A 115,343-nucleotide genomic window follows, 5' to 3' on the forward strand; every position below is an offset into this window, starting at 1 on the left:
TATTGGTAAATGTTACCGTCTTAGGTCCCATTAAAATATAATCGCCACAAGCCGTAGGGTTAGCGGCATCACACATTGGCTCTACAATTGCACTGGCGAACACACCTCCGGTCAGCGTATAACCATTCAAACTGGAGGGTGGTTCGTTTATAACAAATTGCATTTCGTATGAATAGTCCAGATATTCGTTGTTATAACGGATATCGGAAAGTATTTGCGACTTATATTTAATTTTAGGCGGAATGTATTTGCTGGCAGCGTATCCTATCTTATTAGCCTCAAATTCAAAAGAGGTAGTTCCCCCCGTAGGATATTCAATTTTTGTGAGAATACCAGATTTCATTTTATCCTCACTTGGAGACCTGTCCGCTCCAGGAATTGTCATAGTCACAACGGATCCATCAGGCCTGGTTCCAATAAACGTTTCCTTAGGTACTAATGTATTCGGATTTGTATTACTGGCACCATTTGGATAGCCCCATAAGTCCTGCGAATAAGATAGCCGGCAAGGGAGAGTTTGACTGTCATAAGTGAATTTATAACTCAAAGGACTTTCGGCATCATTCTTTCCTCTTTCGTCAACAGATAACAGCCTTAAACGTTTTTGATTTCTGGCGGGATCTGGCACTTGGCTGCTACATGTTAAGCTATTGTAATAATCGTAGTTCAAGGTGTATGACTTAATAAGTTGCCCTGTTACCGACTTAACATTAATTCTGTTCAATGCATAATCATCCTTTATATCTTCTCTTCCAATACCGGCCTTGATAAACTCAATTATGTACTTTCTGGTCCTTATACCAGAAAGCCTGGAATATCCCGAAAAATAATTATGAGAGAAACAATTAAGATTGGGCCGGTCAAGTGTTCTGTCACCAGTCAACACTGTATAAGTAGTGCTGGAACCTGCAGAATAGTAATCATATGCTACATAGCTGTAATCAAACATGATGGAATCAGTCTGATTAGCATTTACGATCTTTGAAAGATACCACGCAGAAATCACACTATTAAAATTATTAACCTCCACGTCACATTTAGTTGTGCTTGTCGTTGTCTCTTTATTTTCAAAATAATAACTTGTACCATCGGGGGCGAGAATCTTCCACGTGTTAAACGTTGCATCACGGGAGATTTTTACTGGCTGCTGAGGCAAAGACGTAAATGTTCTGGTTTCCTGATCAAAAGCAAATTTGCCTCCAATGCCCGGCGCGTTAAAATAAAAAATATCTGGTTCCAGATCCAGCCGACCTTGACTGGCCTCCTTAAATACACTATCACGAACTTTAGAAGTGGCATGATTCAAATAATAATCATTTGTCTGAACGAAAGAGAAAAATCCAATTTCTGCCTCATTGTCGTCCGGAAGCCCCCGGACCTCACGCGTAATAGCCCCTCCCGCTGATAAAGACCATCCCAGTCCAGTCCAGCTGGCTGGTTCATCAACTTTTATTCCTCCAGCATGATATGATAAAGATATAGGTACCTGCATTCCATTTTCCTCGACTGTATAAATCGGAACACTTATGCCAGGCAGACCATTACTGAGCGTAACAGGAACATCCCCATATTTCATTATTGAATTTGCATTGGGAGATACAGGCAATAGACTATTAAGACTCTTTATATAATTTGCGTTCGTTTGAGCCTGGGTTTCTAAACAAACGAAAAATAGAAAAATGTGTAACACACACAATTTTGACAAATGCTTATGTACCAACATTTATATTTTATACTTTAATTACTTTTAAATTGGCACGCCGGGCATGCGTAAATTGATCCTCTTCAGCAAGGAGATCATTTGGGTAGAGTTGGCAGGTTTAGATTTGCATACTCATTGATTTTAGGTAATACGCGGGCAGCTTCTCCTTTTCAAACAACTATATCAGTATATAATAAATAAAACTTAACTTCTTGCAGGTGCTTTAATTTGCATTACTACAGAATTATTTTTTATTCCGTTTCCCAATCAATTCATTAATCTGCTCCTGCTGCGCAGCTATTTTCTTCTCCTGCTCTATCAAATGCAACGTTAACTCCTCAATCTTCTGCAACAAAATCCTGTTCATCTCACCTACATCCTGCCCATCCTTTGCCACTTCAACCGCCGACGGCACATCAGGCAGATGCTTATTCGCCTTAATATACGCCTCCAACTCTGCCAAAGACGGCAACTTATACTCCGGTTCAAACACAAAATCCGGCCATGTTGCTGACTGCGTAACCTTAATCCTCCTCGCGGCTATCGTTCCTTCCACCGCCAGTTTACTCGTTCCTGTAGTCAGTGTTCCGATACCGACATTACCCGCTCCGGTTACCACCATCTTAGGACTTGGCGTAGCTCCCGTAACAAACAGAATATCCCTGTTTTGTACTCCTGTCTGGAATATCAGGTTGTCATAGTTATCAAAAGGATATGTTCCAGCTCTTGTACCACTTCTGTATATTGTCGGCTGATTTGCATCTGTACCAGTTGTATAAGCGGTGCTGTAGCTTATTAATTTCAGTTTTCCGGATAAATTCAAGCCATTCTCCGTTACTGAGGCATCCGGCGCCATTCCAATCCAAACATTTTTTGTTGTATAATTACCAGCATTCGTTACATCTTGTAATGTCTGACCATGTGAAACAACAGCAGTAAAAGCGCATAAACCAGTTAATACAAAAAATTTCATCTTTATTTTATTTAAAAATTATATCCTATTCTTAATTTTATCGGACTCGTTGACGGCATATTCCTCTTCGCCAGAAAATCATATAACACCATAATATTCCCCTTCATCTTAGCACTCACCTTATACTTCTTGCTAATCCCCAGCAACGCACTTCCCTGCCAGCCCTTCCAATCCTTTAACTGATCCGCATGAGCAATAGTCGACACATAGTTCTGCTCAAATCCGCCGTTCACGAAAAACGTCCCTTTCAGCTTCCAGTCAACGAAAGACCGTAACCCCACTCCCTGATGACTAATGGCTATATTATTCCAGCCCGTTCCCATACCGAGTTTATAAGACGCGCCAATACCCGCCGTTCCATTCTTATGGAACTTATACCCGACCTGACCAGCTATATCTGACGTAGTAGGAAAATATCGGTTGGACTTCTGGAACTGAATATTCCCTCCAAACTCTAATCGCTGAAGGAAACTCTTCGTCTTCATAGGATTCGGCTTAAAGTCCGGCATGTCACCTGCATTGTCCAGATCCGGGAACTTATTCTTCAGCTCATTCAACTGCGACCTCGCCTGATCCATCTGCTGACTCACCGCCTGTCTCGCACCCGGGTCATTTCCCAGTCTTTGCTGTATCATCTGCTCCACCTGCGTACGCGTCTGCAATCCTTCCAGGCTCTGGGCAGTATTATTCCCGGCGGCTCCAAGGTTGAACAAACTGGCTAACTGCGAGTTTTTGCGGAGAAAATCATTATAAGCAGGCATTTTCTTCAGCAGCTCCATTGCCTTGGCCTCTGCTTTCTTTTTATCTTTCAATACGGATTTGTACTCATTGATCTGCTGACCGTAGTAATAAGCCTCCTTATTAATCTTCTGAAGATCTTTAGTAAAGCCGGCATATTGGGATAACTGCTCCTTTAGCTGCTTTTTATGCTCACGGATATACGCCTTGATCTGCTCCGCCTGTTGCAATTTACCCTGCAGGGATTCAATATTCCCGGTAACACCAGCCAGTTTCCCTTTGGATGCCCCCAACAGTTCACTCTTCCCCTCCAGGAACTTTAATGAATTACCCAATGAATCCAGATAACTGTTCCCTAAAGGCAGTTTGCCTGTCACCTTATTTTTGAGCCCAGCCTTCAGGCTCCCCATACTGTCTATTGATTTTGAGAAAATATTACCTGCAGCTACAGAATCGACCTTCCACAAGCGGGCCTTCATTTTTTTCTCCTGCCTGAGTAAACGACTCAATGCCTTGTCAGCACGCCTGTTTACCTGCTGCTCCACATGCATTGATTTTTGCTTTACCTGGGATAAATATTTCGCAGGTAATGCTGGTGCTTTCATAGAACTGCTATCCCGGACTGCGACAGTCGTATCAGTACGATTGGAGCCAACAGGATCATGCAGATTCATTATAAGAAGACTTATAACAATCCAAGTATTCATATTTATAGGCTAAGATCTAATTGAGAATTCTGAATATGCTCGAACAAAGTATAGATTGTGAAAATAAATTTTGGGCAACATCAAATTTCAACGGCACCAAAGATCAGAAAACAACATGATAAATTGCGTAACACATTCGTGGTATAACAAATTGTTAACATCATTGAAATGATCTCGTTACAAAGAAAAACAATGCCCACGCATCGTATATGCGTAGGCAAATGTCCACTTTCCTCTAATTACTGGTCCTTAACGATTCCGGGCATTCCTTTCGTCCGCTGTCAGGAACAAAAAGCTTTGAAGAAATCAAAATAGCCATATCTAATAATTACGAATAAACTAAAAATAATCCATCTCACAAATGCACCTTGAATACCACAGCTTCACCAATATCCGTAAGTGGGATTGACAAACTATATCTTACCTCGAAAGAATCTTCATTAAAATTAACCGACCCTGAACGCAATACGCCATAATTTTTCAACGCCGGTAAATTGTCCGAATAAAAAATATCCCTCGTTATGATAGTATCAATCATCTCATTATCATCTACACTGACTTCCAGCTTCGATTGATAGGTATTAGATACAAAATCTTTAATACCGTATATCTTCGTGTAAACATCGGGAATAGCTAAAGAGCTATCATATAGACAGTAATGCCTGAATTTAACCCTTATTTGCTTTCCTTTAAAACTATAAGAAGTATCGACACTCAGCGTATCATCATACCGTGTATACTCATTATAAATATCCTCCAGTTCCTGCGGCTCAAAGTCCTCTTCGTGAGTTCCCGCCACTACTGTTTCTTTTTTCAACGTATCCTTTCCGGATTCCAAATTCGCCGCCTGCCTTTCAACAGCTACGCTATGACACCCGTTATTTACCAACATCACGCCAGTAATGAAAACCGCAAACAGCCAATTGATTTGTAATTTCATTCTTATTTCTGATCGTTATTGAAAAGTTACTCCGCTCTCAAACTCTCCACCGGATTCACCAACACCGCCTTAATTCCCTGATAACTCACCGTCAAAATACCCACCAGAACCACCAACAACCCCGCAAGCGCAAACATCCACCACTCAATATCTATCTTATAAGCAAAATGCTGCAGCCACTTATCCATTATCATCCATGCCAGTGGTGATGCAATTACCAACGCTATAAAAATAAGCAAGATAAACTCTTTCGACAATAACGTAAACAAAGAAGCAAGACTCGCACCCAACACTTTGCGTATACCTATTTCCTTTACACGTTGCTCCGCAGTAAACATCGCCAACCCCAACAAACCAAGACAAGATACAAAGATGCACAAAAACGAAAACCACCCGGATAATTTACCCACAATCCCCTCGCTCACATACAATTTCTGATACTCCTCATCAGCAAAGTAGCAAGTAAAAGGAACATTGGGGTTCAACTCTTTACAAATCCTCTCAAGACTAGCCATCGCCGTTTTCGTTTTGCCCGCCTCTGTACGGACAAGAATATTCCCCCAGTCCTCATTTTCCCCGAACCGGAGTATCAGCGGTCGAATAGGATCATGCAGCGAGGCAAAATGGAAGTCTTTTAACACACCTATGATCGTGCCCTTCTTTCCCCAAAAGGTTAACGGCTTGCCCACCGGATCTTTGTATCCTATTATCTTCAACGCCGATTCATTGATAAGATATCCTGCTGAATCAGTCGCAAAATCTTTGGAATGATCGCGTCCCGCTACCAGTTTTAGATTCATCGTTTTTACAAAATCGTATCCGACAGGCGTATTGGTAAATACCGGTGAATTATCCGGCTGCTTTCCCGCCCATTGCACACCAGTAGTACCACTTGTTACGGAAGTCGGCGATTCTCCTATTCTCGACACCATCTTTATACCCGGAGCATTTAATGCCGCCTGCTTAAATACGTTGTACTTGCTAAGCAAATTACCTTCCACAGGAATATATACCAGGTTTTCCCTGTCATAACCAAGATTGATATGCTGTATATAATTCACCTGTTTTGAAACGATGATCGTTCCTATAATGACGATAACCGAAAGCACAAACTGGAAAACGACCAGTCCTCTGCGGAACAACGTCGCATTCCCGCTGAACTTCAGCGTTCCCTTTAAAACACTGATAGGCTTAAACGAGGATAAAAAGAGTGCAGGATAACTGCCGGCAGCAAGACCTGTAATAACAGTCAAACCAATAAGACCTATCCAGAAATAAATATTCGCAAAAGGAAATACCACCTGCTTGCCTGTTACCACATTGAAATAAGGCAGCGCGAGGATCACAATCAGCAAGGCCAGTACAACAGATACACCCGTCAGTATCATTGCCTCACTCAGGAACTGTGTTATCAGTGAAGAACGTAATGCCCCTGATACCTTACGTACGCCTATCTCTTTCCCTCTTTTAACAGAACGTGCGGTTGTCAGGTTCATAAAATTGATGCAGGCAATCAACAGGATAAAAACTGCCAATATGATGAATAATCTCACGTATTCTATACGCCCACCGGATATATAACCGTCTTCATCGCTGAAGTTAGCATGCAGGTAACTGTCGCCAAAGCGCTGCATGCCCAGTTCCAGGCGATAACCGGGAGCACTATACTTTTCCAGCGCCTTCCTGACCTTCGCTTCAACACGTTCCAGGTTAGCGTCCTTACGTAACATAACAATGGTATTAGGCCCCGTATTCCCCCAATCCTTTGCCCACTTGTTATCATCCAGGAAATCTGACCAGTTGATCAGAAAATCAAATTTCGCGGAAACATTTCCCTGCAGATCATCAAATACCCCAGTCACAGTCATTTCCTTCCTGTTATCATACCTGATTGTTTTACCTAAAGCAGCTGCCGCACTACCAAAGAAAGCGATCGCCATTTTATTGGAAATACACAATGTACCCGGACCATTCAATGCCGTGGCAGGAGATCCTTTCAGCAAAGGATAACTCATCATCCGGAAATAATCCGAGTCGGCATAATAACCATCAAACTTCAACATTTTATCTCCAGCCCTAAAAACAAGCCGGTCCGGAGTATCTTTAATCCAGGCAAAAGCAGAAGCATATTCTATTTCAGGGATCGTACGCTTCAGTTCAGCAGCCAATAAACCAGGTGTATTATACCCTGCATATACTTTGCCACTGATAGTCTGTCTTTCATACACTACATACAAGCGGTCGCCATTCTTATGAAAATTATCTATGCTGAGTTCATCCCATACCCATAGAAGTATCATCAGACTACACGCCAGACCAATCGTCAGTCCCACTATATTAATAACAGAAAAAGCTTTGTTCAACACAAAGCTTCTCCAGGCCATTTTCAGATAGTTTCTTAACATGAAGCGTCGTTTTATATTGTGCGGTATGAAAATAATATGCCGCACAATATAAAACAACGCCTCAGTCAACTATACATAAAAAATCGGATCATATGTCCAGTTATAAAGTAACTGGCGTTCATTTACGAACATTGTGATGGATCTATTTATGCTTCCGTTTCTACTTCCTTCGGATTGGGTGCTCCCTTTCCTGTCGCAATCAGGTTTTTCAGACTTTGCTGTATGTATGATGTCCATGCATCGTTACAAATCTTGTAACACTCATACGCAGGTACCAATCCCTGATGCGTAAAGCGTATCTCCGTTTTACCACCCTTTTCCGCAATCTCGAAGATGATCCTTGTATCGTTCCATTCACTCTTATCCTCCGTAAAACTGAAATAGTTGTCCAACACATGCCACACTACTTTCTGTGCGGGAATAAGCTCAATAACCTTTATACGGCAGCGGTGAACATCCTTAAAGCTGTATACAAATTCACCATTGAGTGTATCTGTGCTTCCATCTATATTCTCAGACCACCATCCGCGAACGTTATTGATAGCATCAAAAGCCTGCCGGGCTGTCTGATCCACCAGAATAGTAGCCGTGAAATCCTGATTATTCATACTTGCGTGTTTTAATGTTAAACCAAATTTACCCCCTATTTATACAACATTGGCTGTACTGTTTAGACATTCTGACAGGTGGATTTAGACAGCCCCGACTATCTATTCCCTCACATGTAATACCTTATACGTTGTTACAGCATCATTCGCTCTCAACTGCAGCAGATAAACACCTGCAGGCAGGTCCGGTGTCTGCCAGGTAATAGTCTGTACACCTGGCTGCATCACCTTATCCATCAAAGTGGCAATCATTCTGCCATTGACATCGTAAACATTCAGCTGTACCCTGCTTTCATTAGCCACATCAAATGTAATGACAGTATAACTGTTGAACGGATTAGGATAAGTCCTGATAAAGGCTTCGCCCATCAATTCCTTACGGGCACGGCTTTCCAGATCCTTCCATTCCTCAATACCACTATCGCTTGTTGCTGATGACTGACGCAACGGCATTGCCCTAAGCTCATTAATGATCTTTTGCGCAGCATTAATAAGAGCGTTCCTGTCAACATTTGTCAGACGCGTTCTCTGCGTAGCATTCCTTACCAACACAATGAACACCCTGAGTACGAAGATCGCAGGCTGGATCTGTCCCCTGTTTTCCAGTGCCAGTGAAATAGCCACAATGCCGTTCAGTATCCTGCCTTCCCGCGGTGTAAGCCTTCCTGCGTTCACCAGGGCAGTGATCTGTTGCATAAGTGCCCTATACTGTTGCGCGACATCCGGCTGCTGCTGGATTACCTGTACAGAAACACTGCTTTGATCATCTTCCGTGCTGATGCCATTACCAGGAGATGAATCCGGATCAGGTAGTTTGCTGGCCGTCACTTCAGCAGTATTGGTAATCGTTCCGGCTACATTAGCAGTACCTGTGATAGTCAGCGTAGCCTGCTGACCGCTATTCAGCAACGCTACCTGCCACTTACCTGTCGTATTATCATATGTACCAACAGTCGCAGTAGCCTGCTTAAACATAATACCAGCCGGCAGCAGATCTGTTACAACGACATCCGGCGCATTGGCTGTTCCCTTGTTGGTCAACAGAAGCGTGTATATTACCGGATCGCCAACAGTATACTGCGCCTTGTCAGCCTTCTTAGTCAATTCAAGATCTGCAGTTTCTACATTACCATTTTGCAGACAAGCGCTGAACTCACTGGTATTGTGATTGCGATCAGTCGCAGTACTGGTTACAACAGCGCCTGCCGGCAATGTTATACCAGTCAATATTGCATTAAACGCAGCATTACCACTGGCATCTGTAGTTACTTTAAATGAATCCAGGAAAGCCTGTCCCTCGCCAAATCCCGTAGGATTACAAGCATCATTGGAGAAGAAATCCAGTCTGAAAGTGGTATTAGGTGTACTATTCAGCGTACCTTGTATACTGGTGTTTCCACCATTACTGCTCACTGCCGTCAATACAGGGAAGTTTTGCAGATTATTCGGTCCTGCATCTGCATCACCAGCATCATTGGCAGTAGGTCCGTCATTGCCCAGGTCAATACCCAGACCGGTATTCTTAAAAATTGTATTCGCTATTAACGGACTACCAGTCCCGGTTCCTCCGAAAGCAATCCCCTTACCATTGGCAGTAATAGTATTGTTGTTAATGCTGGCTGTTGCGGCATCATTCACCAGTATGCCGATGCCATTACCCGAGATGGTATTGCCCTCCAGGTGTGCTATTGTAGTACCATTTATCAGGATACCTGGTCCTCCGTTATCGATGACAGTGTTATCAAGTATACTTTTTTCCGTGAGAAAACTGGTAACTTCCAGCCCTCCCAAAACATTCTTCTCAAAAATATCTTTCTCTATGAAAGCGCGGACAGTAACAAGATTTTTCCCATCACTGATCCAGCGCAACCCACCGCCACCATTGAATGCAAACCTGTTCTCCATAGCTGTGAGGGTAGCAATCACATTCGCATCTGCAAATAGATCCAGCCGGTCTCCGTCCTTACCATTATTGACAGCTGAAGAACCTAACAGCGCATAGCTGAATTCTGTTCCTGCTTTCAATACCACCTTTCCCGTTCTTGCCCCGCCGGCATTGCCTGTATAAGCATCTGCTTTCGCCCTCAGGGCCATTTGCACACCAGGGGCAAGGTCTGCAACATAGTTAAAAGCCACCCCCGCATTCCCCTGGTATACGCCATTGCTGAAATCTTTGTTACCCGCTGCATGAAATATAAAGTTAGCCCCTGCCTGTCCCAGTTTCAAAGTATCGCCGGCAAAAATCCAGTCGATCTTTCCACTGACCGACTCTACTACATCCAACGCCATCCCATTACCCGTATGAAGATTATTCTGGTACATCATTTGTACATTCCTTCCTTCACCAAACCGCAGCTTACTACCAATAGTCATATTGCCATTAATACTATTCTTACGGATATTATAACTACCGTCGCCCTTCACAAACAGATCAATACCAACACCCACAATATCTGTAATAACATTCCCTTCAATAGTAATAGGTTTAGCACTGGCAGCAATACCCACTTTGAATTTGGCGCCTGTCTTATTTTCTCCTATAAAATTACCCAGTATCTTAATCCCTTCTGTAAAACTACCGGTTACGGTTACACCGTTCGTGCTGGTAGTACCGGCCATTTTGTTCCCTTCGTTTGGGGCCGCACCACCGATGGTATTATTGGGTGCATTATTTAAAACAACCGCATCGCCCTTATTCGGTAAAGCATTTTCACCCGATATATCCAGTCCGATGAGATTACCTATAGCAAGATTATTCGACGCACCATTGGTGCCAAACTGCGAGGAATCCAGTCCCTGGATATTAATACCACGGCCTTCATTTCCCGATATGATATTTCTTGCAATACCCGTACCTCCAATGATAGAACCGGGCGTATTATCAATGAATATCCCATCTCCACCATTGCCTTTGGCAACAGTACCTGTAAAATCGGTACCGATATAATTGTTCTGTATACGGTGCCCGCCTTCGCCCGGAGGTGGCGTACCCGAAATGAACATACCGTGAGAAGAGAAACTGTTGATGACAAAAAATGAGATCTCACAGCCGCCGCCCAGTAGACGCAAACCTATTGCACCACCTCCTGCCATACTACCGTCCAGCTCAATACGCCTGCCGTCATTGTTAACAGCATCTATCGCCACTGATCCAAGAATAGGCGGTAACGCACCAAGCCCTGTGCTACCTATTTTTATAACGATACTACCCGTACCCGGTGCATTAGGAATGGCAAAAGTGATCCGGTTCTGTCCCAGGTTACGGTTACCATTCTGATTTTGTATAGCGGCACGAAAGGTACATTGGTCACCCATTGTAATAGGGTCCACGTCACATTTCCCATCATCCCCGATATCATTCGCATTAGGATCACTTTCATCGCCGGTCATATTTACCGTAAAGGTCTTGGTAGATTGTGCCATCATACTGACCGGCATCAATAATAAAAACAGTAAGAAGATTTGTATCAAAGCACCATAGGAGCAATTTTGTTGTGTTACACAAATGGGGTTTCTAAGAGATAAATACTTCTCATTCAGATGTTGTCTCATGGTTATATGCTTTAGGAAGTAAGCAATACGATGTCATCCAGACTATTGGCATCCGTTTCTGTTCGCAAAGGAGAACAATCATGCTACATGTTCATATAGTGGGGTTACCTACGAAAGGCCCACTCAAGCTGTTGAGTATTCCATTGGAGTATTGTTTTTAGGGAAGGAAAATAAATGGTATAAATAAGAATCGTGAAAGTCTAAATTGGCTGCAATGCTACGACAAGTACGATGGAATCGATTCCAAACCAGTTAGTTATTCATAGTAACAAAGTTCATAAAAAACAGGAGAGTTCAAAAATAATATATCATTCTTTACGAAAATTCTTTCAGCAGATCAGGCAGCTGAGCGGGAGTGTACATCAAATATTTATTAGTTTTACGCATCTATGGTATTATTCCCTCCCGGAGGCATGCAGCTTCTCATCCTGCTGATACTGAGCGGCATTATGTTCCTCTGTATCAGGACAAAAAAACTGACTATTCCAGCGGCCCTGCTGGCAGGTGTAACCGGCGCTATTACCTTACTGGGTACTGGTTGGGTGGGCATACTTTCACTACTGCTGTTTTTTATGCTGGGCGTATGGGCAACTTCCCACCGGAAGGATCTGAAAGCTAAGATCACACCTGAAGGTACACATCCTGAAAGTCGCAAGGCCAGCCAGGTCTTTGCCAACGGCGGCGTAGCAGGGATTGTGTCGTTCATTGCCTGCCTCGATCACTCACGGATAAATCTATACGAACTAATGATGGCCGCCAGCCTTGCATCTGCACTGGCAGATACATTGTCGTCTGAACTGGGCATGGTCTATGGCCGTAACTTCTACAATATCTGGACTTTCAAAAGAGAACCCAAAGGCCTTGATGGCGTTGTCAGCCTGGAAGGAACACTGATCGGCGCAGCTGGCGCCGGACTAATGGCACTGCTGTATGCCTGCTTTGATAAAATGGGGATTATTGTTCTACTGGCAGGTGTACTGGGAAATCTCGTTGATTCTATACTCGGCGCAACACTGGAACGCAGTAAATATATCGGGAATGATGTGGTGAACTTCCTCAATACATTGTTCGCCGCACTTTTTGCCGGCGTATGGTATTTGCTTGTATTGCTTTCATAAGAAGGGATTTGAGTTCATTTTATCCTTTTTTTTTATTAAATTCATTATGAGCAAGCATCATTACACCAAACAGCCATTATCATGTCTACGCAAACTGATCACAAAACCACGGTATTTGATAAGTTCCCCAACATACGTACCCCACACCTGGAACTTGTCCAGATCACCGAGCAACATGCCCATGACCTGTTTAAAATACTATGCGACAAACAGGTGAGCCGGTACTATAACCTCTTACCTCCGGAAGACGAAAACGACTGCCAGCGTCTGATCGATTACTTCCGTGAACGCTTCAAATCAAAAACTGCCATCAGATGGGGCATCCAGCTGAATGACGATAACGGTATCATTGGTACGGTAGGATTCAATCACTTCACCAAAAAGCACCGCGCCAATATCGGGTACGATCTGCAGTTTTCATACTGGAACAAAGACGTTATTGCAGAAGCCCTGTATGCAGTCATCAGTTTCGGCTTTTTTGCCCTGGATATCAACCGTATAGAAGCAGAAGTGATGGAAGGCAACGACCCTTCCATAGAAGTGCTGAACAAGATAGGCTTCAAACAGGAAGGTACCCTCAGGCAGTGGCATTACTGGGACGACAAACACTATGATATGCTGATGTTCTCTTTGTTGCGATCGGACGGAGAGGCATGACGTAAATTACCAGCAGGTATGCCCTGATGACCCCAACTTTTTCCTGCGAATCCCGTAAACCCGGTTGACCGGTTTACGGGATTTTTTATGCCTCAACCAAACAAATAACACATTAACACCATGCGTTATTAAATACTAAAACAGATACTTACATACTACTTATTTCATACAATCCTTGTGACGCTTCTATCATACTGTATTCGGTGAGATAACCCATATATAACCCATATATAAGCCATATATGACCCATATATAACCCATATTTAAGAGATATGGATTATATATGGGTTATATATGGGTTGATAATAGTTTGTAGATGATTTACAGAAGGGAATTACTTATATTAGTAGTATATTTAAAACAGGTTAACTTCCATCTGAGAATGTAATCCATACCTTATTTGTAACCATTTAAAAATTTAATTCCCTTATTATGGCCATTGTCAAAAACAAGATGCTCGACATCTCCGGTAGTTTAGGAGGGTTCAGCTTTTACCAACGGAAAGACTCCGACAAAACCATTTTACGCACCAAAGGAGGCGCCACAAGAAAGATGATCGAGAAGTCGCCAAAATTTGCGCTGACGCGTCTTAACAATAATGAATTTGGAGACGCAGCAAGGGGCGGCTGCTCAATCCGCCTGGCGATATTTCATATCCGGCACCTGGCAGATTATAATTTTACTCCTCCAATGAATGCTTTATGCAGGTCTATTATGAAGATGGATACCGAGGGAGCACTCGGCACCAGAAGAGCGGAATTTTCAAAATACCATCATCTGCTGGACGGGTTTAATCTTAACAGACGATATCCTTTCAACAATGTGGTAAAGCCACCTATCTATTGTACAATAGACAGGGATACGGCTACTGCTACCATTCAACTTCCTGAGCTGACTCCGGGCATTAACCTGTCATTACCATGGCAATATCCCATGTACAGGATTGTGCTGTCAATTGGCATTCTTGACGATGGTGGTGTTGACCGCGATTATGCCGCCAGTCGCCCCCTGCTGATCAATCAGCCTTTTACTACGCCCTGGCGATTAGCAGCACAGGCATACAAAGGAGAAACGATCGTACTGCAACCGGATACTGCAAAGAAGTTGGATAATGATGAAACACTGGTAGTATCCATAGGCATTGAAATGGGTACGCTGATCTCCGATGCGGTGATTGAACGGGTAAAATATGCAGGTAGCGGAAAGATCCTGATAACAGGATAATAAAAACGCTGGCATGAGGGCACCACAATACTAGAACCTGAAACCGGCCGTAATATAGGGCAGTGCACCTTCTTCAGAGATGCCGACTGCCGCCTGTATCAGGAACAGTTCTACCGGTATGATATAGATGCCGCCTCCATAACCGTCGTGCCATCTGCCGGAAGATTCGCTGGGCATCCATACACGGCCCAGATCATTAAATCCGATCAGGCCTACACTGCCCGGCAACAGGTAAGAGGTGAAGTCAAATAATTTCAGGCGCAATTCAAAGTTGTGATACACGGCAGTCTTTCCAATAAAACGGTTGGTATGAAAGCCGCGGAGGATCTGTGTGCCGCCTATAGACATCATCTGGAAATAAGCAGGATCACCGAAGGTGGTACCAGCGGCTATACGATTTGCCATGACCAGCGTAGAATCACCGATCAGGGGAACATAAAAGCTAAAGTCAGACGTGAGTTTGCCATATCTTTTATTTTCCCTGTTCGTTTGCTGCATACCCGTCAGCTCCGTATGCCAGTTAATGCCCTTACGCGGCATCATACCCGGGTTACGTGTATCTGCCTCGATAGCGGCTACCAGTCCGGCATAAATACGGTCGTCAAACACTCTTTCTCCGGGGAAGGTAGCATTGTACGCGCCCAGGAACTTATGACTATTATTGGCCTCCCGGCTGGTATAGAACTGCCCTGCAACACCTCCGCTAACGGTCAGGTGATGGCCAATACTGCGGTATAACCTTACATCTCCGTTGATCAGGTCATAGCGGTTACGGTAATACGTAATCTCTTTATCACCTTCATTTACAAAAACAGATTCATTACCCAGACCGAAGAAATTACTAAGGTTGTGCGGTCCGCGGGAAAGGATATTGACACGCAGGTCATTCTTTCCTATCAGCTGCTTAAAGTCAGCCAGGTACTGTAACAGGAACGCCTGCCGGCCGGTCACATAACTCGCTATCAGCTGATGCTGTTGCGCGTAAGGTTTCTTACGGAATCCCTGCTTTTCATACATCATATTGGCGCGGAACATCAGGCCCTGATCCGGGTTGTACTGCACTGAGAATAAAGGTCCTAACCTGTCAAACAGGAAACTGCGTTTGTCGTAGCTATTCACAGATGTATCTGCAGCTGTTTTGATCTTCGCGTCTCCTTTTGGAGGTATATGATTCTCTTCGTCAGATCGGTCATATACATATAGTCTCCCTTTACGCGGCACATCGTCTGCCACGGTGAAACTATCTACCCCACTCCCTCCTATCATACGTATACGGATGGGTGAACGCTCATTGCCTGTCACCCGGAATACGTCGTGCCCGTCGAGGCCATACAGGCGGACTTCCTTAGTCACCGCCGGATCGAACACCCGTTTATACATAAGATCATCCGTAGTACCATCTTTCTTCACCTTATAGATAGCTACGGCCATCTTTCCCTGTGGCTGTCGCTGGATATCCAGCAGTTCCTGTTTATCAGAAGCCGGCACATCGACATAGATAGACAGGAACTTATAATAGCTGATCGCCTCTTTCTCCAGGTTATTCCTACGGGCAATGAATGCACTGATGATCCGCTCCCCCGACAAACGGAAAATCGTATCCGGCATCAACATCACCGAGCTGCGGATAAGACTGTCTGTGAGCGTCGCCTGGACATAATGCACCTGTTCCCTCCAATCCTCCTCACTCAGTCCGTTCAGGAAATAGCGGTCAAAAAAACGGGCATTGTAGTTAAAGCCCTTGATATCCCTGATATGATCATGATAACCCTGGAACTTGGATTTCAGCCATTGATGGGAGATGATCCAGGGGAATAGACCGGTGGTATTATAGTATACCTGGTCCCTGTCGCGAGGTACAGGGGTATAAGTCACGTTCTTCTTATTCTTTTCCCGCTCCCAGCGCCATTGATCTTCATGCCGGTCCCAGTCGCCCAGCAGCATATCCAACAGTCTTGCCCTCAGCACGATCTGTTGATTAAGATGCACATCGTTATCTTCCTCCAGCTTGCGCTGTGTTTTTTCTGTATTGTCCGTGCGACTGGCATCTTCGGGTTCTCTTTCTTCAAACAGGAACACCGCATTGGCAAAGTCCTGCCGGTACTCGCCCAGTGCAGGATCATCAGGAACATATACGATCTGCGGATTGGCATGTGGTATACCCAGGGCTTCCGCCAGTGGCGGCACAGTCAAAGACGAATAAGGATGTGCAGTGACCACCTGGTCCTGCAGAATATCTTTGGCAATGGTGGCCCTCAGATTTTTTGGAAGTCCGCGTTCAGGATATTTCTGGATGGTACGCAATACCCACTCATGGCCATTGGCATCTTTCAGCCGTAAAGATTTGGTTTGCAGTCCGCCGCCCTTCTGTTCAATAATCAGCCCACCTTTCTCTTTCTCCAGGTAAAACACCTTCATCTTTACAGGGGCAGCCCATAGCTTACGGTAACTCTCTCCAAATAACATACGGTGTAGGCCACTTACACTATCATAAGCGGGAGAAATAGCTACGGTAATACTATCGCCTGCAGGCGTTTGTGCCTGCGCCGTGGAAATTGCCAGCATAGCGAGGGTAGTAAAAAGTCTGTTTAGGCCCATGCGGTTGTTTTGTCGGATTGATAAGTTATCTGGATAACATGACACCCCAGCGAGACTTTCAATATCAATGTTTGTGCCGTGCCGCCAGATAACCTTCAGAAGGAACGCGAAAAATACGAAAATGAAAATAACTCCCATCAAAGAAGGCACAAAAATTTCTATTTGAAAGCGCTGGCAGCTAACCAGCATCAGGTCCGCCTTATGCAAAACAGGTATTACAGAAACATTGTTCTATTGCGGTTGATATCATTAAGGGGGGCAATTCCCGAGAGCCGGTGTGCGCAACCCCGGGCAATCTGCGTTCATAACAAATGCCATTAAAAACAAGCCAGGCCCACCTCGGATGGGGCCATTGTTTGTACGCGGGATGCCCCCCGGGGCCAATGTTGTAACGCGGGTGCATCACCGGAATCCCGCGTTTATAACAAATGTCATTAACAAAACATAATAGGACTCCGTCAGGAGTCCCAGTGTTTGTAGCGCGGGGTGAAACCCCGGGGCCAGTGTTTGTAGCGCGGGATGCATCCCCGGGGCCAGTGTTGTAATGCAGGTGCATCACCGGAACCCGCGTTTATAACAAATGTCATTAACAAAACATAATCGGACTCCGTCAGGAGTCCCAGTGTTTGTAGCGCGGGGTGAAACCCCGGGGCCAGTGTTTGTAGCGCGGGGTGAAACCCCGGGGCCAGTGTTTGTAGCGCGGGATGCATCCCCGGGCCCGTTGTTTGTAACGCGGGTGCATCCCCGGAATCCACGTTTGCAACGCGATGTGAAATTCGGGAACCCATGTTTTTAGCCCCCATGGCACCCCAGGGATACCATGTCGCATGCTCCCGGAATTCATACATTACGATCAAACAATCATCAATCCGGAACCGGACTCGCCCTAACCGCGCTATTTCTAATAAATACAACTGACATCAAGGCCCCGAGAAAGCCCAGCAATCCAGATATACGCATGATTTTCTGATAGGCTGATACGAAGCTGCTATGATATAGTTGGGTTACATTCTCTTTATCTTTTTCGTTCAGTGATGCGGGAACTTTGGCGTTCCCCAGTTCACCCGCCTGTTGTATGACCTCCTGCTTACTGGTCTCATTCAGGGGTGATGCGGACAGTTCCTGTTTCAATGAACCAGAGAAAAACAGGACGGCCAATGCTCCCAATATAGCATTCGCAAACACCCCTGCGATACGTGACAAAGCATTATTAATACCGGAAGCTGTTCCCGAGTGTTGATCACTGACAGCCCCCATCACAGTTGCTGTTAGCGGCGCTACAGTAAAAGACATCCCCAGTCCGAAAACAACAATACCAGGAAAGAAAGTCCTGAAATAAGCGGATGGTCCGGGTGTTTGTCCAACGAAAGACAACATCAGCAGCCCAGCTCCGGCAATAGCCGGACCAATAGTCAGTAACAATTTGGGACCATATTTATCGGCCAGCGTACCCGCAAAGCGGGCCACGAACACCATCAGGATGGTAAAGGGTAAGAATGTAAGTCCTGACTGCAACTGATCATACCCCTGCGCCTGTACCAGGTTGAGAGAAAGAAACAACATACCGGCTCCCAGTCCGGCGTAGAGAAAGAGGGTCAGCAGGTTGGCCCCGGAGAAGGTCATGTTCCTGAACAGCGACAAGGGCATCATCGGATGTTTGCTTTTCTGCTCTATAATGATGAAAGCGACCAGCAGCAGCAGGCCTGCACTTAATGAAACAAGCACCTGCCAGTTATTAAATCCGATCTCGGGGATACGCAGGAAGCCAAAAGTAATAGCCGCTAATCCCAATGCAATGGCTGCAGCACCGGGGAAGTCCAGTGTTTTATCATCATCATCTGCAATACTTTCCTTTACTTTCCTCCAGAGGATAAGCACTGCTAAAACGCCTATGGGTACATTAATGAAAAAGATATAACGCCAGTAACCGGCATCAGCTAATGCACCGCCTAGTATGGGTCCGCCGATGGTGACTACGGTAGTAAAGGCCGACCAGGTGCCGATAGCTTTACCTCTTTCGTCTTCATTGATGGAGGAAGAGATCAGTGAAAGACTGCCGGGTATCATCAACGCTCCTCCGATACCCTGTAGTACTCTGAAGACGATCAGTAGCGTTACATTGCCCGCCATTCCACAGGCAGTAGAACCGATGATAAATATGAGGATACCGGTAATGAAGATCTTTTTACGGCCTAACTTATCTCCCAGCGAACCACCGATCAGCATCAGCGACGCCAGCATTAACAGGTAGGCGTTCAACATCCAGAACAGGTCAGGACCGGAGGCGTGCATGCTTTTCTGAATAGCGGGCAGGACCACATTCAGGGCCGTACCATCAATAAAGGCCATTGCAGAGGCCATGATTGTCGATACCATGATCCATTTGCCAGCTGCGCTGGAGAGAGATACTGTTGCCATTCACGGAAGTTAGGACAAAAAAGGACGCCGAACTCATTCCGCCCTCAGGCTCTTAACGGCGACGTACGTTACAATGTAAATGCAACAGAGGGTACCTATTGCCAGGCCAGTGATATTGATAATGCTGAAGGTTTTATTTTTCGCCAGATTACGGAGCGCAATTTTGAGGAAGCTTTTTATCATAACGGGCATTATTTGCACTAGTTGGAAAAACTAATGTAATGCCAGTTATTAATTACCTATAAATGAATTATTTAACAAATGTACTTTGTTAAAATCCGTTCGATTTTGGGATTAAAACGTTCATTTTGGGACAAGGGGGAATGTTGGGAGAGAGTTCATTGGGGGGTTAACAATTTGTCTGTTTTCAATGAGTATTGGATGTAGTTAGTGAATCTGCCGCCGTTCCTTTAATTAATATTCGTTGCCGCCAACAGGTCTTTGCTTGTCAAAGTACCTTTGTCGACCAGCTTTTTGACATACCCTTCCTCCGATAAGGGACAGTTGGCCAAATCGAGAAAGTCATCTTTCCCGAGATGGCACTGTTTCTTCATTTTGGCTATTAAGTAGTCATTTATATCCTGATCATTATGACTACAAAATGTTTGCAGGACATATTTTCCATTGTGCCAGAACTCCAGATACTGGTGGTCACCTCCTGCCTTTACAAAACCTTTACTAAGCAGGTTTCTCATTGTCTTTTGTGCTTGTAATGCTGCCATTAGTTTAAAGTTACTTCTTTAACAATAGTATTTAATACGGTTTTAATGCGCTGAATTCTCTCGGACATCTGACCATCGGATAATTCATTATACCGCTGATAAATAAAGTCAAACTCCTGCGCAAAATCGTGCTCAGCTTCTGCTTCAGTTCTACCTGTAGCCACTATCCCTAACATCTCATTCTCGATCATAAAATATTTATCTTCGCGGCTCAGCTTAGAAGATAAAGGAGCATGAAGTGAATAAGTTCTCTGATCAGAGATAATCAACTGGGGAGAATACGATAACATAACTGATTTGTTTTGGTTTAAGTCAATAACTTTGGCTACTCCTTGTTTACCCTTTTGAGGGTTGGTGTTAGCAACACCGGTTTCACCATTTGTCTTGAAGGCCATTGGCGATACGCTAGCCTGGGTACGATCATTTACAATGTGTAACATAAATCAATAATTATTTACAGCAACAAATGTACACCCTGCTTTCCGGGATATTTCAGTTCATTTTGTTCATTCTCCATTCCTTCCCTCCTCATTGTTCATTTCAATAAAGCCTCCTTCCGAAAGCCAAATCAGTAAACTTGAGTCAATGATCATGGAAGAAACGTTAATGGATATACGGGACAATATTGCAATCGCGAGTCTATTAATGGGAAACAGTAGAATGGGGTTATGTGCGATGGCGGAAACCGGGAAGTCAACTTGCCATAAAACAAAAAAGGATTACATTTCTGTAATCCTTTTCGAGGTTTCGAGCGGATTCGAACCGCTGTAGGAGCTTTTGCAGAGCTCAGCCTGACCACTCGGCCACGAAACCTTATCTTTGTGCGCCCATCCGTTCGATGGGATTGCAAAAGTAGTAAATTTTAGATATTTGCCAAATCTATTTCACAATTTTATCAGATAACCATGAATAAACGTATTGCAGAATCTGAACTGATATTGAATAGCCGGGGTGCTGTATATCATCTGGATGTCAGGCCAGAAGAGCTTGCCACGACTATTATCACGGTAGGTGACCCTGATCGCGTACCCGAAGTTAGCAAACATTTCGATCGTATAGAAAGCACACATCAGCACAGGGAATTTGTCACCCATACCGGCTATATCGGACAAAAAAGGCTCACTGTCGTATCTACCGGCATCGGAACAGACAATATCGACATCGTGCTGAATGAATTGGATGCCCTGGTAAATATCGACTTCAGTACCCGGACCGTAAAACCGTCCCTTACCCGGCTGCAAATCATCCGCTTAGGTACTTCCGGCGCCCTGCAGGAAAATGTACCGGTAGACAGTTTCGTGGTTTCCTCCCACGGTGTAGGTCTGGACAATCTCCTGCCCTGGTATGAATTTGAGAATACCGCCGCCGAAAAAGACCTCCTGGAAGCTTTCAGGCAGCAGGTACACCTGCGCCCGGGTAGCGCCAGCCCTTACCTCTTAAGTGCTGCTAATAGCTTCGCAGGACGCTTTACAGAGGGATATATCAGCGGCATTACTATTACCTGTCCAGGGTTTTATGCTCCTCAGGGACGTGCGCTGAGAGGACCGCTCTCCCACCCTCAGTTACTGGAACAGCTGACTGCCTTCCGTCATGGCGATCATTACATTTCCAACTTTGAAATGGAAACTGCCGGTATTTATGGCCTTGGCCGCGTACTGGGACATGATTGCCTGTCTATCAGCGCTATTGTGGCCAACCGTATCAGGCAGGAATTTACCAAAGACGGTGCGCTGGTAGTTGAGAACCTCATCAAACAATCCTTAGCCATCATAGAAAAGCTCTGATTATCATAGGTCCCGTAAATTTGACTTCGTCAGCCATCAACTGTTGACCATGTCAAGCAACAGGCCCGGGTAGTAAAGACCCGGGCCTGTTGTATACGGACTATTGACTATCACCTAAATGACTTACTTTTGCGCATTATGTCAGCAATTCATTTCTACAAATACCAGGGAACCGGCAATGACTTTGTGATCATGGACAACCGGAAAGGCGAGTATAATTTTCTGACGGAAGAGCAGGTAAAATTTCTGTGCGACCGCCGTTTTGGTGTCGGCGCAGATGGACTGATGCTCCTCAATACCCAGGAGGGCTATGATTTCGGAATGAAATATTACAACGCTGACGGTCGCGAGAGCAGTATGTGTGGGAACGGTGGCCGCTGCCTGGTGGCTTTCGCCCGTAAAATGGGTCTCAGCAGCGAAAAACTCAGTTTCCTGGCTGTAGACGGTCCGCATGAAGCTACCCTCAAAGGTGATAGCTGGGTGAACCTGAAAATGCAGGACGTGAACGGCGTAGAACTAGGCTCTCTCTATTCCTATCTCAATACCGGCTCCCCTCACTTCGTTAAGTTTGTAGACGACGTGCAGTCGGTAGACGTATACACTGAAGGAAGAGGCATCCGCTATAACGACCGCTTTGCCAAAGAAGGCACCAATGTTAACTTTGTTCAATCCCTGGAGCAGGGCATCTTCGTTCGTACTTATGAACGCGGAGTGGAAGATGAGACCTACTCCTGCGGTACCGGCGTCACTGCTGCAGCCCTGATGACTGCAGGCCCGGAGCAGAAAGAATATGTTATACCCGTGCAGACATTGGGCGGAAATCTGGAAGTGCGTTTTACCAAAACCGGTGAAAGGTCCTACAATAATATCTGGCTGTGCGGACCCGCAACCCTTGTTTTCGAGGGAAATATCACTTTACCATAACTTTAATTAATCTACCTTTGCGGCCGGATGATCCAATATTTCAAAAATATAGACGCGCGTACGGTAGAAATATCAACTCCTGAAAACGGGGCCTGGGTGAATATTACCCCTCCCCTGAAACAGTCGGAATTTGAACTACTGTCAGAAGAACTGGATATTCCTCTTGACTTCCTCACCGACTCCCTCGATATCGATGAGAAGTCGCGCTACGAACTGGAGGACAATGTAAAGCTGATCGTTATCAAGACGCCCACGGAAAATAATTCCATCAACGAGAGCGATGCCTATTACATTACCATCCCTATCGTGATCATCCTTACGCACAACCAGATCCTGACCGTCAATTCATTCGATAATGCGGCCATCAACCGCTTCCTGAATACCTTCCATAACCGTCATCCTGAGAAAAGGAACATGATGGTGCTGAAGATCTTCGAAAAGGTGACCATGAACTTCCTGGACTACCTGAAAGAGATCAACCAGCGCAGGAATATCCTGGAACAAAAACTGTATGACAGTAACCGTAACGAAGAGTTACTCTACATCATGCGGATCCAGAAAAGCCTGGTGTATTTTCTAACAGCCCTTCGCAGTAATGAACTGCTGCTCATGAAGATTGAACGTACCAACTTCCTGGGATTGAATGAAGACGAGAAGGAATTCCTGCATGACCTGATCGTAGACACCTCACAGGCGCTGGAAATGGCGAACGTCTATACCAACATCCTCAGTAGCTCAATGGATGCCTTTGCCAGCATCATCTCCAATAACCTGAACCTGGTCATGAAACGCCTGACGTCCATCACCATCGTTCTGACCTTCCCCGTATTGGTAGCCAGTATATACGGTATGAACGTAGAGATCCCGTTTGCCCACTCAGCACACGCTTTCTATATTCCGGTCATACTGTCGATCGTGATCTCCGTGATCATGAGCTGGTATTTCATGAAGAAGAAATGGTTCTAAACGATGTTTAATGTTCGCGTATACGGCATAATGATGAATGAGCAGAAACAGGTGCTCGTTACTGATGAATATATCCGTGGCGGATATTATACCAAATTCCCCGGCGGCGGGCTGGAATTCGGAGAAGGTACCCTGCAATGTGTGGTACGTGAGTTCCAGGAAGAACTGGGACTTGAAGTGGAAGTCGTAGAACACATCTATACAACCGATTTCTTCCAGCGCTCTGCTTTTGGTGATAACTCCCAGATCATCTCCATCTACTACCTCGTAAAACCTTTGTCGGAACTCAATTTTCCTGTGCTGGACAAACCTTTTGATTTCGTTATTCCCGAAGATAAACGCGATGTGGAAGGCGCCAGATGGATAAATTGGGAAGAGTTTTCCGCCGAAGCAGTCACCCTTCCCATTGATAAAGTAGTTGCTGATATTGTGAAACAGCGCTATTGAGCGGAATGCTTTATTCTGCTGACTTGCCCATAGCAGCTTCTTTCATACGGGCTGTAGTTTCCTTACCCAGATAGCTTTCAATACGTCCTTCTATGAAGTAGATCACAGGCGTCAGTAATATGGCAACGGTGAATTTGTAAATGTAGTTCACCACACACACTGCCAGTACCAGCTGCCAGCTCCAGTTATTCCCCAGCTTAAAGGCAATGAACAGTACGATAAAACTATCTACCAGCTGAGATATCACTGTTGATCCAGTTGCCCTTAGCCATACATGCTTTTCACCGGTAGCACGTTTGATGCGATGGAAAACTGTTACGTCTATCAACTGGCTTACCAGGAAGGCCGTGATACTACCAATGATGATCCACATACCCTGGCCGAAAATACCGCCGAAAGCCTGCTGCATATTGGGAATGCCTTTGTCCACATTCGAACCGATCCAGAAATCAGCCGGAGGTACTGACAAGGATACGTAAAACATAACGAACGCATAACTGATCAGCGCTACTGCAATGTAGGAGATCCGTTTTACTGCTTTGGGTCCGTAATACTCATTGACAATGTCAGTCATTACGAACTCCAGGGGCCATAATAATACGCCACAGGTAAGGTTGAAGGATAGTCCGCTTTGACCAAACACCGTGAAGGTATGTACGGGTAACCCGAACAGTTTCTCCAGCGAAAAGATCTTCCCGCCGATGCATTCTGCGATCAGCGCATTAGCTACGAAAAAGCTGCAAAAGAAGATGAAAAGTTTAGTTGGTCTGTCTTTTAGGATGTTCTGTATCATTAGAAAAGGAAATAAAATTGCACGATCAAAATTATAGCATTCACAATAAATACGTAGGGAGGAAGCGCTGCCCAGGCTATTTTACGCCTGTACAACATAATAGCGGCCACGAACAATACCAGCAGGTTCAGCGGAAAAGAAACTACAATGCCCATCAGCAGGATATATTTCAGTAACTCTGAAAAATGCCCCTTGTAATCAATATAATAAGATGCCTCTGCTAACAGGAAACAGATGTTGCAGATAAAGGCCACCTTTAAAAAGAATCGTAACCGCCCCATTATTGAAATTTCGGATAAATTACAGTTATTTTGCTTTCCCTGTGTGGAATTACATAAAAAAGGAAACTAATTCATGGAAATAGCAATATCAATAGTCATTTGTTCATATAACAGAGAAGCCTATATCATCGAGGCCATCGATAGTCTGTATAAACAGGATATTGATAAACAACGCTATGAAGTGATCGTCGTAGATAATAATAGTAAAGATAATACCGCTGCAAAGGTAAAAGCGTACATCGCTGAACACCCTGATATGCAGTTGTATTATTACCTGGAGACCCGTCAGGGGGCGTCTTATGCACGTAATACCGGCGCTGAAAAGTCACGCGGAGCCCTGATCTGCTGCATGGACGATGATGCTGTCGCCATGCCGGGATATTTGCAGAATATCATCACCTTCTTCGAACAACATCCGGATGCTACCGGCCTGGGAGGCCGCATCATTCCCCGCTATATCCCATCGGAACCGAAATGGATGTCTCATTATGTATCCTCACTGGTGGGCAACTTCGACTACAGTCCGGTAGCCAAACCATTCGAGAATGGACGCTATCCATTGGAATCCAATATGATAGTACGCCGTAATGACTTCTTTGCCGTAGGCGGATTTAATACCAGTTTACCAGGGGTGAAAGGCACATTGCGCGTAGGTGGTGAAGGCAAGGAATTCTTTTATAAGCTGATCGAAAGAGGCGGAGTCATTTACTACGATCCGTCTGCGGTTGTACACCACGTGGTGGAAGTGAAAAAACTTACGTCTGAATATATGTACCGCGTTGCGTCTGGTATCGGCCGTGGAGAGAAAGTGCGGATGGCGACCGAAGGAGGTATGGCTGTTCACAAAAAAAGCCTTGAATACCTGTTTAAACTGGGCGCATCTGTTGTGATAGGCGCATACTACTTATTGCAGGGAAAACCAGCAAAGTCATGGCCCGTAATACAGTTCAGGATCGATGTGTTGAAAGGGTATTGGGAGCCAGTGCACAGGCAGGAAGCGTGACCGGGAATACAGAGTACAGAATACAGAGTACACGTTACAATAACGCATTTAACAAAACATAATCGGCTCCGTTAGGAGCCGCGTTGTTTGTAGCCCGGGGTGATAGCTCCGGGGACGTGTTTGTAGACCGTGATGCAATCCGTGATATACGGTAACCTGGCATTACAACACCTTGTAGAAATGCGGTTTATTCCGCACAATCGTTGGCGTCAGCATCCAGAGACGGAAGACATTCTTTGTAAGCCCCCATACCTGCGGCATATATCTGAAAGGATTACGTCCCTTGAACAGGTTCTCTATAATACTACCAAAGAAGAATACCGGTATAGCGAAAGTATAGTTAAGCAACAGGATAAAATACCACATCACGCCGAACTGCTTACGTACCCTTACATGATTAGACAGCATCAGTTGTAGCCCTTTCCTGTCATACAATCCATAATATCCTTTCTCATCTGAACCGAATGCATCACCCGTGGTTTCTCCTTGCAGGTGTATGATATTGATATCTCCAAAAATAGCCAGCGGCCCCAGTTTACGCAGACGGCTGCACCATTCCACCTCTTCCGCATACAGGAAGAAATCTTCGTCCATATAACCTGCTTTCTCAAGAGAAGCACGTTTCACCATCAGGAAAGCGCCGCTGATCCAGTCTACATGATGTTCCGTACTGGCCTCCTGTACATTAGGCACCTTGGTTTTCAGCTGATAACCTATCCAACGGATTACCTTTCCCCAGTAAGGCAGTGGCAGCAGGTGATTCAATCCTCCTTTCATAAAGTAGTTGCCAGAGATCTGCAGACTACGGTCTGCATTCAGTTGCTGTACACCACAGGCTACCAGTTCGCTTTTGGCGAATTGCTGTACGCAACGGTCCAATGCATGATCGAGGATGAGTGTATCAGGATTGAGCAGTAACAGGTAATCGCCCTTCGCGGCACGTAAACCCATGTTGTTGGCCCGGGAGAACCCTGCATTGTAGCCCATCTGCAGGAACTGCACAAAAGGGAAGGCATATGTGATCAGTTGCTCGCTGTTATCACCGGAAGCATTGTCTACTACAATCACCTCATAGCTGATAGCGGTTGTCTCTGCCACAATAGTGCTGATACAATCCAGAATGAGGCGGCTGCTCTTATAATTCACAATGATGACAGACAAATCCATATGCAGGGCGAAAATAAAGTAAACCCCCAAAGATAAAAAATATGCGGCAATATTATATGAAAGGTCTCGGTAATCTAAAAATATAAATATCTTAGTGTGTTAAACAGACTTGTGTTATATGGGCGTTGTAAGGACTAAGAGCCTCGTTTCTGCGATTTATACTTATTTTGGATTCATGCTGGGTGCGATCAATATCTACCTGATGACCAAATACTTGACGCCCGCAGAAAATGGCCTTACCCGTACCCTACTCGAGATCTCTACCCTGATGACTAGTGTGGCCTGTCTGGGTATTCCGACCCTGGTGGCCCGGTACTATCCCTACTACAAGGTACTTCCGCAAAAAAAGATGGATCTGCTCACCCTCGCATTTACATTGGCAGGCATAGGAATATTGATTGTATTTGCGGGTACGTATTTTCTGGAGCCTTTGATTATCCGCAAGTTCTCTGGAAAATCTCCCTTATTGGTAGCGTATTTTTATGTCAGTTTTCCTCTTGTCTTTTTCTCCCTGGGCTTTCAGATCCTGGAAGTGCATGCATGGAATCAGCATAAGACCATTCTTTCAAACTTCATGAAAGAAGTCGTATTCCGTGTGTTTCATACTATTTTAGTGCTGGCCTTCATCTTTGGCCTGATCCGCTTCCATGCTTTCATGAACATCTTCGGATTGACATATGCCGTAACATTCTGCGGATTACTTTTTTACTTCTGGCATAAGAAACAATTGCCACTGGGCAGACTTCCCAGCCAGGTCACCAAAGATCTTGGCAAGCAGATGTTACGTTTCACGGCTTTTATCTTCGCCAGCAATGTAATCACGATCATCAGCCTGACCATCGATTCTATCCTGATCTCAAGTTTCAAGGGACTTGAATTCGCTGCCGTATTTACACTGGCTACTTATATCTGTACTGTAATAGATGTACCCCAGAGAAGCATGATCAGCATAGGAGTGCCGGTCATTGCCCAATCCTGGAAGGATAATGATATGGCCAACATTGCCAACGTATACACGAAGTCCTCCATTAACCTGCTGATCTTTTCTTCCTTTATATTCTCTGTTATCTGGCTGAACCTGGATGATGCTTTTGAGTTCCTGAAATTGCCTCCGATCTATCATGAGGGGAAACCACTGGTACTGATATTAGGTATTACGAAGATCATCGAATTGGGTACCGGCCTAAACTCACAGGTGATATCAACTTCGCCGCGCTGGCGTTTTGAATTACAGTCGCACCTTATACTGCTGGCCTTAACACTGCCGCTGAACTATTACTTTGTAAAAACTTATGGTATTATGGGAGCTGGTTGGGCACAGCTGATCTCCCTGACGATCTATAATGGGATCCGCTATCTTTTCCTTTTGAAGAACTACAATATGCAGCCGTTTACCAGGCAAACGCTGTATTCCATTATACTGACGCTGTCTCTTTACTTTATTGTCAGTCGGCTGATCAATATATCCATTCCTATTATAAATATGGCAGTGCGTACGTTGATATTTGCAGCCATCTACGGATTTGTGGTGATCAGACTAAACCTCTCAGAAGACATCACCATACTGTATAAAAAGGGTATCTCCCTTGTTACCAGCAGGATGGGACGACCATAATTACTTATACTTCCCAAGCAATCTGTTCTTCAGCATCTTAAAAATGTTCTGATAAGAGATCCTGCTTTCAGTATAGATTACCTCCCGGCGTACAATCAGCTGTTTGATCATATCAAGGTACCAGTCCTGGTGCTTGTTGACAATATAGTCTACCAGTTCCACCACATTCGGACGGGTATCGTTACGGTAAGTCGACTTCTTTGTCTGCCTGTAGAAAAGCAGTCTCTCGGGGATCACTTCTATCTTCCATCCCTGACGGGTCACGCGTATATAAAACTCCCAATCCTCATATCCCAGTTTCATGGCTTCATCAAAGCCTCCGATGTCTTCCCAGCATTCTCTTCTGTATATCGCGCACGCTGGACATTGATTGCCGAACAGGAAATTAACATCTGTACCACCCCGAGGTTTGGATACCAGCTTTTCTGCACCGAACAACTGAATGTAGGAGGTCACCACTCCTATTTCCTTTTTGGCATCCAGTATGGCCATCGCTTTCTTAAAAAAGGTATCGCCGAAATAGTCGTCTGAATCCAGTGCAGCAATGATCTTTCCTTTTGCATGCCTGATGCCATGGTTCCTTGCGGAGGCCATTCTGCCGTTCTCTTTGTGCAGTACCTGCACATCCGGGGCTACCACTTCATCCAGTACTTTTAAAGTAGCAGCGTCGGTAGAACCATCATTCACAACAATGATCTCATAATTAGGATAATCCTGCCTGCGGATAGAAGCAATCGCTTCATGCAGGAAGGCGCCATCATTATAACACGGAATTACGACAGAGATCAGCTCATTCAACATTATGGATCAGATTATTTTTTTAAAAGTGATGTTAGATAACAAAGAAACATGCCAGTTTTTGAAATAACGCCTTTCTTCCATAAAGAAGCCGGCAGTTTTGACTGGCAGGCAGCCATACGATAAAGCTCCCGATGTACCGGGAAACCCTTTGCCAGCGTGGTCAACTCTTCGCCGGTACGAATGTCATATCTGCGTAACAGTCGCCAGAAGTAATCATAATATAACCACTTTCTCAAAACGCCAGGACGCAGCTTATCGAGCAACTGGATGTGCTCCTTTACGTCCACTTCCTTATTGTCTTCACATTCCTGCGTTACCTGGTAAGCATGAATACCAATTTTGACGAGCGGTTCATTCACACATATGATGGCGGGATTACGGTAAAGTTCATGGATATAACCATCAATATCCACCATCCATTTCATCCGGTTATCATACATGAATTTATTTCTGAACAGCGTCACACTGGGTGTGGAGATTGGTTTTACTACCATCACATATTCCGGTTCCCGGCGCACGCGGTCCAGGTTTTCGATCTTCATGGGAAGTAGCCATTCTTTCCCGTCGTCGTACACCAATAGCGCTCTTGCGTATGCAAAATCGCTTCCGGGGGCAGCTTCCAGCGCATCGTGCAGCTTTTGCAATGCATCAGGTGTGGCCAGCCAGTCGTCATGATGGATAAGTTTAATGTATTTCCCTTTTGCCTGGCGGATGGCTTCGTTCCAGTTTTCCGGAGTGCCCAGGGAGGGGACGTTATGTTTATAACGGATGGGAAGTATGTCTTTGTAACTGTCTACCAGACGTTCCACTTCGTCGCCAGGACTATCATCTGTTACAATCACTTCTATATCGGTAAACGTCTGCTGCCGGATACTGTCCAGGCAGCGTTTTAGCATTTCGGGTTGCCTGTATGCCGGTATACATATTGAAACTGCAGGACTAGTCATGAATCTTTTCTCTTTTTCCGGTTTACTCTATTCTGCCACTCCCGGCATAATATCTTGCCCAATAAGTCTCGTTCAGATCACTGATTGTCACTCCGAGGCTCGTTGAAGCGTGCACAAATTTATTATTATTCAGGTATACACCCACATGAGAGATTGATTTTCCATCAGTTTTGAAAAAAACCAGGTCTCCTTCCCTCATTTCTGATTTACTCAATTTTCGGGCCTTTTCATATAATTGTCCTGAGCTGCCTGAACTGTTTAGCCGGAATACCGCTACCAGCAGGTTATTTGTAAAGCCGGAACAATCTACACCGTTCCTGGTCTTGCCACCGTATAAATAAGGAGTGCCCCACCATTCTTCAATAAATGCAAACAGGTTGGTATTCAGGACTGTCTCTACACGAACATCCAGCAATTGGGCATATTTGAATTGCCAGAGCGGGGCGTTTTCTATCAGCGGACTTGAAGCTGTGAATTTCAGTGTGCTTTTGCTTTTGGCTGTATAGTTATTCCCGTTTATAGATAATCCATCCAGGAATTCCACTCCGCCACGACTACTGCTGCTTGTTCTTTTGGCTGTTCCCTGTTTTGAGGAAGAGCAGGCAGCCAGTCCCAACACGCAAACCATAGCCATTATCCCTGAAATACTTTTTTTACCGATCATAAGCGCCCGTTGGTTAAATCGGGGCTAATTTACTAATAATATTTATAATAAATGTTTTTAACATGTTCAGTAATAATGATTACAGTGTTGGCGTTGCTGCCTGTTTGCTATAAATTTTTCAGGGCCGGCAAGGATACTTTTGTTCCATGCCGGCCCTGAAAAGACATTATAAGATCTTTTATTAAAGCGCTACCTGCTCGCCTTAGTGATAGTCGTTATTGTTTAGACGATTCCATTCAAACCTGTCGCTTGTCAGCATTGTAATCTGCGAAGTTACACAGCAAATAGTGCGCAAAAACGGTGTTAACGACAACAGGCATACGAAATGTAATAACGACGATGGCCTGGCCGGAAGATGGTATATCTTTCAGCCAGGCCATTGTGTTAAAACGTCTGCTTTATTAACGACGGGCAGCACCACCAACGGTGGCATCAGCCGGGATCATTTCGCCATAATAGTAATAGCTCTGGTCAACGCGATTCCATTCAAAGCGTGTTCCATTCAGCACTTTGATTACACACTCGAAATCTATACCGCCATTGGGTGTTACAGTAAGATGCGTAGCATCGCTGTTCAGGCGCCATGTACCACGTACAATTGAACCGTCTTTATAAGTCTCAACGGTAGTTCCGTCAGCTTTGTACTCAACTGTCAGCTGGTCCAGTACAGTATAGGTATTGTTAGGTTTACCAATACGCCATACGAGATCAGCAGATGCCAGCGGGAAGTTATAGAAATAGGTTTCATACTTCCATTTCTTGCTGGTCAGCAACTGTGCAACTGTCTGGGTCTTGTCTGACTCAGGGAAACGTTTCATCATTACACCGTAAGTAGTGCCATTCACCACTTCCCACTCGAACTGGTTAGCGGTCAGTACACGGATGTCGGATGTAAAGGTGCTGGTGCTGTTCACCACGATCTGCGTTTCATTGTTGGTGAAATGCCAGGTACCTTTCAGTGAATCTCCTTTTTCAGTGATTTCCCAGTAAGAACCATCTTTATTGAACTTTACCTTGTTCAGGTGAAGGTCCAGTGTGTTTGCAGAACGGTTGGTTTTCCATACCAGTGTGGAACCGGAGGTCTGGAAATTCTTGTAGTACTCATAATACCTCCAGATCGTATCTGTCAGTATCTTTCCTTTTTCGCTTAAAACAATTGTATCAACGGGATCTGGTTTCGGAGTTTCGTCCTTTTCGCATGATGAAGATGTGAGGGCCAAAAGGGCAACAACACATAGGGATAGAAGGGAAAATGCTTTTTTCATATAGCAAATATAAAGAATGTACTCAATATTAAATTGAGTAGTGTGCATAAATTTTCATAACCTTTTATTCATATTCTGGCAGAAGAGTCGGAATTTTGCTGAATGATCTTTTCCCACTTACACGTTCATACACAGTATTCTCTGCTGGATGGTGCAGCAGATATCAAGTCATTGTACAAGAAAGCTATGGCCAGCAATCAGCCGGCCCTGGCCATCACGGACCATGGTAACATGTTCGGTGTATTCCAGTTTGTGGCTGAAGCTTATAACAACAAGCTGAATCCTGAAGATCCGAAGGATAAAAGGCTCAAGGTAAAACCTATCGTTGGTTGCGAGTTCTACGTTGTGGAAAACCGCTTCAAACGCGCCTTTACCCGTGAGGAAAAAGATATCCGTAATCACCAGGTACTCCTGGCGAAAAATGATGAAGGTTACCGTAACCTGATTAAATTGTGCTCACTCGGATATATGGAAGGGCTGTACGGTAAATACCCCCGTATCGATAAAGAACTGATCCTCCAGTATCATAAAGGACTTATTGCCACTACCTGTTGTCTCGGTGCTTCTGTACCCAGGGCTATCCTGAAAAAAGGAGAAGAAGCGGGTGAAGAGGAATTCAAATGGTGGCTGGACATTTTCGGTGAAGACTACTATGTTGAGTTACAACGGCATGGTATTCCTGAACAGGAGAAAGTGAATGAATCCCTGATCAAGTTTGCCGCCAAACATAATGTAAAGATCATTGCGTCCAACGACTCCCACTACGTGGACCAGGCAGACGCAAACGCACACGACATCCTTCTCTGTATCAACACGGGCGAGAAAAAGAGCACTCCTACCATGAAGGATTTCTCTGATGATGACGTGTCTATGAAGAACAAACGTTTCGCTTTCTATAACGACCAGTTCTATTTCAAGACAACCGAAGAGATGAGCACACTCTTCCATGATCTGCCACAGGCGATAGACAATACCAATGAGATCGTGGATAAGGTGGAACTGCTGGACCTGAAGCGGGATATCCTCCTGCCCAACTTCCCTATTCCGGCTCCTTTTATTACGCAGGACCAGTACCTGCGTCACCTGACTATGGAGGGCGCGCGGCAAAAATATGCGGAGGTTACTGCAGAGGTAGAAGAGCGTCTGAACTTTGAACTGCAGGTAATTGAGAACATGGGATTTGCGGGTTACTTCCTTATCGTATCCGACTTTATCAAGGCCGGACGTGACCTGGGAGTATTTATAGGCCCGGGCCGTGGATCTGCTGCCGGTTCTGCAGTGGCATACTGTATAGGTATCACGAATATTGACCCGATCAAGTATAACCTTCTGTTTGAGCGTTTCCTGAACCCGGAACGTAAGAGCATGCCCGATATTGATACGGACTTCGATGATGAAGGCCGTCAGAAAGTGATTGACTATGTGGTACAGAAATATGGTAAGAACCAGGTAGCCCAGATCATTACCTACGGTACCATGGCCGCCAAGATGAGTATCAAGGACGTGGCCCGTGTAATGGACCTGCCACTGGCAGAATCCAACATGCTGGCTAAAATGGTGCCTGATAAGCCGGGTATCCAGCTCGACCGTATCTTCAACGCTCCAATCGACGAAGGGGAAAAGAGTCTGGCTGAAAAAGAAGGCCTGGGACCGGAGGACCTGGAAAACGTAAGGCGACTCCGTGAACTGATCAAAGGACAGGACCTGCAGGGCGAAGTACTGAGAGAGGCCTGCGTACTGGAGGGGTCTGTACGTAACACGGGTATCCACGCGGCTGGTATCATCATTGCCCCGAAAGACCTGTATGATCTGATCCCGGTATCGACGGCGAAGGACTCCGACCTGCTGGTGACCCAGTTTGAAGGTAGTATCATTGAGAGCGCCGGTGTAATCAAGATGGACTTCCTGGGTCTGAAGACCCTCACCATCATCAAAGGCGCCCTGGAACTGATCAAGGCCAACCACGGGATAGATATCAGTATCGACGATATTCCGCTGGATGACGCCAAAACATATGAACTGTACCAGAAGGGCGAAACCAACGCCACGTTCCAGTTCGAGTCTGCCGGTATGCAGAAATACCTCCGCGAGCTGAAACCTGACCGTTTCGACGATCTCATTGCGATGAACGCCCTGTACCGTCCGGGACCACTGGAGTACATTCCTTTGTTCATCCGCCGTAAACACGGACTGGAAGAAACGGTATACGACCTGCCGGAAATGGAAGAATACCTGAATGATACCTATGGTATTACGGTATACCAGGAGCAGGTAATGCTACTGAGCCAGAAGCTGGCCAACTTCTCCAAAGGGGATGCGGACGTACTCCGTAAAGCCATGGGTAAGAAGCAGAAGGCGGTACTGGACAAAATGAAGAAACAATTCATGGAGGGTTGTGCTGCCAACGGGCATGACCTGAAAGTCTGCGATAAAGTATGGACCGACTGGGAGGCATTTGCGTCTTACGCGTTCAACAAATCCCACTCTACCTGTTATGCCTTCGTGGCTTATCAGACGGCTTACCTGAAAGCACACTATCCGGCAGAGTATATGGCGGCTGTACTGAACAACGCCAGCAACATTGAAAAGATCACCTTCTTCATGGAAGAGGCAAAACGTATGGGAATAGACGTATTGCCGCCGGATGTGAACGAGTCTTTCAAAGGTTTCGCGGTGAACAAACAGGGCCAGATCCGTTTCGGCCTGGCCGGTCTGAAAGGTGTGGGTGAAGCTGCGGTGGAAAATATCCTGGAAGAGAGAAGAAAAGAAGGTGCATATAAGAACATCTTTGAGATGATCAGACGTGTGAACCAGCGTGCGGTGAACAAGAAATCGCTGGAGGCCCTGGCCATGTCGGGCGCCTTTGATTGTTTCCCTGAACTGCATCGCGCCCAGTACTTCCATAAGCCTGAAAATGATACCACTACCGGCCTGGATAAGATCGTAAAGTTCGGTCAGCAGGTATCTGCCGGCGTAGCTACCGCCATGGGTAGTCTGTTTGGGGAAGAATCGATGCCCGATATCGAACCGCCTAAGATCCCGCCTTGCGATCCATGGCCACTCATCCTGAAACTGAACAATGAACGGGAGGTGACCGGTATCTATATCTCCGGGCATCCACTGGACGATTATCGTTTTGAGAGCCGGTACTACAATATGAACACTGTGCAGGAACTGGTTGAATATCAGGCAGATCTGACCACACCCGGCAATGCGCGTGCAGGCCGGGAACGTAACTTCAGACTGGCTGTCTATGTGACGGGGGCACAGGAAAGAATATCCAGAAACAACCGCCAGTTTGGCATAATGACGATAGAGGATTACTCCGGTAAGTTCGAATTTGCCCTGTGGAGTGAGGACTTCATCCGTTTTGCACCTTACCTCAAAACGGGGTTATGTCTCTTTATTAATGGCGGCTTTAAAGCCAAGCGATTCAATGATGCCGAATATGAGTTTAAGGTGAATGGAATACAGTTATTACAGGAAGTGAAGAAGACGCATACGAAGAAGGTGACGCTGGTAACTATGCCTAAATTCATCACGCGGGAGCTGGTAGACTTCCTGGTAGACAATATTGCCAAGTATCCCGGCGCCAGTGAGCTCTTCCTGCAACTCATTGACCGTGATGATCAGATGACGGTGAAGCTGCACACTTTCAATAAACATATAGAGATGAATGATGAACTGGCGCACTTCTTGTCCAAACAGCCTGATGTCGATGTGTATATAGATACAATCAATAAGTAAGGGTGCTAAAATGATCTAATTTGCATGGTCAAACGGCGCCTTTTAAAAACAAAATACCGGCTGTCAAAAAAGCAGTAACTTGCATCCGGTTCGAAAATTGAATGTATATATTTGCATTTATAAATTTATTCAGGAACTTTGATTTATAATAATTTCATAAACTTTAAATATCATGGCATTAGAATTCACAGATTCGAACTTCCAGACGGAAGTACTGAGCTCCGATAAATTGAGCGTGATTGATTTCTGGGCAGAGTGGTGTGGTCCTTGTCGCGCTATCGGTCCAGTTATCGAAGAGCTCTCTAAAGACTATGCGGGCAAGGTTAACGTGGGTAAAGTAAACGTAGATCAGAACCCTCAGTTGTCAATCAACTACGGTATCACCAGCATTCCTGCTATCCTGTTCATTAAAGATGGTCAGGTAGTTGACAAACAGGTAGGTGCTGCTCCAAGATCTGTTCTGGAAAAGAAGATTCAGGCTAACCTCTAATAGGTTCAGACATCATAAAAAGAAGCCGGCTCGTCTCAGACGGGCCGGCTTTGTTATGGGGGAAACGTGTCCGATGGTCCCTGGGGCGATTCCCGTGTTACCTGATCAATGTTACTGTTCCTTTCTGTAAATACAACTTATCTACAGCTCCATAATAGGCATACTCGATCATATACACAAAAACGCCATTCGGCTGCAGTTCATTTTGATAAGTACCGTCCCAGCCCTTACGGAGATCACTCGAACTAAAGATCAGATTCCCCCAGCGATTGTAAATAGACATTCTGAAAACAGCTATACCTCCTGCCCTTACCCGTAATACATCGTTTACTCCATCTTTGTTAGGCGTAAAGGCAGTAGGAACGAACAGGTATCGCCGGGTATCCACATAGATCGTTACCCTGTCTTCTTTTATACAGTTAAGACCTGTGACAGTAGTTACTACATATGTGGTTCGCTGCATGGGCTGGGCCACAGGCGACGCGCAATCCACACAGCTTAATCCTTCCACAGGCATCCAGGCATAATCCGGCGCATTGATGGCGTGCAACTGCACCTGGTCGCCGAGACTGATAGTTGTATCGTTGTTGGTGATGGTGACTGCCGGTATATCAATATCTTTCAGGTCTGCATCGCTGCTGCTCCGGCATCCATTGGCATCAGTTACCATAACATTATAATTGCCCGCTGAAAGCCCCGTCAGATGCGTGAAGGACGTTGGTACGCCGTTAACGGCGTAGGTATATGGTGCAGCGCCTCCATTGGCATTTATGGTCAATTCTCCATTCCCCCTGGTACAGGTTTCATCGACGGGTGTAATAGCCAGATCAATAGCAGTAGGAGCTGTAAGTGTTACAGTGGTACTGTCCAGGCAATAGTTGTTACGACCATAGATCTTGTAAGTGCCCGCGCCCAGATTATTGAAGGTAGTAGTCGTCTGGTATTGCTGATTATCAATCGCAAATTGAAAAGGCTGCTGTCCTGATATCACCGTCATTCGAATCGCGCCATCGGCAACCCCTTCACAACTCGGCGACTGCGGAGCCGCGGAAAAACCAATCATGTTGGTCTGATCTGTACCGATCATTGCCTGCCTTGTGATTGTACAACCCAAGTTGTCTTTTATGCCGATCGTATACGTACCTGCTATCAGCTGTGTAAAACTGTTCTGTGAACCCTTGTCTATACCATTCAGTGTATACGTGAACGGTGCAATTCCTCCACTGGGCGTCACTACAATACTTCCCGTCTTGTTCCGGCAGTCGATCATTGTTATATTGAGCGTCGCATCCAATACGGGGCTGATATTGACCACCACATCATCCGTAGCTGTACAGCTGCCGCCATTTGTGACCACCACGCTATAGGTACCACTTGAATTTACTGTAAGGGTACTACCCGTACTGTTGTCAGACCACTTGTAAGAACTGAAGCCAGGACCGGCATTCAGTAATACCGGCGAACCATTACAGGTTGTCACATCCGGCCCGAGGTCAACCACAGGCGGCGCTACCACCACGATGTTCCGGCAGGTGGTTTGCTGAGTGGAAAGCCCTTCATTCATGATCATATTGACCGTATAGGTACCCGGCTGATTGTAAACAAATGAGGGTGGAACGGCCAGTGTGGATGACGGTATGCTGCTGCTGGTACAACTGCTGAATTTCACTCTGGAAACTGTATGATTAAAAGGATTGGTTACAAATGTATAGAGATCGTCTTTTATCCTGACAAGTGAAGACAAAGAGTGCGGGTATCTGAAATTGGCGATGTTGCCATAAGAAGTTGCAGTAATATTACCTGTGATGTTACCTCCTGCAAACTCCAGTCTCAGGATGTCATCACCATCTCCATTGGCCACAAGGCCGAACACGCCACCACAATCATTTATGATGTAGATATCACGGGGCTTTTGCAGGAGCCCGCCCGGATTGCCAAGATTCGTGGCCACGGGTGTATTCAGCAATGAATTACCGAAATCAAGACGGGTAATAGTATTACCTACTCCATTGGTAATAAACACATACCAGTTCCCGTTGTAGTTGGCGGTATAAATACCTGTCGGATAGTCGAGGTTTCCCAGGTTGCCAAGGTTAACAGCTGTTGGTGGATTATTAAAGGAAGTGCCAAAGTCAAAACGAGTGATCGTATTATTATCAGAATTGACCGTCATTCCATACCAGTTAGGCAAACCGGGTACCTGGAACATGTACAGGTCTATGGGATAGGCCAGGTTACCAATGTTTCCCCAGTTTGTACAAACAGGGGTATTGGCAAGACTACTGCCAAAGTCCAGTTTTGCTAGCTCACGGTCGTTGGCCACGCCGTCACCTACTACAATAATATGCCAGCCATCAGCATCCTGTACGATCTGCAAACCTTCCGCCCGCGTCGGAAGGTTGCCCGCAAAATTTCCCAGGTTCGTCACTACAGGTGTATTCAGAAAACTGTTTCCGAAGTCTAAACGTACAAGCGACTCGGGGCTGTTGTCGGTAACAAAAGCATAGTAGTTATTACCCTCCTTTGCCATTTCAACAAACACAGGAAGGCTAAGCGTTCCCAGGTCGCCCAGATTGACGCCATCCGGAGTCTGGAACAGGTTACCGGTACAAAAATTCCAATAGAAAGTACTTCCTCCTGTGGAAGTATTGGTAAGGACAACTGGTTCACCGACACACACGGTATCCGGAGCAGTGAAACTGGCCTGCTGTGCCAGCACGGGGATATTGAATAACAAAAAAATAGCAATAGCGCCGGGCAGTACGAATGATCTCATAGATGAAGCGGGATAATCCTGAATAATGGGCAAAGGGTTTACCAGATAATAAGAAATATTCACAAAATGCGTTACTTATAGCATTGTCCCAGAAACAAGCGGCAATTTACAAAATGATTAGAATATGAAAGAATCATAATTTAACCAGAGAATATCGCTTTTCGCAGATTCCCTATCTGCCTAATAGCGATAAGGTTGTAACTTTTCCTGGAAAAATAGCGGGACAAACCGTATATTTTAACACTCAAACTAGAACATTGCGCAATTTTACCCTTTTTATCCTCGCAAGCCTCTATGTTATACCAGCCTTTGCCCAACGTAAGTGTGGTACAGAGGAAGCTATGCAGCAACTTATTGCGTCCAATCCGGCGTTACAAAAGATCCGTGAAAGAAAGGAAGAACACCTACAGGAGATGACCCGCTCCATCAAACAGTCCCGGGCACTGATGAAAACCGTCTATCCTACTGTAACGATCCCGGTGGTAGTACATATTGTACTGAGAAATCCAGCTTTGGTAACAGATGAACAGGTACAGTCACAGATAGATGCGCTCAACCGGGATTATAGCGCCAGTGCTGCAGATATCTCCAACATTCCTGCTGCCTGGAAAGGGCGCCTGGGTGACGCACAAATACAATTCTGTCTCGCACAACGTACGCCAGACGATAATCCCACCAACGGGATCGAAAGAGTGACCACTACCCGGAACTCTTTCAGTGTATCGAATTCCGCGTCTGCTGTAAAACATGTTTCCTCCGGTGGCGCCGATGCATGGGATAGCAATAATTACCTCAATATATGGGTGTGCAGCCTGTCTGACAACTACCTGGGTATTGCCACCTTCCCGGAAGGATATGCCGCCAATGAACAGGGCGTTGTAATCACCTATACAGGCTTCGGTACTACAGGCAGCGCCGTGGCGCCGTTCAATGTAGGCCGTACTACCGTACATGAAGTAGGTCACTATTTCTCCCTCCGTCATATCTGGGGCGATGAATCCGGTTGTGCGGCTGACGATGGTATTGAAGATACGCCTAAGCAGGCTAACTACACCTATAACTGTCCGCCATTCCCGCTCACAGATGCCTGCTCTGTAGATTCACCCGGCATCATGTTCAATAATTTCATGGATTATTCAGATGATGCATGTATGCTGCTCTTTACCTCCGATCAGGTGGACAGGATGCGCCTGTCACTGACTGAAGACAGGGCTTCCCTCCTCTCATCCAATGGCTGCGTGCCACTGAATCTCCTTGATAATGATGCACAGATACTGAGTGTTGTTTCTCCTTTCGGACAAATCTGTGAAAACGGTTTCACTCCTTCCGTGATACTTAAAAACCAGGGTAAGAATACACTTACTTCTGTGAAGATCAATTATATAGTGGACGATGGCGCTATTAAAACCTATAACTGGACCGGCAGTCTGACGGCGCTGAAAACAGCTACCGTACAGCTGGATGCCGGTACAGCAGAAGAGGGTGCACATATTCTTAAGGCTTATACCGTGTCTCCAAATGGTATTGCCGACGATGATGTCACTAACGATACCGCCTGGACTACCTTCCAGTATTATGCGGATGGCAGTTTCCCGTATGCACAGGGCTTTGAGGGCAGTACCTTCCCTCCAACAGGCTGGGAAATAAAGAATTATGACAACAGTTATACCTGGGAGCTCACATCCGACGCGGCCAGTGCAGGCACGAAGTCTATTGTGATGCATAACCTGGCTTACAATACCAACGACGCTATTGACGATATTCTGAGCCCGACTTTCAATCCGGCTGGCCATGATTCCGTGTTCCTGTTCTTCGATGTAGCGGCGGCTGCATTCTCCAGCACCAATAGTTCGAATGCTGTATGGGACAGCCTGCAGATCTTCACTACTTCCGATTGCGGTCAGACCCTCGACAGCCTCTATAAAAAAGGCGGTGCTTCATTCCTCACCCGTAAACAACCGGTAACTACCGAGTTTATTCCTACGGCTTCGGAATGGCGCAGGGATTCTGTGAACCTCACTCCTATCATTAAGAAAGGCCAGTTCAGGGTCGTATTCAGGAATATCAGCAATGCGGAAAACAACATTTACCTGGATAATATCAATATCGTTACGAAGAATACCCTGCCTTATCTGAAAGAGAAAGGTATTACAATAGGGCCGGTACCTGTCGTGAATCAATTATACATTAGCTTCCTGGAAGCGCCTAACGATCTGGATTACATAGCGATCTATAACACTTTAGGGCAGCTGGTCACCAAACAGGCCGGCTCCGCCATCAACAATAACAACCGTTTTATCTTTGATTTGGTAAATGAGCCAAATGGTATTTATTTTGTAAAATTAATATACAGGAATAACGTCAAGACTATTAAGATAACTAAAGTGAATTAGCGAAATGACGACCAGAAATGATCATCCTGCCGTAGCAACATTACTGCAAGATACAAGATTGGACAAAGGGTTGAAAACCATTGGAGAAAAGGTATTGTCGGCTGAAAGGCTGACGCCGGAAGAGGGATTGCTTTTATTTGAGAAAGGAGAACTGGCATACCTTGGCGCCCTGGCCAATGCGGTAAGAGTGCGTATGCATGGCGACAAGACTTATTTCAATCGTAATTTCCATATAGAGCCTACCAACGTTTGCGTTTTTACCTGCAAATTCTGCTCTTACTCCCGTTTATACAAGAACCGTGAAGAAGGTTGGGAATTAAGCATCGACCAGATGCTGGACATCGTCAAAAAGTATGATGGCCAACCAGTTACCGAAGTACATATTGTAGGTGGCGTGCATCCTAAAATGAATCTTGACTTCTTTGTGGAGCTGCTGCAAAAAATAAGGGCGCACAGACCGGATCTTCACCTGAAAGGTTTCACTGCAGTGGAGCTGGACTACATGTTCCGCAAAGCAAAGGTGTCTGTAGAAGAAGGTATGCGCATCCTGCATGATGCTGGTCTTCAGTCCATGCCAGGTGGTGGCGCTGAAATATTCCATCCTGATATCCGTGCACAGATCTGCCATGATAAAGTAGATGCAGACGGATGGCTACACATTCACAAAACAGCACACCTGCTGGGCATGCATACCAATGCAACCATGCTGTACGGTCACCTGGAGCAGTTCTGGCACCGTATTGATCATATGGAACGCCTGCGTAGCCTCCAGGACGAAACCAAAGGTTTCAATACCTTCATCCCGCTGAAGTTCCGTAATAAGGATAATGAGATGGCGCATATACCGGAGACTTCTGTTGTGGAAGACCTGAGACTGTACGCTATTGCCCGTCTTTACATGGACAACTTCCCCCATCTGAAAGCCTATTGGCCAATGCTGGGTAGAAATACAGCACAACTCACACTTTCATTCGGAGTAAATGACCTGGACGGTACCATTGATGATACCACCAAGATTTACTCAATGGCAGGTTCAGAAGAACAGACCCCGTCCATGAACACCGCGCAGCTGGCCATGCTGATCAGGCAGGCGGGCAGAAGGCCGGTAGAAAGGGATACTGTTTACAATGAGATCAAAGATTATACTGATGTTGTATTCTCAGAGGAAGAATTGATGGCCCGTTAAAAACACGTTTATGTCAGCTACCCGATGGTGGTTATTTAATGCAGGACTTTGTCTGTATGTTGCCGGATGTCACAACAACCGAAGCCAGGTCAGCAACATGCAATCTGCTGAAACAACAGCTACCATCACCACTGCTGCAGATCCGGGGCCACAGTTTAAAAAGGAAGGTATCCTGTATTTTCTTAGTAAGGTTAACAATGATACGCTCCGCCAGATCGATATAGAACTGGCTACCAATGACCAGGAAAGAGCACAGGGCCTGATGGACCGCAAATCCATGACTGATATGCAGGGTATGCTGTTTATCTTTCCTCATGCAGAGGAACAGTCCTTCTGGATGAAAAATACTTACATCTCTCTTGACATCATATACATCAACGATAAGAGGGAAATTGTATCAGTACAAAAGTATACCACTCCCCTCTCTGAAGAGAGCCTGCCATCCTTCAAAAAAGCACAGTATGTGCTGGAAGTAAATGCAGGATTCTGCGATAAATATCACATCGCATATGGTGATAAAATTGGTTATAAGGAAATCAAATAAGATAAGCATATTACTATAAAAAAATAAGACCGTTTCATACTGCATGAAACGGTCTTTATTTTTTGCCTGAATATATTATTTCGATACCTTTATGCCAGACATAGCATTTAAAGCTTGTAAATCTGCATATTGGAAAATAAACTATCTCCTCTTTTTGCAGTCTGAAATATACCATACTTCTTTTTTCTATTTATTCCTGCCGCCAACAATCATTTAAATTAAAGGTCAAGTAACAGTGTTCGTGTCATTAGGAAACTAATATTATTCACCTCTTAATCTTAACATGTGAAAACTATCCTGATTGTCGACGACGAGATCCATATTTGTACGTTGCTGACCACCATCCTTACCAAAGAAGGATACAAGGTGGATCATAGCGTCTCAGGCACCACAGCGCTCAAGATGGTGAAGGAACAAAATTATGATGTCATCTTCTGCGATTACCGTCTGAAAGATAAAGAAATAGATGGCAGTATCCTGTCGCTCAGGATCAGGGAAATGAACCCGGTCACCAGCATCATCGTGATGACAGGTTATCCGGATGTACGCATCGCCATTCAACTGATCAAACAGGGTATCTACGACTATGTCGTTAAACCACTAAATGCGGCACAGGCTATTCTGCTGGTGCAGAAGGCATTGATCCATCAGGCAGTGCTGGCAAAAGAGCAGCTGCCACCCGCCAATCCTTTAGCAGCCGCCAATTCCGTTTCTACATATGTATCCCGCAGGGGACAGCTCAGCCAGTTCGTTTATGGTATGGGCAACACTTCGAAGGAACTGCATACACAGATCAAACTGATTGCACCTACTGATTATAGTGTTATCATACTGGGAGAAACCGGTACAGGTAAAGAATCTGTGGCGCATCTGATACATAGTCAGAGCAGAAGAAAGGATAAGCCCCTGGTGGCTATTGATTGCGGCAGCCTGTCCCGTGAACTGGCCGCCAGTGAGCTGTTCGGGCATGAAAAAGGAGCTTTTACCGGTGCTGTACAGGCAAAGGTTGGCGCCTTCCAGGAAGCGCATGGCGGTACTTTATTTCTTGATGAAATAGGGAACCTGTCTTATGAAGTACAGACTGCTTTACTAAGAACCATACAGGAAAGAGTGATTCGTCCGGTAGGCAGCACCAAAGAAATACATGTGGACATCCGCATTATTGTAGCGTCTAACGAAGACCTGCAGCAGGCCGTTCTGCAGGGCAGATTCCGGGACGATCTGTATTACCGGCTGAATGAATTTACTATCAATGTACCGCCTTTACGTGAACGTAAAGAGGATCTTCCCTTGTTTGTATCTACGTTCAAACAGGTTGTTGAAGATGAGTTGGGAAGAGAATGCGGCCCGTTAGCTGACGATATACTGACTGCCTTTTCCAGTTATTCCTGGCCGGGTAATATAAGGGAACTTAAGAACGTGATGCGGCGTATCTGTCTCTTATCCACGGATAAAGATCCTATCACAACTGAATGCCTCCCGGAGGAATTGCACCCTGCTCCCAGGGAATTGGCCGTGCCGGTAATACCAGGTGAAGCAAACCTGAAAAATGTGACCAGGCAGGCGGAATACCAGAAGATCCTGGATGTACTGCAACAGGTTCGCTTCAATAAATCACAGGCCGCCAGGCTAATGAACATTGACCGTAAGACACTTTATAACAAGCTGCATACTTTGAATATACTGCTGTAAGCGGTGAACATTGAAGGCACTTTTCTACCGTCATTTCAGCTCTTCTATGGTAAATGACTTCTGCCGCCCCTTATATTGTTTTCTGACGTCCTGGATATCTTTCTCTGTTACTTTATCAGCATGATTACTCCAGGCGCTGCGAATAAAACTGAGTACTTCAGCAATGTCCTTGTCTGAGAACTCATCATTACTGCCTATGCCCGGCATATCGCCGCTTATTTCGGGTGCTTTGTATTGTTTGCCGGCTACATTTACAGGACCGGTTAATCCAAACAATACAATGGAGGCAAGGCGATGTTTATCTCCTGTTACGATCTCTGACTGATTCAGTGGTGGCGCCAGGGATTGTATACCGTCACCGTCTGCCCCGTGGCAGGTCTGACAAACGGTTTTAAACAACAAGGCCCCTCTTGGATATGTCTTCTGCAGGCTCTCATTCATGCTGGCCTTTTTGCGGTTTTCGATATCCTTCAATACTTTCTTCAGATGTTTATGCAGCACCAGGGTGCTATCGGGATTCCAGGCAGTCAGCTGTTGCAATAAGGCAGTTTCCTTACCCGCCATCCGGCTGATGATCGCATCTGCTACATATGGATCGTTCGCATATTGTTCTACCAGCTGCGTCTGCAACATGTCAACCTCCTTCTGCAGCTGTGGTGGAAAAGCAGGCAGTAATAAAGCAACATATGGCGCCAGGAAGACATTCTTTTCCATGCCCGCCAGTTCCTGTAACACTTCTTTTCCATTAGCCGCGTTAAGCACAGCCGGCAAGGCTGCCAGGCCCTGCACCTGTGCATATGGGTTTGGCTGATGCAGCATCACCATGATATCTGCCAGTTGTAAGGCGCCCAATCCTTCCAACGTCCATAAGGCGTGTATCTGACCGTTCAGGCTGTCCTTCCGGTGCAGGCGTTCCTTCAGTGCCGGCGCCAGTGAAGTATAGTGATGATCAATGATCATTTGTTGTGCCTTATCCCGTACCCAGCCATTCGGATGATCCAGTAACGCCAGTAATTTACCGGGCTCATTCTCTACCATTACCGGTACCGGTTTCTTACCGACGGGCACTATGCGATAGATGCGTCCGCAGTTCAGGGGATTAGTCAGCTGACGGCTTTTGATCTCCTTTTTAAGGTAAGGTGTCAGATAGGTTTTATGCTGGATAATTCCACGGTACATATCAACGATGTACAATGCCCCGTCAGGACCATCATACAGGCTCACCGGTCTGAAACGCTCATCTGTACTGGCCAGGAACTCATGCCCTGCATAAGCCTGTTGCCCTTTTACGATATAACCGCTGTCTTTTATGAAGTTCCTTTTAATGAGGTTGCCGGAGGGTTCAGCTACAAACACGTTATTATCATATGCCTTGCCCAGCAGACCACCTCTGTATACCAGCGGACCGCAGGCAGCAGTCATATTCCGCAGACGGAGGCTGTCATCCAGCACGCCTTTCATGTATCCCCTGTTCACACCGGTAGTAGCCCTGGAGGGATATACACGGGTATCGGGAACAATCTTCTCGTCGTAACCCGATACATTCTTCTGTTGCTGATTATGAGCGCCCAATCCGGCCGGGAAGTAATCTCCCAGTACATTTTCAGAATTGTTATTATAAAAGAGACGACCGTAGTTATCTTGTGTAATACCCCATTGGCCGCGGAAATGTGTATCTTCTTTCAGCCATTTATCGCCCACCTTACGGTAGCGCTTATCTGATTTGGCGTTGTAGATCCAGTTGTCCATGGCTCTGAGCAAGCCGTTGGGCTGGTGCTCAACATTACCTCCTTCAGTGTATTTATCATCTACCAGCGTACGTTTGCCGGGCTTGTCATTGTTGATCTGCACAAACCACAACTTAGGCGGTTCTGCAATCAGGATACCATTCTCCACGAGACAAATAGCTCTTGGTAGTACAAGCGAGTCCAGGAATACTTCGCGTTTATCCGCCACGCCGTCATGGTCTGTATCTTCCAGGATGACGATTTTTCCGTTTGGGACGTCTTCTCCTGTACCAACGGTATCAGGCATATACCCGGTCATCTCCACCACCCACATACGTCCTTTTTCATCAAATGTCATAGCAACCGGTACCGTTACCAATGGTTCTGCCGCTACCAGCTGCACTTCCAGGCCCTTCTCTACTTCCATATGCGAAATAGCCGTCTTTGCATCCAGTACAGAAGAAACGGCGTATTTCTCACGAATAGCCAATGAGTCTGATGCTTTTGATGATTTCGTGCTGTCGCCATTGTTACATGCTGCCAGCCAAAAGCCGATCCCTAAAAGATAAAACCTGCAACGCATTCTTGTAAATCGATTGTTAAGCTCAAAATATAAATTAAATTAGGAATTTGGAATTATCTTCGTTTTTTATATCATTTTAACGCGCTTATGGGACGTTTCCAAGGAATCTTCGGGATTATCCTCATCCTGGGACTGGCTTACCTGGTTTCCAACAACAGAAAAAAGATCAACATCCGACTGGTAATCAGCGGAATAGGACTGCAGATATTAATCGCTTTACTCATTTTTAAAGTAGGGTTTGTTTTCCGGTTCTTCCAGGGTATTGGCAAGGCCATGGGCAAACTGGAAGATTTCGCCCGTCAGGGTGCTGCATTTGTGTATGGTGGTATTGCGGTAGAAAAATCGCCGGGCACAATCAGTAACTATCTGACCGGCGGATTCGTATTTGCATTTAATATTACGGCAGCGATCATATTGGTGTGCTCACTTGTGGCTATTCTATATCACTTTGGCGTTATGCAGCGCATTGTAGCAGTAATAGCCCGGGCGATGAACTTCGTTATGCGGGTGAGCGGTGCAGAAGCATTGAGTAATGTGGCCAGTGCCTTTGTAGGCCAGATCGAGGCGCAGGTAATGATCCGTCCTTATCTGCCGTATATGACAAAGAGTGAGCTGCTGGCATCTATGAGCGGAAGCCTTGCCTGTATAGCCGGGGGGATCCTGGTGGTATATTCCAATATGGGTAAAGCGGCAGGTATGGATATCGCTCCTATGCTCATTACGGCCAGCCTGATGGCAGCACCGGGTGCACTGGTGATCTCCAAGATCGTTTTTCCTGAAACAGAAGAATCACAGACCATGGGTAAGGTGAAACTGGAAGTAAAAAGCCAGTATGTGAATGTGATTGATGCGATCACCCACGGGGCCGGCGATGGTTTTAAGATAGCCATGAACGTGATCGCTATGATCATCGGGTTTGTGGCTTTGATCGCTTTCCTGGACTGGGGACTGCTGAAGATAGGTCAGCTGCTGCACCTGGACTTTGCGCTGAGCTTAAATTGGATCTTCGGTAAACTCTTCTATCCTGTTGCCTGGGCAATGGGGGTACCTGACCAGGATGTAAACAGTGTGGCTACACTGCTGGGACAAAAACTCAGCATCAATGAATTTATCGCATTCAAGAACCTTACAGATAAGGCAGTACCTGTAATAACAGACAAGGGATTACTGATCGTGAGTATCGCGATCTGTGGTTTTGCTAACTTCAGTAGTGTGGGTATGCAGATAGGTGGTATCGGTGTGCTGGCACCAGAAAGGCGTAGCGATCTGGCCAGCCTGGGTTTAAAAGCGCTCTTCTGCGGAACGCTGGCATCTTATTTATCAGCTACCATTGCAGGAATACTGATTTAAGTAGGTACAAACAAATACTAACAAAATCCGCCTTATCATCTTCCGGTATCCGGGTTGATGATAAGGCGGAGCTCTTTTATAGTATCAATCAGAAACCTAATCTCTTTATCAGGTCAGCCAGTACTGCATCCCAGCTATCCAGCTGTCCTTCTTCAGTTCTCACCTCTTTCATTTCGGAGGCAGTCCTGATCTTTTCAACAACATTAGCAGCCAGTTTACGGAGTGCTGGTGTTGCCAGCAGCTGCAGTGAATCCAGGTTATCCAGCGGATCTTCCGGAAAATCTTCACTGGCCTTACCAGATAGTGCGGCAACCACTTCTGCAGCAGCCAAGGCGTCTTCGCATTCGGATGTATCCAGTACGCCATCCTTGTTAAGAGTGAACTGCAATGTGTCGGCTACCATGCCGCCATCTTTGTTGTCCATCATTTCAAATACCCAGTCTTGCGAGCCATCATTTTCGAAGTTTCTGGTACCCCATGTGCCCATGATATGTAGTTTTTTTGGTTTGCTTTTATTGATGATTAACTTAATTAAGGCTCCTGAAATCCACAGGTACCAGCTTACTCACACCCGGTTCCTGCATGGTAACCCCGTAGATCACATCCACAGCCGCCATTGTCTGCTTATTGTGCGTAACAATAATGAACTGCGAATTGTCAGAGAACTTACGGATCATATTGGTGAATTTACCTACGTTGGCATCATCCAGCGGCGCATCCACCTCATCGAGGATACAGAATGGCGCTGGTTTGATCAGGTAAATGGCAAACAGCAAAGCTGTCGCTGTCAGTGTCTTTTCACCCCCACTCAGCTGTGTAATAGCTGCCGGACGCTTACCCTTTGGTTTGGCAATAATTTCGATACCAGTATCTGCCAGGTTTTCAGGATCGTTCAGAATCATATCACACTGATCTTCTTCAGTGAACAATGCCTTAAATACACGTACGAAGTTTTCCTTCACCTGGTTGAATGTATCCAGGAATTTCTGGTTAGCCGTTGCCTCCACTTCCTGGATCGTAGCCATCAGAGATTCCTTGGCGGTTACCAGGTCATTCTTCTGCTCCAGTATAAACTCATAACGTTTCTTCATTTCCTGATAGGCTTCGATAGCTGTAGGGTTGATCTCCCCCATGTTTTCAAGGCGCTTCTTCAGTCGCTCGGCACTTCCCTGCAATTCATCCACAGGCAATGTAGAACTACGCTGTTCATCAATGATCTCATCCAGGTTCACTTTGAACTCTACACTCAGCCTTTCCTTCATGGATGCCAGCTGCAACTTCAGTTCATTCACCTTGTCTTTGATCACCGTCAGCGACTGTTCCAGCTGCTCTTTGGCACGCTGGCGTGCACGCAGACTGCTTTCTTTTTCCTGCAGCTGGTTACGGAAGTTGTAGTATTCCTGGTCCTTTTCATTCAGGTCTTTCTCTTCTTCTTCTTTACGGCGGAACAGGTCTATCAATCCGTCTTCTGCTGCGCCCAGCTTGTCTTCTGCAGCGGCAATATTTGCGACTGCATCTTCCAGCTGTGCTTTATTACTGGTGATCTGCGCATGCAGATCTGTTAATTGTTTGCGTTTGAATTCCAGTTCCTGCTTCAGGGCCTGCACCTTACTTTGCTGACGCGTATGCTGCAGGTTCTGGTTGTTGAACTGTACGTTAGCCTGATTGAACTGCTGCTCTGCTTCTGTAGCTGCTCTTTCCGCTGCTACAATGCTATCATGCAATGCATGCACCTTATCGTTCAGGTCTTCCAGTTCTTCCTTCACTCCGGAAATGCTCTCCTGGTTGGCCGCCAGAGAATCCTGCATTTCGAGCAGGCGCTTGTCGCTGGATTCTACCAGGTGACGGAAGTTCTCAATACGGTTCTGCAATCCGAACACCTGGTTATTCAACTGGTTGATCTTCTCACGGGCGGCATTGATATTATTCTCATTCAACTGGCTGTTGTATCCCAATACCTGGTTGTGTTTATCCTGGATCTGCTGACGCAGGCTAGCCACTACTTCTTCCAGCGCCTTGATCTCTTCATCCAGTTTTTCCAGGTTCTTGGCACGTCCAAGTTTCTTTCCTTCGAACAGCCCTACGGAACCACCACTGAAACTGTACCTGCCACGGTTCATTCTACCGCTCTTTTCTATCACCAGGATATCCTGGTCTGCCAGCTGACTGAATTCCAGGTTGCTGATATCGTCGGTGATAAATACTTTCCCCAGCAGATAGTTACCCAGTCCTTTGTAACGCTCTTCCAGTTCTACTACCTGCAGGGCAGGAATAGCGCCCGGAGGAGTGAACAGGCTTCCACCCTGTTGGTGGAACTGGTCCAGAATAAAAAAGTTTGCCTTACCTTTCTTGTTATCATCCAGTAAGCGGATGGCCTGCACTGCCTCTGCTGCATTATTTACAACATAGTAGTTAAGATAAGGTTCAAGCAGATTCTCCACGCAGGTGCGGTATTCTTCTTTACAGAAGAAAATGTCACTCAGGATAGGCGCATTATTATTCCAGTCTGTATTCTTTTTGAGGAACTTGATACTTTCAGGATAACCTTCCAGGCTATCCACGAGGGATTTCAACAGGTCATATTCATTCTTCTTCTGGTCCAGCGTACGGTTCTCATCTACCAGTTTATCGCGCAGACCTTCTATTTCGCCCTGGGTGGCCAGGATCTTTCCTTTGGTCTCTTCCTGAAAAGCGATCATATCTTCCAGGTCTGCTTTCTGGTCCTGCAGCGTTTCCTGGAGCCCGACTTTCTCTTCTTCCAGTTGCGTGATCTGCAGCTGACGACCGGCCTTTTCATCCTGTAACTGCTGTATACTGCGTTGCAGGTTCTGTACGGAGGTATCGGCTACTGCCACTTTCTTTTCCGCTTCGAACTGCTGCCGTTGCCATTGTTGCTGATCGCGGCGCAGGGTTTCAAGCGACAGCTTTTTCTGGTTGAAGGCTTCCTTCTTCTCATCCATCATCTCCTGCAATCCTTCCAGCTGATCCTGTAGGGACTCAAATGCTTCCTGCTCTTCTTCTACCTGTGTCTCGGTGAAGGCGATGGAATCTGTCAGGCCCTGCAACTGTCCTTCTGCATTGCTGAGGAAGTGACTGATGTTGCGCTCCCGCTCTTTCAGGTAGGTGAGCTGCTGGCTGGCCAGGTTTTTATCGTTTTCCTTGGTACGGATGGTCGATACCAGTTCATTAAAAGATTTCTGCAATACCTGCAGTTCTCTTTCCTTCGCTACGAAATGCAGTTTATCTTCCTCCACGCTGGCCTCTTCAGATGCAATCTCTGTTTCCAGGGCCATTTTCTTATCACTTTCCGCCTGTTGTTCATCTGTCAGCTCTTTAAAAGTGACATTGAATCCTTCCAGGGCGGCTTTCGCCAGTTCTATACTGATCTCGCGATATTCTTTTTTGATCTCGTAAAAGCGTTCAGCCTTACGTGCCTGGGCTTCTACGGTCTTCAGGTTGTTATTGATCTCAAACAGCAGGTCCTCAATACGGTTCAGGTCACCCTCCGTAGCATCCAGCTTGGATTTGGCTTCCTTTTTACGCGTTTTATAGATGGAGATACCGGCAGCCTGTTCCAGCATGCGGCGGCGGCTGTTCTCTTTATCCTTGATGATATCGTCCACCATACCCAGCTCAATAATGGCGTAGGAGTCAGTACTCACACCGGTATCCATAAACAGGTTATGGATATCTTTCAGACGACAGGCCACATCGTTCAGACGGTACTCGCTATCGCCGTTCTTGTAAAACTTGCGGGTAATGGTAACGGTGGTGAATTCGGTTGGCAATACATTGCGGGTGTTCTCGAACGTGAGGCTCACTTCAGCCATACCGCTGGCTGAGCGTGTTTTGGAGCCATTAAACACCAGTCCTGACTGATTCTCCGAACGCAGGTTACTGATCTTATGCTCGCCGATCACCCAGCGGATAGAGTCTATGATATTACTTTTGCCACAGCCGTTGGGGCCAATAACCCCTGTTACCCCCTCATCGAAGTGTAATACGGTTTTGTCAGCAAAACTTTTGAAGCCTTTGATTTCTAATGTCTTTAAACGCACAATTGCTTTGCTTTGTTTTTTTAAGCCGTCAAAGATAACTATGATTTCTCTGATTTATGACCAGGATTTACCTAATCATACTATAATAATGCATTTTTACCAGACCATTTATCTCCTTTTTCTGATAATCAGTATCTTAATCCTAACCTGTTATCTTTATTTTTCCAAAGAAAACAGTAATTTATCAGACAACCATGTCCCGGTTAGAATTTAATTATACACAGTTGTGTATAAATTGCAGTGAAATGATGGATCAGCGGGCTGCAACCGTAGCATATATTTAACCGACATACCGTGAACAGCAAATTGCCGTGCGCATAGACTAGCATTCTTTTTGCTTATCAGCGATTTAAATAACTTTGCATATATTAAATTTTTCAGATGCGGCATTGGGTTCAGGAAGTCAGGAATTTCATTTACAGTTATCATTTCAGCACCGGATTACGTACTACCATTAGTGTGGTAGTTCCCTCGGTAGTATTCTCCCTGATGGGCGACCTGCCCATGGGCATTGAGCTCTCCCTCGGTGCACTGGCTACCGCGCTGTCAGACGTTCCCGGTACTGCGCTTCATAAGCGGAATGGTATCCTGACCGCCATTGCTTTCATCTTCTTCACAGCTGTAGGCACCAGTATGGTCGCGCCTTATCCGCTTCTCATGACAGGCTGGATCCTCGCCTGTTGCTTTGCTAACGGTATGCTGCTGGTATATGGCAACCGCGGAGGTAACATTGGTATCGCCTGTTTACTCGTGATGGTATCCATACTCGGAGAAACGCCTGTCGGTCCCGCCCAGGCCATCATTCATAGCCTGCTTATTCTGGCAGGAAGTGTCTGGTACGGATTCCTGGCCCTCCTGCTCTGGCAGATCCGTCCTTACCTGAGCGTACAGCAGATGCTGTCTGAATGTATCGTGGAAACCGCCCGTTACCTGGAAGAACGAGCAGGATTTTACGATAAGGGAGCAGATAAAAATCTGGACGAGATCTATAAATCAGTACTGGCCCAGCAGGTGGTGGTGAGTGAAAAACAGGAAGCCGTTCGTGAACTATTGCTCAAACGCCGATCCTCACAACAGGGGTCTACGAGTATCAATAAAAGTATGGTGCTCATTTTCCTGGATATTGTAGATCTCCAGGAACAGATCATGGCTTCACAGACGGATTACCAGGGCCTGCATAAGGATTTCGGGGAAATGGATATCCTGGAAAAATTCCATGCCCTTATCCTTCAGTTTGTATCTGAATTACAGGTGATCGGGACTGCTGTAGCAGCGGGACAACGTTCCCTGCCCAAAGCCAATCTCCGGCGCGAAATAGAGAAAGTACAGCATGCCATTGCGGAAATCCGCAGAACCTTGCCAACGTTCCAGGAACGTACCCGGCTTATTGCCCTCACCAATATCCTGCATAATCTCCAGGATATGACACAGCGCATTTACAATCTGCACCGGCTCACCAGGCTGGAAAGGGTAAAAGATGAGGTCATTGACCCACGTATACAGTTGTCCAGTTTCACTACGCGTAACCGCTATGACCTGGAAACGCTAACGAACAACCTGACCTTCCGTTCACACATTTTCCGGCATGCCCTGCGCGTGAGTATTGCGGCAGTAACCGGCTATCTGCTTGGACAGGTGTTTCACCTCGACAGGGTGTACTGGGTACTGCTGACTATCGTCGTCATCCTGAAACCGGGCTTTGGCATCAGTAAAACGCGGAGCTTTCAACGTATTATCGGAACTATTACCGGAGCATTATTTGCCGCCGGCGTATTGTTCCTGACCAATAATCCCACCCTCATCTTTATCCTGATGCTGATCTGTATCCTGGGCGCCTATAGTTTTATGACGCAGCAGTATACGATTAGCGTATTTTTCACCACACCATTTGTCATTTTCCTCCTGCACTTCCTGCATCCTGCACACCTGCAGAATGCGGAGCTCCGCGTGCTGGATACCTTTATAGGCGTAACTATCGCCTTCCTTGCCAGCCTCCTGTTGTGGCCAAGCTGGGAACACAATTACGTGCCGAGTTATATGACCAAAATGGCGCAGGACAATGCCCGTTATTTTGACCAGGTTATGAGGCTGTATACCGGGAAGGAATTTGTGATGAATGATTATAAACTGGCAAGAAAGGATACCAATGTAAGTGCGGCCAACCTGATGTCGGCCTTTCAGCGGATGTTGTCTGAACCTAAAAGTAAACAGCTACATGGCTCGGAGGTTTACCATTTCGTGGTATTGAGCCATTCTATCATGTCGCATATAGCGGCGCTGGCTAACTATGGCCTGCTGCACGGCGTTCATTTCCCCAAGCCGGAATATAAACTGATCAACCAGTACATGTGCCAGCACTTTGATTGTATCAGCAAACTGCTGGAAGACCCAACGTATAAATCTGCCCAGCTGCCTGCCAGCATTGAAGCTTTTGAGACACTGGAAGTGGAACTGGAAAGCCTTTACCAGCGTAGACAGGAAGAGATCAACCAGGGCAAGGGCGAAACACCTGTGCGTGAAGAAATGCTGGAAACGAAGATGGTTCGCGACCAGCTGCACGCTATGTTCTCATTGCTGAAAGATATGAAGAAGACGATCGATAAGACTATTGCTGATAAATAATCCCAAACTGGTCGCTCAGCGGATCTATATGTTCCAGTATTACGTCAAAGAATGCCGGTCCCTGATGCACATACCAGGGCATAAAGTTCTCCTTCCTTTCCTGTAAAGAATTGGCTGGGAACAATCTTGCCTTCAGGTTGCGGATCTGCTCCGTTTGCCAGCCGAATTTCTTCTTTTCAGCCTTCAGGAACTTGTGCTCCAGCTTTCCGATAGATTTCACGGCACGGGTACGCTCTGCTGCTACAGAAGCCTCCAGCGTTATATCAATTTCCCTTGCTTTCAATACCAGATCGTCAAACAATTTCTCCACCGCTGCATACTCGTCTTTTAACACCAGTGAAGCATTTGTATGCTCCTGCACAAAGCGGTTCACCAACTCCTCCGTATCTTCGAAAAGATCAGTGATAGTCAGTCCGAGCTTCCGCAGGCGCTCCTGTGAGAAACCATCTGTGAGCAGGAAGGAATTACGCAATATCAGGGCAGGGTATGGCACCCTGTAATAAGCAAACAACTGTTTCAATTCCAGCCAGTAAGCAATCTCACCGCCACCGCCAATGAAAGCGATGTTCGGCAGGATGGTTTCCTGCAGCATACCACGCAATATCACATTAGGGCTGAATCTTTCAGGATGTTCCTCCAGTTCCTTCTCCAGGCTGGCAGCGGTAAATTCCACCGGCAGGTGTAATACCTTCCAGGTATCTCCCACCTGTACAATCCGTTCCCGGGATGTCTCTGTCAGGTAGAACAGGTTAATCTCCCGGGGATTGGCCTGTACTTTATGATGTTTAGAGAGTTGTTCAATTGTTTCATTGACGATCCTGAAAGAATGCTGGTTAAACAGCTCGTCCTTCATAACAGGCACGAACAGTTTTTTCAGCTTCGGATTATCCGGTACCAGTACCACCAGACCATAACGGCCAAACAATTCGTTGACCAGGTAAAGCGTAGCTTCCTGAATATTTGAGTGACCGAGATAAGCCTTCTTTAACAGCTCAATCAGTTCTTCAGAATGAGCCCCATACCCAAGCGCATCCTTCACTTTTACAATCAGTTCCTCAAAACCGTCCGGCTGCATACGTCCCACGGCACCCTGCTGGTCAGTTGGCCAGGTGATGGTTTTGCCGTCGATGTATACATGTCCCAGTTCATCCAGGTCGGCATCTTCGCTCCCCATGTAGTATACAGGCACGAAATTATACTGCGGATATTGCGACCTGAGCTGATCAGCTAACTTAATGGTTTGCAATATCTTGTAGACGAAGTATAAATAACCGGTGAAGATGTTTGGCTGGTGAGCCGTGGTGACGGTGAAGGTCTGCTGGTCCAGCAGGCTGTTAATATTGTGGCGGACACTCTCAGTAATGTCCAGTCCCTGGTATTGTTCCTGCAGTGCAGCTACCAGGACATCCCGCTGTTGTGAGAAAAGCTTTTTCTCCCGTATAACTACCTCAAAATCAGGATGTACTGGAGAATATTTATAAAAAGGTCGGAGATTAGGATGCTCGGCCAGAAAATCTATTACCAATTGATTGAAATACCCGGTTTTACCATACGGGATATGACTTACAGGTTGCTCCATACGCTAAGCGCTGATTCTTTTGATGCACGAAGGTATGGAATGAATCACGAATCATCAATTACGAATTACGAATGGTTAAAATATAGAAGGAGCGGAAGAAGCTTTCAAGTGAAACCTGACCTCCCGGCGCTGTAGGAGCCATTCATGATGAACAAACCATCAATCGGCTCCGTCAGGAGCCGCCGTGTTTGTAGCGCGGGGTGATAACCCCGGGAATCGGACGGGGTGATAACCCCGGGGAATCGAACGGGGTGATACCCCCGGGGAATCGGATGGGGGTGATAATCCCGGGGATTCGGATGGTGATCCCCCTAATAAAAATGCCGCGAAACATCTCCGCGGCATTTTTATCTGTTATATCAGATTATCTGTTAGATCACAAATCCATCAGGCAACACCATCCCGTTCTTGATCACCACAATACCATCCTTCACTGCATACAGCTCATGATCACCATCAGGCAACACACTTCCCCCCACATTGATCAGCACATTATTCCCAATACTACAATTCTTATCTATGATCGCATTATTGATACGGCAATTATCCCCGATTCCCATCGGCGGATGCCCCTTAGCCTGCGCCTTCTCCAGGTCTTCCAGGGTCTGATAGAAATCACTTCCCATCACATAGCTGTTAGTGATCACAGAGTTCCGGCCAATACGGGTCCTGATTCCCACCACACACCGTTCCAGGTGACTGTCGAGAATGATACTACCATCAGAGATAACAGTATTCTTCAGGGTACCGGAGATCTTCGCAGGCGGCAGCATACGTGCGCGGGAATAAATGATCTGGGACTCATCGAAGAGGTTGAACTTCGGTATCTCATCTGTCAGACCAAGATTCGCTTCCCAGAAAGAACTGATATTACCAATATCTGTCCAGTAGCCCGTATACTGATAGCTCACTACTTTCATATCAGCATTGATAGCATAAGGGATCAGTTCCTTACCGAAGTCAGTAGACGCTGCCTGACCATTCAGCAGGTCGTACAGCGTCTGGCGACTGAAGATATATATACCCATGCTCGCCAGGTAGACCCGCCCCTCGTACTGCATTTCCTCACTCACCGGAGAAGCCCAGGGAGCTAATACATCCTGTTTGGGCTTTTCTGTAAAGGAAGTGATCATACCCTGGTCATCCGTTTTCAGGATGCCAAAGTCGGAAGCGTCCTTTGCATTCACCGGGATGGTGGCAATGGAAACCTCTGCCTGACTTTCTATATGGTGCTGCAGCATTTCGCGGAAATCCATCTGGTAGAGCTGGTCGCCGGAAAGGATGAGCACATATTCAAATTCGTAGTTGTCGATATGATGGAGACATTGACGCACGGCATCAGCAGTACCCTGATACCAGGTCGGGTTGTCGGGCGTCTGTTCTGCCGCCAGGATATCTACGAACGCCTTACTGAAATGGCTGAAATGGTAAGTATTTTTGATGTGCTTATTCAGTGACGCAGAGTTGAACTGTGTCAGCACGAAAATACGGTTCATATCGGCGTTCAGGCAATTCGAAATGGGAATATCCACGAGCCGGTATTTACCCGCTACCGGTACGGCGGGTTTGGAGCGCTTGCGCGTAAGGGGATAGAGACGGGTGCCGGATCCGCCACCTAAGATAAGGGAGATAACTGCGTTAGACATATATTACGATTCTTTGTTTCAGTTTTTGGGTGCTGGTCTTTTCATTACTATTGAGCTGTATAATTGCAGATACTCTGCAGCTGCAGAATCCCAGGAGTGGTCTAACTGCATAATGGTTTTGCAGATATCGTGCAATTTTTCAGTGTCGTTGTACAACTCAACAGCACGGCCTACAGCAAGGCAGGCATCCCATGCAGCAGCATGTATAAAACGGATGCCAAATCCGTTAGGGTCACCGAAGTCTGTCACTGTATCTTTCAATCCTCCTACACTGCGAACAATGGGAACTGTGCCATAACGCAAAGCGTACATCTGGTTCAATCCGCATGGTTCCACCCGGCTTGGCATCAGCAGGAAGTCGCTGCCTGCGTAAATTCTGTGCGACAACGCTTCGTCATATCCAAACTGCACATTAAAATTGGCTTCGGTATATATTCTAGTCTGTTGCAATGACCATTCCACATGTGGATCTCCACTTCCCAACAATAGAAAATTCACTTGTTGTTTCTGCTCAAAGATGGACCTGCCAATGATATCCGGCAGCAGGTCTGCTCCTTTCTCCCCTACGAGACGGCCAATAAAGGATATCAGCGGGAGTTCAGGATTGAGTTTAAACTGTTCACATAATTGTTGCTTTATGTCGCGCTTTCCTTCAATAAATGTCTGTTGATCGTAATTGACTGGTAGCATGGGGTCTGTAGCCGGGTCCCATACTACAGTGTCTATACCGTTCAATATACCAACAGCTTTACCCCTTTCATAGTTCAGTAAATCCTCTAAACCATTGGCGCCGGTATATAATTCTTCGAGATAATTGGGTGATACTGTTGTGACCCGCCAGGCGCATTTAATGGCCGCGGCAAGTGGGTTAATAGCGCCTTCCCAGCCGAGTAATCCGGCCTTCCAGAGATCGAAGCCTGGTAACTGGTATAACCTGTCCCAGCCAAACTGTCCCTGGTATTGGGCATTATGTATCGTTAAAACAGTGGCAATATTTCTTAAACGCTCATATTTGTAAGCATGGGTCATCATGAATGGGATCAGTCCTGTGTGATGATCGTGTACATGCACTACATCCGGCTGATGCTGCCATTCATTCAGCCAGTCCAGTACAGCTACCTGGAAGGCCATAAAGCGTTCTGTATCGTTCCAATAGCCATACACTCTTTCCGTGTCCAGCAGTCCCGGGATGTCGACCATATAAAGGTCAAACCCAAGCAGGTTGGTAACCTCCCTCCATACATTGAAGTGGTACCAATTGTGTCCTAACCAGCAACCACCCTGATGTACCAGTTCGAATTCGTGTGTGTGAAAGAACCGGGTATTGTAAGCGGGCATCACCACCTTGGCTATATGCCCTGCCTGCAACTGGTACTTGGGCAAAGCCCCTACCACATCTGCCAGACCTCCTACTTTGGCTACAGGGTAACACTCCGCGCTAACGTGTAAAATCTCCATGCTAAACGATTATATCTGTTTCTTTTAAATTACCTTGTAAAAAGCATATTACAAAGGATTATCCAAACTTTATTTGAGTGCGCCCATCCTGCAATACGCTGCTGATTTAAATCCTGAAGTGCAGTGTAATTTAAACCAATCTCTTTATATAACATCAAATTTAAACAAGCGTTTTTTTAATGCGCCCGTTACAGTTAGCCTCCTGTTATTTGTCCCATTATCCCCTCATATGGGGCAGGCCAGCCCCGGAGTGCGGAATAGTCCGTATAAAAGCATAATGCATTACCTTCGGAGAAAGATTCACTTCACTATGGATTTTGGTCGTGTTGATCCGGCTCTGCTGGATGAAATAGATTTTAAACTGCCGGCTGAACCGGCCTTTAATAAAACGGTCTTAAAAGGGAAACCGCTTAAGCAACCAAAGATCTACCTGGGCTGCGCCAAATGGGGCCGTAAGGAATGGATCGGAAAGATCTATCCCAAAGGCACCAAAGAAGCCAACTTCCTGGATGAATATGTGCATCACTACAACAGCATTGAGCTGAATGCCACCCATTACAAGATCTATGGTCCTGAGGCCATAGAAAAATGGGATGTCCGCGCCCAGGGAAAGGATTTTAAATTCTGTCCCAAGGTACCACAGTCCATCAGCCACTACAGCAACCTGATAGATGCCAGCCTCCAGACCACTTCCTTCCTGGAAGGTATCCTCGCTTTTGGCGATCACCTGGGGCCCATCTTCCTGCAGGTCAGCGATAAATATTCTCCGAAAAGAAAAGATAACCTCTTCCGCTACCTGGAAAGCCTGCCCAAGGATCTCCAGTTCTTCCTGGAAGTGCGTCACCCCGACTGGTTCAGTGATGCTACCACCAGGGAGGAACTATTCAGCACCCTGCATAAACTTAATGTAGGAGCTGTGATTACAGATACTTCGGGACGGCGGGATTGTGCGCATATGTATATGCCTGTTGCCAAGGCCTTTATCCGTTTTGTGGGTAACAGCCTTCATCCTACCGATTATACCCGTGTCGACGACTGGGTGAACCGTATGCATTACTGGCTGCAACATGGCCTGAAAGAGCTGTATTTCTTCATGCACATGCACGATGAGGCTTATTCCCCGGAACTGACCGTCTACCTGGTAGACAAATTCAAAGAGGTGACCGGCATCCAGTTGCAGAAACCGATGTTTATCGCCCAGCAGAATACGCTGTTCTGATGCCGGCCCGGCATACGGTGGCAAATGGAATATGATTCCAAATATAGCAGCAGTAACTGCCCCAATTGGAACATAATTCCAATTGTAGTTGTGTCCCAACTTTCTAAATATTAATTTTACTCTCTGAAAAGGGAAGTTTAATAATATGCGAGAACAGCTTAGGGACTTGGCCCGTGATCTGACGGGTACATTATATGACGATGACACCATGCGTACCCTATACGCCACCGATGCATCAGCCTACCGTGAAATGCCATTGGCCGTGGCGATTCCGGCAAACGAACAGGATATAAAAACTTTGATCGCTTTCGCCCGCGCCAATAAAACCTCACTCATTCCCCGTACTGCCGGTACTTCCCTCGCAGGACAGGTAGTCGGAAACGGGATTATAGTAGATGTTTCAAGAACTTTCACTAAGATATTGGAAATCAACACAGAAGAACATTGGGTAAGGGTACAGCCAGGCGTCATCAGAGATGAGCTGAACATGTTCCTGAAGCCCTATGGCTTCTACTTCGGACCAGAAACCTCTACTGCCAACAGGGCGATGATCGGGGGAATGGTTGGCAATAACTCCTGTGGTTCCAACTCGGTGGTATACGGTAGTACCCGTGAACACCTGCTGGAAGTAAAGGCAATTCTCAGCGACGGGTCAGACGTGGTCTTCAATTCCATTTCGGCCGACGAGTTCCATGCCCGCTGTGAAAAGAATGACAACAGCCTGGAAACAACGGTTTACCGGCAGATCCGTACCTTATTGGGTAACCATACCAACCAGGAAGAGATCCGCAGGGAATTTCCCAAACCCAGCATTACCCGCCGCAACACGGGGTATGCCATCGACCTCCTGCTGGAAACGGCCCCCTTTACTGCCGGTAAGGAAGACTTCAACTTCTGTAAACTGATTGCAGGTTCCGAAGGTACCCTCGCTTTCCTGACAGAGATCAAACTGAACATATCACCATTGCCGCCCAAAGAAACCGGGCTGCTCTGCGTGCACTTCAATAACATCGATGAGTCCCTGCGCGCCAATATTATTGCTATGCAATATAAACCCAGCGCCAGTGAACTGATTGACCACTACATCCTGGAATGTACCAAAGACAATATTGAGCAGAGCAAGAACCGCTTCTTTGTGCAGGGCGATCCGGGCGCAATCCTCGTAGTGGAATTCTGCCGTGATACCCGCGAAGCTATTACGGAAGTTGCCAATCGTCTCATTGCCGAATTACAGGCCGCCGGACTGGGTTATCACTTCCCCCTGCTGTTTGGTGAAGACACCAAAAAGATCTGGACCCTGCGTAAAGCCGGTCTGGGACTGCTGAGTAACCTGCCGGGCGACGAGAAAGCCGTTCCCGTGATCGAGGATACCGCTATCGATATTGATGATCTTCCGGCTTATATCCGCGACTTCAACGATATCCTGAAGCAATATGGCCTCTATGCCGTTCACTATGCGCATGCCGGCAGTGGTGAGATCCACCTCCGTCCCATCATCAACCTGAAAACAGAAGAAGGAAATCTCCTGTTCAGGAAGATCGCAGAAGAAATAGCTACCCTCGTAAAGAAATATAAAGGCTCTCTCAGTGGAGAACATGGCGATGGTCGTTTGCGCGGTGAGTTCATCCGCCAGATGATCGGGGAGAAAAACTATACCCTTTTACGTGAGTTGAAATATACCTGGGACCCGGAAAATATCTTCAATCCAAATAAGATCGTTGATACGCCGAGCATGAACAGCATGCTGCGTTATGAACCCGGACAAAAGGCGCCTCAGCTGAAGACTGTGTTCCACTTCCCGGAACAAACCATTCTTCAACATGCGGAGCAGTGTAATGGTTCCGGCGATTGCCGTAAGACCGAAAAGAGTGGTGGTACCATGTGTCCCAGCTACATGGCTACACGCAATGAAAAAGATACCACCCGCGCCAGGGCGAATATCCTACGTGAGTTCCTGACACATTCCAATAAAGAGAACCGTTTCGATCATAAAGAGATCTACGAGGTACTGGACCTCTGCCTGGCTTGTAAAGGCTGTAAATCAGAATGTCCGTCTAACGTAGACATGGCCAAGCTGAAAATGGAATTCCTCCAGCATTATCACGATGCCAATGGTGTTCCGTTCAGGGCAAAACTGATCAGCAATTTCACCCGCCTGAATGGCCTGGCTACTATAGCGCCGGGTATTTATAACTGGATGGTGAATACAACGCTTACTGGCAACCTGATTAAGAAGACTTCCGGCTTTGCGCTGAAACGCTCCCTGCCGGAGCTGCAGTCCACCACCCTCAGAAGCTGGTTCAAAAAACAATGGCCACGTGAAAGGACAGCGCTATCATCCGTTAAGAAAAAGGTATACCTCTTCTGCGACGAGTTTACCAATTTCAATGATACGCATATCGGTATCAAAGCAGTGAAACTGTTGCATCGCCTAGGCTATGATGTACAGATGATCGAACATCCTGAAAGCGCCCGCGCCTGGATGTCAAAAGGCTTACTACGCAAGGCCCGCAACTTTGCAGAAGAAAACGTACGCATCTTCAGTGAGATCATTAATATGGAAGTGCCTTTACTGGGTGTGGAACCTTCTGCTATTCTCAGTTTTCGGGATGAATATCCTGACCTGGTAAGGGAAGAGCTGAGAGAAAAAGCCAAAAAACTTTCTCCGAATGTATTCCTGGTAGATGAATTCCTGAGTAAAGAAGCTGCAGCCGGCAATATTCCTGCTACACTCTTTACCAGCGAGAAAAGGCAGATCAAACTGCATGGTCACTGTCAGCAGAAAGCCTTGTCTACGCCGCTGCACAGTAAGAATATCCTGTCATTACCTGCCAACTATTCTGTGGAGATCATTCCTTCCGGCTGTTGTGGTATGGCCGGTTCTTTCGGTTATGAGAAAGAGCACTATGATCTCTCTATGCAGATCGGTGAGCTGGTATTATTCCCGGCAGTGCGTAATGCGGCTGAGGAAACAATCATTGCCGCTCCCGGCACCAGCTGCAGGCACCAGGTAAAAGATGGTACCGGCCGTAAGTCTATGCACCCGGTAGAGATCCTGTATGATGCATTAGTATAACTACAGCTTATGTACAATATAAAAGGCAGACCCATTACAGGTCTGCCTTTCCGTTTTTAAACACAAATGGCAAATTACAACCTGATCGTGGCAGGTAAATATTTTGCTATAAGATCCTCATAGTATGGCTTTAATTCGCTTATAACCGGAGGTTTTGGACTCTTTGAATAGAGATCGTACGGATTGAATTTCTTCACCCATTCAAACATTTCATAATCGTGCTCACTCATCAGATGCGCATAAGCGTCTTCACGATGCTGTGCATAGAAAGAGTGATAGCGGATCATGTATAATGCCGGTTCAGGCATATAATCCTTCACCATCTGGTAAAGATATTCGTCATGTCCCCATGACATGTCCACCTGATTCAGTCCGCAGTTGGGACTATATACACCGTATTTGGTATTATAACGTTCATCCTTTGCATCAGGATTGTCTGCAAAGAATTCAGGATATACTATTTTATCGGAGTGCTGGCAGCCTACCGGGAAGGTATCCCCCACTACAGCCCATTGTGGTTCTCCAAAAAGGCAAAGCACCTTGCCCATATCATGAATGAAGCCGGTCAGTACAAACCAGTCAGGATGACCATCGGCCCTGATCGCTTCAGCCGTTTGCAGCAGGTGTTGTAACTGGTCCAGTTCGATGTCAGGATCAGAATCGTCCACGAGGGTATTGAGGAACTCCATTGCACCCCAAACCGGCATTTCTTTTCTGCTGAAAGCCAGGAACTCTTTTTTCTTCTCCTGTACGAAATCGTAGGTCTGGTATTTATGATTCAGCCGGTAGAACTCACGCACGGTGTCTCTGCCCGGATTGTCATAATTCCTGTATTCCTCTTTGGATTTAGCTGTTTCCGGCACACCTGGCTCGGGATAGCGTAACACTACATCGTCTTCCCATTGCTCTATGCTCTGCAATGGATTTAATTGTTCACCGGAAAAGTTGTTTGAGCTCATAATTCGTGGATTGAATGTTGGAGAATAATAGCTAGTCTGCACTTCCAATTTACGGATTTCAATCGATTTCCACAAATAATATATGGGGGAAATTGGAGGGGCCTCATTCCGTTTTCCCGGGGCAGAAAACCCCAGGTGCCAATATGGACATCCCCGGTGAACGGAATGGTTTTCACCCGCGATGAAAAAAGGCGTCTGCTAATGCGGACGCCTTTTCCATAAATATGGTATTGTTAAATGACTACCAGAATACGGTATACAAAGCTGCCAGTATTCCCATAATGATCACGCTTCCTGCAATAAAGGCCGGAGAGCTCCTGAACAAAGACGTATCAATTTCTATCACACGTTTCTGCTCCTTGCTCCTGTTGTCTGCCAATGTGATGATGATCATCAGTAACACCAGCACTACAAACACTATCGTCATACGGTCAAGGAAGGGAATTTCATATATGCCGCTTTCATTAGGCACCGCCAGCCCCAGGCTATACAGGGGAGACAAGTCCGTCCATAAAGGCAGGAATTTTAGTATGGTAGACAATGGTATTGTCAGTACTGCCGCCACCAGAGCCGCTGTGGAAGTGGTTCGTTTCCAGAAGAAGCCCAGCAGGAAAATAGCCAGTACGCCCGGGGAAATGAAACCTACGTAATCCTGGATAAACTGGTAAGCCTGATCCAGCGTTGATAATGCCGGAGCTACCAGGCTGGCAATCACCATGGCCACGATCACCGTGATACGGCCTACTTTCACCAGCTGCTTCTCACTAGCCTCTTTATTGAAATAACGATGATAAATATCCAGGGAGAAAATAGTAGAGATACTGTTTGCCTTACCTGCCAGCGATGCAACGATCGCAGCTGTCAGCGCGGCAAATGCCAGTCCTTTCAAGCCTTCCGGCAGTAGGTTCATTAAGGTCGGATAGGCATGATCAGGTTTTATCACACCTGCAGCATCGCGGAGCTCTGCATTGAACACGCCCTCTTTGAACAGTACATAAGCGGTAATACCCGGCAGTACGGCGATAACAGGAATGAGCAGCTTCAGGAATGCAGCAAACAGGATACCACTCCGGGCTGTTTTGAGATCAGCGCCCAGGGCACGCTGGATGATATACTGGTTACATCCCCAGTAGTTCAGGTTATTGATCCACATACCGCCTATCAGTACAGACAGGCCCGGCAGGTCTTTATAGTAATTATGTTCTTTTGAGAAGATCATGTGGAAATGCGAATCCGCCTTTTCACGTACCAGTGATAAGCCTTTCAGGATGTTCTCTCCATACCCGAAATGAGTGGACACCATACGTAAAGCCAGGTAAGTAGTGGCCAGTCCGCCAACGATCAGCACGAACACCTGTATCACGTCCGTATAACCGATCACCTTCATGCCTCCCAGCGTCACGATCACGGCAAAAACAGACAGGCCGACAATACACCAGAGGAATGGTATACCGGAAATAGCTGTTATTGCCAGTGCGCCGAGGTAAATAATCGATGTCAGGTTCACAAATACATATACCAGCAACCAGAAAATGGCCATAATCGTACTCACTGTGGAATTATACCGCTCCAGCAGGAACTGGGGCATGGTGTAGATCTTATTCTTCAGATACACCGGTATAAAAAATACGGCCACAATAATGAGCGTAGCGGCTGCCATCCATTCATAGGTGGAGATGGCCAGTCCGAGGGCAAAACCGGAGCCCGACTGCCCGATAAAGTGTTCTGCCGAGATATTGGATGCGATCAGTGAAGCGCCTATTGCCCACCAGGTAAGAGAGCCTTCTGCCAGGAAAAAGTCTTTGGTACTGGTTGTTTTTGCCCGCTTACGCTGATAGATGTAGTAACCATACCCGGCCACAATAACGAAATAGATGAAGAATACCAGGTAGTCCCAGTACTTTAAGTGGTGTGTATCAGTCAATTGATTCATATCTGGAAGTTAAAATCCGCAGATATAGCCTGCAGACCGTGGCATTAAGTTAGATAGTATAAAAAACGGAACAAGATACTCAAATAAGCATTATTTCAAATAGTCCGCTAAAATATAATGACAGTCCGGTCCCGTAGCCGGTGGACGATTTTTATATATATTTACCCGTATGTTAGAAGTAGACAAAAAGGAAGCGCACCTTTTGCAGAAAGCTATCCGTCAATGGGAATCTGAATCGCTGATCACGCCGGAACAGGCCAGCCGGCTGAAAGAAACCTGGCGGATCAGGGCGGGCGACTGGCAGGTAGTGACGCTGTATATCTTCATCGCAGCTATCTCCTGTGCACTGATGGCCTTTGGCTCGCTGGTGCTGGATGAGAAATGGATCGAGGTGTTACGTCTGAAATTTTCCCTCACAGATGGCATTATTTCTACACTTTTTGCGGCACTTACCGTATTCCTCTGTTTTCATGGCTACCGCCGCCAGCACAGGCATCCTGAATATTCCCTGAACAGGGAGGCATTCTGGCTGCTGCCGATATTAAGTGTTGGTGTCAGCGTGGTATACCTGGGGAAGACACTGCTATATCTTAATGGTAACTACGGCGTATTCTGGCTGCTGGCTACCGCCACATATGGCATCCTGGGGATCTTATTGTCCTCCCGTTTGCTCTGGTCGGCCACGCTCCTCTGCCTGATACCGGCTTATGTAAAACTGACCTATTACATCTCCGGCGGCTCTTTTTTCCTGGGCATGAATCTCCCCTGCCGGATGATCTTACTGGCTGTTATCATGACGGGCATTCACCTGCTGATCCGTAATAATCGTTTATACAAACAGGTAGGCGATATTACCTGGGCAGGCAGTTGGTTGTTATTATTCCTGTCGGGCTGGATGATCTCTATTTTTGGTAACTCTGCCACCTGGGATGAATGGCAGCATGTAAGACAGGTGCAGTTGCTTTGGTGGGTAGCGGCATTTACTGTAATGTGTGTGCTGGCACTGATCTGGGGTATTAAAAAGCATGATGCCATGGTCAGGGATATGGCAGTCATGTTTTTGTTGCTGGACCTGTATACACGATATTTTGAATACCTCTGGGATCGTACGCACAAAGGTGTGTTCTTTACGATCCTGGCGCTGTCATTCTGGTGGTTGGGGAAACTATTGGAAAAGCGATTGAAGAGAACCAGGAATCAGGGATGAAAAACAATAGGGGCTACAAACACACAGCCCCCCGACGGAGTCTGATTACGTTATGCACCAGACTCCGTAGGGACCGTGTTTGTAGTCCCGGGTTTCAAGCTCGGGACCAATGTTACAACCGGGATTTTACCCCGATTTATTTCCCTGCAAGCACTTCCACTTCTTTCACCTGATACCTGCCGGTATCATGGAAACTCCAGTCATAGTTTGCTGTAATCCATGAGCGCAGTACAGACAGGAATCTTTCCAGTTCCTTATCCATTTCGGAGCCAAAGGAGGGCAGCAATTTCTCCAGGGCGGTAAAGAGTTTTACCTCTTCGTTGTGCATGCGCAGGGTTTCATTAACGGCATCCTGTAAGGAAATGTTACGTTCATGTTCCAGCACTAATACGAGATTGTGAACATCTCCCTGCCGGGCTTCTTTGGCACAGGAGAAGATGTCGTTGGCCCAGCATACAATGTTGTTACAGGCCAGTACGAGACGTTGCACGATAAAATGTTGCAGGATGTGAGCGGGCAGATAAACTCTTTCGATGATCTCTATGGCTTCCACATCGGCGAACAATGCTCCGGTATAAGGGCGCATGGTAACATATTCCGCAACGGTAGGCGTAACACCAGCTGCTCTGTTGCCTGCTTCCCAGTGGCAGGAAGTAAAGTATTCCTCCATACTGCGGATAAATCTTGCCTGCCATGCGGTGTCTCCAATGGCCTGCATACGATCCCAGATGTCGGTAAAACTTCTGCCTAAAATAGAATCAATAGGTGTATTATGTTTCAGAATGTCCATGAAGCCGTCTGTGACCTGTTCCAGGGATAGTGCTTTTTTGCCCAGTTGTGCTTCGTCGCATTGGTCGTCCAGCATGAACAACCAGGTATTGAAGTTGGCAATGATGCACAGTTCGTGAAAGTCGGCATTTGGAAAGGCGCGGGCGGCCAGCCATGCGAATCTTGATCTGTCGAACCGGGCTAAGGCTTCGGGGGTTGTAATAAATCCGAAGGACTGTACCCATTGGCGGTTCTGTTCGTGGGCTGCTGTTACAAATTGGTTAATAGAAGAGGGAAACGGATAGGCTATCCGTGGCAAGGTGATCGTTGGCATAGTAAAAAATGGTTAAGAGGTGAGTGGGTCCATCAGACCCTTAATTGGTCTATAACTCGTGGGAAAGCCAGCCTGAACCAGCTGGTGAACTGCTCCGGTACCTCTGCCAACAACCGGAATATTTCGTTTACGGGTAAATAATGATATGCATGCACTTCCCGGGGATCGGGGTGGATAGCACCATTGTAAGTGCCTGTCCATACATGGTCGTATTCATGTTCAATCAGACCATTGTCAAATTCTGTGCGGTAAGTAAATTGGAATAGTTCGCGTAAGGGACAGTCAAATCCCATTTCTTCTGAAAGACGGCGGTGAGCCGCCGCTTCCACTCTTTCACCCGGCAAGGGGTGACTACAGCAGGCATTCGTCCATAAGCCGCCGGAATGATACTTATCAAGTGCACGCTGTTGTAACAGCATGTCACCCTGATCATTCAAAATAAACACGGAAAAAGCCCTGTGTAACAATCCTTTCTCGTGCGCCTCCATTTTCTCCATCAATCCCGTTTCCTGATCCAGTTCATTCACCAATATAACCTGTGCTTTCATACAATGACAAATATATGGTTCATAATCTATGTAAACGAATTCCGGCTGGCATAAGTACACTTATAGCAGCAACATACCGTTGCCCGGCGGGGAGTGGATGCTCATCATAACAGGTGTCTTTTAAGGTGACGCTTAAATTTTGGTTGCTGGATTTTCAATAGGGATATTGCTGACGGCAGCGGTGGGTTAAAACTTACAACTTCAAATTACGCATTTATTTGTTCATTTTATCTTTTGCGTTTGTTCATTTTATCTCTGGCTGCGGCCCTTTTGCATAGCTCCTTTTCAAGTTTCATTATATTTGCATCTATGGCAGAAGATCTGAGTATAATAAAAGGAGACAAAACAGCTGAATACAAGTCTATTATTCCGCAAATACATGCATTGATAGACGGCGAACCTGACCTGGTGGCCAACCTGGCCAACACTGTTGCCGCATTGAAAGAGCAATTCGGCTGGTTCTGGGTAGGATTCTATCTCGTAAAAAGCGATGAACTGGTATTAGGCCCCTTCCAGGGTCCCATAGCCTGTACACGTATTAAAAAGGGACGCGGTGTATGTGGCACCAGCTGGGCCGAAGCCAAAACGCTTGTTGTACCCGATGTGGAAGCTTTCCCAGGTCACATTGCCTGCAGCAGCCTCTCAAAATCTGAGATCGTGGTTCCCATCATCCGCAATGGCCAGGTTATTGGCGTATTGGATGTGGACAGTGAACTGCCGGATCATTTTGATGAAACTGACAGGATCTTCCTGGAAGAGATAGTCGCATCCCTCAACTTTGAAGTGTAACTTCACAGACCAGACCCACTTTTTATGTTCTTTTTCCGTAAAAAAAACGATAGCAGTAATACGCAGATCCCTTTCCTGGCAGGGATAGAAACTGATCTGCACTCACACCTGGTACCGGGTGTGGACGATGGCGTGCAGGATGTGGAAACAGCTGTCCAGTTCATTGATACATTGCATGAACTGGGTATTAAAAAGGTCATCACTACCCCGCATATCATCATTGACCGCTATCCTAACTCGGCAGAAACCCTCAGTGCCCCTTTCCACGAAGTGAAGGAAGCATTGAAAGCCAAAGGCAGCCCTGTCAGCTATGACCACGCGGCCGAATATTACATGGATGAATATTTCGAGGAATTGATGAAGTCATCCCGCCTGCTTACCCTCAACGGCGAGCTGGTACTGGTAGAGATCTCTTTCATGAGTGCGCCGCCGCAATTGCACCAATGGCTGTTTGAACTGGCAGCCCAGGGCTACCGTCCTGTACTGGCCCATCCGGAACGATATAACTATTACCACCAGCAAACGGATGAGTATATGACCTTTAAACAAAGAGGTTGCTACCTGCAGGTAAATCTTTTATCGCTGGCAGGCTACTATGGTAAACATATCCAGAAGGCTGCCGAGTGGATGATTGAAAATCAGATGGTGGACTTTATCGGAACGGACCTGCACCACGAAAAGCACCTGCAGGCGATCAAAGCCATCGCAAAAGATAAAAAGCTGGTGAAACTGCTGGAAACCTATCCGTTTAAAAATAATACACTCACGACTACGGCTCAGGCTATAAAATAATTTACTCTACATGATAGCAGTTATTGGTCTTGGCTACGTTGGCCTGCCGCTGGCCATTGAGTTTGCCAAACAATATGACGTGCTGGGATTTGATATTAATGCAACCCGTGTACAGGAACTCAGTAATGGCCAGGACAAGACCCGTGAAGCCAACATAGAAGACCTGAAAGCCGTCATCCTGCATGGGAAAGATGCGCATACCACTACCGGGCTGCGCTTCTCTTCCGACAAAAATGATCTGAAGGCCTATAGTGTCTTTATCGTTACTGTTCCTACGCCTATTGACGAATTTAAGTCGCCCGACCTGACCTTCCTCCTGGCCGCCTCCGCTATGCTGGGCAGCATCCTTAAACCCGGTGATATCGTTATCTATGAATCCACCGTGTACCCGGGTTGCACAGAGGAAGATTGTGTACCAGTGCTGGAGAAGTCGTCCGGACTCCGCTATAACAAGGATTTCTTCGTAGGCTATTCCCCCGAGCGTATTAACCCGGGCGATAAGGTCAATACCCTGACGAAGATCAAAAAGGTAACCAGCGGTTCCACACCGGAGATTGCTACCCGTATTGATGAGTTATATGCCACCATTATTACAGCAGGTACTCATAAGGCGCCCAGTATTAAGGTAGCAGAAGCCTCCAAAGCGATTGAGAACGCGCAGCGTGATATCAATATCTCTTTTGTGAATGAACTGGCCCTGATCTTTGACCGAATCGGTATTGACACCAATGATGTGATAGAGGCCGCCGCCACAAAATGGAATTTCCTGCGATATAAGCCAGGTCTGGTAGGCGGACATTGCATAGGTGTGGATCCTTATTACCTGGCGCATAAGGCAGAGTCGCTGGGATACCATCCGCAGGTAATCCTCTCCGGCAGAAGGGTCAATGACCAGATGGGCTATTTCGTAGCCAGTAAGATCGTCAAACTGATGATTGAAAAAGACCACAAGATCAAAGGTGCGAAAGCATTGATCATGGGCATTACCTTCAAGGAAAATTGTCCGGATGTGCGTAATACCCGTGTGGTAGACATCTATCATGAACTGAAACAATACGGGCTGGACATTACTGTATACGATCCCTGGGCTGATCCGGAAGAAGTAAAACGGGAATACGGCGTGCAGATTATCACACGGCTGAATGGACACGAAGTGTACGATGGTATAGTCATAGCCGTGGCACACCGTGAATTCCTGGAATTTGACTTTAGAAAACATACCCGTAACAATGCGGTCATTTTCGATACCAAAGCCTGTATTGATCGCGATCTCGTAGATGCACGACTGTGATACCTCAGCGGTAACCATAAAATAAAAAAGGGCAATATCTGGGTGGTAATGCCCTTTTTTACCTACTAAATCAATTAGTTGTAAAAATATTTATTAACTTTACTTACAACGCTGCTTTTATCAAAAGGCTAAAAAATCCCATATCTTTTTTCCAAAGCCTCAAACAGATTGTTATTATTACTATTCGACCTTATCATGCGAGGCTTAAAGAGCTAGCCAATTCAATTTTTTAAAACCATTAGAAGACGAGTCATTAACCTAATAAAGCATTCCCGCAGAATGGCTTTTACAGCTGTTTAACGGGGATAAACCATGTACCATGAATACACCTTACCCAGCAGCCTCACATGAGGCTCCCCCATCGAAAATCCTGTTGGTAACAGGAGATGCATCTGTTTTGCGTAAATTCCGTCAGCAGTTAATGCCAATTTATGAGGTGATAACGGCCAACACCGTTGCAGAAGGCGTCCTACTGACCAACAAACAGCTTCCAGATCTAATCCTGTGTGATGTATTGGTAACCGATACCTCCGGCTATCAGTTTTTGATTACCCTCAGAGATGATCCCAGTCTGAAACATCTGCCTTTTATTCTTTTCAACCGGCTCAATGTAAACCCTAATGTCCGGAAGGGCATGAACCTTGGTGCGGATGATTACCTGGTGTATCCGTTCAGCGGCGAAGAATTACTGAAAAGTATCCAATCCCGCCTGAGCAGATACCATCATATCAGGGAAACCCTCGGTCCTGTTAAAGAGGCGATGATACCTCCTGTTCATGCCGATGGCAGGGGAACCGTGGTTAACGAGCGACTGAGCAAGACAGAAGCCAAGATCCTGGATATGATAGCCCGTGGTATGAGCAGCAGGGACATTGCGTCCTTTAAGTGCATCAGTGTCCGAACAGTGGATAATCACAGGCATAATATCACCAAGAAATTACAGCTCTCAGGTCCCAACGCGCTTGTCAAATTTGCGATCGGTTACGGGGGAATTGCCCGGTAGTTTCAGCGACAAGTAAGATATAAACGTGATTTCCCGGTTATGAAACCGGAGGTTATAAGCATGGGTACAAATATGGGAGCCCAAGGTATAACCCCAGGGACAAAACGATATTATTTGCGGCGATTAGCCGCACTGACCGGGCTTTGTGTAGCCTGGGTGATACCCTGGGACTAAACTGTATTATTCGCTACGATTAGCTCCGTAGGAGCGATATTGTTTGTAGCGCGGGGTGATAACCCCGGGGACGAAATGAATCCCCAGAGGGCCGGAAACCGCGTATCGAAATGAATCCCCCAAACCGGTAATTCATGAAAAAACAAAAGAGCGTCCAATCGAACGCTCTTTTTTATGCAGAGGAAAATTATGTCAAAAAAAAACGGCCAACCATGAATGGAAAGCCGGTCTTTCATCCATTGTTTGTTAACCCCAGTTATCGAATCCTATTTGGTATCTGGTAACTGGGGCTACCCTCACAAGGATTGTTAATGCAATATTAAGACTTTGTTAATTAGAAAGTTGTTAATCCTTGGTTAACGAAAATTTATTCTTGCATCATCTTCGTAATACGAGGTGACACGTTTGTTGGATAGCGGAAATCCCTGTCAAATGACTGCGTAAACATGCATGATGCTTTTTTGCCAGATTCACAGCATATTTTCACATCCGCCCTTTTCGGGGACTAACGGTTCCCGCTATCGTCAATACATTCTTAGTTTGATTTTTGAACATCGTGGAATCATCGTTTTTCCGTAAATAATATCCGGAAAAACGTAAAAACTGACAATACACTGACAGAACAAAGGGCATATCCGGGCTTATGAATTATTACAAATCCGCGAAACTGCGACCATATTGCCTTTTGGGGCCTATCTGCCCGAGGATGGGTAATTATCACCAAACATCCTTCAGGGCTTCTCAGCAGCCCAGAAAATGGCATTGCGGAACAAAGTAAGGTATGCCTTGTTTTCAAACAGGTCAGGGGAATGGCCCATGAAAATATAGACGTTGCGGGCCCTATACGCGGTATTGGTCCATATTACAGGATGGTCCCCCATTTTCTTTCCGGAGGCAGGTTTATAGGAGTTTTCGTCCACACTGGCCAGTACGTGCACATCAGGACGCGGACTCCTATCATAGGTATACCACTCTTCTGTCTTTACATTAAACACTGCAGGTACGCCATTCAGTACGGGATGTGTGGCGTCTTCCACATGTACATCGCCTGCTGCAAAATCGGCGATATAATCTTTGAAGCGGATCTTGCCCATGAATTGATAAAACCAGGACCATAAGCCATATCCGTCAAACTCTCCCAGCAAGGTAGCGTGATGAAAGCCTATCCATCCACCTTTCCCTTCAGATATATACTGTTCAAATGCCTTCACTGCTGCCGGCTTCCAGGCATAGGGAGGATAATCCAGCTGGATGAACAACTGATATTGCGCCAGGAAAACACTGTCTACCTTATCTGTGTTATGAATGTAGTCAATGGCAAAACCGCTGTCGGTCGCCAGCTTGTCCAGCCACACCTTTGCGGTCTTTGAATAGGCAATATGATGCCCGCCGTTTTCTGCCAGTGCCAGTACACGGAAACGGGGTTTAACAGGTTGCAGGGCCATTAAGGAACACAGGCCGGCCATAAGGGGAATGAAGAGGATGATCTTTCTGAAAATACGTTGAAGCATGGTGATTGAGATGAATGTGATGTTTACAAAATAGCACATCCGGCTCAATAATACCAGACCTCCGTACCAGGATCAGACTGGGTGCTTTCTGCCATTATCTTTCAGCCTTATCAATTGGGGCATAGTATTTGGGGTTGCCATATTTATTACAATCATAAAAAAGGTTTACAAATGCCTACTTCAAAACAAACAACAGCAAAACCAGCAGCGAAGAACACAACAAAAGCAGCACCGGCTAAGGAATCTGCGGCTAAGAAACCAGCCAAGGAAACCGGCGGTAAAGGTCTTAAAGCGCCTTTGACGCCCAGCCCTGAATTAGCAGCTGTTATTGGAAATGATCCGCTGCCCAGAACTGAAATGACTAAAAAGATCTGGGATTATATCAAGGAACACAATCTGCAGGATGCGCAGAATAAACGTCTGATCAATGCTGACGATAAACTGAAGAAGGTTTTCAACGGCAAAAGCCAGATCTCCATGTTTGAACTGGCGAAAGAAATGAATCAGCACGTGAAATAATCGTCAACCCCTTATCTTATTAATTTATTAATACGAGGGTTCCTTGTTGTTTTAATGGGTTGTTACCTGCACACTGTTGTGTGGGCAACAACCCATTGTCGGGCACATCGCTTATCACCACTGTTCCCGCTTCCCATCACAGACCATCTGCCGATTTTCACGCCCTGTTTTACAGATGAGCCTATACCAATATGCGCCCCACTCCTACAGTCACATGCCCAGTGCACTTTTCTATTTACTCATTAACATGGCATTAACTTATTTCTAAGAAAAAAAAATTTCCTTTGCAGGCATCAACTTTATTGCGTTTATCAAACCTTATTTGTAACACCAAAAACCTAAAAAAACAAGAGCGATCAGTACCATCATACACCGTATCCTGAATCAGCACGTAATATTTATCATTCCACACAACCTCAAAATATTATGAAGAACAGCTGTATCCCCACGTTTACACTCTCCATCGACTGGGAGGACTTTGGACAGTTATTGTGCAGAGATCATTGCTCACTGGTCACACGACCGCTTAAAACGATTGACAGACAAACGAACATTATTCTTGACATTTTATCCCAGACAAACCAGAAAGCTACTTTCTTTATCCTTGGTATGCTGGCGCAATACCGGCCCGACCTGGTTATGAAGATCGCCAGCCAGGGACATGAAATTGCCATGCATGGTCAGCATCATATGAACATGCGTAGCCTTAGCAAAGCCGAGGCGTACAAAGACCTGTCAGATTCCTACAAACTGATAACCGATATTATTGGAGCGCCCGTATATGGTTACAGGGCGCCATACTTTTCCATTGATGAAAGTAATCTGTATGTACTGGAAATACTGTCTGAACTAGGCCTCATCTATGACAGCAGTATCTTCCCCATCAAACTAAAACGGTATGGCATAGCCAATTTCAATACGAATGATATGCTTTATCACCTGCCGAATGGAAAATCGCTCGTTGAATTACCCCTGACGGTGATAGACTGGAACAGTAAGAAAATACCGGTAGCCGGTGGTGGTTATATGAGGCTTTTCCCTAAATTTTATTTAGACCGCGTTTTCAGAGAACTGAACAACAGGCAGCAGCATGTAATGTTATATCTGCACCCCTACGAATTTGACACGCGGCATATAAATTGCAGGGAAAATTATCCCCCAGGTACCAGTTACTCCAAAGCCAAAACATTTCTTACCAATATGCGCTGGAACCTGTTCAGGAGTTCCATTCGGCCGAAAATAAGTTCTTTACTTCAAAGTTATAATTTCATTACCTGTTTAAAAAAAGCTGAGCATGTCAAAACACGTACACACAGCCCAACAGTACTGGGATGTCCGCAGTGATCTATTTGCCAATTATTACAAAAAACCATCCCTTTTCGACAAGATGTTCAGGCAGGCAGTTTACACCCGTACGGCTGTTGCGCTGAAAACAATACAGGAATACAATCAACCCACTGTATTAGATATTGGTTCCGGCCCGGGAGTAAACAGTGTGACCTGGTTGAAAAACTCAGATGCTTCCTTCCTGCTGGGAATTGATTTTGCAGAATCGATGAATGAATATGCAAGAAAACATGCTGCCGCAGAGGGTGTTTCCAATCGTTGCAAATTTATCGAAGGCGATTTCATGAAGCATGATCTGGACAACCAGACCTTTGATGTGTCAGTAGCAGCAGGCGTATTAGATTATATTGAAGATGCCCGTTCATTTATAAAGAGAATGGATGCCGTTACCAATAAGGCATTTGTAGTGTCCTGGCCAAAGAACGGTCTCAGAATGGCGCTCCGCCGGTATCGTTATACCTGTTCTGTTTACCATTACAGTGAAAAAAGTATACGGGATCTGCACGCCAGCTGTAACATTAAAAACATTGAGATGGTTACCACCAATGCCGGCTGGGTAACCATTGCCAGGAAAAAATAAGATCCGATATTCCATATAAAGGCCCGCCAGGTATAAGCTGGCGGGCTTTAATGCTATCTGCCAGTATCATCAGATGGCCTGATTCCTGAGATATACCTTATCAGCAGTTTTTAATCTGTCTTTTACAAAATCTACATCCCTGATGTAGATGGTATTTAAATCGCCAAAGGTGTCGCATTTGCTAAGTACTTTCTTAAACGGATCATACGTATAAGGAAGGAATCCATATCCCAGCAGCGCCTCATGATTCTTCCTGTTCTCCACTCCATAGCGCTCACTCAAACCGTTTAACTCAATAATGATACCTTTCAGGCTTTCATTCTGCAATGTTTCTTTTGCGCCTTTCAGCACCTCCGTTTCAAATCCTTCCACATCAATTTTTAGCAGGATAGGAGATTGATGTTCCAGCACATTATCGAGCGTGTCTATACTGATCTCGACGGTGTCTGCGGCCTCATTTCCAACCACCACGTGATTGGTAGTATCCAGTGAAGTCGTGAAATTCACTACGCCCGCTGTTGATCCCAATGCGATGTTAAGTGCATGGACCCTGTCGCACATATCATTGATGCGGATATTCGCCTGCAACTTTGCATAAGTGGAAGGAGCCGGCTCAATGGCGATCGTCTCTGCTTCTACATGAGCGGAAGCCAATACGGTATATCCTCCTACATTGGCGCCTACATCTACAAAGAGATCTCCCGCCCTTAATAAATGCAGTAAAAAGCTCATGTCCTGGAATTCATGCAAACCACAGTATAAATTGCCTGTGGCCCCGCACATTCCTTTCTGTATAATCAATTTCGATTTTACAGTGAAGGGGTAAATGACAGGATACGGCGTCAGCCTTGAAGATATCTGCCAGCCAATAAAACGGCATATCGTCTGGAGCTTACGATCTGTATTCAAGGGGTGATTAGCCAGAAATTTCAACGTGTTAAGAAGACTCATGGGATTGGTTCTGTTATGGAGTTTATACGGGGTAAAGACAAAATATAACAATCCTCTCTTGTGTGGTTCACTTGCAGGAGGCATTCATTACTCTCTTAGAAAAATTGCATTCCGTCTTCAAACTACGATAAATTTCCGAGCCGGAAAATTTTTTCCGGCTCAACAGTCTGCCTTACAATTGTTTATCTGACCAATACCAGGCTGCCCTGTTGTTTCATTGGCTGCCCCTTGCTATCAATATATGTCAATGCCCATACATAACTGCCTGCCGGTAAATAACTGCCTTTCTGTGCCCCATCCCAGCCCATCTCGGGGTTATTCGATTCAAATATGAGATTTCCCCAGCGTCCGTATACAGCCAGTCTGAATCCTGTAACTGCGTCGTGTACTTTTACTTTGAATACATCATTGATGCCGTCTCTGTTCGGACTGAAAGCCGTGGGAATATATACCGCACAATCCCTCAATTCCATTTCAATACCTGTCTGCCCTTCTACCGTGCAACCATGACTGTCAGACACTGTATAGCGGTACCAGCCCGCCTCCAGCTGTTGTAGTATGCTGTCTGACTGCGTAACATTATTCGCAGGGATACTATACGTATAAGGCGGTGTTCCACCCGCAGGCGTAAGTATGATCCTGCCATCATGCACACTGCTGCAGCTGGTATTCTTTATCGAAACATCCTGCAGGAAAAATGGAGGCGGATCAGTAATGCGGATATCTTCCAGCCTGTTGTAACAACCATTTTCATCTTCCACTTTCACATAATAATTGCCTGCCGGCAAATGATCAAAGTCTGCAGTGCTGACGCTATGCACCGTGTTATTTAAATAGTAACGGTATGGCGGCTGTCCGCCTGTAGTATTGATCTTTAAACTATGCTGATCATCTCCATTACACAGCGCGTCTGTCACCGTAAAGGAACTTGCCAGGTCAGATTCAGCAATAGTCACTTTACCTGAGATTTTCATCCCGCTTTTTGCTGTTACTGTCACCTGGTAATCGCCCGCAGCCAGATGTGATAAAGAGCTCGTTGTTTCCCCTCCCGGCAACCATTCATAGGTAAAAGGCCCTGTTCCGGTAATCACCTTCACTGATATATTTCCGGTATTTCCACCCTTGCAGGTATTTGTTGCAGCAATACTGATCTGTGGTGCAGTGCTTAGCTGTGGAGATAAATTATCTATCAGCGCCACCACACCATATTTGCTGTCGCATGCGGCGGATGATACTGTGGCATAAACAGACAGGTATTTATATTCAGCCGAAGGGTTCAGATTCGCGGAATAACGCTTCCAGCTGGTATGATAGAATTCCCTGGAGTTCCACAACAGCTCTGCCGTATCTCCCGGCGTATTTCCTCCGTATATTGATACATTCCCATAACATCCTTTGTAAACATAAGCAGCGTAATAGGCAAGATCTAAGGACATATTATAAGATCTTCCTGCCAGCATGGGAGCCGTCAGTTTCTGCGCAATACCTTCCAGGTATCCGGGTCCGCTGTGTAACCCTACATAGGACTTCCCGTCAGTAGGCGGCACATTTACCTTGTACATGCCTGGTTGCACATCTGGCGTTTGTGCGGCGATTACCCAGCCTGCAGGCGCTTTATTATCCTTGGGCTTATCTTCCAGTGATGGATTGACAAGTGGTATATCCTGTGCTGTTACAGGGCGGGTTGAGATACCGGCAGTAACTAAACAAAAGAGCAATTTCAGACCGGTACAGGTTAATCGGTTTCCTCCAACAAAGAATGAGTGGCATGCGCGCACGATATTCCATTGCCGGGATGGACGGACAATGATTTTCATAGGTTCATAGGATAGGCTCTTACTGCTTAAACGCAGTAAAATGATAAATTAGTCTGGAATAATAGTCTGAATCAAATATACAAAAGTTACTATATAATACTCCTGCTGAGCTAATAAATATTTTTAAAATTTACAATACATGAACAATGGAATCTCAACTTCTTTGAGAGATATTACCAGTCGTTACCCGCTACTGTGGCTCTTGAAAGAATAGAATTAGCCGGCAGCGAATAGAGGAGGTCGCTTTTTAAAGATTGCAGTAATTGTAGTCTTTGTTGTCCCTCGGGAGAGTTCTTCCCGCCTTGTTTATATTTCTTATACGCCACTACGGAGGCTCTGTAAATAGTCCACATCTGCGTCAGTCTTGATACCAGCTGTCTCTGCTGATCTGTTTCCGCCAGCTTTGCAGCATCTGCCAGCAGTTTATCGGATTGGGTCAGATAATCATCCGGTACCTGCAGTAAATAAGACGGATCAAAAAATACGATTTTGGCGTGAATACCTGCATTACCACCGTTGGCGAATATATCCTGCGACCAGAACTTCTCCCATATCGCATAATAAGCCTTCAGTTTAGGCCCTCCCTGTTTGCCGGCAGCATTCCTGTACCAGTCATCCAGCAGTTTGTCCACGTCCTGGTTCGGGTTCCATAACAATTTAGCCATGACCCAGGCTTTAGGCCCTTCACCCCAGTTAGGGTATAGTTCACCGTAATAATACTTTACCTTATGAGCACTACCCCATGCGAGGTATTCCTGCATCGTATGAAACCAGACCCTCGGCAACAGATAGGTAAAGCCATACACATAGTCATACCAGCCCAATGACTGTGCTGCCTGTGCCCAACGTTCCGTGAGGTCCTGATCTGTCTTTTTCACCGGACTGGCGCCCCAACGCAGTCTTTCCATCGCAATGAAAGGAATGATGTCCTTATCCACTTTTCTATCTGAAGGAGGTTCTGCCACGGAAGTATAGGCAAGCACGGGGTATTTCTTACCGGGATACACCTTCCTGACCTTATTCACCACATCATTGGCCCAGGCATAATACTGATCAGAAAAATTGGAAAATCCCAGTACATTTTTAAATCCCAGGCTCCGGAGATTGTTACTGCCCGATTCACTAAAGTTCTGGGAGTCGTTAATACCGAGAGAGTAATTCGTTGCGTCCTTATGCTGATCAAACCAGCTGACAATCTGTTTCGACGCGGCATCCGCAATACCGTTAGCAGTAAAATCAGGCTGCCAGCCCTGATCATTATTGCTCTGCGGCAGCATTCTCTTTCCCTTTACCTGCGGATAAAATTCAGGATTGGACCTGGCGAACTTCTCCGGCGGGAAAAGGTTCCGCAGATTATGAGAAGCGTCCACCCTGCTTCTCAGCCTGTTAAACCGACCCCATTGATTCATGGGAATGGTATTTTTATCTATCCAGATGGGAGATATTGCGCGTGATAAATAAACGGGATTTTCGACAATCTTAACAGTGGGCACCTGCAGGGTACTCAGTTTCGGGATCACAATGCCCACATCCGTTGGTATCAGCCATCTTACACCGACGAATCTTTCCAGGAAATCATATACGCCGAATTCTGTTCCCCAGTCGCTGCCACCGAGAATAACAAAATTATTCCCATCCGACTGCAGGAGGAATCCATCTTCATCCAGATCTACATTGCCAATACGGGTATAAGCGCCTTTGCCAACATACAGGTTAGACGTTCCCTGCGCGGAGTTCCTGATAGGCAGGGTAGCGCCGGTGCTCTTTTGCAGGTATTGCTGTAACATCTTTGCCGCAAACTGTACCTGGTCGCTGGCGTCTTTTGCGATAACGATTCCTGATACAGCTGCATTGTTTTTCACAAGAACAATCCCCTGTGCGCAGCTGGCAATAGCATTCGATAATACTGCCAGTAATAAAAATGCCTTTTTCATGTTCACGTTTTTTATAACGCAACCACATCTTTATCCGGCATCTATCCCCTTTAAACCTTCTGTGGCTGCATTACTTCATTGAATATATTAATTACCCTGTCGAGGTCACTTTGAGTAAGGTTTGATCCGCTGGGCAGACAAAGCCCCTGGTCAAACAGTTTTTCTGCGGTACCATTTACATAAGCAGGCGCAGTATCAAATACCGGTTGCAGATGCATCGGCTTCCATACAGGCCTTGACTCTATATTCTCTTTCTCCAGCGCAATTCTCAGGTCTTCCCTGGTAACCCCGTTACTTTCGGCCGGATTGACGAGTATTGTAGTCAGCCACCTGTTGGAATAAAATCCCTCCGGTTCCATAACAAAAGTAATGCCCGGAAGATCGCCCAGCTGATTTAAGTAATATTCATAGTTTGCTCTTCTCTGTGCGACACGTTCATTAAGCACTTCCATCTGCCCTCTTCCTATGCCCGCGCATACATTGCTCATCCGGTAATTATATCCTATCTGGCTATGCTGATAATGCGGTGCTGCATCCCTTGCCTGCGTAGCCAGGAAGCGTGCTTTCCTGATGAGCTGCTCGTCATTTCCCGTCAGTGCGCCACCGCCACTGGTCGTAATGATCTTATTGCCATTAAAGCTGAGTATTCCCAGCTGACCGAATGTTCCGCAAGCCCGATCTCTGTAGGAAGATCCCAGTGCCTCTGCCGCATCCTCAACTACGGGAATATCATATGCCGCTGCAATGGCCATGATTTCATCCATCTTTGCCGGCATACCATACAGGTGTACCGGGATGATCGCCCTGGGTTTCGTCCCCCTGGCTATCCTGTCCTTAATCGCTTCTTCCAGTAAAACAGGATCCATATTCCAGGTATCTGTCTCACTATCTACAAATACAGGCGTCGCTCCCTGGTAAACGATAGGATTGGCTGAGGCGGAGAATGTCATACTCTGACAGATCACTTCATCGCCTCTTTCCACTCCCAGCAGGATAAGCGCCAGGTGTAAAGCCGCAGTTCCCGATGACAATGCAGCTACGTGCCCTGCACCGGTATAAGCGGCTAGGTCACGTTCAAATCCATCCACATGAGGCCCTAAAGGAGCTATCCAGTTAGTCTCAAATGCATCACGAACATATTCCTGCTCCCTGTTTCCCATATGAGGAGACGATAACCATATTTTTGTATTCACGCTTGTATCTTTTAAAAGTTTTAATCTCATTAATGTGCATCGTTGCCTGTAAACTTCTCCATCGTAACTGATGACGCGGAACTTACCCCTTCCGATTGTATCACTTTCTGAACAGTCATCCAAAGGATTTTCAGATCCAGGGGAAAGCTGATATTATCGACATACCACACGTCGTATGCAAACTTCTCCCGCCAGCTGATGGCATTCCTTCCATTTACCTGTGCCCATCCTGTAATACCGGGTCTTACATCATGCCGTTTTCGCTGCTCATCATTATACAATGGCAGATATTCTACCAGCAAGGGGCGGGGACCCACCAGGCTCATATCTCCTTTCAGCACATTCAGTAACTGGGGAATTTCATCCAGGGAGGTCTTTCTTACAAATTTGCCCACCGGGGTCAACCTCACTTCATCAGGCAGTAACTGTCCGTCAACGCCCCTTTTGTCATTCATCGTCTTAAACTTGATCACTCTGAAGATCCGTCCATTCTTTCCCGGTCTTGGCTGAAGAAAGAAAGGCTTCCCCTCATTGGCTGCGTAGAGGAATATAGTAAGTACGATAAATACGGGTGATAACAGCAATAACGCAAAAAGCGCTATTGAACAATCCAGTAAGGGCTTAATCATCTTACTATACAACTGCATTGCTTAAACTGCCTGTTTTTAGTATTTTCTGTTGGATGAGATCAATATACCGTAATGCCAATACCTGCCTGTCGAAATTCTGTTTCGCATAGGCAAAGCCGCTCTCTCCTTCTCTCACAATCCTGTCGGGCTGCAACAGGTATTCCCTGATAATACGGTTGTACTCAGCAATATTCTCAGGCTCCACAAAGGCGCCTGCTTTCGCTGTTTCCACCAGTTCCCGGGATACACCATCAATAGCCATCAGGATCGGCTTTTTACAAGCCATATAATCAAACGTCTTATTGGAATAAACTGTTTTGAAAGTATCTGCTTTCTTCAACACAGACGCCCCCATTTCAGACGCCAGTATATACTTAAACACCTCGCGTTTAGGTACCGGATCAAGAAAGCGAACATTCGTCACCTTCATTTCCTCCGCTACCTGCTGCAGGCGTTTTTTATCCATTCCCTGGCCTATCAGCAGGAACAGCACAGGCGTATCCTCGAGTTGCTTACCTGCTTTCAGTATCTGTTCCAGGTCATTGGCAACGCCATGAGCGCCAACATATGTGATCACAAAATGACCATTCAGACGATGCTCATCACGGAATGCATCCCGGTCGAATGTATCCAGCAGATTGTCTGACAGGCTAAAGTCTGCCGCATTGGGAATAAAGATCAGCTTCTCTTCAGGCACATTCTTTTTATCCCTTAACGTATTGTAAAATGCGGGGGTCAGTACATTGATCAGTGATGCCTTCCGGTAGATGAAACCCTCAAACCAGCAGGCCAGCTTTATGATCATTTTATTTTTAAGCACACCTGAATCAATAGCCGATTCGGGCCACAGATCCCTTACTTCAAATAGGAAAGGCACTCGTTTCGCCCTGGACAACACATACCCCGAGAAGCCAACAAACAGAGGCGGTGAGGTAACGATCGCTACATCAAATTCTCCTTTTACCTTAAACAGTCCCGCCCATAGTGACGAGAACATAAAACAGAAATATCCCCATAAACGTCCCAGGAAGTTACGATTGTAAGACTCTGACACATGACATCTCCACACCGTTACTTCTCCCTGTTGTTTCTTTACGAAATATTTCTTCTTGTATTCAGCACGTTTCTCCGATCCGTTGGCATGCATCATCCCTGCCAGCACTGTTACATGATGGCCCTGTTCAGTCCATGTCTTTGTTATTTCATTCCACCGGGATCCCCCCGGATCATCTTCTTCTAAAAAATACTGGTGAATCAGTAAGATCTTCATATCTATCTGTTTAAACTTATCTCTGTGATGATTGCATACTGGTCTGTGGTAAATACGAACTCCCGGCTCTCTTCTCTCACGCCATACAGCGAAGAATAAGCCCCCGTCCTTTCCTCTGCCTTCAGCATATTTCCCCTGAGGTCTCTGGATTTCCAGGCAATCGCTTTTGGCAATGCCGTATGCCATAGCTGACGCATCTTCAATTGTGGTGGCTTGTTCATGATATAATCTTCCACCTGCCAGAAGGGCTCATTCTTTTTCTTTTTCACCACACGCCGGTGAGTAATATCAGGTCCTGCATGCTGAAAGGCAGAAATGGTCCCTTCCCAGATATACTCATCCCTTGTTTCATACAAGGCCGCATTTTTGCACTGTGTCCAGTTATACCAGATAAACCGCGGACCTTTCTCCATCTGGTCGTAGTCGTCCAGCATCACGGTATTATGGGAAGCTGTTCCCACGAAATACCGTAACGTTTGTTCATTGGTATTGTACTTATAACTGCCGGCATCCATCAGGATGTTCTCTCCCTTATACCAGATGTCAAGATGAAGATTATCCGCCTGCGAAGGTCTGTCGCGGTGACTACCGCAACGCAGGAAGGTAATGGTATCCTGCTCGCGACACACGTAATAACCGCCATCAGGATAGCTGAACACACCACGGTATTCCTTTGGAACAGTGGCTGTTTCAGCAGGCAGCTTACCATACCAGTATACATCCTCATAGATCTCCGGTATTGCCGCATCAACATCCAGCATTGCTGCCAGCGCCTGTAACTGCGGCCGGTAATCGCGGTAATGCTGATTATTCAGCCGGAAGAAAAGTGCGCCGTCATTTGCCCCATAGTTGGGCAACCAGCCATTGCTGTCGTTCATGCATGAGCGCAGGAATTCAAGCGACTTCGTTGCACGTTCTGTTACAACAGCAGGGAAGCTTTCTCCATTCAGCTCCGACAGGCGGAGACCCCATGTTAAGAGTTGTACCACCACGCGATGGTAGTTCATTGAAAACTGGAGATAAGTGCCATCAGGATAGATCTGGTACCCGATCTCCTGTATCAGCCATTTCCGGCCCTTTTCTTTCCAGGTGGCTGCATTCGGGAATGCAGGATATAACAAACCTCCCAGGTAAAGTGCCAGCGTTTCTGTAATCGCATGATTATTTCTTACAGCGATCCGGGAGAAGTGAATGTTCTCATACACATGATGCAGCTGCCAATAAATAGCATGCTGGATCTCTTCAAACACCTGTTCTGTGAGGTGTACAGAATTGCGGTAATAGTACAAGGCAAAGGTCCAGTTCAGCACCCGCAGACTTATCTCCTGACTACACTTATAATGAGGCCCGCAATTCACCTTATTTGCCTTTATCCAGGAAAGGATATTATTCAGCACAAAAGCGGCGCAATCCTCCTTAAAATGATAATCATACCGGATGATATCATACAGGTAGGCAAACCTCGCCCTTTCCCATACGAACTTGATATCGCCGGCTTTCTTTGAATAATCTTCTATCTCCGTCCAGTGTTTATCGCGGTCATACACAAACCCACTATCCGGATTCCTCATCCAGTCACTGTCAATACCCAGGTCAATCACCTTGCCGTTGAAGAAAGGCAGTTTACCGGCCTTTATCTCTTTATAACGGGTAGCAAGTGCTGTCTCAGGATTACGGAGAATGCTCAGCTCTTCCCTGCTGCCGAAAAAGAACTTTACAGATTGGTTCTTCCAGGTGTCCAGCGACAGGTACCTCACCTTAGCCGGAGTACCGGGAAAACGCTTTTTAAGCCTTCCTGTCCTCCTGTTGAGTTCATACACAGACCGGAAAGCAATATATCTCCAGCCCATGTTATGCGCCACTTTCATACCTTTCTGCAACGTCTTCCAGCTACTCATACCGCAGGACTATATTTTTCTGTAACAGCAAATATTTCCATCAGACTTTCAATGATCCTTTCGGCTGCATGCCCATCCCATAAAGGAGGGATACTTCCTTTCTTCCACTCTCCTCTGAATAATCTTTCCATCGCAGGTTTTATTGCGTGAGGATCTGTGCCCAGTAATTCATTTGTACCCAGTGTACATGTTTCCGGCCGCTCAGTGCTATCTCTCAGGGTCATGCAGGGCACGCCCATTACTGTTGTCTCCTCTGTAATACCGCCGGAATCTGTAATAACAGCTTTTGCATTTTCCACCAGGTAATTAAACTCCAGGTATCCCAATGGCTCCACCAGGTGGAGATTAGGGTATGACAAGCGGCTGCTCTCGAGATTCTTTGCTGTGCGGGGATGTACAGGGAATACTACCGGCAGTCCATTACTGTTGTTCATGATCTCGCTGATCAGCAACGAGAGGTTTTCCTGCACATCCACATTGGCAGGGCGGTGTAGCGTCATCACCAGGTAACCCTGTGGTTTTAATCCGGCTGTTTCAAAGATGGCAGGCGCTGTAAAACGACTCCGTTGTTTCAGCAGGGTATCGATCATCGTATTGCCTACGAAGATGATCTGATCATCCTCCTTGCCTTCCTTTCGCAGATTGGCATTTGCGATGTCGGATGTAGTGAAGAAATAATCAGTGATGGAGTCTGTCACCATACGGTTGATCTCTTCCGGCATGGTAATATCACCTGATCTGATACCTGCTTCTACATGTGCTACTTTTACCATCAGCTTTTTGGCCACAATGGAACAGGCCAGTGTGGAGGTAACGTCGCCCACTACCAATACCAGGTCAGGGCGATGTTCAATCAGTTCTTTTTCAAAACGCACCATGATATTGGCCGTCTGCTCTGCCTGGGAACCACCACCTGCTTCCAGGTTTACATGTGGTTCCGGTATGTTGAGCTGCTCAAAAAAAGACTGGCTCATGTTCTTATCATAATGCTGACCTGTATGTACCAGCCGGTAATTGATCTCATATCCCTGTTGCTGCTTGTCTCTGATGGCGGCAATAATGGGCGCGATCTTCATAAAGTTAGGCCTGGCTCCGGCAATAAGCGTTATTTTCATTCAGTAATGTTTAAATCAGATTTACAACGTTCTGTCCATTGAGTGCTTCCACCGGTTCAGCAACAACCGGTGCTGCTACCCTTGTCTGGTCCAGTCTCACCCATCCATTCTGCTGCAGGCTTTTAATGGCTGCAAAACTGGCCCTGGTAGTATTGATGATCTCATCAAACGGTATCAGGGGCGCTCCGCCATTTTTAATGCTGCTGATCAACGCCTGGAACTGTGCTTTATGCCCCTTGTCCATCGTTGTCTTCAGTTTTGAAAATCCTTTGAAGCCATAGCCGGTGGTTTGTTTATAGTTATCGATAACGGCAGTCCTGTCCTGCGAATACACTTCAATTCTTTCCTTCGGATAAGCTTTTGATCCGTTGGAGAAGTAGTTGATCACACCTGTAGAACCGTTCTCATACTGCAGCAGTATGGAGCAGTTATCCGCATTTTCCGACGGATTTACACCCATCGCATTCATACAGACTGCTGTTACCTTACTGCCTGTCAGATAGGTAATCAGATCAATAAAATGGCAGGCCTCTCCAACAATGCGCCCACCTCCTACCTTCATATCGTGTACCCATACATTAGGAGGAACGAAGCCGGCATTCATGGTGGCAATAACATTCATCGGGGTATTCCCTACCAGTTGTTTTACCTTCTGCACATGAGGAGAAAAGCGGCGGTTAAACCCTACTGTCAATGTCACTGAGCCGTCATAGGCATCGATGATCTGTTCCAGTTCATCTTCATTCAGTGCCAGTGGTTTTTCCACAAACACATGTTTGCCTGCCGCCAGGGCTTTCAGCACCATGGAGGCGTGTGTATTGTGACGAGTAGTGATCATCACACCATCTGTCTCCCGGTCTCTTAATATCTCCTGGTAATCTGTTGTGCTAAGCGCTATTTTATGCTTCTTTGCCAGCGCGGTGCCCGTAATACCGCCTGCACTGGCGATATACTTGATATCTGCTTTTGCTTTATCCAGCGCCGGCAGCATGGTCATCTTTGTAAAATTGCCGGCGCCGATGATTCCCCATACACCTTTTTTTCCTGCAAAAGAAGTAGCGGGGACTACACGTACGGTATGCTGAAGATCGGCGTCTTCCTTATACACCAGGATAGATGCAATAGCGCGGCTCTTACCGATGCTGCCATATACGCGGTCATATTCCGCGAGCGGTATTCTTTCAGAGATCAGCGACGCCACATCCAGTTTACGGGAAGCAACAGCCTGCAATACGGCTTCAAAGTTCCTTTTCTCTGTCCATCTCACAAAAGGCAGCGGATAGTCTATTCCCCGCTGTTCGTACTCTTCATCATAGCGTCCCGGCCCGTAGGAACACGATACCTGGAAGGTGAGTTCCTTCTCATAGAATTCGGCCCTGCTGATGTTCAGTTCTATTACCCCTACCAATATGATCCTTCCCCGTTTGCGGCTCATCCTGGCGGCCTGTGAAATGATCTCATTTGTTTTTGCAGACGCAGTGATGATCACACCATCTGCCCCTCTGCCCAGCGTTTCATCCAGTACTGATTTAACAACATCTGCTCCATCCGCAGGATTGATCCCGATGATACCTTTCTTTCTTGCGAGCGCAATCTTCTCTGCATCCAGGTCAATCCCTATTACCCGGCAACCGTTGGCCAGCAGCAGTTCAGCAGTGATCATGCCTATCAGGCCCAGCCCTGTTACCACGATCGTTTCTCCCAGTGTGGGATTACAAAGCCGGATACCCTGCAAACCGATAGAGCCGATAACAGTGAATGCCGCCTCGTCATCCGACACGTTCGCAGGTATAGCCGCTACCAGGTTCTGTGGTACAGATACGATCTCTGCATGCGGGCCATTAGAAGCCACCCTGTCGCCCACTTTAAATTCGCTGACACCTTCTCCGACAGCGATTACCTTTCCCACATTACAATATCCCAGCGGAAGCGGCTGGGCCAGTTTGTTAAATACCGCTTCCAGTGTCGGCATCAGTCCTTCCGTTTTGATCTTGTCCAACACCTCCTTTACCCTCTCAGGTTGTTGCCTGGCCTTCTGAACAAGATTCGCCTTGCCAAATTCCACCAGCATTCTCTCCGTACCAAGTGAAACAAGACTTCTTGTTGTCCTTATCAGTACCTGTCCTCTTGCCACCTGCGGAGCAGGGACTTCTTCCAGAATGGTTTCACCTGTCTTGAAGGATTGAATCAGTTGTTTCATACGCTATTTTAAATAATCTACAATTTCTTTGATCTTATTTTCTACTACGAGTGTTGTTGATTTAAGCTGATCGCCTTTCAGTATCTTTTCTATGCTATCGGCTATTGACCGTGGCTCCATAGGATCAAATACGAGTGTCGGATTAACTACTTCAAACACGTAAGGCAAATCAGATGCCACAACATCACAGCCACATTTCACGGCCTCGATCAGGCCTAATCCAAAGCTTTCGCAAAGAGAAGGATACACCAGGTACTTATGCTGGCCATACAGATCATAGGCATTTACAAACCCATGGTTGACCACCTTCAGTCCGTCCTTCCTGTACTCCTCGATGGTATTGACCAACTCACCGTAATTGTCGGTAACTGTTAAATGCAGTTCAGGGAACATACTTTTCTCTGCCAGCATGCGCCAGGCCTGCAGCAGGTTCTTATGATTCTTATGCGTATTGCCATTGCTGATGAATACAAAAGATTCCCTTCTGCTGCCATTACCATTACACCCTGCCACGTGATAGAATGGCGCCACGATCACCTTACCTGCATTCACGCCCTGTTGCTGTAACAGGGCTTTTACTTCATTCGTCTGAACGATGAAATAATCTGTATTACCGCTTAAAAAAGTGATGAGTTTTCCCTTGATCTTTTTCAGTGTTTTCTCTTTGAAACCGTAGTTAGCCGGATAACTGAAAAGCGAAACATTGTGGAAATAAGTAAAGACCTTTGCTTTTAATCGTACAGTTGGCGGTAGATTACCAAAACAAAGTACCTTGTCAAATCGTTTACCGTGTTGCTTGTAAAACCGGTGTCTTTCTATCAGCGATCCTTTCATAAAAGTTCTACGGTCTTCTGCTATAAACCCGTAATCTCCTATGCATCTGGCATCGAACAGATAAAAACAGTCGAGCCCTGCACTGCTGATCTCCGCTACGAGATAATCCAGTAAGACCTTTCCTCCGCTATTATTAATATACACCGCGTCAAGTAATATCATTTGTCTCTGTTATTTTTAACCGTCAACAAGCGTTCCCCTTCTCTTCCATTTTCTCCAGGGCGCCAATGGCGCCGCCCCTTTCTCATACACACAATGCATGATATCCAGGAAATAATCTGCTGCATGCTCGCCCGACAGGCATTCAGACCAGCGCCGGATCTTTTCCCTTGACCCTGCAGGCACTTTCCCGGCCTTCATCCGCCTGCTCAACTCTTCCGACAGGTGGCCGATATCCCCGGCCCTGATCACTGTACTGAAATTGTGGTCTCCCAGTAATACCGAAGCCCCGCAATGATCTGTACAGATAACAGGTGTGCCCTGTTGCAGCGCTTCATTGATCACAGCGCCCCAGCCTTCTTTCAGGATACTGGGCAGCACAAAGAGATCATGCTGGCCCATGAGTTTTCTCACCGTCACATTATCCTGGAAACCGGAGAACTTCACATTCGACAAGGACAACTCATTCGCCAGGTCTTTTAACATAGGCGCTTCCGGGCCATCCCCTATAATGTTCAATTCCCCCTCACTACTTTTTACGTTCGACCATGCCCTGATAAGGGTATGTATGCCTTTATTAGCCACCAGTCCTCCAGCATACATGACCTTAAAAGGTCCATACTCATCTGCCGTTGCAGGCGGTGTAGACTGCACAAAGTATCCCCACTCAAAAAGCTTGTCTTTCTTATATCCTGCCTTGCTGTATACTTCCATTCCTTTGCTGCCTATGGCGAGAATGAAGTCAAACATCCTCCCATACCGCATCCGGTGATAGATGCTGCGCAGATACCTGACCTTACCTTTCAGTCCCAGCCAGCTGTATGGTTCAGCCATAATACCCAGGTTATGCCGGTGACTTGTCAGCCAGGCAAAGGCATTCCGGAAAAGCGGTTCACTGTCAAAACCACTAAAAATATGATAGGTGTTTTCGTCTGATGCCGCGATAATATCGTCGATCGTTGCCTGATCCGGCGATACGATCAGTTTTACCCGGCCCATATCCGGAATGGTCCAGCCCATTTTTTTCCGTTTTTCTTCTATCTCTACCACCGTGACAAGTACCACCTCCACATCCTTCTTCAGTGAAAGACAATGGAGGAAGCATGACTGGTGCACACTCACCATATTCTGCCAGAAAACAAACTTTCTATTCGTAGACATGGGCATAACTATTTTGTCCGGCATGCAATTCAACACGTGATTTTATATAGTAATCAAACTGGATATTGGCAACGCAACACCAAAACAAGCTTGTCATCATTTCATTGATCCCGATCAGGTAAGACTCCACAAACGCTGTTATCAGTATACTGACCATGATAAACTGATAAGTGCGCATTTCTTCCTTTTTGTACTTAAAGAAATCAATGATATACGTTATACAGTTCCAGAACAGTATGATGATAAAAATGGCTGCGAATAAGGCCCCGACCATAATACCCAGCCCGAGATAACCATTATGCGGATTACTGGTGATATTATCGCCGCTGAACCGCGGGTCGGTCCAGCCATACCGTGCCAGACCATGTCCTCTCATCAGTTCATCCTGGAAGGTTTTCATTCCCCATCCAAATGCATGCTCCCTGTTACGGAACATACTTTCCTTTCCGGTGATGCCTGTCAGCAGCCTGGTGATGGCGTTATTGGAATCCATACCGGAGAAATAGGAAATGACATAGGGCAGTATTATCAGCAGTGGTATCGCCAGCAACACATACTTATATGCCGGCACCTTTCTCAGATCTGAGAAGAACCATGCAATTACATATACTACAAGCGCTGCCCTCGACCCCGTCATCAAAATAACATAGGTCAGGTATATCATCACCGGTATAGCAATGATCTTTTTTAAAAATTTATTCTGTATGATGATCCCAAACGCAATAGCGGATAATGTACCGGCGCTATTCGCATTCGTAAATCCAAAGCTCAGCCTGAGCGTCTCGGAATCCACCGTTTGCGAAAAAGAGCCATAAACCAGACCCATAATGATCAATATGGCCAACCCTTTTAAACACTTAAGTTTATATTCGTCTGTGTTTAGCGCCATAAATAGTGCAAACATCAGGAACAACAATACTTTGGATACCAGGTACACCAGGGACTCATCTTTCAGGGGGTCCAGGAAGATGTAGTACACCGTAAGCAATAATGTCAGCGCTGCAAACAGTCTGAATTGAATGAACAGCGAAAATAGCTTCTCCCTTTTCAGAAAGAAAAGGAACAGGACAAGCCCGGCCATTACGGGCACCAGGAGAACATCTCCATTCAGAAAGCTGAGATGGGCATACTTTAATGCGAAGTTCAGGACGATGAACAGGATGAACACTACATTGATCCCTTTCTTCACGAAGCCTCGTATACTCATGCTTTTTCCCATATCTTCAATACGTTGTCATATTTCTTAATAATTCTGGCCGGATTGCCTGCAGCCACACAATAGTCCGGAACATCCTTTGTAACCACGGATCCCGCGCCGATGATAGCCCGGTTGCCAATGGTAACCCCTCCCAGTATGATAGAGCCGATACCGACCCATACCCCATTGCCGATCACGATGTCCTTACCGAATCCTTCACCTGCCATTTTATCTCCCTCCGGGTTCAGCTCGTGCGTACCCGTAACGATAGTGACCCTGGAGGAAATATCACAGTCCCGTCCTATCCTGATACGGCTGTCAATAGCGCCTACCAGGAAAGTATCTTCACCGATGAATGTATTATCGCCCACCTGCAGATCAAACGGCCCCATTACCTTCAGCGCCATAAATCTCACATTCGCGCCAAGCCTGGCGCCTGCAAATGCCAGCAGCTTTCTTTTCAGTCCAAACATCCGCGTACCGGGTAAAGCACGGACCATTTTATTAATAATAAACAATCTGCCAGGTTTCAGGCTCATCTTACAATGTTTTTTATAATTGAATCCAGGTCAACGCTGTTATAGAACGTCCCCGCATTGGAAGCATACGCGCCATAATCAGAGAATATCCTTCCCATTGTGTCCTTCACGGCATCTACACAGTTGAAATCAGTACAAAGGCCCGCCCTGTAATGCTCCACCGTATATTTCAGTCCAGGTATGTCATTACACAACATGGGCTTTGAAAACATCGCATACTCCCATATCTTATTCGGTGCACAGTAAATATTATTCAGGTCAATAAAGTCATACACTACAATGCCTATATCTGCCAGCTTCGTGATCTCCAGGTGTAAAGGCGCATCGATAAAAGGAATATGAATGATATTGGGATTGATCCCTTTTAACGTGTCTATGTAATCAAAGTCCTTTCCCACTATCAGGAATACGAACTTTGCATCATCCTCAAATGTGGCCCTGGCAATGGTATCCAGCCTGCGGTAATGAGTAATGATGCCCTGGTAAAGCACAATCTTCTTGCCCTTACTGATCTCATCTCTTACCTTCTGTACCAGCGGACCGTTAGACCCATTGATACCCGCCCCTTCTATTGGCTTAAAGTAGGGCTTATTGGGCAATACATCAGGTGTATTTTTCAGCTTCCATCTCACCCTCAGGATGGCAGACCTGTTATACTCTGCCGTTACAATCTTATATGCATACCGGGAGAGACGCTTCAATAAAAAATTATAAACAGGCACCGCATCATACAGTTCCAACAGGCACATAACGAACCGGTAGCCCTTTAGTTTTGCCCCCAGGCCCACAGCAGTATCTCCTGTGGCGACCCATAAAAGATCATGGGGCGTTTCATTGACAAGCTGAAATACTTTCTTCCTGAAGTAATAAACAGCTAAAATCTTGGAGCCTCCCCTGCTCTGCAGCCGGAGATTCTCTATTGAGAGATTTTTGCATTCCCCAAAAAGGAAAGCCTCACTCTCCTTACTGATATCGCCGCAGATCAGCTTTACGTTCTCATACAGCTTTGAAAGCCCGAGCACAACGTTCAGCACCGGAGGGACAAATGATGGATTGCACTTACACACGATAATAGCCGACTTATATGACTTCTCAACTTTCATTTATGATTGGTTAGTTTATTCGCTTATTATTGCGGGTTTTCATTAACATACATTTACAGCTCACATAAATACTGATGTAAGGAATCAAACATCGCGTCTGCTTTTTTCCTTAATGATTTCACAGAGTCAGAACAGTCAAAATCACTTTCCTCAAATACCCTCATCGCCTGTTTCAGATCGGAGTGCCTGAATGGCATATCCCAGAGCCTGAAACCATTGATCTGTTCCGACAGTATACTCAGCTTCGGCTCAATGGCTATACACACAACTGGTTTGTTTAACACCGACCCCATCACTCCGCCATGATAACGCGCTGTAATAAACCCGTCAAAGCCATTCAGCGTATCCATAAACTGTTCTATACCGCTTTTGAAGGGGTCCCATTCCAGAACGGGATACCCCCCTTCATTAATGATCTTCCTCCATTCCACATCGCGCAGTGTAGAAAAAATGATGAACGTGAACTCATAATCAGATTCTCTGTGTTCTTCAATCATCCTCAGCAATGTATCCTGGTAGTCGTTTCCTCCATTCTCATATTTCCAGTCTCTTACGATCACCCCTATCTTCTTCCGTTTTTGTTCCTTATGGTACTCTGTTCCATTTCGCTGAACAGCTTTATCATAATTCAGAAAGCTCGAATAACATATATCTGCGCCCTCATTCACACCATCATAACCCCAGTCCTTGCAATAAGACAGCGAGGTGGCATCCCTTACATATAACATGTCCATCTGCCCTACCAATGATTTCACCTTTTCTATCTTGTCATTCTCCGGGTTGAACGGACCAAGTCCCAGTCCGAGGCCTACCGATTTCTTTGCAGGCACCGGCTGTTTCCGGGAAAACTTACTCCTGATCTTTCTCACCAGTAGTCCAGGATCGTCGGTCAGCAACTTCCAGAAGAGTTTCAAATAAAACCCTCCTTTATTGGAGTTGAATAAAAAGAACTGTGTGCCTCCTCCGTAGATCAATACGTCGGCGGCGGCTTTTTTGTTATCATTTACATCCACATAACCAGACTTCTTCAATAACCGTTGGCAGTAATCACTTGAACTGCCACAAAAATCAACGTTCACACACAGGTCGTTTCTTAGAAAAAAGTTCTCAATAGTACACATCAAAGCATCATCTCCAAAGTTCGCTTCTCCATATGCACCTTTTACAACTACAGTCTTTCCCATAGTACAACAATTAACAAACATGTTTAATAAAGGCCTTCCAGCCAATCAGGCCTTCTTCGAGCACAGGTTTACTTTTAAACACAGGTCCCTCTGTTCAGCATTAGGTTGATCTACTCTTTCTGATTGGCATCGTTTAATTAATCCCAGCTAGCTGTTTTTATTACTGAGTGGTAAGACGTTTAAATGTCCTGATCAGTAAAAAAACAATTGCTCCCAGTACAAGCAGCAATATGAAAATTCTTAGTGCAATCGCGATCTCCGCAAAAATCATCAGCGCTGCAGAAAACAGTATCAGCAGCCATATGGATATACTTTCGAAGGACCACACAAAGTCCTTTTCACACAATTTCCTGGAGGTATAAAATGGGATGAACACAAGCGTGTTCAGAAAATAGGCAATAGCATAAGCACCGGAACGTCCGATAGCGCCGTATTGTTTTAAAAAGTGCATGCTGACCAGGGCCGTCACGCCCCACACCACATTCGTGATCAGGCTCCACCACATATACCCTCTTGCCGTAAAGTTCCGCGCTATACCCTGGCGGTGTGCAACAATGACGGTCGTGAACATCACCAGTACAATGGAGCTCTTTAACATATCACCGGCATAATCACGCCCAAACAGCAGGTTACCCAATTCGGGAACGAACATAAAAGGGAGTGATATAAAAATGCCAACAATCCATGGCAGGTAATTGTTGGCCATTTCAAATTTCTTATTCGTATTCTCCAGGTTCTTTACCACATAAGGTAAAAATGCCTGCCCTATCATACCATTGATCACTGTTACTACCAGCATAATATTCAGGGCCGCATTATAGATACCCAGCTGCTGATAACCATTGGGCAGGTCAACCAGGAAGGCATTACAAAACCAGTTCACCGGCAGCACCAGTCCGCCACTCAATACAGCCGGCAGACTATAGGAAAACAGCACATTCAGTTCCTTCGTAAACCCTGTTTCATTTACATTGATACCATAGGCGCCAGCCGCCTTTCTCACTTCAACAAAGCCAATGACGCAGATCACAATGGCATTACTGGCCAAAGCAATGACAGCCCCCGCCACACCAAAGAACAATGATAGCGAGATGGCAACCGGAATATTGATCAGGCCTCCTATCAGGTTGATCCTTGAAATACTTTTAAACTTCTCCAATCCAAGCAGGATACCATTCTGTACCCCGTTTACAGAGTAAAACAGGATGGCCAATCCACCAAACTGCAGATCCCGGATCAATTCTGTTGATTTCAAAGAAACAGATGCCAATGGCTCTGCATAAATAAAGATCAGCCCAGCCACCACAATACCCGTTACCCAGGAGATCAGATACGACATCCGGATAATACGTCCGGCCTTGATCTTATCTTTTATACTAAACTCAGAAACAAACTTTGTAGCCGTTACACCTAATCCCAGCCCGGCGAATGTAGAAAACATATCTACTGTAGACCTGATCATTCCCAGCTCACCAAAGCCTTGTTTCTTCAGTATCCTGGCAATAGCCACATATGTCAGGAAGATCAGTAATCTTGAGCCGATAGTGCCAATGAAACTCCATATGATACCTGAAGACACTTTCCTGGCCAGGTCCGAGCTCAGGTTTCCCCTGATAAAACCGGTGGCCTTCTGTGGTAAAATACCTGCAACCCTCGATATTAGTATGCTGCGGTTCATATTGCCTGCAATTCATTTATATGCGCTACAATCCTCTCACACGACTTACCATCCCCATAGGGATTTACAGCATTGGACATACTTTCATATGCCTGCCGGTCGGTAAGAAGACTATCCACGTACTTATATATTTTAGCCTTGTCTGTACCTACCAGCGATACTGTTCCTGCCGCTACCGCTTCAGGCCGTTCAGTGGTATGCCTCATCACCAGTACCGGTTTTCCCAGTCCCGGCGCCTCTTCCTGGATACCTCCGCTATCTGTGAGAATAAGATAACTGCGGTTCATCAGGTAGATAAAAGGCAGGTAGTCAAGTGGCTCAATAATAAATACATTGGGCAGGCGCTCATTCATCAGTACATCTGCTACCGGTTTCCGTACATTCGGATTAAGATGTACAGGATAGATAAAGTCAACATCTGTATGTTTCTCTGCCAGCTCTTTGATAGCGTTGCAGATATTGAGGAAACCATCTCCGAAATTCTCACGGCGGTGCCCGGTTATCAGGATCATCCTTCTGCCGGCGCTACCATTTTTCTGCTGCCATTCATTGATCAGTTCAGCAGAAATACCCATCTTCGCCAGCTCGCATTCCGTCTCCTGTTTCAGTACGCCGTCTGTCTGCACCCTGTTCAATACCATGTAGAGGGCATCAATCACGGTATTGCCGGTTACACAGATCCGGCTATCCGGTATCCCTTCTTTCAGGAGGTTTTGCCGGGCCGTCTCCGTTGGTGCGAAATGATAGGTAGCCAGTCGTCCTGTAAGGTTCCGGTTCATTTCTTCCGGCCAGGGACTGTAGATATTATGTGTTCTCAGACCTGCCTCCACATGCGCTACCGGGATCTGCTTATAGAAGGCAGCCAGTGCAGCAGCAGTGGACGTAGTCGTATCGCCGTGTACCAGTACAATGTCGGGACTTACCTCATTAAGCACGCCTCTCATGCCTTCCAGCACCCGGATGGTTACATCCGTCAGGTCCTGTCCCTGTTTCATGATATTCAAATCGTAATCAGGTGTGATATCAAATATCCGCAGCACCTGGTCCAGCATCTCACGATGCTGCCCTGTTACACAAACGATCGCTTCAAATGCCTCCGGATGGCTCATTAATCTTTTTACCAGTGGAGCCATTTTTATGGCTTCGGGTCTTGTGCCAAAAACAACCAATACTTTTTTCTTCGTCATACATGCTTTGCTTTACAACCGTGCATCCACCAGATCCCTGTTTAAACAGGCTTTCGTATCGAAAATGACGCCGTTATTCCGGATGATCTTCTGATAATCCAGCTCCAGGAATTCCTGGTGGGCTACCGCTACGATGATGGCGTCATACACAACAGAATTGCTTAGCTGTTTGATGATGTCCACACCATATTCGTGATACACCGCTTCTTCATTCGCCCATGGATCATAGATGTCTACATCCAGCCCGAACTGCTCGAGTTCATGGTAGATGTCCACCACTCTTGTATTCCTCACATCAGGACAATTCTCCTTAAAGGTGATACCCAGTATCAGCGCTTTGGAGCCTTTTATTTTATGATCTTTTTCGATCATCAGTTTCACGACCTTATCGGCCACAAACTTTCCCATCATATCGTTCACCCTTCTTCCTGACAAGATCACCTGTGGATGATACCCCAGTGATTCTGCTTTATGCGCCAGGTAATAAGGGTCTACACCTATACAGTGACCACCTACTAATCCCGGTTTATATTTCAGGAAATTCCACTTGGTACCTGCTGCTTCGATAACATCATTGGTATCGATACCAATCCTGTCAAAGATGAGGGCCAGCTCATTGACAAATGAGATATTCACGTCGCGTTGTGCATTCTCAATTGCCTTGGATGCTTCCGCCACCTTGATGCTAGGCGCCTTATGTGTACCCGCCTTAATGATGGAGCTATAGAGATCATCCACAACAGTGGCGATCTCCGGCGTAGAACCGCTGGTCACCTTTTTTATTTTAGTCAGGGTATTGATCTTGTCGCCGGGGTTGATCCTTTCAGGAGAGTATCCCACAAAGAAATCTTTATTGAACTTCAAGCCTGATACTCTTTCCAGTACAGGCACGCAATCTTCTTCTGTACAGCCGGGGTATACCGTAGATTCATAGATGACGATATCGCCCGGTTTCAGGGCTGCGCCGATCATTTCTGAGGCCTTCAGCAATGGCTTCAGATCGGGTGCTTTAAACTGATCAATGGGTGTGGGAACAGTAACGATGAATGTATTGTACTCCCTGAGCTCTTCCCTGTTAAAAGAAAAGCTCAATCCTTTGCGGGATTTCCCGCTTTTTTCCTTCAGGCGCATCGCTTCCAGCAGCTCTTCCATATCCGCTTCTTTCGTGCGATCATTGCCGTCACTCAACTCTGCAATACGTTCCTGGTTGATGTCAAACCCCATTACATTATAATGCTTCCCAAACTCAATTGCCAGGGGCAGTCCAACGTATCCTAACCCTATTATGGCAATGCTGCGTTGTGCTATTTCGGTGTCCGTTTCTGCAGCTATCTGGAGCTGGCTAATTTCTTCTACCACATTGTTCATAAAAAACAGATTAAAAAAGATTTTTAGAAAAAATTCCAGTTGACATATACGCTTATTTTTTAGCAAGCGAGCGTTTCACTTTAGATATCAGGCCATTGGTTGACCGTGTATTATTCGAATAACCATAGCCATAACCGTAGCCATATCCGTAACCATAGCCGTAGCCATAACCACTACCGATCTTCACATCATTCACAATGATATTGATCTTAGGCAGTTTGCCATTGAGATGCAGATCCCTGGAGAGCAGCAGTTGCTGCTTGAAGGTGTATCCCTGTCTTACCAGGTACAGTGTTGCATCTGCAAAACGTCCCAGCAGCTGAGCATCCGTCACAAGGCCCACAGGGGCAGTATCTACAATGATGTAATCAAAACGTTGTCTCAACTCGCGGAACAAACGCTCTGTAGCAGGCAGCAGCAATAACTCCGCGGGGTTAGGAGGAATAGGACCGGAAGAAACGATGTAACAGTTCTCATGGAAACCGGAAGGCCTGATAACTTCCTCTAAACTGGTCTTTCCGATCGCGTAGGTACTGAAGCCTATCTGGTTCACCAATCCTATCTGCTCTGAAATCTTCGGTTTACGCAGGTCCATTTCCATCAGCACGACCGACTTACCGGAAAGCGCCAGCACAGAGGCGATGTTGGTTGCCACAAAAGATTTTCCCTCGCCACTCATACTGGAGGTAAGCAGGATAACCTGTCCCTTGTCGCCCAGCACAAACTGCAGATTCGTCCTGATAGCGCGGAACTGCTCTACCACCGGCGCAACAGAACCTTTGCTTACCACTACGAGTTCTTTATGATCTGAGTGTCCTACCTCAGCCAGGATAGGCACAGGGGTATTGTTGACAATATCTTCCCGGCTTCCCACCCTGCGGTTGAAGAGCTCTTTCAGGTATAAACCGATGGAAGGGATAGCCACGCCTGCCAGCAGGGCAAACAGGTAGATCATGGGCTTCTTGGGAGCAAATGGTGCAGCATCGCTCTTAGCCGGATCGATGATCCTTGCTATAGCCAGGTTGGATGACTTCGAAATGGCTGATTCCTCCCTTTTCTTCAGCAGGAACAGGTATAACTCCTGTTTTACGGCCTGCTGCCTTGAAAAGTCCAGGAACACCCTTTCCTTGCCCGGCACCTGTTTAATCTGGCTATTGATGCCTCCCATACGATTTTTCAGCTGGTTGATGCTGATTATGATACCGCTTTTCAGGGAAGCGATATTAGCGCTCAGATCCGCCCTCAGGGAAACCAGTTGCTCATCTAAATTCTTTATAAAAGGATTGGATTCAGTGGTGGTCATCAGGCTACGCTGCCTGTCCAGCTGTAATCCGTTATATTTCTCCACAATAGCCAGGAAGGTAGGATCCTGCACTACCAGTGCAGAGGGTACAATGCGTTTACTGTTGTTCTGGTCTTTGATATACTGTTCAATAGACTCTACGATGCTCAGTCTAACTTCCTGTTCCGTGAGTTGTTTGGTAAGGTCTTCCGTACCGGATACCAGTACTTTGGCCTGTTCCTGCAGATCTGCCAGGTCGTTCTCCTGTTTGAACTGCTGGATCTGTTTTTCGACGCCCGACAGTTCACTGCTCACCAGTACCAGGCGGTTGTCTACGAACGCGATGGTGCTGTCCACTATCCTGTTCTTATCTTCCACGCTGGCCTGCAGGTATTTTTCGATCAGCTTGTTAAGGATGATCTCTCCCTTTCTGGGTATGGTAGCCTCTATACCGAGGTTGATCACGCTTACCTGTTTATTGGGTATTTCCACGTTGATCTTCTGCTGGAAGGCGGCTACCGCATTATCAAATGAAGTAACGTTGATGATATATTCCTCATCCACGAGCTCGACCTGCCTGTTCCGGGAGATGCATAACACCCCTTCGGGGAGGGTCATCGTATCGCCCCAGCTCATTGTCTTTTCACTGTCTTTGGTCCTGAATATGAACCTCTTTTCATCGATCGGTTTGAGGGTATATTTTACATTCTTGAGGGTATCTTTCAGGAATACCCAGTTAGCGGTAAAAGGTACATCAATCACTTCCGCTTTTTTAAAACGGCCTTCTACCACATAGGTAACATTCAGTTTCAGATCCCTTACTACCTTTTCAATGATAGATCTCGATTTGAGGATCTCCACTTCATTGTCGACATTACTTTTGGTGCTGAACAGTTCGAGCTGATCCAGTATTTCCTGCCCCTGGATATCGCCCCCTTTCTTGTCGTCTTTCACCAGGATCTTTGCATTGATGTTATACCTGGGAGTTGCGTATCTCAGGTATGCCCATGCCAATGTACCGGTCAGTAACAGGCATACTACAAACCAATACCACTTGTTGCGGAGCTTTTCTAAAATGTTTTGTACATCCAGCGTGTTGTCTGGTAAAAGCTCTGCTTCTATCTTGTTATTTACAGCACCGTTAATGTGATTCCTACCACTCATATTATGGGATTATAATTTAATTCTGGTTGCAAGTACAACTAAAAGAGATAACAGAGACACCGCGATTGTGAAATTCCTTGTTCTTGCAACATCTGTTGACGCAATCTTCGCTTTGTTAGGCTCTACGTATACCACATCTCCCTGACGTAAATAGAAATAGGGGGAAGTGAACATTTTGCTATCGTTGATATTAAACCGTACAAACTCTTTCTTATTCCCTGCATCTCTTATCAGCAGGATATTCTCTCTCCTTCCGTAGATGGTAAGATCGCCCGCCATACCAAGCGCATCGAGTATGGATACTTTTTCATTGGGCATGATATAAGAGGCCGGTTTTGTTACCTCACCCAGTACGGTAATCTTAAAATTGACGAACCGGACATTTACGACAGGATCTTTATAGTACTCTGCAGCTTTGGTCCTGACTTCGTCACGTACGGCGTCAGTAGTTTTACCTTTTACGAACACCTTCCCGATCAGTGGCAGCATGACATATCCGTCTTTGTCTACCAGGTAGCCACTGATAGACGCACCACCACCAGGAGATGCTGGTGTACTGCCTGCACCCAACGGGTTCCCGTTTACCGGCCAGGTAGCTGTATTCTGCTGATTCAGCAGCGCTGTTGCGGAAGGATCGAGTGTTTGTATGCTTACCTGCAAAATATCATCGGGCTGGATAGTTGGCGTATAAAAGGTAGCCTGATCAATGGCTGTCTTTCTTACTGAATCGGGAATATCCTTGAAATAACCAATGTTCTTCGGTGTAGAGCAAGATGTAAAATATAGAGACATTACTCCTGCCATGAGCAAAAGCAGGTAAACTCCAGGTTTTGTAGTGCGACTCCCGCGGTTAATAATCGTCATTATAAAATTAACTGTTTAAAAAAGGTCTACTACCGGCATACCATTAGATATGCGGATAATCATGTATTGATTGTTTATTATAGTTTTATTTTGTCCTTGTCCAGTTGTTCGTATGCAGAATTTTTACTGATAAATTCCGGTACCAGTTGCTTCATGAGAACTACTGTGGGGGTGATGTAATGCTTCTGGGCAGAAGCGATCAGTTTTTCGATGTGCTCATTCATCTCAACAAAATCATATTCACGAACGCGGGCTATCATGATTTTCTCATGATAGGTACTGAGTGTATTTTCTGCATTGTTCAACAGTTCTTCATACAGCTTTTCCCCCGGACGTAATCCAGTAAACACTACCTGCACATCTTTACCGGGCTCTCTTCCACTCATGCGGATCATCTTATTGGCCAGATCAGCTATTTTCACCGGTTGTCCCATATCAAATACAAATATCTCGCCACCCTGTCCCATAGCACCTGCTTCCAGCACCAGCTGACAGGCTTCGGGGATGGTCATGAAATAACGGGTGATTTCAGGATGTGTAACAGTAAGCGGTCCTCCTTTTTCAAGCTGCTGTTTAAATCGGGGTATAACGGATCCGTTAGATCCTAATACGTTGCCGAACCTCGTAGTGATAAACCGTGTTGGCGGCATACCATATACGGGGCCTGACTTTTTATATTGACGGTTAACATGGTTATTGTAGGACTGTATAAATATCTCGGCTATTCTTTTGGAAGCGCCCATGATATTGGTTGGGTTTACGGCTTTATCTGTAGAGACCATCACAAATTTCTCTGCGCCAAATTCCACTGCCAGTTCCGCCAGCATCTTTGTACCCATTACGTTGTTCAACACGGCTACAGACGGATTCTTTTCCATCATGGGCACATGTTTATAAGCAGCTGCATGATACACCATGGAAGGCTCATATACCTCAAATAACTGCTGCATACGAACGCGGTCACAGATATTTGCGATGTAAGGCACTACGGGTATGCCTGGCGCCAGCTCTCCTATTTCCAGCTCCAGTTCATGTAAAGGCGATTCTGCTTTATCGCACATCACAAGTACGGCAGGTTCCAGTTTCACTAACTGTCTTACGAGTTCACTCCCGATAGAACCAGCTGCGCCTGTAACGAGGATTGCTTTCCCTTTTGCTTCACGGCTAACCTGTTCATTATTGATGCTGATAACAGATCTGTCGAGCAGGTCTTCAATCCGGATGTCCTGCAGTTTGGCAGGGCTCCATTCGGCATTGATCCACTTATTAACGGGCAACACTTTCTGTACTTTTATGTTTAAAGCAATGCAATTATCGACAAGGTCATTGAGTACCTGCGCATCGGGTGCTTCTTCAGCAACGATGAGCAATTTTACCTTCTCCTGTCTCATCAGCCTTTCGAGTGTGCTTCTGGAGGTGCCGAAAATGGGCAATCCATCTAATCGTTTGCCCGCACGGGTGAGTTTATCATCCAGGAAGCCCGTGATGCGGATATTTCCTGTCTGATCTTCGCTGATGGCCTTGCGCACCATTAGTCCGGAGTGACCTGCATTATATATAACAGCCTTCGTTTTATTGATGATACCATACCTGCTGTAATAGTGGAAAGCCCATTTTACAAAGAGCCTGTAAGACAACAGAAAGAAGGTATTGATGAAGAAATTAATAGTGATAACGGATAAAGGGATCATGTTCTCCGCCGTGTATGTAAAGGCAGCAACATTTATATAGTAATAGATAACAGCACTGACAAGGCTCACACATGAAATGCGTCCTATATCAGCCATACTCGTATACCTCACAATGCCTGTGTAAGTACGAAACAATAACGACAATAATAAATTCACACTCACAACAACCAATACAATATCCTGCATGGGGTATCGACCAAAGTCTTCGAGGTTAAAGTTAAGCCTGAGTAAAAAAGACAAGCTCATTGCAACAATCGAACACCCGAGGTCTAATAACAAAATCAGCCAGGATGGGGTAATCCATGATCTCTTAGTCATCGGTTTAATTAGATAAGGTTAAAACTGTATCAGTACTTTTTTTTCAATAACTCGGAATCTCTTACAAACAGTTTGTGTAACAGTGTTTTAAGTTCTAACCTGTGTGCAAAATAAATACATAATGTTAAATTTTGTCCAGTTAATAGATGAGTTTAACCACATGTTTTTATCACTAATATTTCTATTCTATAATATTAGAAACACATTAATTCATACAATTCTTCCATACTATTTACAGCCGGGCTTTTATTCATATAGCGGTCTTTCAATTAATCGGAAGTAACAAATATGCCTATTTTAATATTGCGTATTTCTACGTACCATTAAACGGCCAGTATCAACGAATCACATATATCCAACACACACGGCATATCGGGGCGACGCATGCCACCCGAACATAGGTTCTTAGTATTAAGAACATGGTATTAACACGAGCAATGAGTTCTCCATGGCATGCAAGTTAAGTTGACTAATTGGTTATGACTTTGTACTCTAAAGGTGTTGCCAGCAGACCTTAAAGTAATGCTTGCTATTCAAGTTATTCGGTGAGTCAGTTGAAACAAACACTATACCAAAAAGCAGCAATGCCAAATTCTTTATCAAGACCACGTTTGATAACAACTATTGACGAGCGTTTGTTTTGAAATTTTAAAAGGGATTAGCTCATCCGTTGTCTTTAAACAGAAGGGATTAACGAATATAGAAATAAACAAATTCAAAATATTGCTTGTATAAACACCAGGGGCTATCTGAAAAAAAAATTACCCGGAGCGTTTAAGCACCGGGTAAAGTTTACTACAAAAAAATATATGTCTTAACGTTATTCCACAGTTAGTGTGCCGGTATAGCCACAGGTTTTGGCCTGATAGCTGTTAAAGCGTCTTCTGTGATCACCTGTTTTTTCTGCGGTTTATGCCATACATAACTTTTCTTCAGACAGGAATAGCAGATATATCTGCGGATAGGGAATACACCTAACACATATTTAACAAAGAAACCACGGGGGACCCTGTCTTCAAGAACACCGTGTTTACATTTAGGGCAATCATGCAATTCGATACGCTCCACGTTGGAAGATGAGCCCTGCAACAAAATGTAACTCATAGGTAATTAATTAGTCTGATAAGGGATGGTAGTTTGTTCACGAACTACTTTACAAAAGTACAAATAATATTATTATTGCATTAATTTAATTTTTACTTTGAGAAGTACTTTATATTCATAAAGTTGAGAATCAGTTGCTGCTGTCAATCATTTCAACGGAAAGGAATTATCTGATTAGGAGTCCTGCTTAAGGTTCTTTTTTAAAGAAATGATTATAAATACTTTAATAAACGGTTTATCGAAAACCGGGCCTCTATCATGATATGGGGGCACCGGCAATGTTTTTCCCCGGATCCTTTTGCTTCATAAAGAGGCTTTTTGCCCGGATTTACTTATAAAAGTAATATTCCTCCACCTGCCGTTTTTCGCCGCTGTTTGCTTTTTTGCCGGCGTCAATTTCCTCTTCTTCCGGCAGACAATCGTATTACCGTTCCGTTGTCTGAAGGTGATATTTCCGATACTGCCACACGCTCCTTCAAATATCAGGCTGGACAGAGGCTTGTCTTTCAGTTTTAAGTCAGACGTGTTTATTAACATGCTATTGCTGATTTGGTGTTAGAAACAGCGTCCCGGCCGAAACCGGGACGCTGTTTCAATGATGGCATATGTAAAGTCAAATCCAATAATTCCGATTTCTTTGCTATTTTACCGTAATGAAAGGCTTGCAAATAGATACCAGCAGCAAAATTCCCGTTTATATGCAGATCGCAGATTCCATCATGGCGGCAGTCCGCGATGGCATTCTGACCCGCGATCAACAGATCCCTTCTATCAATGAACTGAGTGAACAGTATTTGCTTTCGCGTGGCACAGTCGAGAAGGCGTATAAAGAACTGCGGGATAAAAAGGTCATTATCTCAGTAAAAGGTAAAGGATACTTTATCAACCGGACAGATGTAGTCATTCCCCTTCGCATACTATTAATCTTCAACAAGATCAGTAATTATAAAAAGCAGGTTTACAATTCCTTTGTAAAAGCATTAGGAGATAATGTATTTGTAGATCTTCATATCCACCATCATAGTGTTCCGCTGTTCGAAAATCTTATCAATAATCATCTGGGAGATTATGATTACTACGTGATCATGCCACACTTTTACGAACAACCGGGGAAAGTGTTGGAGATATTACGAAAGATACCTTCGGAACAATTAATCCTGCTGGATAAAGACCTGCAGGAACTAACAGGCAACTATGGTACAGTATATCAGAATTTTGAGAAGGATATCTACGAGGCATTGCATGAAGCACTTCCAGTGTTGAAGAAGTATGATAGTCTTGTCTTTGTAAATCCGGGAATTACGCCTTACCCTATGGAGATCGAAAAAGGGTTCCGGTATTTTTGTCGTATGCAGGATTTTAATTTCTCGGTTATTGAAGGCATAGAAATGTATACGCCAGTCAGTAAAGGTCAGGCATACATTATTATTGAGGAAACAGATCTGGTGAATCTTGTAAAGATCTGCAGGAATGAGCAGCTTACTATCGGAAAAGATGTAGGCATTGTATCGTATAATGAAACATTGTTAAAAGAAATTCTGCTCGATGGTATAACAGTCATCTCTACAGATCATGAGCAGATGGGCGCCGCAGCTGCAAGAATGATTACAGATAAGAAACAGGAGCGGATAAAAAATCCATTTAAATTGATCTTAAGAAATTCTTTGTAATGCATTTCTAATGACGCTCCATCTAATCTTTAATAGCCGAATGATGAACACTCTTGCCTTTTCTTACCTTGTAATTTGCTTTCTTTAATGGCTCCGCGATAATACTCTTCGCATACTCAACCGCATCAGCGAATCTATTATCAGACTCCAATTGAGAATCAGATGGAACCATCTTGCTCTCTTTGCTGCCACATATTCAGAACACCCTGTTTAGCGCTAACTAAGATCCTCTAACCGGGAAATTTTATATTTCCCCCCCTCGCATCATATTCCTCAACCGAATGGTTTGAATTCGGAACTACCAGGCACATCAAAATGATAGACTACACGAGATAAATAATCTTTCTGCAGCGTTCTGATAGCTATCTGTCGGCCTACTGTCGGTTTACTATCGGCCTGAAGTCGGCTTACCATTAGAAGGCTAAAATGATATCAAGGGGTTATTTAAAGGGTACCTATATATCAATGGGATATTGAAGTGACCTCTAAATACTATTGTGATGTCGATAAGTATTATTATTGGTATCTTAGTCGGGTAAGACAAGTAAGCTATTTATAACCTCAAAAAACCTTTTTATGGCCATTGTTAAAGACAATATTCTCATGCAGCTTGTACGGGGCACTCTCGGCAAACATTACATCATCTATGAACGGAATGGGCAGATCATTATGGCGGTGAAACGCGGCCCTTCCAGGAAAAAGCCTACACAAAAACAGGGAACTCTATCTGCAATTCCTGCATATTCTTCAATTTGCCAGCACAGATTATTTTGACATGAATGCTCCCACTTCAAAAGTAGGCAGGCGTAGCTGTGTCTTTCCTGTTGATTGCTGGTTGGTATATTAAGACTCCCTCCTATCTCCCCAAACTTTCCAAGATTCAAAAAAATACATGCTGTCACCATCTGCAACCGATTATTTGCATATCTTTGCAACCGAACGGTTTCGAAAACTAATTATTTGACCCATGAGAAGAGATGTTTTTCAAGCCATCGCGGATCCGACCAGAAGGGCGATCATACTACTGATTGCATCGCAGGCAATGACACCCAATGCCATCGCAGAACATTTTAACACCACCCGGCAGGCAGTATCCAAACACCTGCGCATATTGGCAGAATGCCAGCTGGTAACCCAGGCGCAATCTGGCAGGGAAATTTATTATCAGCTAAACGGCGACAAAATGCAGGAGATCGACAAATGGCTTGACCAGTTCAGAAAAATATGGGAAAGCCGTTTTAACGAGCTCGATAAAATATTATTAACGCTTAAAAACGATAAAAAATGAACGTCAACTTAGCCTTTGATTTTTCCGTTGATAAGGAAAACAAGACCATCACTGTAAAAAGGGAATTTGATGCGGAAGTTGCTTTAGTATGGGAAGCCTACACTAAAAGTGAACTCCTTGACCAGTGGTGGGCCCCAAAACCCTGGAAAGCAAGAACCAAAACCATGGACTTCCGTGAAGGCGGATCCTGGCACTATGCCATGGTCGGCCCAGAAGGCGAAGAACACTGGGCACTGGCTAACTACCAGAAGATTGAACCGAAGAAATCATTTACCGGACTCGATGCTTTTGCTGATGCAGAAGGCAACGTGAATAAACAGATGCCACAGTCAAAATGGGAGATCTCCTTTACGGATAAAGGACAAATTACACTGGTGCAGATCCTCATTTCTTATGAAGACCTGGCTCAGCTGGAAACAACTATTCAGATGGGCTTCAAGGAAGGATTGGCAATGGCAATGGAAGGACTGGACGAATTATTGCCTTCATTAAAAAAATAAGTTAAATTTAGATTACCTAACCACGTAAACAGAAAACCACATCCACGAAAAAGAACACTATGAAGAAAAAAATTCTATTTGTAGTCAGTCTGTTGTTTGGACTGATGTTCATCAATGCAGGATTGAACAAATTCCTCAATTACATGCCACCTCCGAAAGACATGCCTGCAAATATGATGGAAGTAATGGGCGCTATCATGAAAATCACCTGGCTGATGCCGCTTGTCGGCGTGGCAGAAATCGTAGGCGGCATACTTTTCATCTTTCCTAAAACAAGAGCACTGGGCGCCCTCATTATTTTACCGGTAATGGTAGGTATCGTGCTGACGACTATCACAGTAGCACCTTCCGGCATGCCTATCACGCTTGCGTTGTCTGCAATACTCATCTGGGTGATTATCGAAAACCGGGAGAAGTATCTTCCGATGATAAGTTAGGTCCTAATGCTGTCATGCTTCACGGTTATGATTCCGTCATAACTAAGTACGATGACTGCTAAATATTAGAACAGGGGTGTCTTCATCAAAGGCACCCCTGTGTATTGTTTCCAGCTAAAAAGATACTCAATCAGCGTATCCTGTTTACAAAGTGTTGCGCACCTCTACCCTGCTGATTTTCACATGTTTGCCCCGGAAATGACTATACTAACTTCGTGGCAGTATTCAACCTGTCGGCCACATCATCCCAATTAATGATCTGCAGCATATTATCCACGAAATCTGTTCTTTTATTTTTATACTTCAGGTAGTAAGCATGTTCCCATACATCGATCACCAATAATGGTATGACACCCCATTGGGTTAATTTTTCATGGTTCTCACATTGCAGGATAGTGAGCTTGTCGCTATAAGGCTGATAACCCAGTATCCCCCAGCCGTTGCCATCCACGTCTTTGGATGTTTTCGCCAGGTAGGTTTTCAGTTTATCGTAACTGCCAAAATCCTTCTCAATCCGCTTTAAAAGCTCTCCTTTCGGCTCTGTCTTTTTATTCGTCAGGTTTGTCCAGAAGAAGGGACAGGCAAGACGATCTATTTTAGGCCGTTCTCGGGTGATCCATTTCATGGCGGGAAAATACGGTTTTGAGGGAAGTTGGGTTACTATCCAGACTATTAGTCTTAAAGGGCTGACCGAAACTACCGGCCAGCCCTTTATTTTAACAGCTATAGAAAACAGGCATCGTTATATCCTCGCCGCCCAGGTAAACACAAGGTTTGCCCCATTCGCCGGCGCAGTATCATAATGCACAATAATACCCGATGCATCCGCCGTCAGATAACTGATGTTCTTCGCATTTGCTGAAGCGGCATTCACCTGGAAATAAGACGGTGCTGCTGCCAGTCCCATACCATGCGGAATAGTGAACGTAGTTGCATTACCATCTCCGGTAGCCGTAAAGCTACCTGTACGCAGGCTTTGCATCGTTGCAGGCACCACCACAAAGTAAGCCAGGTCAAGACCACCGCTGGCTGGCGTCACATAGATCTGACCCGTCATACCATCAGGCGCACCACTATGATCGACCAACAGGCTGATAGTTTGCCAGCTTGTTCCCACATTGGTTACTACTCTTGAAGCGCCAAAACTTCCGGGAACATCCAGCCGCTGAAATGCGATCGTTACATTCTTTGTCACATCAGGGCTTTTTACCTTGGCATACAATATCCATCTTGATTTAGGAAAGAACCTGTTAATGGAGAATGTATTGGAAACACTACCTAAAGGATTCCGGATTGCCAGCTGCACAGCAGTGCTTGTGCTGACATAGGCATTTACATCCAGTGTGGCATCTGTTTTATAAGTAAGCGAAGGATTGTTATAGAAAAGCTGATTCACTGCCAGGTGGAACAATACGTTCTCACTCTGGAAAGGTATCTCAGGTGTACCCTGTAATACATGGTCAGGCCAGTAACCGCCCAAGGACCTATTTACGGAGTATTTAGCCAGGTAAGTGATATCGCGTGGCGCATCCAGTCCGTTAAAGGACTTAATGAACAGGATACTGTTGTTCACGCCGAAATCATCAATGAAGTTCTCTTTACTTTGTACACCAGCGCGGATAGTATTCCCATCACCATTTACTGTAACGCGGTTACCGTCGTCCACTTCTATCAAACCAAAATCTGAATAGTTGGTATTAATGGTGATGAAATTGTTACGTCCGTTGCCACCATTCTGACACTTAGGCCCATTAGCTACACGAATCTGGGTACCTTCTATCAGTGCATATTCCTGGTTTACGACTGCACTGTTCAAAGGGCCTTCTGTATACATTTCACTGAACTCCACACTGCGGGGCTCATACCGTACAGCAGAAGGAAAGGCCATTACTCTTACAGCCACTTTATACGACTGGCAGCCGAAGGTATTGAAAACACTCTGCGCCAGGTTGGGAACACTCAATCCTACCCGTCTGCTAAGCGCAGTGATCAGGTGCTCTGCCGCCCATTCATCACAGGCATACTCGATGCAATTTGCGCCTGCAGGCACCAGGAACAGGTTCGGATTGGAAGTTGAGAAGCTAATAGCTGTTCCTCCTGAAGTTGCCGCCAGCTGAACGCTGGTAGTGGTGGCGTTTACAATGAAATACCGGGTGCGGGGTATAAGGCCGGTAACTGCGCCATCTGCCGGATCAAAGATCAGGGCCACCTGTTCACCGTTAGCGAATATAAGACCGGTGTTGGCACAGTTGAGGATAGTGGTACTACCAGTGCCGGGAGGCGCTGCCTTCAGCGGCTTCATACCTGCTACCAGTTCCGAGGTTCCTACTACAATGCCGTAGTCCAGTCCGCGGACCTCCACAATACTGCCGAAGTTAATACGGTAAGCCGGACCTGCATAAAAGATACCGCAGTCGCCATAACCGTCTTTGTCATCGCCTAAACGCTGGATACTGAGGTTATCAAAATAGTGACCGGTGTTCCTCGCAGTACCACCAACCTGTCCAGGCAGGCAGATTGCTGCGTTACCTACTATTTCTCCACCCAGGCCTATCCTGGTACGGCCATTGATTAAACGTACATCAGTGGATCTGTCGAGCTTTAGCTGGAAATTACAGATCTGTATATCCAGGGCATCCACAAAACCTGTTTCCGTCGGGGACTTCCAGTAAAGGATGTCTTGTCCT

The 115,343-nt window shown here is 45.8% G+C and carries 85 protein-coding genes and 1 tRNA gene (2 of these 86 only partly in view); 31 read left to right on the plus strand and 55 right to left on the minus strand.

Annotated features, from left to right (window positions below; translation table 11 throughout):
- The 7 genes from BLR32_RS09280 to BLR32_RS09310 form a co-directional block, all read right to left on the minus strand.
- Positions 1-1,576: the start of an RHS repeat domain-containing protein gene (locus BLR32_RS09280; protein ID WP_176842217.1), read on the minus strand. It extends 1,823 nt beyond the left edge of the window; 1,576 of the gene's 3,399 nt are visible here — the first part of the coding sequence; the start codon lies at positions 1,574-1,576; the stop codon falls past the left edge of the window.
- Positions 1,577-1,946: 370 nt separating this feature from the next.
- Positions 1,947-2,675 carry a hypothetical protein gene (locus BLR32_RS33995; RefSeq protein ID WP_176842218.1) on the minus strand — a complete coding sequence of 243 codons (729 nt, stop codon included), beginning with the start codon at positions 2,673-2,675 and terminating at the stop codon, positions 1,947-1,949.
- Positions 2,676-2,686: 11 nt separating this feature from the next.
- Positions 2,687-4,087 (minus strand): hypothetical protein, encoded by a 1,401-nt coding sequence (locus BLR32_RS09290; RefSeq protein WP_089830912.1) that lies wholly within the window; start codon positions 4,085-4,087, stop codon positions 2,687-2,689.
- A gap of 388 nt (positions 4,088-4,475) precedes the next feature.
- The gene (locus BLR32_RS09295; protein ID WP_089830914.1) at positions 4,476-5,060 is read right to left on the minus strand and encodes a hypothetical protein; all 585 of its coding nucleotides are present in this window, start codon (positions 5,058-5,060) and stop codon (positions 4,476-4,478) included.
- Between the two features lie 26 nt (positions 5,061-5,086).
- Positions 5,087-7,465, minus strand: coding sequence for an ABC transporter permease (locus tag BLR32_RS09300; RefSeq protein ID WP_089830916.1), 2,379 nt, complete (start codon positions 7,463-7,465; stop codon positions 5,087-5,089).
- Between the two features lie 146 nt (positions 7,466-7,611).
- A complete protein-coding gene (locus BLR32_RS09305) occupies positions 7,612-8,073 on the minus strand; it encodes an SRPBCC family protein (RefSeq protein WP_089830918.1) in 462 nt (153 codons plus the stop codon).
- A gap of 102 nt (positions 8,074-8,175) precedes the next feature.
- On the minus strand, positions 8,176-11,499 hold the full coding sequence (locus tag BLR32_RS09310) for a right-handed parallel beta-helix repeat-containing protein (RefSeq protein ID WP_176842219.1): 3,324 nt from the start codon (positions 11,497-11,499) through the stop codon (positions 8,176-8,178).
- A gap of 539 nt (positions 11,500-12,038) precedes the next feature.
- Between BLR32_RS09310 and BLR32_RS09315 the strand changes: the two genes are divergently transcribed.
- The 3 genes from BLR32_RS09315 to BLR32_RS09325 all read left to right on the plus strand — a co-directional run bounded on the left by BLR32_RS09315 (position 12,039) and on the right by BLR32_RS09325 (position 14,624).
- Positions 12,039-12,743: a DUF92 domain-containing protein gene (locus BLR32_RS09315; RefSeq protein WP_245705386.1), complete on the plus strand. Its 705-nt coding sequence runs from the start codon at positions 12,039-12,041 to the stop codon at positions 12,741-12,743.
- An 81-nt stretch (positions 12,744-12,824) separates the two neighbouring features.
- A complete protein-coding gene (locus BLR32_RS09320) occupies positions 12,825-13,400 on the plus strand; it encodes a GNAT family N-acetyltransferase (RefSeq protein WP_089830923.1) in 576 nt (191 codons plus the stop codon).
- Positions 13,401-13,832: 432 nt separating this feature from the next.
- A complete protein-coding gene (locus BLR32_RS09325; protein WP_089830925.1) occupies positions 13,833-14,624 on the plus strand; it encodes a hypothetical protein in 792 nt (263 codons plus the stop codon).
- A 30-nt stretch (positions 14,625-14,654) separates the two neighbouring features.
- Here the strand turns inward: BLR32_RS09325 and BLR32_RS09330 are convergent, their stop codons facing one another.
- From BLR32_RS09330 to BLR32_RS09360, 5 genes are all read right to left on the minus strand, one after another.
- Positions 14,655-17,222 (minus strand): BamA/TamA family outer membrane protein, encoded by a 2,568-nt coding sequence (locus BLR32_RS09330; protein WP_089832108.1) that lies wholly within the window; start codon positions 17,220-17,222, stop codon positions 14,655-14,657.
- An 864-nt stretch (positions 17,223-18,086) separates the two neighbouring features.
- Positions 18,087-19,640: an MFS transporter gene (locus BLR32_RS09340; RefSeq protein WP_089830929.1), complete on the minus strand. Its 1,554-nt coding sequence runs from the start codon at positions 19,638-19,640 to the stop codon at positions 18,087-18,089.
- A gap of 410 nt (positions 19,641-20,050) precedes the next feature.
- On the minus strand, positions 20,051-20,362 hold the full coding sequence (locus BLR32_RS09345; RefSeq protein ID WP_089830931.1) for a type II toxin-antitoxin system HicA family toxin: 312 nt from the start codon (positions 20,360-20,362) through the stop codon (positions 20,051-20,053).
- A complete protein-coding gene (locus tag BLR32_RS09350; RefSeq protein ID WP_089830933.1) occupies positions 20,362-20,802 on the minus strand; it encodes a hypothetical protein in 441 nt (146 codons plus the stop codon). Before BLR32_RS09350 ends, BLR32_RS09345 begins: the two co-directional genes overlap by 1 nt.
- Before the next feature lie 302 nt (positions 20,803-21,104).
- A tRNA-Cys gene (locus BLR32_RS09360) sits at positions 21,105-21,175 on the minus strand.
- Positions 21,176-21,267: 92 nt separating this feature from the next.
- Here BLR32_RS09360 and BLR32_RS09365 point away from each other — a divergent pair.
- The 4 genes from BLR32_RS09365 to BLR32_RS09380 all read left to right on the plus strand — a co-directional run bounded on the left by BLR32_RS09365 (position 21,268) and on the right by BLR32_RS09380 (position 24,483).
- Complete coding sequence (locus BLR32_RS09365; protein ID WP_089830937.1) at positions 21,268-22,146, plus strand: nucleoside phosphorylase; 879 nt, start codon at positions 21,268-21,270, stop codon at positions 22,144-22,146.
- Between the two features lie 138 nt (positions 22,147-22,284).
- Positions 22,285-23,070, plus strand: coding sequence for a diaminopimelate epimerase (gene dapF / locus BLR32_RS09370; RefSeq protein ID WP_089830939.1), 786 nt, complete (start codon positions 22,285-22,287; stop codon positions 23,068-23,070).
- A gap of 27 nt (positions 23,071-23,097) precedes the next feature.
- Entirely contained in the window at positions 23,098-24,036 is a 939-nt protein-coding gene (locus BLR32_RS09375; protein ID WP_089830941.1) for a magnesium transporter CorA family protein, read from the plus strand.
- A 3-nt stretch (positions 24,037-24,039) separates the two neighbouring features.
- Positions 24,040-24,483, plus strand: a complete 444-nt coding sequence (locus BLR32_RS09380) for an NUDIX domain-containing protein (protein ID WP_089830943.1) — start codon at positions 24,040-24,042, stop codon at positions 24,481-24,483.
- Positions 24,484-24,493: 10 nt separating this feature from the next.
- Here BLR32_RS09380 and BLR32_RS09385 read toward each other — a convergent pair whose 3' ends face one another.
- Together BLR32_RS09385 and BLR32_RS09390 are read right to left on the minus strand one after the other, a co-directional pair.
- A complete protein-coding gene (locus tag BLR32_RS09385; protein WP_089830945.1) occupies positions 24,494-25,276 on the minus strand; it encodes a queuosine precursor transporter in 783 nt (260 codons plus the stop codon).
- The gene (locus BLR32_RS09390) at positions 25,276-25,557 is read right to left on the minus strand and encodes a hypothetical protein (RefSeq protein ID WP_089830948.1); all 282 of its coding nucleotides are present in this window, start codon (positions 25,555-25,557) and stop codon (positions 25,276-25,278) included. The genes BLR32_RS09385 and BLR32_RS09390 overlap by 1 nt, the downstream gene beginning before the upstream one ends.
- 73 nt (positions 25,558-25,630) lie before the next feature.
- Here BLR32_RS09390 and BLR32_RS09395 point away from each other — a divergent pair, with 73 nt between their 5' ends.
- Entirely contained in the window at positions 25,631-26,560 is a 930-nt protein-coding gene (locus BLR32_RS09395; RefSeq protein ID WP_089830950.1) for a glycosyltransferase family 2 protein, read from the plus strand.
- A 162-nt stretch (positions 26,561-26,722) separates the two neighbouring features.
- Here the strand turns inward: BLR32_RS09395 and BLR32_RS09400 are convergent, their stop codons facing one another.
- Complete coding sequence (locus BLR32_RS09400; protein ID WP_089830952.1) at positions 26,723-27,727, minus strand: glycosyltransferase family 2 protein; 1,005 nt, start codon at positions 27,725-27,727, stop codon at positions 26,723-26,725.
- Positions 27,728-27,845: 118 nt separating this feature from the next.
- Between BLR32_RS09400 and BLR32_RS09405 the strand changes: the two genes are divergently transcribed.
- Positions 27,846-29,342: an oligosaccharide flippase family protein gene (locus BLR32_RS09405; protein ID WP_089830954.1), complete on the plus strand. Its 1,497-nt coding sequence runs from the start codon at positions 27,846-27,848 to the stop codon at positions 29,340-29,342.
- Here BLR32_RS09405 and BLR32_RS09410 read toward each other — a convergent pair whose 3' ends face one another.
- From BLR32_RS09410 to BLR32_RS09425, 4 genes are all read right to left on the minus strand, one after another.
- On the minus strand, positions 29,343-30,143 hold the full coding sequence (locus BLR32_RS09410; RefSeq protein ID WP_089830956.1) for a glycosyltransferase family 2 protein: 801 nt from the start codon (positions 30,141-30,143) through the stop codon (positions 29,343-29,345).
- Between the two features lie 11 nt (positions 30,144-30,154).
- On the minus strand, positions 30,155-31,090 hold the full coding sequence (locus BLR32_RS09415; protein WP_089830958.1) for a glycosyltransferase family 2 protein: 936 nt from the start codon (positions 31,088-31,090) through the stop codon (positions 30,155-30,157).
- Positions 31,091-31,112: 22 nt separating this feature from the next.
- Entirely contained in the window at positions 31,113-31,754 is a 642-nt protein-coding gene (locus BLR32_RS09420) for a C40 family peptidase (RefSeq protein WP_089830960.1), read from the minus strand.
- Positions 31,755-32,155: 401 nt separating this feature from the next.
- Positions 32,156-33,019, minus strand: coding sequence for a hypothetical protein (locus tag BLR32_RS09425; RefSeq protein ID WP_089830961.1), 864 nt, complete (start codon positions 33,017-33,019; stop codon positions 32,156-32,158).
- Positions 33,020-33,121: 102 nt separating this feature from the next.
- On the opposite strand from BLR32_RS09425, the gene dnaE reads away from it, so the two are divergent.
- Together dnaE and trxA are read left to right on the plus strand one after the other, a co-directional pair.
- The gene (dnaE, locus tag BLR32_RS09430) at positions 33,122-36,766 is read left to right on the plus strand and encodes a DNA polymerase III subunit alpha (RefSeq protein ID WP_089830963.1); all 3,645 of its coding nucleotides are present in this window, start codon (positions 33,122-33,124) and stop codon (positions 36,764-36,766) included.
- A 172-nt stretch (positions 36,767-36,938) separates the two neighbouring features.
- Entirely contained in the window at positions 36,939-37,256 is a 318-nt protein-coding gene (gene trxA, locus BLR32_RS09435; protein ID WP_089830965.1) for a thioredoxin, read from the plus strand.
- 97 nt (positions 37,257-37,353) lie between these two features.
- Here the strand turns inward: trxA and BLR32_RS09440 are convergent, their stop codons facing one another.
- Complete coding sequence (locus BLR32_RS09440) at positions 37,354-40,032, minus strand: T9SS type B sorting domain-containing protein (RefSeq protein ID WP_089830967.1); 2,679 nt, start codon at positions 40,030-40,032, stop codon at positions 37,354-37,356.
- A gap of 257 nt (positions 40,033-40,289) precedes the next feature.
- Between BLR32_RS09440 and BLR32_RS09445 the strand changes: the two genes are divergently transcribed.
- The 4 genes from BLR32_RS09445 to BLR32_RS09460 all read left to right on the plus strand — a co-directional run bounded on the left by BLR32_RS09445 (position 40,290) and on the right by BLR32_RS09460 (position 45,847).
- Positions 40,290-42,425 carry a M43 family zinc metalloprotease gene (locus tag BLR32_RS09445; RefSeq protein ID WP_143011413.1) on the plus strand — a complete coding sequence of 712 codons (2,136 nt, stop codon included), beginning with the start codon at positions 40,290-40,292 and terminating at the stop codon, positions 42,423-42,425.
- Positions 42,426-42,429: 4 nt separating this feature from the next.
- Positions 42,430-43,611, plus strand: a complete 1,182-nt coding sequence (mqnE, locus tag BLR32_RS09450) for an aminofutalosine synthase MqnE (RefSeq protein ID WP_089830971.1) — start codon at positions 42,430-42,432, stop codon at positions 43,609-43,611.
- 10 nt (positions 43,612-43,621) lie between these two features.
- Positions 43,622-44,155 (plus strand): DUF192 domain-containing protein, encoded by a 534-nt coding sequence (locus BLR32_RS09455; protein WP_089830973.1) that lies wholly within the window; start codon positions 43,622-43,624, stop codon positions 44,153-44,155.
- A 285-nt stretch (positions 44,156-44,440) separates the two neighbouring features.
- Positions 44,441-45,847, plus strand: coding sequence for a sigma-54-dependent transcriptional regulator (locus BLR32_RS09460; RefSeq protein WP_089830975.1), 1,407 nt, complete (start codon positions 44,441-44,443; stop codon positions 45,845-45,847).
- Between the two features lie 30 nt (positions 45,848-45,877).
- Here BLR32_RS09460 and BLR32_RS09465 read toward each other — a convergent pair whose 3' ends face one another.
- Positions 45,878-48,157 carry a DUF7133 domain-containing protein gene (locus BLR32_RS09465; protein ID WP_089830977.1) on the minus strand — a complete coding sequence of 760 codons (2,280 nt, stop codon included), beginning with the start codon at positions 48,155-48,157 and terminating at the stop codon, positions 45,878-45,880.
- Positions 48,158-48,244: 87 nt separating this feature from the next.
- Here BLR32_RS09465 and BLR32_RS09470 point away from each other — a divergent pair, with 87 nt between their 5' ends.
- Entirely contained in the window at positions 48,245-49,507 is a 1,263-nt protein-coding gene (locus BLR32_RS09470) for a NupC/NupG family nucleoside CNT transporter (RefSeq protein ID WP_089830979.1), read from the plus strand.
- A gap of 88 nt (positions 49,508-49,595) precedes the next feature.
- On the opposite strand, the gene BLR32_RS09475 is transcribed toward BLR32_RS09470, so the two are convergent.
- Together BLR32_RS09475 and smc are read right to left on the minus strand one after the other, a co-directional pair.
- Complete coding sequence (locus tag BLR32_RS09475) at positions 49,596-49,994, minus strand: DUF4259 domain-containing protein (protein WP_089830981.1); 399 nt, start codon at positions 49,992-49,994, stop codon at positions 49,596-49,598.
- A 40-nt stretch (positions 49,995-50,034) separates the two neighbouring features.
- Positions 50,035-53,565, minus strand: a complete 3,531-nt coding sequence (gene smc / locus BLR32_RS09480) for a chromosome segregation protein SMC (RefSeq protein ID WP_089830983.1) — start codon at positions 53,563-53,565, stop codon at positions 50,035-50,037.
- A gap of 381 nt (positions 53,566-53,946) precedes the next feature.
- Between smc and BLR32_RS09485 the strand changes: the two genes are divergently transcribed.
- Complete coding sequence (locus BLR32_RS09485) at positions 53,947-56,187, plus strand: FUSC family protein (RefSeq protein WP_089830984.1); 2,241 nt, start codon at positions 53,947-53,949, stop codon at positions 56,185-56,187.
- On the opposite strand, the gene bshC is transcribed toward BLR32_RS09485, so the two are convergent.
- From bshC to BLR32_RS09500, 3 genes are all read right to left on the minus strand, one after another.
- Positions 56,171-57,766, minus strand: a complete 1,596-nt coding sequence (gene bshC, locus BLR32_RS09490) for a bacillithiol biosynthesis cysteine-adding enzyme BshC (protein ID WP_089830986.1) — start codon at positions 57,764-57,766, stop codon at positions 56,171-56,173. The genes BLR32_RS09485 and bshC overlap by 17 nt on opposite strands.
- Before the next feature lie 371 nt (positions 57,767-58,137).
- A complete protein-coding gene (locus tag BLR32_RS09495; protein ID WP_089830988.1) occupies positions 58,138-59,412 on the minus strand; it encodes a glucose-1-phosphate adenylyltransferase in 1,275 nt (424 codons plus the stop codon).
- Positions 59,413-59,430: 18 nt separating this feature from the next.
- On the minus strand, positions 59,431-60,870 hold the full coding sequence (locus BLR32_RS09500; protein WP_089830990.1) for a glycogen synthase: 1,440 nt from the start codon (positions 60,868-60,870) through the stop codon (positions 59,431-59,433).
- Positions 60,871-61,180: 310 nt separating this feature from the next.
- Between BLR32_RS09500 and BLR32_RS09505 the strand changes: the two genes are divergently transcribed.
- A complete protein-coding gene (locus BLR32_RS09505; protein ID WP_089830992.1) occupies positions 61,181-62,089 on the plus strand; it encodes a DUF72 domain-containing protein in 909 nt (302 codons plus the stop codon).
- Positions 62,090-62,234: 145 nt separating this feature from the next.
- Positions 62,235-65,165 (plus strand): FAD-binding and (Fe-S)-binding domain-containing protein, encoded by a 2,931-nt coding sequence (locus tag BLR32_RS09510; protein WP_089830993.1) that lies wholly within the window; start codon positions 62,235-62,237, stop codon positions 65,163-65,165.
- 74 nt (positions 65,166-65,239) lie between these two features.
- Here the strand turns inward: BLR32_RS09510 and BLR32_RS09515 are convergent, their stop codons facing one another.
- Positions 65,240-66,124 (minus strand): inositol oxygenase family protein, encoded by an 885-nt coding sequence (locus BLR32_RS09515; protein ID WP_089830995.1) that lies wholly within the window; start codon positions 66,122-66,124, stop codon positions 65,240-65,242.
- A 241-nt stretch (positions 66,125-66,365) separates the two neighbouring features.
- Complete coding sequence (locus tag BLR32_RS09520; RefSeq protein WP_089830997.1) at positions 66,366-68,057, minus strand: sodium/sugar symporter; 1,692 nt, start codon at positions 68,055-68,057, stop codon at positions 66,366-66,368.
- Positions 68,058-68,226: 169 nt separating this feature from the next.
- Between BLR32_RS09520 and BLR32_RS09525 the strand changes: the two genes are divergently transcribed.
- Positions 68,227-69,264: a hypothetical protein gene (locus BLR32_RS09525; protein WP_089830999.1), complete on the plus strand. Its 1,038-nt coding sequence runs from the start codon at positions 68,227-68,229 to the stop codon at positions 69,262-69,264.
- A 136-nt stretch (positions 69,265-69,400) separates the two neighbouring features.
- Here the strand turns inward: BLR32_RS09525 and BLR32_RS09530 are convergent, their stop codons facing one another.
- Positions 69,401-70,366 carry a (-)-gamma-cadinene synthase gene (locus BLR32_RS09530; protein WP_089831001.1) on the minus strand — a complete coding sequence of 322 codons (966 nt, stop codon included), beginning with the start codon at positions 70,364-70,366 and terminating at the stop codon, positions 69,401-69,403.
- 32 nt (positions 70,367-70,398) lie between these two features.
- Positions 70,399-70,914, minus strand: coding sequence for an isopentenyl-diphosphate Delta-isomerase (gene idi / locus BLR32_RS09535; RefSeq protein WP_089831003.1), 516 nt, complete (start codon positions 70,912-70,914; stop codon positions 70,399-70,401).
- A gap of 309 nt (positions 70,915-71,223) precedes the next feature.
- On the opposite strand from idi, the gene BLR32_RS09540 reads away from it, so the two are divergent.
- The 4 genes from BLR32_RS09540 to BLR32_RS09555 all read left to right on the plus strand — a co-directional run bounded on the left by BLR32_RS09540 (position 71,224) and on the right by BLR32_RS09555 (position 74,789).
- On the plus strand, positions 71,224-71,703 hold the full coding sequence (locus tag BLR32_RS09540; protein WP_089831005.1) for a GAF domain-containing protein: 480 nt from the start codon (positions 71,224-71,226) through the stop codon (positions 71,701-71,703).
- A 24-nt stretch (positions 71,704-71,727) separates the two neighbouring features.
- A complete protein-coding gene (locus BLR32_RS09545) occupies positions 71,728-72,495 on the plus strand; it encodes a tyrosine-protein phosphatase (protein WP_089831007.1) in 768 nt (255 codons plus the stop codon).
- 10 nt (positions 72,496-72,505) lie between these two features.
- Complete coding sequence (locus BLR32_RS09550; RefSeq protein WP_089831009.1) at positions 72,506-73,786, plus strand: nucleotide sugar dehydrogenase; 1,281 nt, start codon at positions 72,506-72,508, stop codon at positions 73,784-73,786.
- Positions 73,787-74,105: 319 nt separating this feature from the next.
- Positions 74,106-74,789 carry a response regulator transcription factor gene (locus tag BLR32_RS09555; RefSeq protein ID WP_089831011.1) on the plus strand — a complete coding sequence of 228 codons (684 nt, stop codon included), beginning with the start codon at positions 74,106-74,108 and terminating at the stop codon, positions 74,787-74,789.
- Between the two features lie 905 nt (positions 74,790-75,694).
- Here BLR32_RS09555 and BLR32_RS09560 read toward each other — a convergent pair.
- On the minus strand, positions 75,695-76,474 hold the full coding sequence (locus BLR32_RS09560; RefSeq protein ID WP_089832110.1) for a ThuA domain-containing protein: 780 nt from the start codon (positions 76,472-76,474) through the stop codon (positions 75,695-75,697).
- Positions 76,475-76,645: 171 nt separating this feature from the next.
- Between BLR32_RS09560 and BLR32_RS09565 the strand changes: the two genes are divergently transcribed.
- From BLR32_RS09565 to BLR32_RS09575, 3 genes are all read left to right on the plus strand, one after another.
- Positions 76,646-76,993: an SWIB/MDM2 domain-containing protein gene (locus BLR32_RS09565; RefSeq protein WP_089831013.1), complete on the plus strand. Its 348-nt coding sequence runs from the start codon at positions 76,646-76,648 to the stop codon at positions 76,991-76,993.
- Positions 76,994-77,419: 426 nt separating this feature from the next.
- Positions 77,420-78,337, plus strand: coding sequence for a polysaccharide deacetylase family protein (locus BLR32_RS09570; RefSeq protein WP_089831015.1), 918 nt, complete (start codon positions 77,420-77,422; stop codon positions 78,335-78,337).
- Positions 78,288-78,920, plus strand: coding sequence for a class I SAM-dependent methyltransferase (locus BLR32_RS09575; protein ID WP_089831017.1), 633 nt, complete (start codon positions 78,288-78,290; stop codon positions 78,918-78,920). Before BLR32_RS09570 ends, BLR32_RS09575 begins: the two co-directional genes overlap by 50 nt.
- A 69-nt stretch (positions 78,921-78,989) precedes the next feature.
- On the opposite strand, the gene BLR32_RS09580 is transcribed toward BLR32_RS09575, so the two are convergent.
- The 22 genes from BLR32_RS09580 to BLR32_RS09685 all read right to left on the minus strand — a co-directional run bounded on the left by BLR32_RS09580 (position 78,990) and on the right by BLR32_RS09685 (position 108,761).
- The gene (locus tag BLR32_RS09580; RefSeq protein ID WP_218124167.1) at positions 78,990-79,871 is read right to left on the minus strand and encodes an FkbM family methyltransferase; all 882 of its coding nucleotides are present in this window, start codon (positions 79,869-79,871) and stop codon (positions 78,990-78,992) included.
- Between the two features lie 182 nt (positions 79,872-80,053).
- Positions 80,054-81,688, minus strand: a complete 1,635-nt coding sequence (locus BLR32_RS09585) for a T9SS type B sorting domain-containing protein (RefSeq protein ID WP_089831020.1) — start codon at positions 81,686-81,688, stop codon at positions 80,054-80,056.
- Positions 81,689-81,861: 173 nt separating this feature from the next.
- Positions 81,862-83,622, minus strand: coding sequence for a DUF4838 domain-containing protein (locus BLR32_RS09590; protein ID WP_089831023.1), 1,761 nt, complete (start codon positions 83,620-83,622; stop codon positions 81,862-81,864).
- 50 nt (positions 83,623-83,672) lie between these two features.
- Positions 83,673-84,815: a DegT/DnrJ/EryC1/StrS family aminotransferase gene (locus tag BLR32_RS09595; protein WP_143011414.1), complete on the minus strand. Its 1,143-nt coding sequence runs from the start codon at positions 84,813-84,815 to the stop codon at positions 83,673-83,675.
- Positions 84,816-84,844: 29 nt separating this feature from the next.
- A complete protein-coding gene (locus BLR32_RS09600; RefSeq protein ID WP_089831025.1) occupies positions 84,845-85,462 on the minus strand; it encodes a sugar transferase in 618 nt (205 codons plus the stop codon).
- A complete protein-coding gene (locus tag BLR32_RS09605) occupies positions 85,449-86,714 on the minus strand; it encodes a glycosyltransferase family 4 protein (protein WP_089831027.1) in 1,266 nt (421 codons plus the stop codon). Before BLR32_RS09605 ends, BLR32_RS09600 begins: the two co-directional genes overlap by 14 nt.
- A 2-nt stretch (positions 86,715-86,716) precedes the next feature.
- Complete coding sequence (locus BLR32_RS09610) at positions 86,717-88,612, minus strand: alginate lyase family protein (RefSeq protein WP_089831029.1); 1,896 nt, start codon at positions 88,610-88,612, stop codon at positions 86,717-86,719.
- Positions 88,609-89,727, minus strand: a complete 1,119-nt coding sequence (wecB, locus tag BLR32_RS09615) for a non-hydrolyzing UDP-N-acetylglucosamine 2-epimerase (protein ID WP_089831031.1) — start codon at positions 89,725-89,727, stop codon at positions 88,609-88,611. The genes BLR32_RS09610 and wecB (BLR32_RS09615) overlap by 4 nt, the downstream gene beginning before the upstream one ends.
- A gap of 10 nt (positions 89,728-89,737) precedes the next feature.
- The gene (locus BLR32_RS09620) at positions 89,738-91,927 is read right to left on the minus strand and encodes a bi-domain-containing oxidoreductase (protein WP_089831033.1); all 2,190 of its coding nucleotides are present in this window, start codon (positions 91,925-91,927) and stop codon (positions 89,738-89,740) included.
- Positions 91,928-91,930: 3 nt separating this feature from the next.
- Entirely contained in the window at positions 91,931-92,923 is a 993-nt protein-coding gene (locus tag BLR32_RS09625; RefSeq protein WP_089831035.1) for a glycosyltransferase, read from the minus strand.
- A 15-nt stretch (positions 92,924-92,938) separates the two neighbouring features.
- Positions 92,939-94,081 carry a glycosyltransferase gene (locus BLR32_RS09630; protein ID WP_176842221.1) on the minus strand — a complete coding sequence of 381 codons (1,143 nt, stop codon included), beginning with the start codon at positions 94,079-94,081 and terminating at the stop codon, positions 92,939-92,941.
- Positions 94,068-95,288: an O-antigen ligase family protein gene (locus BLR32_RS09635; protein WP_143011415.1), complete on the minus strand. Its 1,221-nt coding sequence runs from the start codon at positions 95,286-95,288 to the stop codon at positions 94,068-94,070. The genes BLR32_RS09630 and BLR32_RS09635 overlap by 14 nt, the downstream gene beginning before the upstream one ends.
- The gene (locus tag BLR32_RS09640; RefSeq protein WP_089831041.1) at positions 95,285-95,818 is read right to left on the minus strand and encodes an acyltransferase; all 534 of its coding nucleotides are present in this window, start codon (positions 95,816-95,818) and stop codon (positions 95,285-95,287) included. Before BLR32_RS09640 ends, BLR32_RS09635 begins: the two co-directional genes overlap by 4 nt.
- Complete coding sequence (locus tag BLR32_RS09645; RefSeq protein ID WP_143011416.1) at positions 95,815-96,921, minus strand: glycosyltransferase family protein; 1,107 nt, start codon at positions 96,919-96,921, stop codon at positions 95,815-95,817. Before BLR32_RS09645 ends, BLR32_RS09640 begins: the two co-directional genes overlap by 4 nt.
- Before the next feature lie 53 nt (positions 96,922-96,974).
- A complete protein-coding gene (locus BLR32_RS09650; protein WP_176842222.1) occupies positions 96,975-98,105 on the minus strand; it encodes a polysaccharide pyruvyl transferase family protein in 1,131 nt (376 codons plus the stop codon).
- A gap of 160 nt (positions 98,106-98,265) precedes the next feature.
- Positions 98,266-99,783 carry an oligosaccharide flippase family protein gene (locus BLR32_RS09655; RefSeq protein ID WP_089831046.1) on the minus strand — a complete coding sequence of 506 codons (1,518 nt, stop codon included), beginning with the start codon at positions 99,781-99,783 and terminating at the stop codon, positions 98,266-98,268.
- On the minus strand, positions 99,780-100,970 hold the full coding sequence (wecB, locus tag BLR32_RS09660; protein WP_089831048.1) for a non-hydrolyzing UDP-N-acetylglucosamine 2-epimerase: 1,191 nt from the start codon (positions 100,968-100,970) through the stop codon (positions 99,780-99,782). The genes BLR32_RS09655 and wecB (BLR32_RS09660) overlap by 4 nt, the downstream gene beginning before the upstream one ends.
- A gap of 12 nt (positions 100,971-100,982) precedes the next feature.
- A complete protein-coding gene (locus BLR32_RS09665; RefSeq protein ID WP_089831050.1) occupies positions 100,983-102,338 on the minus strand; it encodes a nucleotide sugar dehydrogenase in 1,356 nt (451 codons plus the stop codon).
- 52 nt (positions 102,339-102,390) lie between these two features.
- Positions 102,391-104,784 carry a GumC family protein gene (locus tag BLR32_RS09670; protein WP_089831052.1) on the minus strand — a complete coding sequence of 798 codons (2,394 nt, stop codon included), beginning with the start codon at positions 104,782-104,784 and terminating at the stop codon, positions 102,391-102,393.
- Positions 104,785-104,793: 9 nt separating this feature from the next.
- Positions 104,794-105,588: a polysaccharide biosynthesis/export family protein gene (locus BLR32_RS09675; RefSeq protein ID WP_245705389.1), complete on the minus strand. Its 795-nt coding sequence runs from the start codon at positions 105,586-105,588 to the stop codon at positions 104,794-104,796.
- Positions 105,589-105,725: 137 nt separating this feature from the next.
- The gene (locus tag BLR32_RS09680) at positions 105,726-107,585 is read right to left on the minus strand and encodes a polysaccharide biosynthesis protein (protein WP_245705390.1); all 1,860 of its coding nucleotides are present in this window, start codon (positions 107,583-107,585) and stop codon (positions 105,726-105,728) included.
- Positions 107,586-108,488: 903 nt separating this feature from the next.
- On the minus strand, positions 108,489-108,761 hold the full coding sequence (locus tag BLR32_RS09685; protein ID WP_089831058.1) for a hypothetical protein: 273 nt from the start codon (positions 108,759-108,761) through the stop codon (positions 108,489-108,491).
- Positions 108,762-109,459: 698 nt separating this feature from the next.
- Between BLR32_RS09685 and BLR32_RS09695 the strand changes: the two genes are divergently transcribed.
- The 4 genes from BLR32_RS09695 (at position 109,460) to BLR32_RS09715 (ending at position 112,656) form a co-directional block, all read left to right on the plus strand.
- On the plus strand, positions 109,460-110,431 hold the full coding sequence (locus BLR32_RS09695; protein ID WP_245705391.1) for a GntR family transcriptional regulator: 972 nt from the start codon (positions 109,460-109,462) through the stop codon (positions 110,429-110,431).
- 967 nt (positions 110,432-111,398) lie between these two features.
- Positions 111,399-111,719 (plus strand): ArsR/SmtB family transcription factor, encoded by a 321-nt coding sequence (locus BLR32_RS09705; RefSeq protein WP_089831066.1) that lies wholly within the window; start codon positions 111,399-111,401, stop codon positions 111,717-111,719.
- Complete coding sequence (locus BLR32_RS09710) at positions 111,716-112,219, plus strand: SRPBCC family protein (protein ID WP_089831068.1); 504 nt, start codon at positions 111,716-111,718, stop codon at positions 112,217-112,219. The genes BLR32_RS09705 and BLR32_RS09710 overlap by 4 nt, the downstream gene beginning before the upstream one ends.
- Positions 112,220-112,278: 59 nt before the next feature.
- Positions 112,279-112,656, plus strand: a complete 378-nt coding sequence (locus BLR32_RS09715) for a DoxX family protein (protein WP_089831070.1) — start codon at positions 112,279-112,281, stop codon at positions 112,654-112,656.
- 202 nt (positions 112,657-112,858) lie between these two features.
- On the opposite strand, the gene BLR32_RS09720 is transcribed toward BLR32_RS09715, so the two are convergent.
- Together BLR32_RS09720 and BLR32_RS09725 are read right to left on the minus strand one after the other, a co-directional pair.
- Complete coding sequence (locus tag BLR32_RS09720) at positions 112,859-113,281, minus strand: superoxide dismutase (RefSeq protein WP_218124168.1); 423 nt, start codon at positions 113,279-113,281, stop codon at positions 112,859-112,861.
- A 117-nt stretch (positions 113,282-113,398) separates the two neighbouring features.
- A protein-coding gene (locus BLR32_RS09725; RefSeq protein WP_143011417.1) for a hypothetical protein crosses the window boundary here: on the minus strand, positions 113,399-115,343 show its 3' portion. 404 nt of this gene lie beyond the right edge of the window; only the last 1,945 of its 2,349 coding nucleotides appear in the window; its start codon lies beyond the right edge, outside the window; its stop codon occupies positions 113,399-113,401.

Source organism: Chitinophaga filiformis (genome assembly GCF_900102545.1).
Lineage (GTDB): Bacteria > Bacteroidota > Bacteroidia > Chitinophagales > Chitinophagaceae > Chitinophaga > Chitinophaga filiformis.

Bases quoted from the DNA above. Each gene is read 5' to 3' on its own strand.
- BLR32_RS33995 (WP_176842218.1), bottom strand. From the start codon at position 2,675: ATGAAATTTTTTGTATTAACTGGTTTATGCGCTTTTACTGCTGTTGTT.
- BLR32_RS09290 (WP_089830912.1), bottom strand. From the start codon at position 4,087: ATGAATCTGCATGATCCTGTTGGCTCCAATCGTACTGATACGACTGTC.
- BLR32_RS09295 (WP_089830914.1), bottom strand. From the start codon at position 5,060: ATGAAATTACAAATCAATTGGCTGTTTGCGGTTTTCATTACTGGCGTG.
- BLR32_RS09300 (WP_089830916.1), bottom strand. From the start codon at position 7,465: ATGTTAAGAAACTATCTGAAAATGGCCTGGAGAAGCTTTGTGTTGAAC.
- BLR32_RS09305 (WP_089830918.1), bottom strand. From the start codon at position 8,073: ATGAATAATCAGGATTTCACGGCTACTATTCTGGTGGATCAGACAGCC.
- BLR32_RS09310 (WP_176842219.1), bottom strand. From the start codon at position 11,499: ATGATGGCACAATCTACCAAGACCTTTACGGTAAATATGACCGGCGAT.
- BLR32_RS09315 (WP_245705386.1), top strand. From the start codon at position 12,039: ATGCAGCTTCTCATCCTGCTGATACTGAGCGGCATTATGTTCCTCTGT.
- BLR32_RS09320 (WP_089830923.1), top strand. From the start codon at position 12,825: ATGTCTACGCAAACTGATCACAAAACCACGGTATTTGATAAGTTCCCC.
- BLR32_RS09325 (WP_089830925.1), top strand. From the start codon at position 13,833: ATGGCCATTGTCAAAAACAAGATGCTCGACATCTCCGGTAGTTTAGGA.
- BLR32_RS09330 (WP_089832108.1), bottom strand. From the start codon at position 17,222: ATGGGCCTAAACAGACTTTTTACTACCCTCGCTATGCTGGCAATTTCC.
- BLR32_RS09340 (WP_089830929.1), bottom strand. From the start codon at position 19,640: ATGGCAACAGTATCTCTCTCCAGCGCAGCTGGCAAATGGATCATGGTA.
- BLR32_RS09345 (WP_089830931.1), bottom strand. From the start codon at position 20,362: ATGGCAGCATTACAAGCACAAAAGACAATGAGAAACCTGCTTAGTAAA.
- BLR32_RS09350 (WP_089830933.1), bottom strand. From the start codon at position 20,802: ATGTTACACATTGTAAATGATCGTACCCAGGCTAGCGTATCGCCAATG.
- BLR32_RS09365 (WP_089830937.1), top strand. From the start codon at position 21,268: ATGAATAAACGTATTGCAGAATCTGAACTGATATTGAATAGCCGGGGT.
- dapF (WP_089830939.1), top strand. From the start codon at position 22,285: ATGTCAGCAATTCATTTCTACAAATACCAGGGAACCGGCAATGACTTT.
- BLR32_RS09375 (WP_089830941.1), top strand. From the start codon at position 23,098: ATGATCCAATATTTCAAAAATATAGACGCGCGTACGGTAGAAATATCA.
- BLR32_RS09380 (WP_089830943.1), top strand. From the start codon at position 24,040: ATGTTTAATGTTCGCGTATACGGCATAATGATGAATGAGCAGAAACAG.
- BLR32_RS09385 (WP_089830945.1), bottom strand. From the start codon at position 25,276: ATGATACAGAACATCCTAAAAGACAGACCAACTAAACTTTTCATCTTC.
- BLR32_RS09390 (WP_089830948.1), bottom strand. From the start codon at position 25,557: ATGGGGCGGTTACGATTCTTTTTAAAGGTGGCCTTTATCTGCAACATC.
- BLR32_RS09395 (WP_089830950.1), top strand. From the start codon at position 25,631: ATGGAAATAGCAATATCAATAGTCATTTGTTCATATAACAGAGAAGCC.
- BLR32_RS09400 (WP_089830952.1), bottom strand. From the start codon at position 27,727: ATGGATTTGTCTGTCATCATTGTGAATTATAAGAGCAGCCGCCTCATT.
- BLR32_RS09405 (WP_089830954.1), top strand. From the start codon at position 27,846: ATGGGCGTTGTAAGGACTAAGAGCCTCGTTTCTGCGATTTATACTTAT.
- BLR32_RS09410 (WP_089830956.1), bottom strand. From the start codon at position 30,143: ATGTTGAATGAGCTGATCTCTGTCGTAATTCCGTGTTATAATGATGGC.
- BLR32_RS09415 (WP_089830958.1), bottom strand. From the start codon at position 31,090: ATGACTAGTCCTGCAGTTTCAATATGTATACCGGCATACAGGCAACCC.
- BLR32_RS09420 (WP_089830960.1), bottom strand. From the start codon at position 31,754: ATGATCGGTAAAAAAAGTATTTCAGGGATAATGGCTATGGTTTGCGTG.
- BLR32_RS09425 (WP_089830961.1), bottom strand. From the start codon at position 33,019: ATGAAAAAAGCATTTTCCCTTCTATCCCTATGTGTTGTTGCCCTTTTG.
- dnaE (WP_089830963.1), top strand. From the start codon at position 33,122: ATGATCTTTTCCCACTTACACGTTCATACACAGTATTCTCTGCTGGAT.
- trxA (WP_089830965.1), top strand. From the start codon at position 36,939: ATGGCATTAGAATTCACAGATTCGAACTTCCAGACGGAAGTACTGAGC.
- BLR32_RS09440 (WP_089830967.1), bottom strand. From the start codon at position 40,032: ATGAGATCATTCGTACTGCCCGGCGCTATTGCTATTTTTTTGTTATTC.
- mqnE (WP_089830971.1), top strand. From the start codon at position 42,430: ATGACGACCAGAAATGATCATCCTGCCGTAGCAACATTACTGCAAGAT.
- BLR32_RS09455 (WP_089830973.1), top strand. From the start codon at position 43,622: ATGTCAGCTACCCGATGGTGGTTATTTAATGCAGGACTTTGTCTGTAT.
- BLR32_RS09465 (WP_089830977.1), bottom strand. From the start codon at position 48,157: ATGCGTTGCAGGTTTTATCTTTTAGGGATCGGCTTTTGGCTGGCAGCA.
- BLR32_RS09470 (WP_089830979.1), top strand. From the start codon at position 48,245: ATGGGACGTTTCCAAGGAATCTTCGGGATTATCCTCATCCTGGGACTG.
- BLR32_RS09475 (WP_089830981.1), bottom strand. From the start codon at position 49,994: ATGGGCACATGGGGTACCAGAAACTTCGAAAATGATGGCTCGCAAGAC.
- BLR32_RS09485 (WP_089830984.1), top strand. From the start codon at position 53,947: ATGCGGCATTGGGTTCAGGAAGTCAGGAATTTCATTTACAGTTATCAT.
- bshC (WP_089830986.1), bottom strand. From the start codon at position 57,766: ATGGAGCAACCTGTAAGTCATATCCCGTATGGTAAAACCGGGTATTTC.
- BLR32_RS09495 (WP_089830988.1), bottom strand. From the start codon at position 59,412: ATGTCTAACGCAGTTATCTCCCTTATCTTAGGTGGCGGATCCGGCACC.
- BLR32_RS09500 (WP_089830990.1), bottom strand. From the start codon at position 60,870: ATGGAGATTTTACACGTTAGCGCGGAGTGTTACCCTGTAGCCAAAGTA.
- BLR32_RS09505 (WP_089830992.1), top strand. From the start codon at position 61,181: ATGGATTTTGGTCGTGTTGATCCGGCTCTGCTGGATGAAATAGATTTT.
- BLR32_RS09510 (WP_089830993.1), top strand. From the start codon at position 62,235: ATGCGAGAACAGCTTAGGGACTTGGCCCGTGATCTGACGGGTACATTA.
- BLR32_RS09515 (WP_089830995.1), bottom strand. From the start codon at position 66,124: ATGAGCTCAAACAACTTTTCCGGTGAACAATTAAATCCATTGCAGAGC.
- BLR32_RS09520 (WP_089830997.1), bottom strand. From the start codon at position 68,057: ATGAATCAATTGACTGATACACACCACTTAAAGTACTGGGACTACCTG.
- BLR32_RS09525 (WP_089830999.1), top strand. From the start codon at position 68,227: ATGTTAGAAGTAGACAAAAAGGAAGCGCACCTTTTGCAGAAAGCTATC.
- BLR32_RS09530 (WP_089831001.1), bottom strand. From the start codon at position 70,366: ATGCCAACGATCACCTTGCCACGGATAGCCTATCCGTTTCCCTCTTCT.
- idi (WP_089831003.1), bottom strand. From the start codon at position 70,914: ATGAAAGCACAGGTTATATTGGTGAATGAACTGGATCAGGAAACGGGA.
- BLR32_RS09540 (WP_089831005.1), top strand. From the start codon at position 71,224: ATGGCAGAAGATCTGAGTATAATAAAAGGAGACAAAACAGCTGAATAC.
- BLR32_RS09545 (WP_089831007.1), top strand. From the start codon at position 71,728: ATGTTCTTTTTCCGTAAAAAAAACGATAGCAGTAATACGCAGATCCCT.
- BLR32_RS09550 (WP_089831009.1), top strand. From the start codon at position 72,506: ATGATAGCAGTTATTGGTCTTGGCTACGTTGGCCTGCCGCTGGCCATT.
- BLR32_RS09555 (WP_089831011.1), top strand. From the start codon at position 74,106: ATGAATACACCTTACCCAGCAGCCTCACATGAGGCTCCCCCATCGAAA.
- BLR32_RS09560 (WP_089832110.1), bottom strand. From the start codon at position 76,474: ATGCTTCAACGTATTTTCAGAAAGATCATCCTCTTCATTCCCCTTATG.
- BLR32_RS09565 (WP_089831013.1), top strand. From the start codon at position 76,646: ATGCCTACTTCAAAACAAACAACAGCAAAACCAGCAGCGAAGAACACA.
- BLR32_RS09570 (WP_089831015.1), top strand. From the start codon at position 77,420: ATGAAGAACAGCTGTATCCCCACGTTTACACTCTCCATCGACTGGGAG.
- BLR32_RS09575 (WP_089831017.1), top strand. From the start codon at position 78,288: ATGTCAAAACACGTACACACAGCCCAACAGTACTGGGATGTCCGCAGT.
- BLR32_RS09580 (WP_218124167.1), bottom strand. From the start codon at position 79,871: ATGAGTCTTCTTAACACGTTGAAATTTCTGGCTAATCACCCCTTGAAT.
- BLR32_RS09585 (WP_089831020.1), bottom strand. From the start codon at position 81,688: ATGAAAATCATTGTCCGTCCATCCCGGCAATGGAATATCGTGCGCGCA.
- BLR32_RS09590 (WP_089831023.1), bottom strand. From the start codon at position 83,622: ATGAAAAAGGCATTTTTATTACTGGCAGTATTATCGAATGCTATTGCC.
- BLR32_RS09600 (WP_089831025.1), bottom strand. From the start codon at position 85,462: ATGCAGTTGTATAGTAAGATGATTAAGCCCTTACTGGATTGTTCAATA.
- BLR32_RS09605 (WP_089831027.1), bottom strand. From the start codon at position 86,714: ATGAAGATCTTACTGATTCACCAGTATTTTTTAGAAGAAGATGATCCG.
- BLR32_RS09610 (WP_089831029.1), bottom strand. From the start codon at position 88,612: ATGAGTAGCTGGAAGACGTTGCAGAAAGGTATGAAAGTGGCGCATAAC.
- wecB (WP_089831031.1), bottom strand. From the start codon at position 89,727: ATGAAAATAACGCTTATTGCCGGAGCCAGGCCTAACTTTATGAAGATC.
- BLR32_RS09620 (WP_089831033.1), bottom strand. From the start codon at position 91,927: ATGAAACAACTGATTCAATCCTTCAAGACAGGTGAAACCATTCTGGAA.
- BLR32_RS09625 (WP_089831035.1), bottom strand. From the start codon at position 92,923: ATGATATTACTTGACGCGGTGTATATTAATAATAGCGGAGGAAAGGTC.
- BLR32_RS09630 (WP_176842221.1), bottom strand. From the start codon at position 94,081: ATGTCTACGAATAGAAAGTTTGTTTTCTGGCAGAATATGGTGAGTGTG.
- BLR32_RS09635 (WP_143011415.1), bottom strand. From the start codon at position 95,288: ATGAGTATACGAGGCTTCGTGAAGAAAGGGATCAATGTAGTGTTCATC.
- BLR32_RS09640 (WP_089831041.1), bottom strand. From the start codon at position 95,818: ATGAGCCTGAAACCTGGCAGATTGTTTATTATTAATAAAATGGTCCGT.
- BLR32_RS09645 (WP_143011416.1), bottom strand. From the start codon at position 96,921: ATGAAAGTTGAGAAGTCATATAAGTCGGCTATTATCGTGTGTAAGTGC.
- BLR32_RS09650 (WP_176842222.1), bottom strand. From the start codon at position 98,105: ATGGGAAAGACTGTAGTTGTAAAAGGTGCATATGGAGAAGCGAACTTT.
- BLR32_RS09655 (WP_089831046.1), bottom strand. From the start codon at position 99,783: ATGAACCGCAGCATACTAATATCGAGGGTTGCAGGTATTTTACCACAG.
- wecB (WP_089831048.1), bottom strand. From the start codon at position 100,970: ATGACGAAGAAAAAAGTATTGGTTGTTTTTGGCACAAGACCCGAAGCC.
- BLR32_RS09665 (WP_089831050.1), bottom strand. From the start codon at position 102,338: ATGAACAATGTGGTAGAAGAAATTAGCCAGCTCCAGATAGCTGCAGAA.
- BLR32_RS09670 (WP_089831052.1), bottom strand. From the start codon at position 104,784: ATGAGTGGTAGGAATCACATTAACGGTGCTGTAAATAACAAGATAGAA.
- BLR32_RS09675 (WP_245705389.1), bottom strand. From the start codon at position 105,588: ATGGCAGGAGTAATGTCTCTATATTTTACATCTTGCTCTACACCGAAG.
- BLR32_RS09680 (WP_245705390.1), bottom strand. From the start codon at position 107,585: ATGAGCTTGTCTTTTTTACTCAGGCTTAACTTTAACCTCGAAGACTTT.
- BLR32_RS09685 (WP_089831058.1), bottom strand. From the start codon at position 108,761: ATGAGTTACATTTTGTTGCAGGGCTCATCTTCCAACGTGGAGCGTATC.
- BLR32_RS09695 (WP_245705391.1), top strand. From the start codon at position 109,460: ATGCAGATCGCAGATTCCATCATGGCGGCAGTCCGCGATGGCATTCTG.
- BLR32_RS09705 (WP_089831066.1), top strand. From the start codon at position 111,399: ATGAGAAGAGATGTTTTTCAAGCCATCGCGGATCCGACCAGAAGGGCG.
- BLR32_RS09710 (WP_089831068.1), top strand. From the start codon at position 111,716: ATGAACGTCAACTTAGCCTTTGATTTTTCCGTTGATAAGGAAAACAAG.
- BLR32_RS09715 (WP_089831070.1), top strand. From the start codon at position 112,279: ATGAAGAAAAAAATTCTATTTGTAGTCAGTCTGTTGTTTGGACTGATG.
- BLR32_RS09720 (WP_218124168.1), bottom strand. From the start codon at position 113,281: ATGAAATGGATCACCCGAGAACGGCCTAAAATAGATCGTCTTGCCTGT.